The 94,302-nt window shown below is 62.2% G+C and carries 83 protein-coding genes, 2 tRNA genes and 1 other RNA gene (2 of these 86 cut by a window edge); 38 read left to right on the top strand and 48 right to left on the bottom strand.

The features are described from left to right. The 8 genes from msrP to mrcB all read right to left on the bottom strand — a co-directional run. Positions 1-852 carry the 5' portion of a protein-methionine-sulfoxide reductase catalytic subunit MsrP gene (gene msrP / locus JYG36_RS04690; protein ID WP_195885053.1) on the bottom strand. The gene continues 162 nt to the left of window position 1, outside the view, so the window shows 852 of its 1,014 coding nt (coding positions 1-852); its start codon is at positions 850-852; its stop codon lies off the left edge, out of view. Between the two features lie 63 nt (positions 853-915). Continuing rightward, a complete protein-coding gene (gene pssA, locus JYG36_RS04685; RefSeq protein ID WP_010223018.1) occupies positions 916-1,773 on the bottom strand; it encodes a CDP-diacylglycerol--serine O-phosphatidyltransferase in 858 nt (285 codons plus the stop codon). Positions 1,774-1,919: 146 nt separating this feature from the next. Next, positions 1,920-2,936 carry a ketol-acid reductoisomerase gene (ilvC, locus tag JYG36_RS04680; protein WP_045199667.1) on the bottom strand — a complete coding sequence of 339 codons (1,017 nt, stop codon included), beginning with the start codon at positions 2,934-2,936 and terminating at the stop codon, positions 1,920-1,922. 50 nt (positions 2,937-2,986) lie between these two features. Further along, entirely contained in the window at positions 2,987-3,478 is a 492-nt protein-coding gene (gene ilvN / locus JYG36_RS04675) for an acetolactate synthase small subunit (RefSeq protein ID WP_010223016.1), read from the bottom strand. A gap of 2 nt (positions 3,479-3,480) precedes the next feature. Next, positions 3,481-5,205, bottom strand: a complete 1,725-nt coding sequence (locus JYG36_RS04670; RefSeq protein ID WP_195885054.1) for an acetolactate synthase 3 large subunit — start codon at positions 5,203-5,205, stop codon at positions 3,481-3,483. Between the two features lie 422 nt (positions 5,206-5,627). Continuing rightward, positions 5,628-5,957, bottom strand: a complete 330-nt coding sequence (locus JYG36_RS04665; RefSeq protein ID WP_213603216.1) for a YqcC family protein — start codon at positions 5,955-5,957, stop codon at positions 5,628-5,630. Further along, positions 5,957-6,718 (bottom strand): tetratricopeptide repeat protein, encoded by a 762-nt coding sequence (locus JYG36_RS04660; protein WP_213603214.1) that lies wholly within the window; start codon positions 6,716-6,718, stop codon positions 5,957-5,959. The genes JYG36_RS04665 and JYG36_RS04660 overlap by 1 nt, the downstream gene beginning before the upstream one ends. Positions 6,719-6,742: 24 nt before the next feature. Continuing rightward, positions 6,743-9,064: a penicillin-binding protein 1B gene (gene mrcB, locus JYG36_RS04655; protein ID WP_213603212.1), complete on the bottom strand. Its 2,322-nt coding sequence runs from the start codon at positions 9,062-9,064 to the stop codon at positions 6,743-6,745. A 115-nt stretch (positions 9,065-9,179) separates the two neighbouring features. Here mrcB and JYG36_RS04650 point away from each other — a divergent pair, with 115 nt between their 5' ends. From JYG36_RS04650 to JYG36_RS04640, 3 genes are all read left to right on the top strand, one after another. After that, positions 9,180-10,742, top strand: a complete 1,563-nt coding sequence (locus JYG36_RS04650) for a bifunctional aminoglycoside phosphotransferase/ATP-binding protein (protein WP_045199676.1) — start codon at positions 9,180-9,182, stop codon at positions 10,740-10,742. Positions 10,743-10,846: 104 nt separating this feature from the next. Further along, positions 10,847-11,191, top strand: coding sequence for a pentapeptide repeat-containing protein (locus JYG36_RS04645; protein WP_045199678.1), 345 nt, complete (start codon positions 10,847-10,849; stop codon positions 11,189-11,191). Between the two features lie 166 nt (positions 11,192-11,357). Further along, positions 11,358-11,642, top strand: a complete 285-nt coding sequence (locus JYG36_RS04640; RefSeq protein WP_045199681.1) for a TfoX/Sxy family protein — start codon at positions 11,358-11,360, stop codon at positions 11,640-11,642. Between the two features lie 169 nt (positions 11,643-11,811). On the opposite strand, the gene JYG36_RS04635 is transcribed toward JYG36_RS04640, so the two are convergent. The 4 genes from JYG36_RS04635 to JYG36_RS04620 are packed head-to-tail and all read right to left on the bottom strand — an operon-like array spanning position 11,812 to position 15,387. Next, complete coding sequence (locus tag JYG36_RS04635) at positions 11,812-12,708, bottom strand: ChaN family lipoprotein (RefSeq protein WP_213603210.1); 897 nt, start codon at positions 12,706-12,708, stop codon at positions 11,812-11,814. An 11-nt stretch (positions 12,709-12,719) separates the two neighbouring features. Further along, on the bottom strand, positions 12,720-13,487 hold the full coding sequence (locus tag JYG36_RS04630; RefSeq protein WP_045199685.1) for a heme ABC transporter ATP-binding protein: 768 nt from the start codon (positions 13,485-13,487) through the stop codon (positions 12,720-12,722). Further along, positions 13,487-14,470, bottom strand: coding sequence for a FecCD family ABC transporter permease (locus JYG36_RS04625; RefSeq protein ID WP_176794317.1), 984 nt, complete (start codon positions 14,468-14,470; stop codon positions 13,487-13,489). Before JYG36_RS04625 ends, JYG36_RS04630 begins: the two co-directional genes overlap by 1 nt. A 50-nt stretch (positions 14,471-14,520) precedes the next feature. Then, positions 14,521-15,387: a heme/hemin ABC transporter substrate-binding protein gene (locus JYG36_RS04620; RefSeq protein ID WP_213603208.1), complete on the bottom strand. Its 867-nt coding sequence runs from the start codon at positions 15,385-15,387 to the stop codon at positions 14,521-14,523. A gap of 153 nt (positions 15,388-15,540) precedes the next feature. On the opposite strand from JYG36_RS04620, the gene JYG36_RS04615 reads away from it, so the two are divergent. Beyond that, complete coding sequence (locus JYG36_RS04615) at positions 15,541-15,858, top strand: Rieske (2Fe-2S) protein (RefSeq protein WP_045199691.1); 318 nt, start codon at positions 15,541-15,543, stop codon at positions 15,856-15,858. Here the strand turns inward: JYG36_RS04615 and sfsA are convergent. Together sfsA and JYG36_RS04605 are read right to left on the bottom strand one after the other, a co-directional pair. Beyond that, positions 15,848-16,561: a DNA/RNA nuclease SfsA gene (gene sfsA, locus JYG36_RS04610; RefSeq protein ID WP_045199693.1), complete on the bottom strand. Its 714-nt coding sequence runs from the start codon at positions 16,559-16,561 to the stop codon at positions 15,848-15,850. The genes JYG36_RS04615 and sfsA overlap by 11 nt on opposite strands. After that, on the bottom strand, positions 16,561-17,733 hold the full coding sequence (locus JYG36_RS04605) for a pyridoxal phosphate-dependent aminotransferase (RefSeq protein WP_123565181.1): 1,173 nt from the start codon (positions 17,731-17,733) through the stop codon (positions 16,561-16,563). Before JYG36_RS04605 ends, sfsA begins: the two co-directional genes overlap by 1 nt. A 245-nt stretch (positions 17,734-17,978) precedes the next feature. Here JYG36_RS04605 and dksA point away from each other — a divergent pair, with 245 nt between their 5' ends. The 15 genes from dksA to JYG36_RS04530 all read left to right on the top strand — a co-directional run bounded on the left by dksA (position 17,979) and on the right by JYG36_RS04530 (position 38,706). Next, positions 17,979-18,422 (top strand): RNA polymerase-binding protein DksA, encoded by a 444-nt coding sequence (gene dksA / locus JYG36_RS04600; protein WP_045199697.1) that lies wholly within the window; start codon positions 17,979-17,981, stop codon positions 18,420-18,422. Positions 18,423-18,483: 61 nt separating this feature from the next. Continuing rightward, positions 18,484-19,371, top strand: a complete 888-nt coding sequence (gene gluQRS, locus JYG36_RS04595) for a tRNA glutamyl-Q(34) synthetase GluQRS (RefSeq protein WP_045199699.1) — start codon at positions 18,484-18,486, stop codon at positions 19,369-19,371. 137 nt (positions 19,372-19,508) lie between these two features. Then, positions 19,509-19,685: a hypothetical protein gene (locus JYG36_RS04590; RefSeq protein ID WP_003250005.1), complete on the top strand. Its 177-nt coding sequence runs from the start codon at positions 19,509-19,511 to the stop codon at positions 19,683-19,685. Then, positions 19,669-22,623, top strand: a complete 2,955-nt coding sequence (locus tag JYG36_RS04585; protein WP_176794212.1) for a sensor histidine kinase — start codon at positions 19,669-19,671, stop codon at positions 22,621-22,623. Before JYG36_RS04590 ends, JYG36_RS04585 begins: the two co-directional genes overlap by 17 nt. Before the next feature lie 22 nt (positions 22,624-22,645). Further along, on the top strand, positions 22,646-24,082 hold the full coding sequence (locus JYG36_RS04580; RefSeq protein WP_045199702.1) for a sigma-54-dependent transcriptional regulator: 1,437 nt from the start codon (positions 22,646-22,648) through the stop codon (positions 24,080-24,082). A 707-nt stretch (positions 24,083-24,789) separates the two neighbouring features. Further along, positions 24,790-26,178 (top strand): polynucleotide adenylyltransferase PcnB, encoded by a 1,389-nt coding sequence (locus tag JYG36_RS04575; RefSeq protein WP_045199703.1) that lies wholly within the window; start codon positions 24,790-24,792, stop codon positions 26,176-26,178. A gap of 3 nt (positions 26,179-26,181) precedes the next feature. Further along, the gene (gene folK, locus JYG36_RS04570) at positions 26,182-26,658 is read left to right on the top strand and encodes a 2-amino-4-hydroxy-6-hydroxymethyldihydropteridine diphosphokinase (RefSeq protein ID WP_093379337.1); all 477 of its coding nucleotides are present in this window, start codon (positions 26,182-26,184) and stop codon (positions 26,656-26,658) included. A gap of 252 nt (positions 26,659-26,910) precedes the next feature. Next, positions 26,911-27,711 carry a 3-methyl-2-oxobutanoate hydroxymethyltransferase gene (gene panB, locus JYG36_RS04565; protein ID WP_045199705.1) on the top strand — a complete coding sequence of 267 codons (801 nt, stop codon included), beginning with the start codon at positions 26,911-26,913 and terminating at the stop codon, positions 27,709-27,711. Beyond that, positions 27,708-28,565, top strand: coding sequence for a pantoate--beta-alanine ligase (gene panC / locus JYG36_RS04560; protein ID WP_093379332.1), 858 nt, complete (start codon positions 27,708-27,710; stop codon positions 28,563-28,565). Before panB ends, panC begins: the two co-directional genes overlap by 4 nt. Before the next feature lie 126 nt (positions 28,566-28,691). Then, the gene (pgi, locus tag JYG36_RS04555; RefSeq protein ID WP_045199707.1) at positions 28,692-30,356 is read left to right on the top strand and encodes a glucose-6-phosphate isomerase; all 1,665 of its coding nucleotides are present in this window, start codon (positions 28,692-28,694) and stop codon (positions 30,354-30,356) included. A 91-nt stretch (positions 30,357-30,447) separates the two neighbouring features. Continuing rightward, complete coding sequence (gene acs, locus JYG36_RS04550) at positions 30,448-32,382, top strand: acetate--CoA ligase (protein ID WP_213603205.1); 1,935 nt, start codon at positions 30,448-30,450, stop codon at positions 32,380-32,382. 39 nt (positions 32,383-32,421) lie between these two features. Next, complete coding sequence (locus tag JYG36_RS04545) at positions 32,422-33,291, top strand: oxygenase MpaB family protein (protein ID WP_045199709.1); 870 nt, start codon at positions 32,422-32,424, stop codon at positions 33,289-33,291. 112 nt (positions 33,292-33,403) lie between these two features. Then, on the top strand, positions 33,404-34,582 hold the full coding sequence (locus JYG36_RS04540) for an acetyl-CoA C-acetyltransferase (RefSeq protein WP_213603203.1): 1,179 nt from the start codon (positions 33,404-33,406) through the stop codon (positions 34,580-34,582). A gap of 79 nt (positions 34,583-34,661) precedes the next feature. Next, positions 34,662-35,678: a class I SAM-dependent rRNA methyltransferase gene (locus JYG36_RS04535; RefSeq protein WP_045199711.1), complete on the top strand. Its 1,017-nt coding sequence runs from the start codon at positions 34,662-34,664 to the stop codon at positions 35,676-35,678. A gap of 91 nt (positions 35,679-35,769) precedes the next feature. Continuing rightward, entirely contained in the window at positions 35,770-38,706 is a 2,937-nt protein-coding gene (locus JYG36_RS04530) for a DUF748 domain-containing protein (protein ID WP_213603202.1), read from the top strand. 127 nt (positions 38,707-38,833) lie between these two features. Here JYG36_RS04530 and JYG36_RS04525 read toward each other — a convergent pair whose 3' ends face one another. The 16 genes from JYG36_RS04525 to rlmE all read right to left on the bottom strand — a co-directional run bounded on the left by JYG36_RS04525 (position 38,834) and on the right by rlmE (position 54,770). Next, complete coding sequence (locus JYG36_RS04525) at positions 38,834-39,184, bottom strand: BON domain-containing protein (RefSeq protein WP_045199715.1); 351 nt, start codon at positions 39,182-39,184, stop codon at positions 38,834-38,836. A 258-nt stretch (positions 39,185-39,442) separates the two neighbouring features. Then, complete coding sequence (pnp, locus tag JYG36_RS04520; protein ID WP_093379310.1) at positions 39,443-41,548, bottom strand: polyribonucleotide nucleotidyltransferase; 2,106 nt, start codon at positions 41,546-41,548, stop codon at positions 39,443-39,445. A gap of 250 nt (positions 41,549-41,798) precedes the next feature. After that, positions 41,799-42,068 (bottom strand): 30S ribosomal protein S15, encoded by a 270-nt coding sequence (gene rpsO / locus JYG36_RS04515; protein ID WP_010222985.1) that lies wholly within the window; start codon positions 42,066-42,068, stop codon positions 41,799-41,801. Positions 42,069-42,221: 153 nt separating this feature from the next. Further along, complete coding sequence (truB, locus tag JYG36_RS04510; RefSeq protein ID WP_093379306.1) at positions 42,222-43,139, bottom strand: tRNA pseudouridine(55) synthase TruB; 918 nt, start codon at positions 43,137-43,139, stop codon at positions 42,222-42,224. A 3-nt stretch (positions 43,140-43,142) separates the two neighbouring features. Further along, positions 43,143-43,544 (bottom strand): 30S ribosome-binding factor RbfA, encoded by a 402-nt coding sequence (gene rbfA, locus JYG36_RS04505; protein WP_045199718.1) that lies wholly within the window; start codon positions 43,542-43,544, stop codon positions 43,143-43,145. A gap of 121 nt (positions 43,545-43,665) precedes the next feature. Further along, positions 43,666-46,170: a translation initiation factor IF-2 gene (gene infB, locus JYG36_RS04500; protein ID WP_045199720.1), complete on the bottom strand. Its 2,505-nt coding sequence runs from the start codon at positions 46,168-46,170 to the stop codon at positions 43,666-43,668. 27 nt (positions 46,171-46,197) lie between these two features. Next, positions 46,198-47,679, bottom strand: coding sequence for a transcription termination factor NusA (gene nusA / locus JYG36_RS04495; RefSeq protein ID WP_010222981.1), 1,482 nt, complete (start codon positions 47,677-47,679; stop codon positions 46,198-46,200). A 59-nt stretch (positions 47,680-47,738) separates the two neighbouring features. Next, a complete protein-coding gene (rimP, locus tag JYG36_RS04490) occupies positions 47,739-48,197 on the bottom strand; it encodes a ribosome maturation factor RimP (protein ID WP_045200046.1) in 459 nt (152 codons plus the stop codon). 129 nt (positions 48,198-48,326) lie between these two features. Then, positions 48,327-48,403 (bottom strand) — tRNA-Met (locus tag JYG36_RS04485). 97 nt (positions 48,404-48,500) lie between these two features. Continuing rightward, positions 48,501-48,586, bottom strand: a tRNA-Leu gene (locus JYG36_RS04480). A gap of 19 nt (positions 48,587-48,605) precedes the next feature. Beyond that, positions 48,606-48,992, bottom strand: a complete 387-nt coding sequence (gene secG, locus JYG36_RS04475; protein ID WP_038998663.1) for a preprotein translocase subunit SecG — start codon at positions 48,990-48,992, stop codon at positions 48,606-48,608. A gap of 3 nt (positions 48,993-48,995) precedes the next feature. Further along, on the bottom strand, positions 48,996-49,751 hold the full coding sequence (tpiA, locus tag JYG36_RS04470) for a triose-phosphate isomerase (RefSeq protein ID WP_045199723.1): 756 nt from the start codon (positions 49,749-49,751) through the stop codon (positions 48,996-48,998). 66 nt (positions 49,752-49,817) lie between these two features. Next, the gene (gene glmM, locus JYG36_RS04465) at positions 49,818-51,158 is read right to left on the bottom strand and encodes a phosphoglucosamine mutase (RefSeq protein ID WP_045199725.1); all 1,341 of its coding nucleotides are present in this window, start codon (positions 51,156-51,158) and stop codon (positions 49,818-49,820) included. A 16-nt stretch (positions 51,159-51,174) separates the two neighbouring features. Beyond that, a complete protein-coding gene (gene folP / locus JYG36_RS04460) occupies positions 51,175-52,026 on the bottom strand; it encodes a dihydropteroate synthase (protein ID WP_213603201.1) in 852 nt (283 codons plus the stop codon). Positions 52,027-52,034: 8 nt separating this feature from the next. Further along, complete coding sequence (ftsH, locus tag JYG36_RS04455) at positions 52,035-53,933, bottom strand: ATP-dependent zinc metalloprotease FtsH (protein ID WP_038998658.1); 1,899 nt, start codon at positions 53,931-53,933, stop codon at positions 52,035-52,037. A gap of 213 nt (positions 53,934-54,146) precedes the next feature. Continuing rightward, complete coding sequence (rlmE, locus tag JYG36_RS04450; protein ID WP_010222974.1) at positions 54,147-54,770, bottom strand: 23S rRNA (uridine(2552)-2'-O)-methyltransferase RlmE; 624 nt, start codon at positions 54,768-54,770, stop codon at positions 54,147-54,149. Between the two features lie 100 nt (positions 54,771-54,870). Between rlmE and yhbY the strand changes: the two genes are divergently transcribed. Next, entirely contained in the window at positions 54,871-55,179 is a 309-nt protein-coding gene (gene yhbY, locus JYG36_RS04445) for a ribosome assembly RNA-binding protein YhbY (protein WP_038606752.1), read from the top strand. A gap of 12 nt (positions 55,180-55,191) precedes the next feature. Here yhbY and JYG36_RS04440 read toward each other — a convergent pair whose 3' ends face one another. The 8 genes from JYG36_RS04440 to grpE form a co-directional block, all read right to left on the bottom strand. Further along, positions 55,192-55,587, bottom strand: coding sequence for a hypothetical protein (locus JYG36_RS04440; protein WP_045199737.1), 396 nt, complete (start codon positions 55,585-55,587; stop codon positions 55,192-55,194). A gap of 28 nt (positions 55,588-55,615) precedes the next feature. Then, positions 55,616-56,098, bottom strand: coding sequence for a transcription elongation factor GreA (greA, locus tag JYG36_RS04435; protein WP_176794211.1), 483 nt, complete (start codon positions 56,096-56,098; stop codon positions 55,616-55,618). Further along, positions 56,095-59,316 (bottom strand): carbamoyl-phosphate synthase large subunit, encoded by a 3,222-nt coding sequence (gene carB / locus JYG36_RS04430; protein WP_045199739.1) that lies wholly within the window; start codon positions 59,314-59,316, stop codon positions 56,095-56,097. The genes greA and carB overlap by 4 nt, the downstream gene beginning before the upstream one ends. Before the next feature lie 106 nt (positions 59,317-59,422). Continuing rightward, positions 59,423-60,559: a glutamine-hydrolyzing carbamoyl-phosphate synthase small subunit gene (gene carA / locus JYG36_RS04425; RefSeq protein ID WP_045199740.1), complete on the bottom strand. Its 1,137-nt coding sequence runs from the start codon at positions 60,557-60,559 to the stop codon at positions 59,423-59,425. A gap of 302 nt (positions 60,560-60,861) precedes the next feature. Next, positions 60,862-61,665 (bottom strand): 4-hydroxy-tetrahydrodipicolinate reductase, encoded by an 804-nt coding sequence (gene dapB / locus JYG36_RS04420; protein WP_038998653.1) that lies wholly within the window; start codon positions 61,663-61,665, stop codon positions 60,862-60,864. Positions 61,666-61,678: 13 nt separating this feature from the next. Further along, complete coding sequence (dnaJ, locus tag JYG36_RS04415; RefSeq protein ID WP_045199742.1) at positions 61,679-62,803, bottom strand: molecular chaperone DnaJ; 1,125 nt, start codon at positions 62,801-62,803, stop codon at positions 61,679-61,681. Between the two features lie 210 nt (positions 62,804-63,013). After that, positions 63,014-64,933 (bottom strand): molecular chaperone DnaK, encoded by a 1,920-nt coding sequence (dnaK, locus tag JYG36_RS04410; RefSeq protein WP_038998651.1) that lies wholly within the window; start codon positions 64,931-64,933, stop codon positions 63,014-63,016. A 101-nt stretch (positions 64,934-65,034) separates the two neighbouring features. Next, positions 65,035-65,589, bottom strand: coding sequence for a nucleotide exchange factor GrpE (gene grpE / locus JYG36_RS04405; protein ID WP_213603200.1), 555 nt, complete (start codon positions 65,587-65,589; stop codon positions 65,035-65,037). A gap of 231 nt (positions 65,590-65,820) precedes the next feature. Here grpE and recN point away from each other — a divergent pair, with 231 nt between their 5' ends. Continuing rightward, positions 65,821-67,494 (top strand): DNA repair protein RecN, encoded by a 1,674-nt coding sequence (gene recN, locus JYG36_RS04400; RefSeq protein ID WP_195885067.1) that lies wholly within the window; start codon positions 65,821-65,823, stop codon positions 67,492-67,494. An 89-nt stretch (positions 67,495-67,583) separates the two neighbouring features. Here recN and fur read toward each other — a convergent pair whose 3' ends face one another. Continuing rightward, a complete protein-coding gene (gene fur, locus JYG36_RS04395; protein ID WP_045199750.1) occupies positions 67,584-67,988 on the bottom strand; it encodes a ferric iron uptake transcriptional regulator in 405 nt (134 codons plus the stop codon). A gap of 97 nt (positions 67,989-68,085) precedes the next feature. Here fur and JYG36_RS04390 point away from each other — a divergent pair, with 97 nt between their 5' ends. Continuing rightward, positions 68,086-68,610, top strand: coding sequence for an outer membrane protein assembly factor BamE (locus JYG36_RS04390; protein ID WP_045199752.1), 525 nt, complete (start codon positions 68,086-68,088; stop codon positions 68,608-68,610). Between the two features lie 56 nt (positions 68,611-68,666). Here the strand turns inward: JYG36_RS04390 and JYG36_RS04385 are convergent, their stop codons facing one another. After that, positions 68,667-68,984 carry an RnfH family protein gene (locus tag JYG36_RS04385; RefSeq protein ID WP_213603199.1) on the bottom strand — a complete coding sequence of 106 codons (318 nt, stop codon included), beginning with the start codon at positions 68,982-68,984 and terminating at the stop codon, positions 68,667-68,669. Continuing rightward, positions 68,977-69,411 (bottom strand): type II toxin-antitoxin system RatA family toxin, encoded by a 435-nt coding sequence (locus JYG36_RS04380; RefSeq protein ID WP_045199756.1) that lies wholly within the window; start codon positions 69,409-69,411, stop codon positions 68,977-68,979. Before JYG36_RS04380 ends, JYG36_RS04385 begins: the two co-directional genes overlap by 8 nt. 160 nt (positions 69,412-69,571) lie before the next feature. On the opposite strand from JYG36_RS04380, the gene smpB reads away from it, so the two are divergent. Beyond that, positions 69,572-70,054, top strand: coding sequence for an SsrA-binding protein SmpB (smpB, locus tag JYG36_RS04375; protein WP_028944546.1), 483 nt, complete (start codon positions 69,572-69,574; stop codon positions 70,052-70,054). Positions 70,055-70,122: 68 nt separating this feature from the next. Here smpB and JYG36_RS04370 read toward each other — a convergent pair whose 3' ends face one another. After that, positions 70,123-70,890, bottom strand: coding sequence for a GntR family transcriptional regulator (locus JYG36_RS04370; RefSeq protein ID WP_045199761.1), 768 nt, complete (start codon positions 70,888-70,890; stop codon positions 70,123-70,125). A 254-nt stretch (positions 70,891-71,144) separates the two neighbouring features. Between JYG36_RS04370 and JYG36_RS04365 the strand changes: the two genes are divergently transcribed. The 7 genes from JYG36_RS04365 to JYG36_RS04335 all read left to right on the top strand — a co-directional run bounded on the left by JYG36_RS04365 (position 71,145) and on the right by JYG36_RS04335 (position 79,197). Continuing rightward, entirely contained in the window at positions 71,145-72,812 is a 1,668-nt protein-coding gene (locus tag JYG36_RS04365) for a lactate permease LctP family transporter (RefSeq protein ID WP_093379286.1), read from the top strand. 67 nt (positions 72,813-72,879) lie between these two features. After that, the gene (gene lldD, locus JYG36_RS04360) at positions 72,880-74,025 is read left to right on the top strand and encodes an FMN-dependent L-lactate dehydrogenase LldD (RefSeq protein ID WP_045199765.1); all 1,146 of its coding nucleotides are present in this window, start codon (positions 72,880-72,882) and stop codon (positions 74,023-74,025) included. A 78-nt stretch (positions 74,026-74,103) separates the two neighbouring features. Continuing rightward, positions 74,104-76,914 (top strand): FAD-binding and (Fe-S)-binding domain-containing protein, encoded by a 2,811-nt coding sequence (locus JYG36_RS04355; protein WP_213603198.1) that lies wholly within the window; start codon positions 74,104-74,106, stop codon positions 76,912-76,914. A 74-nt stretch (positions 76,915-76,988) separates the two neighbouring features. Next, positions 76,989-77,267 carry a PA2433 domain-containing protein gene (locus JYG36_RS04350; protein ID WP_045199770.1) on the top strand — a complete coding sequence of 93 codons (279 nt, stop codon included), beginning with the start codon at positions 76,989-76,991 and terminating at the stop codon, positions 77,265-77,267. A gap of 104 nt (positions 77,268-77,371) precedes the next feature. Then, positions 77,372-77,763, top strand: a transfer-messenger RNA (tmRNA) gene (gene ssrA / locus JYG36_RS04345). 217 nt (positions 77,764-77,980) lie between these two features. After that, positions 77,981-78,760 carry a class I SAM-dependent methyltransferase gene (locus JYG36_RS04340; protein WP_045199772.1) on the top strand — a complete coding sequence of 260 codons (780 nt, stop codon included), beginning with the start codon at positions 77,981-77,983 and terminating at the stop codon, positions 78,758-78,760. Between the two features lie 26 nt (positions 78,761-78,786). Next, the gene (locus JYG36_RS04335; RefSeq protein WP_213603197.1) at positions 78,787-79,197 is read left to right on the top strand and encodes a DUF4952 domain-containing protein; all 411 of its coding nucleotides are present in this window, start codon (positions 78,787-78,789) and stop codon (positions 79,195-79,197) included. Between the two features lie 7 nt (positions 79,198-79,204). Here JYG36_RS04335 and ydiJ read toward each other — a convergent pair whose 3' ends face one another. Further along, positions 79,205-82,225 (bottom strand): D-2-hydroxyglutarate dehydrogenase YdiJ, encoded by a 3,021-nt coding sequence (ydiJ, locus tag JYG36_RS04330; protein ID WP_213603196.1) that lies wholly within the window; start codon positions 82,223-82,225, stop codon positions 79,205-79,207. 159 nt (positions 82,226-82,384) lie between these two features. Here ydiJ and JYG36_RS04325 point away from each other — a divergent pair, with 159 nt between their 5' ends. Then, on the top strand, positions 82,385-83,269 hold the full coding sequence (locus JYG36_RS04325; RefSeq protein WP_213603194.1) for a LysR substrate-binding domain-containing protein: 885 nt from the start codon (positions 82,385-82,387) through the stop codon (positions 83,267-83,269). 9 nt (positions 83,270-83,278) lie between these two features. On the opposite strand, the gene JYG36_RS04320 is transcribed toward JYG36_RS04325, so the two are convergent. Continuing rightward, entirely contained in the window at positions 83,279-84,289 is a 1,011-nt protein-coding gene (locus JYG36_RS04320; RefSeq protein ID WP_045199781.1) for a zinc-dependent alcohol dehydrogenase family protein, read from the bottom strand. 140 nt (positions 84,290-84,429) lie between these two features. Between JYG36_RS04320 and JYG36_RS04315 the strand changes: the two genes are divergently transcribed. The 3 genes from JYG36_RS04315 to JYG36_RS04305 all read left to right on the top strand — a co-directional run bounded on the left by JYG36_RS04315 (position 84,430) and on the right by JYG36_RS04305 (position 88,457). Then, entirely contained in the window at positions 84,430-84,930 is a 501-nt protein-coding gene (locus tag JYG36_RS04315) for a sigma-70 family RNA polymerase sigma factor (RefSeq protein ID WP_045199783.1), read from the top strand. Position 84,931: 1 nt separating this feature from the next. Further along, a complete protein-coding gene (locus tag JYG36_RS04310; RefSeq protein ID WP_093379264.1) occupies positions 84,932-85,879 on the top strand; it encodes a FecR domain-containing protein in 948 nt (315 codons plus the stop codon). 106 nt (positions 85,880-85,985) lie between these two features. Then, positions 85,986-88,457: a TonB-dependent siderophore receptor gene (locus JYG36_RS04305; protein WP_093379261.1), complete on the top strand. Its 2,472-nt coding sequence runs from the start codon at positions 85,986-85,988 to the stop codon at positions 88,455-88,457. Between the two features lie 72 nt (positions 88,458-88,529). Here the strand turns inward: JYG36_RS04305 and JYG36_RS04300 are convergent, their stop codons facing one another. The 3 genes from JYG36_RS04300 to JYG36_RS04290 all read right to left on the bottom strand — a co-directional run bounded on the left by JYG36_RS04300 (position 88,530) and on the right by JYG36_RS04290 (position 90,636). Then, entirely contained in the window at positions 88,530-89,123 is a 594-nt protein-coding gene (locus JYG36_RS04300; protein WP_123565149.1) for an HAD family hydrolase, read from the bottom strand. Next, positions 89,120-89,989: an acyl-CoA thioesterase II gene (gene tesB, locus JYG36_RS04295; protein WP_045199789.1), complete on the bottom strand. Its 870-nt coding sequence runs from the start codon at positions 89,987-89,989 to the stop codon at positions 89,120-89,122. The genes JYG36_RS04300 and tesB overlap by 4 nt, the downstream gene beginning before the upstream one ends. Before the next feature lie 77 nt (positions 89,990-90,066). Further along, the gene (locus tag JYG36_RS04290) at positions 90,067-90,636 is read right to left on the bottom strand and encodes a GNAT family N-acetyltransferase (RefSeq protein WP_093379253.1); all 570 of its coding nucleotides are present in this window, start codon (positions 90,634-90,636) and stop codon (positions 90,067-90,069) included. A 142-nt stretch (positions 90,637-90,778) separates the two neighbouring features. Between JYG36_RS04290 and pmrG the strand changes: the two genes are divergently transcribed. Beyond that, complete coding sequence (pmrG, locus tag JYG36_RS04285) at positions 90,779-91,471, top strand: lipopolysaccharide core heptose(II)-phosphate phosphatase PmrG (protein WP_249744393.1); 693 nt, start codon at positions 90,779-90,781, stop codon at positions 91,469-91,471. A 3-nt stretch (positions 91,472-91,474) separates the two neighbouring features. Next, positions 91,475-92,323, top strand: coding sequence for a phosphatase PAP2 family protein (locus JYG36_RS04280; protein ID WP_213603192.1), 849 nt, complete (start codon positions 91,475-91,477; stop codon positions 92,321-92,323). Here JYG36_RS04280 and JYG36_RS04275 read toward each other — a convergent pair. Continuing rightward, positions 92,289-92,717: an EamA family transporter gene (locus JYG36_RS04275; protein WP_123565145.1), complete on the bottom strand. Its 429-nt coding sequence runs from the start codon at positions 92,715-92,717 to the stop codon at positions 92,289-92,291. The two genes, JYG36_RS04280 and JYG36_RS04275, sit on opposite strands and share 35 nt — an antisense overlap. Positions 92,718-92,815: 98 nt before the next feature. Here JYG36_RS04275 and JYG36_RS04270 point away from each other — a divergent pair, with 98 nt between their 5' ends. Together JYG36_RS04270 and JYG36_RS04265 are read left to right on the top strand one after the other, a co-directional pair. Next, on the top strand, positions 92,816-93,730 hold the full coding sequence (locus tag JYG36_RS04270; protein ID WP_093379240.1) for a histone deacetylase family protein: 915 nt from the start codon (positions 92,816-92,818) through the stop codon (positions 93,728-93,730). Between the two features lie 149 nt (positions 93,731-93,879). After that, positions 93,880-94,302 carry the start of a TIGR03862 family flavoprotein gene (locus tag JYG36_RS04265; protein ID WP_213603190.1) on the top strand. Its footprint extends 813 nt past the window's final position, so 423 of the gene's 1,236 nt are visible here — the first part of the coding sequence; the start codon lies at positions 93,880-93,882; its stop codon lies beyond the right edge, outside the window.

The following is a 94,302-nucleotide window of genomic DNA, read 5'->3' as shown; positions in this document are numbered from 1 at the left end:
GTTGGCATAGAAGCCATATTCATCCGGGGCAATCGCCTGCCAGGTGGTACGTGGCTGTTCTTCGACCAGGCTGATGCGCACGATCGACTTGATGCTCTTGAACCCATACTTCCATGGCACCACCAAACGCAACGGCGCGCCGTTCTGGTTGGGCAGTTCACGCCCGTACATGCCGACGGCGAGAATGGCCAGCGGGTTCATCGCCTCATCCAGGCGCAAGCCTTCTATATAAGGCCAGTCGATCAGGGCAAAGCTTGAGCGCTGACCAGGCATGGTCTTCGGGTCCTGCAACGTTTCGAAGCGAATGTAGCGGGCCTTGGAGGTTGGCTCGACCTGCTTGAGCAGTGCCGAAATCGGAAAGCCCAACCAGGGGATGACCATCGACCAGGCCTCCACGCAGCGCAGACGATAGATGCGCTCCTCCAGCTGGTAGGGCTTCATGAAGTCTTCGAGGGCATAACGCCCGGGCTTGCCGACCTCGCCATCCACCACCACGGTCCAGGGTTCGGTTTTCAGGCTGCCGGCATTGGCCGCCGGATCACCCTTGTCGGTACCGAACTCATAGAAATTGTTGTAGTGGGTGGCGTCCTTGAATGGCGTGGTCGCCTCCCCCGGCGCGGTTACGGCTTGCCACTGGGTAGCGGCGAGCTTGTCGTTGAACCAGCCTGGCGCCCTGCCCGCCTCGACATCGGCATAGCGCGATGGATCGGCAGCACTGGCCCAGCGTGGCAGCGCGGTTGCCGCCAGGGCAGCCAGCGACCCACCAAGCATGGCGCGGCGAGAGACATAGAGAGATTCGGGGGTGACGTCCGATTCTTTGCAATCGGAGGCTTTGGGCAGCTTGATGAGCATGATGGCTCCGTAGAACTGGAGGACTGATGCACCAGTAGACTACGGAGCCCTAGCGAAATTACATCACTCGATGTTTTTCCGCCGACGCATGCGCAACAGGTATTGCACAGGACCGGAGGCCGCATAGCCGAGGAACACCAGCAGCAGGATGCGCGGCGGGTCACTGAAGACTACCGCGAACACCAGCACCACGGCGAGGATCGCTACGAACGGCACGCGCCCCTTGAGGTCCAGCTCCTTGAAGCTGTTGTACTTGATGTTGCTGACCATCAGCATACCGGCCGCCGCCACCAGCAGCGCCACCAGGAACGACAGCTTCGAGCCCTGGATGCCGTAGTCGCTGAAAGCCCAGACGGTACCAGCCACCACGCCGGCTGCCGCCGGGCTGGCCAGGCCGATGAAGTAACGCTTGTCGGCCTTGCCGACCTGGGTGTTGAAGCGCGCCAGACGCAGCGCGGCGCCAGCGACATAGATGAAAGCGACCATCCAGCCGACCTTGCCCATGTCACCCAAGGCCCAGCCGAAGGCCAGCAATGCCGGGGCGACACCGAAGGCAACCATGTCCGACAGCGAGTCGTACTCGGCACCGAAGGCGCTCTGGGTGTTGGTCATGCGTGCCACGCGGCCGTCCAGGCCATCAAGGACCATGGCGACAAAAATGGCGATGGCGGCGAAGGCGAAATACTTGCTCGCCTCGCGTGGATCACCCGCACTGAGGGCCGCCTGGGCACTCATGGAGTTGATGATCGAATAGAAACCGGCGAACAGGTTCGCAGTGGTGAACAGGTTGGGCAGCAGATAGATGCCGCGATGCCGAACCTTGCGTCCTTCGGCGTCATGCCCTTCTTCAACATGCTCATCGATCGGTAGCAGGCTTTCGGCGTCAGAGGCCTTGTTCGGCTCTTCGGGACGTTCGCTCATGGACATTACCTTGCAACGGTGTGGAAAGTTTCGACAGACGTCTGCGACGAGGGTTCGCCGACAAACGATGAAGCTTTATACCAGAAGCTGACCGCCTAAACGAAAAAACGCGGCCGAAGCCGCGTTTTCATCGCATCAGGACAAGATCAGTTCTTGGCCTTGTCGACGATTTTGTTCGCTGCGATCCAAGGCATCATCGAGCGCAGTTGCTCGCCGATGACTTCGATGCCGTGGGCAGCGTTGTTACGACGCTTGGCGGTCATCGAAGGGTAGCCGGTGGCGCCTTCGCTGATGAACATCTTGGCGTATTCGCCGTCCTGGATGCGCTTCAGAGCGTTGCGCATGGCCTGGCGGGATTCGGCGTTGATGACTTCTGGGCCGGTCACGTACTCGCCGTACTCGGCGTTGTTGGAGATCGAGTAGTTCATGTTGGCGATACCGCCTTCGTACATGAGGTCAACGATCAGCTTCAGTTCGTGCAGGCACTCGAAGTAGGCCATTTCTGGCGCGTAGCCCGCTTCAACCAGGGTTTCGAAACCGGCTTTGACCAGCTCGACGGTACCGCCGCAGAGAACGGCTTGTTCACCGAACAGGTCGGTTTCAGTCTCGTCCTTGAAGGTGGTTTCGATGATGCCGGTACGGCCGCCACCGACGCCCGCGGCGTACGACAGGGCAACGTTTTTGGCATTGCCGGAAGCGTCCTGGTAGATCGCGATCAGGTCAGGGATGCCGCCGCCTTTGACAAACTCGGAACGTACGGTGTGACCTGGCGCTTTTGGCGCGATCATGATCACGTCCAGGTCAGCGCGTGGAACGACCTGGTTGTAGTGGATGGCGAAACCGTGGGAGAAGGCCAGGGTGGCGCCTTTCTTGATGTTCGGCTCGACTTCGTTCTTGTACAGCTGGGACTGGAACTCGTCCGGGGTCAGGATCATGACCAGGTCGGCACCGGCAACAGCGGTCGCTACATCGGCAACTTTCAGGCCGTGAGCTTCGGCTTTGGCAACGGTGTTCGAACCTTTACGCAGACCGACAGTGACGTCCACACCGGAGTCCTTCAGGTTGCACGCCTGAGCGTGGCCCTGGGAGCCGTAACCGATGATGGCAACTTTCTTGCCCTGGATGATGGAAAGGTCACAGTCTTTGTCGTAATAAACTTTCATGAAAATACCCCTGTTATCTCGGCCCATAGGGCCATCGCTAATTTTTTGAGTTAGATGCTGAGCACTTTGTCGCCACGGGCAATGCCGGTAACGCCGCTGCGCACTGTTTCGAGAATGGACGCGGTACCGATGGCCTGAATGAAGCTGTCAAGCTTGTCGCTGGCGCCAGTCAGCTGAACGGTATAGACGCTGCTGCTGACGTCGACGATCTGCCCACGATAGATATCGGTGGTGCGTTTGATCTCCGCGCGCTGGGCGCCCGTGGCCTTGATCTTGACCAGCATCAGTTCACGTTCGATGTGCGCGCTTTCCGAGAGGTCGACCAGCTTGACGACTTCAACCAGCTTGTTCAGGTTTTTGGTGATCTGCTCGATCACCTCATCATGACCGACCGTGGTCAACGTCAGACGCGACAGGGTCGGGTCTTCGGTTGGCGCCACCGTCAGGCTTTCGATGTTGTAGTTACGCTGCGAGAACAGACCGACCACGCGAGACAAGGCACCGGGTTCGTTTTCCAACAGCAGGGAAATAATGTGCCGCATGATTAGGTACGCTCCGTCTTGCTCAGCCACATGTCGCGCATGGAGCCGTCTTTGATCTGCATCGGGTAGACGTGCTCGCTGTTGTCGACCTGGATATCGATGAACACCAGGCGGTCTTTCATGGCGAACGCTTCCTCGAGCTTGGGCTTGAGGTCTTTCAGGCTGGTGATGCGGATACCCACGTGACCATAGGCCTCGGCCAGCTTGACGAAGTCAGGCAGCGATTCCATGTAGGAGTGCGAGTGACGGCTGTTGTAGGCCATGTCCTGCCATTGGCGGACCATGCCCAAGACGCCGTTGTTCAGGTTGACGATCTTCACCGGCAGGTCGTACTGCAGGCAGGTCGACAGCTCCTGGATGTTCATCTGGATGCTGCCCTCGCCGGTAACGCAGGCAACGTCCTGGTCCGGGAAGTTCAACTTCACGCCCATGGCCGCCGGGAAACCGAAGCCCATGGTGCCCAGGCCGCCGGAGTTGATCCAGCGATTGGGTTTGTTGAAGCGGTAGTACTGCGCCGCGAACATCTGGTGCTGACCCACGTCGGAGGTAACAAAGGCATCGCCCTTGGTCACTTCGCAGAGGGTCTCGATCACGGTCTGCGGCTTGATCACGCTGCCGTCGCCCTTGTCGTAAGGGAACATGTCGCGATCGCCACGCCATTCTTCGATCTGCTTCCACCAGGCGTCCATGGCGGCTTTGTCTGGCTGCTCGCCGATTTCGCGCAAGGTCGCGACCATTTCGCTCAGCACGCTCTCGACCGGGCCAACAATCGGCACGTCGGCCTTGATGGTCTTGGAGATCGACGCCGGGTCGATGTCGATGTGGATAACCTTGGCGTTCGGGCAGAACTTGGCCGGGCCGTTGACCACGCGGTCGTCGAAGCGCGCACCGACGGCGAAAATCACGTCAGCGTGGTGCATGGCCAGGTTGGCGGTGTAGCTGCCGTGCATGCCGAGCATGCCGAGGAACTGGCGATCGGTACCCGGATAGCCGCCCAGGCCCATCAAGGTATTGGTGACCGGCAGGTTGAGCATCTGCGCAACTTCGGTCAGGGCTGCAGAGCCGCCGCCGAGGATCACGCCGCCACCGGCATAGACCACTGGACGCTTGGCAGCCAGCAACATCTCGGCAGCCTTGCGGATCTGCCCCGAATGGCCACGAACAGCCGGGCTGTAGGAACGCATCTTGACCTTTTTGGGGTAGACGTATTCGAACTTTTCCGCAGGGTTGGTCATGTCTTTGGGGATATCGACCACGACCGGGCCCGGGCGACCGGATTGCGCCAGATAGAAAGCTTTTTTCAGGATTTCAGGAATTTCCGAAGCGTGTTTGATCATGAAGCTGTGCTTCACGATCGGCCGGGAAATACCGATCATGTCGGTTTCCTGGAAGGCATCGGTACCGACCATGGTGCTTGGCACCTGACCGGAGAGGATGACCATCGGAATGGAGTCCATGTACGCGGTGGCAATACCGGTGATGGCATTGGTCGCGCCAGGGCCCGAGGTCACCAGTACCACGCCGGCCTTGCCGGTGGCACGGGCGTAACCGTCCGCCATATGGGTTGCGGCCTGCTCGTGACGAACCAGGATGTGGCTTACTTCCGGTTCTTTGAACAGGGCATCGTAAACATGAAGGAGAGCACCACCAGGGTACCCGTAGATGTGCTTAACGCCTTCGTCACGCAAAAAGCGGACGACCATCTCAGCGCCAGATAAAAGCTCCACGTTGTTCACCTCTAAAACGCCAGAATACCGTCCACGGTGGACGGGTCTTAATAGGTTTACTGCCAAGCAGAGCATGAGCGACGAAATCGCCGACTACGTCAGCACTGACTGAGCAAGTATTGGGAGCGCCCCAAAGTGTTGCGGGGTTTTCCCACCCAGCGCGAGGTAACGCGTTGCGGGGTGTAACAGGTCGGCGCGGGTGTGCGCCTCATGATCTGCTTAGCGGGTCTGCTTCTGGCAGTCCCTCTACAGCGGAATCTGGATTCTTCTTTTTCGGCGCGCGCAAGTCAAGAAAAATTATTGCCAATTTCGCCCAAGGACTATCTACAGCCACCACTAATACCAGTGACAGCAGCAGAAATACTAACAATACAAACAAAAAGAGCCACAATCTGTGGCTCCAAGGGTGAAAAGAGGGAAATTCAGGCAGAAGGACTGATCAATTGGTCAAACTCTGCTAGCAGCCTGCGTAGCTCGCGGCTTTGCTCCGGGCGGTCGACGTATACCGTTTCAACCATGACCAGGATCCCGGAGGCATTTGGCAGCGCCAGTCCGTTCTCGAGAATCACTTTCATTCTTGGCAGGAAAATCCACTGCAGCCACTGATCGAAGTTCATGCTGTCGACCGCAAAGGGCACTGTGCTTGCCAGCGCCTCGGGGCTTGGCGGCTGCTCGCTCCACCAGCCCTGGACGTGCAGCTCGCGCTCGATCAGCAGCAGGTGATCGGCGATATCGAGGATGCGTTGGTCCATTACAGGTTGACCTGGGCTTTCTGCCGGGCCAGCGCTGCACCGGCCGAGTCACCCTGCTTCTCGCGCGACTGGGCAATGATGTTCCACAGCCCGGCCTGCAGGTCGGGGCGACCGTTGGCGTAGGTCAGGGCGCGGCGCGCCAGTTGCTCGGACTGAGCGGCATCGCCCTGGGCCAGGCGCACCTGGGCCAGACGGTAAAGCACTTGCGGCTCACGTGGGGCAATGCGCTGGGCACGCTCCAGGCTCGACGAAGCGCCGTTGTAGTCGCCGCCGCTCTGTTGTTGCTGGGCGGTGGTCAGCAGCGCCAGCACCGGGCCGTCGAGCTGTTCGTCAGCCGACAGGCCACCGCTGGCAGCGCTGGAGCGCGGAATGCCGCTCGGCGCACTCGGCGCGCTGGTGCTCGGCATGGTGTAGCTGCCGGCGTTGGTCGAGCTGCTGTCGAACGGCGTCGAACTGCTCGGGCCCGGAGTAATGGGGCCGGTGCTGATCGGCGCGGCGCCGGTGGCCGCCGGGAAGGTCTGGATCGGTGCGGCGCCGGAACCCTGCGGGACCATGACCATCACCCCGGAGTCCTGCGGCACGGCTTGCGCCTGGCGCGTACCATTATTGACCTGCGCCGGCGTGCCACGGTTGGCCGTGACCCGCTCACTGTTGGAGACCCGGGTACTGGAGTCGACCACGGGAATGGAGCCGCGCGGATTGCTGGCGCAGCCATTGAGCAAAGCCAGCGCCGTCAAGGCTGGAAACCACCACTTGTTCACTGCACACCCTCTCTAGGCTAATGCTTAATTCATCCAACCCTTGACCCAGTCCATGACGGACTCGGCAGGGTCCGGCTCACCGCCACAGGCGGCCCCGGCCGGCGGTTCACTTCCGCGAATATACGGCATCTGCACGGCGCCCGGGCAACTGGCGTCCGAGCCCTGGCCGCTATGCGGATCGATCCAGGCCTGCACCACGTTGTCGGGCAGCGGCATGTCCAGTGGCAGCGGGTCGGCCTTGTGCATGAAACTGGTCCAGACCTGCAGCGCACCGGTGGCACCGGTAAACGGCGTCTTGCCGTTGTCGTCACGCCCCAGCCACACTACTGCCAGCAAATCCTGGCTGAAGCCTGCGAACCAGCTGTCACGGGAATCGTTACTGGTACCGGTCTTGCCTGCCAGGTTCAACGTGCTTGGCAGCACACTGTAGACCGAACGCCCGGTACCTTCGCGCATGACCCGCTGCATGGCGTTCTGCACCAGATAAATGGCGCCCGGATCGAAGGTTTGCTGGATCTGGAACGGATAGCGCTTGAGCGGCTCGCCTTCGGCGGTGAGCACGCTGCGAATACCGCGCATCGGCGTGTTGAAGCCGCCGTTGGCCAGGGTCTGGTACATGGTTGCGACCTGCATCGGCGACATGCCGCCGGCGCCGAGCATCATCGACGGGAACGCCGGCCAGTCGACGTTGACACCCAGCCGGCCGATGGTTTTCAGCACGTTCGGCACACCCACTTCCAGGCCGAGCTTGGCGGTCGACAGGTTGTAGGAGTTGGCCAGGCCCTGATACAGATAAATGGTGCCGTGGGAACGACGGTCGTAGTTCTGCGGCTTCCATACCTGGCCATCGGCGCCTTTGACCGAGAACGGCTCGTCCTGCACCCACGTGGTCAGGGTGTATTTGCTCGGTTTTTCCAGGGCGGTCAGGTACACCGCCGGCTTGACCAGCGAGCCGATCGGCCGTACCGCGTCGATCGCGCGGTTGAAACCAGCAAAACCTGCCTGGCGGCTACCGATCAGGGCCTGGACTTCGCCGGTCTCCGGGTTGGTTACAACCATCGCCGCTTCGACTTCATCGGCGCCCTTGCGCCCGGCCAGACGCTTGAAGGTCTCGGCCATGGCCGCTTCGGATTTCATCTGCAGGATCGGATCGAAGCTGGTGAAGATTCGCAGGCCTTCTTCGGTCAAGTCTTCGTCGCGATAGTCCTGGCGCAGCTGGCGTTTGACCAGGTCGAGGAAGCCCGGGTAGGAGCTGTCGGCCAGGCTGCCGCGCTTGGTCACACCCAGTGGCATTTTCTTCGCTGCTTCCACCGCTTCCGGGGTGGCCACGCCCTGTTCGGCCAGCAGGTCGAGCACCAGGTTACGCCGCACCGTCGCCCGCTCCGGGTAGCGCCGCGGGTTGTAATAGGAAGGGCCCTTGACCATGCCGACCAGCAAGGCGATCTGGTGCAGCTTGAGCTCCGACAGCGGCTGGCTGAAGAAGAACTGGCTGGCCAGGCCGAAGCCGTGCACCGCACGCTGGCCGTCCTGGCCGACGAACACTTCGTTGAGGTAGGCCTCGAGGATTTCGCGCTTGTCGTAGTGCAGCTCAAGCAGCAGGGCCATCATCGCTTCATTGAGCTTGCGGCTGAGGCTGCGTTCGTTGGTCAGGTAGAAGTTCTTCACCAACTGCTGGGTCAGGGTACTGCCGCCCTGGCGCATGGCGCCGGACGAGGTGTTGACCCACACTGCCCGGGCAATCGACTTGGGCGACACGCCGAAGTGGTGATAGAAGTCGCGATCTTCCACGGCCACCAGGGTTTCCAGCAGGTACGGCGGCACCTGGTCGATCTTGATCAGGATGCGGTCTTCGAGGTTTTTCGGGTACAGGCCGCCGATCAGCAGCGGCTCAAGGCGCACCACGTCGAGTTTCGAGCCGTTGGCGCCACTGAGCCCGGCAACATAGTCGCCAGAGAAGCGCACGCGCACCGCTTGTGCGCTTTCCATGCCTTCATAGAACTGAAAGCCACGGGTATTGAGATCGACGGTATTGCCGTTGACCGCCGCCGCACCCGGGCCATTGGCGACGCTTTCACGGCGATAGCCGAGGGCATCGAGCTCGATGAGGAAGTCGGCCTTGCTCAGCTTCTGACCGACGAACAGCTCCAGCGGCCGGGCATACACCTTGGCCGGGATGGTCCAGCGCTTGCCGGAGAATTTCTCCTGGACCACGGCATCGAGGTAAATGGCATAGCCCGCCACCAGCACAAGGCCGACCAGGCTGAGCTTCAAGGCCCAGCCCAGCCAGGCACGCGAGCGGCCAGACGGGCGTTTTTTAGCGGTACGGGGGGATCGGGATCGAGTCATGGCGGCGGATTATACGCACTTTATCAATCATCGACAGGCGCCCTCCGGCGGTTTGCACCAGCCCCGCTTGCGGCCATAATGGCCGATTCGAATCTCCGACCCAGAAGGATCGCCCGTGAGCCAAGCCTTGATCACAGCCCTGCAGAATCCCGCCCTGTTCCCTCACCCGGTGAAGGCATTTCAGGTCATCGAGACGCATATATCCTGGGTGCTGCTCACCGGTGACTATGCCTACAAGATCAAGAAGCCGATGAACTTCGGTTTCCTCGATTTTACCGAGCTGTCCCAGCGTGCCCACTTCTGCGCCGAAGAGCTGCGCCTGAACCAGCGCCTGACCGACGACCTGTACCTGGAAGTACTGCCGATCACCGGCAGCGCCGAAGCGCCCCAACTGGGCGGCGAAGGCGAGCCGATCGAATACGCGCTGAAAATGCGCCAGTTCCCCCAGAGCCAGATGCTCAGCACCCTGCAGGCCAACAGCGAACTGACCGCCGCGCACATCGACCAGATGGCCGAGCAGATCGCCCGCTTCCACCTGGCCGCGCCAAAAGTTGCCGTCGAGCATCCGCTAGGCACGCCGGACAGCGTCATGGCCCCGGTCGAGCAGAACTTCGAGCAGATTCGCCCGTTCCTTTCCGACAAGGCCGACCTGCAGCAACTCGATGCCCTGCAAGCCTGGGCCCAGGACAGCTTCAAGCGCCTGCATGGCCTGCTCGAGCAGCGCAAGGCCGAAGGTTTCATTCGCGAATGCCACGGTGACATCCACCTGGGCAACGCCACCCTGATCGATGGCAAGGTGGTGATTTTCGACTGCATTGAATTCAACGAACCGTTCCGCCTGACCGACGTCTACGCCGATGCCGCGTTCCTGGCCATGGACCTCGAAGACCGCGGGCTGAAATCGCTGTCGCGCCGCTTCGTCAGCCAGTACCTGGAACTCACCGGTGACTACGCCGGCCTGGAACTGCTGAACTTCTACAAGGCCTACCGCGCCCTGGTCCGGGCCAAGGTCGCCCTGTTCAGCATGCCGGCCAACGCCGATGCGGTGCAGCGCGCCACTACCCTGCGCACCTACCGCAACTATGCCAACCTGGCGGAAAGCTACAGCGCCATCCCTTCGCGCTTTTTGGCCATCACCCATGGTGTGTCTGCAGTCGGCAAGAGCCACGTGGCCATGCGCCTGGTCGACGCCCTGGGCGCCATTCGCCTGCGTTCGGACGTCGAGCGCAAGCGCATGTTCGGTGAGCAAGCCAGCGCCAATGCCGGTCAGTTGCAAGCCGGCATCTATAGCGAAGACGCCAGCCAGGCCACCTACCAGCGTCTGCACCAGCTGGCCGAAACCATCCTGCGTGCTGGCTTCCCGGTAGTTATCGACGCCACCTACCTCAAGCACGAGCAGCGCCAGGCCGCCGCCGGCGTTGCCAGCGAAACCGGCGTGCCGTTCCTGATCCTCGACTGCAACGCCCCGGATGCGGTGATCGCCAGCTGGCTGGCCCAGCGTCAGGCCGATCAGAACGATCCGTCGGATGCCACCCTGGACGTGGTCAAGGCGCAACAGGCCAGCCGTGATCCGCTCAGCGCCGAAGAGCTGCTGCAAAGCAAGCGCGTGGAAACCAACGAAAGTGGCAGCCTCGACCTGTTGGTCAAGCAGATCCGCCAGCGCCTGCCCGGGCTCTGATACCACCCAGGACGTGAAGCAGTCGACAGTTCACGCCTGATTCCGGGCGCCCCCTTGATGATGGCACTATAGTGTCACCACAAGTGCAAACAAGGAGGCGCCTCATGAATCAGCCACGGCAACTGGACAGCGCGCTGTATGCGCTGGTGCATGACGAACAGATCGCCAGTTTCAATCGCGAGAAACCCAAGGATGGCACCGTCGACTTTCGTGGCGGCGATTTTCGCGGGCTCGACCTGCGCGAGCTGGACACCACCGGCATCGACTTCACCGATGCTTACTTTCGCGCCTCCGACCTGCGCGGCCTGGACCTGCGTCACAACGGCCTGGAAGGCGCAAGCCTGGCCCATGCACAGATTTCCGGCACCTACTTTCCCAGCGAACTGAGCGCCGACGAGATTCTCATGTCGGTCAACTTCGGCACCCGCCTGCGCTACCGCACACGCTGACAGCAACCTTCGAAACCCCCGCCGGCCGTGGCCTGGCGGGGGCTTTCGGCTACCCGTCGGCACATGGATGGCAAAACGCCGCGTATTTCCCAAGTGCCGCTACACTGCTCATTGACCTGCCGCGATTACTAAATCAAGACCCGTTCAGCCGTCGCAAGGAGGCTTGATGAACGATGAACTCCAGCATCTGAAAAACCTTGGCAAGACTTCTGCGCAGTGGCTGCATGCGGTCGGCATCCACAGTGCTTCGGACCTACGCCGGCTGGGTGCGGTCAACGCCTACAAGGCCGTCCGTACCCGGGGTTTCCGGGCCTCGAAGGTGCTGCTGTACGCGATTGAAGGCGCCTTGCTCGATGTGCACTGGAACGATATTCCGGCTGAACGCAAGGAAGCCCTGAACCAGCAACTCGACGGCAAAATTGCCGTACAGAAAAATAATCGGGAATTTTGAATCACGACACTTGACTACGAAATGAGAATCGTTATGATTATCACAACTGGTCGCGAGACTGGTTGGGTAACCTGAAAGCCCCTGGTTCGGACTCTCAGATTATCTCCTCATCAGGCTAATCACGGTTATTGACCCGGCACTTTGCCGGGTCTTTTTTTGCCTGGGCTTTTTACTCGCCCTTACGCATCTGCGCGCAGTAGTCCTGCTCCGGCAAAGCCGGGGTGTACCAGACATAATCAGCCAGCTGCGCATCAACCCCCTGCCCCACTTCGGCGAGCATCAACACCTGCGTGCCGGCTTCGGCGCCCAGGTCGGCCAAATGCAAGGGCACGCCGATGTCCTTGCGCACGTGATAGCCACCGGCTAACAGCAACGCTGGCTGTGGCGCGGCCAGCAGGCGCTCGGCCATACGCCGGTCGCGCTGTTGCTGAACCGCCAGCATCGCCGGCAACTGGCTTTCGGGCAGCAGGCCGCAATGGGACTCCCGGACTTGCTCCAGCAGCACGGCCCGGACCTTGGCGGCGGTCGAGCGCTCACCTTTCAAGGGTGGCGGCCGGCGATAGAGGCTGCGCACCTCCTCGGTGTCGAGGTTGGCGGCCAGCAACGGGTATGGCTGGCCCAGGGCCTCGCGGACGATCGGTCCGTACAGGGCCCAATCCCAGCCTTGCTGCCAGCCAAGCGCCAGCGGCAGATCGGCCGGCAAGGCCTGCTGCTTCAGCGCATCGACCTTGGCTTGCTGCACCGGCTGCAGCATCTCCAGCAGCAGGCTGCCCTGCGGCCGTTGCCCCTGCAGGGCGCGCAGCAGCCACAACTGCAGGGCATGGTGGTCGGGGTTGTCGTGTTTCTCGCCTACCAGCAGCCGCGGCGCCTGCGCCAGCCGCTCCAGCAGTTGCGCGGGCGTCAACAGGCGCCCGCTGCTCAGCTCACGAATCTGCCCAAGCTCGGCATGATCGCGGCCTTCGGGGCTTTGCCAGGCGGGCAATGGCGGTACTTCGGCCCGGGACTGGCAGCCGGCGAGCCCCCAGACCAGCAACAGCAACAATGCGGGCAAGCGGGGACAACGCATGGGCGGTACTCCTAACGGGCGATGATCAGCGGGTGCCCCCGCTCGGGGTGAGGCTGGACCAGCACATCGATGCCGAACACCGCCTTGAGCGAATCGGGGCGCAATACCTGCTGCGGGGTATCCAGGGCATGGCTGCGACCCTGTTCGAGCAAGAGGATACGATCACAGTAGCGTGCCGCCAGGTTCAGGTCATGAAGGATGACCATCACCGCGGCGCCGCGATCGGCGAATTCGCGCACCGCTTGCAAGGTGGTGTGCTGGTGCAGCGGGTCGAGCATCGAGGTCGGCTCGTCGAGCAGCAGGATGCGCCCGTCTTCGCCTGGCCACAGCTGCGCCAGTACCCGCGCCAGGTGCACGCGCTGACGCTCGCCACCAGAGAGCGCCAGATAGCTGCGCCCGAGCAGGTGGCCGGCATCGGCCGCCTGTAGGGCCGCGTCGATGATCTGCTGGTCGCGCTCAAGACCGGTTTTATGCGGCAAGCGACCCATGCCGACCACTTCTTCGACCTTGAAGGCAAAGCCCAGGCTGGACACCTGCGGCAGCACCGCCAGGCGCTGGGCCCGCTGCTGCCCGGGCCAGTCGCACAGCCCGCGGTCATCCAGGCTCACCCGTCCGTGGCTGGGATTCAACTCACCGCACATCACCCCGAGCAGGCTGCTTTTACCGGCACCGTTGGGGCCCAGCACGCCCAGTACCTGGCCGGGCTGCAGGGCCAGGCTGATATCGCTGAGGACCTGGTTTTCGCCACGGCGCAGCGACAGGTTTTCGACACACAGCATCAGGCACGCCCCCGCAACAGCAGATAGAGGAAGAACGGCGCACCGATGAACGCGGTAACGATACCGATCGGCAGTTCCGCAGGTGCCAGCGCCAAGCGCGCGATCAGGTCGGCGAACAGCAACAGCGAAGCGCCGGCCAGCAAGGATGCCGGCAGCAATACGCGGTGGTCCGGCCCAGCCAGCAAACGCACCAGGTGCGGCACCACCAGGCCGATAAAGCCGATCAGCCCCGCCGCCGCGACTGCCGCGCCCACCCCCAGCGCCGTGCAGAACACCAGTTCGCGCTTGAGCTTCTCGACCTCGATGCCCAGGTGACGGGCTTCGGACTCGCCCAGCAACAAGGCATTCAAGGCCTGGGCCCGGCGTGGCAGCCACAGCGAGACCCCCACGGTCACCAGCACCAGCGGCCACAGGCGCTGGTAACTGGCGCCATTGAGGCTGCCCAGGTTCCAGAACGTCAGGGTGCGCAAGGTGGCGTCATCGGCCAGGTAAGTGAACAGCCCTACCGCCGCGCCGGCCAGGGCGGTCAAGGCGATGCCGGCAAGGAGCATGGTCGCCACGTTGGTCTGGCCATCGCGCCGGCCCAGGCGATACACCAGCGCCGTCACCCCCAGGCCACCAAGAAATGCACACAGCGATAACAGATAAGGGCCGAAGGCCTCGGGAATACCGCCCATCCACGAGCCGCCGACAATCGCCACTGCCGCACCGAGCGCGGCACCCGCAGACACCCCGACCAGGCCGGGGTCGGCCAGCGGGTTGCGAAACAGCCCCTGCATCGCCACCCCGGACAGCGCCAGCACGGCACCCACGGCCAACCCCAGCAGGGTCCGTGGCAAGCGGATCTGGCCGAGGATCAGCTCGGCCTGCTCCAGCCCGTCGCCGGCCACCGGCAGCCCGATCAACCGGGCTCCGGCGCGCAGAGTATCGAACAACGGCAGGCTGACCGGCCCCAGCGCCAGCGACAACCAGATCGCCAACAGGCACAGCAGCGTCAGGGTGACGAACAGCGTGCGCGGCTTGACCAGCCGGTTCATTGCGCGGTCGGGTAAAAGGCGTGGGAAAGGTTCTGCAAGGTAACCGGCAGACGCGGGCCGAGCCCCCCCACCAGCAAGGTCGGGTCCAGTTCGATCAGGCGTTTGTTACGGGCGGCGCGCGAAGCATTCAGGGCCGGGTTTTCCTTGAGCAGCGCCTGCAAGGCCTGCTCACCGCTGAGGCTGCGGTCGGCGAACACCAGCACATCCGGGTCAAGGGCTGCCAAGGCCTCGACAGAGAAGTTCTTGTAGCCTTCGTTATCCGCCAGGTTGCGCGCACCGGCCTGTTTGAGCAACCAGTCGCCAGCGGTGCCTTTGCCGGCGATCATCGGTTTGGAGCCGGCATGACCGACCAGCAGAATCACTCCGGGAGCGGCCTGGGTGGTTTGCAGTTGCTTGATCTTGCCCTGCAGCTCATCGAGTTGCCGGCGGTAGTCGGCGAACAGTTGCCGGGCTTGTTGCTCATTGCCGAGCAAGCGCCCCAGTTGCTGCAAGTTGCTTTCCACCGCACCCAGGTCGGCCTTGCTCGACAGCAGTTCGACCTTGACCCCGGCGCCGCGGATTTGCGCGAGCACCGGCGGCGGGCCCATTTCTTCGGTGCCCACCAGCACATCCGGACGCAGGCTCAGCACCCCTTCGGCGGACAGCTGGCGCTGATAACCGATACTCGGCAAGGCCTTGAGCGATTGCGGATGCTGACTGGTGGTATCGACCCCGACCAGCTTCTGCTCGCCGCCCAGCGCCGCCACCCACTCGCTCAGTGCCCCACCGGCGCTGACCCAGCGCTGCGGCAAGGTGTCGGCCTGGGCCAGGGTGTTGAACACAAGACCGGCACACAGGGCGATCAGGCGGGCACGTGGGCGCATAACAGGCTTCCTTGAATGAGGAGGAGCGGCAATCCGGGTGGATAATGCCGGGGACGCACGGTATAAAGCGTCCGATACGGCTGATGCAGGCAATTTGATAATTATTTGCATTTGCACGTCAAGCCGTCACTGTGACTTCGAGTAACCCTCACCATGCATTTTCTTTGTCATTCCGAGCACCTGGGCGAAGGCCAGAGCCGAGGCTTCAGTGTCAATGACCTGGGGATTTTCGCGGTCCGGCGTGCGGGCACAGTCTACCTGTACCGCAATCACTGCCCTCATCGTGGCATCCCCCTGAATTGGGAACCTGACGCCTTTCTCGACAGCAGCGCCAGCCTGATTGCCTGCGGGCGCCACGGCGCGCTGTTTCTGATCGAGTCCGGCGAATGCGTGGCCGGCCCTTGCGAGGGCGAGCAATTGACGGCCCTGAACTGTCGCGAAGACAGCCAGGGCATCTGGCTTATCGACTGAGCAACACCGGCAAAGGCCGATCGATATAAACCTGTTCGCCATCGATCCGCGTGCCGTAGGCAAGCACTTCGACGCCATCGGCCACCGCTGCGCGCAGGGCATCGGCATAGGCGCTGTCGATCTCGTCGGCAGGGCGTACGGCTTCGACCCCGCTGAGGTTCACACAATATAGCTGCACCGCGCGCACACCCTGGCGGGCCAGGGTCGCCAGCTCGCGCAGGTGCTTGGCACCGCGCTGGGTGACGGCGTCAGGGAAGGCGGCGACTGCCGAGTCGTCAAAGCCCAGGGTGACGCTCTTGACCTCGACATAGGCCGGCCCTTCGGCAAACTCCAGGCGAAAATCCACCCGGCTGCTCTCCTCGCCGTAAGCCACTTCGCGCTTGAGCCCGGTAAACCCGGCCAGTTCGCTGATGACGCCAGCACGCAAGGCTTCTTCCACCAGCGCGTTGGCGCGCCCGGTGTTGACACAGGCCAGGCGCCCCTGCGGGGTTTCACTGATTTCCCAGGTGCCGGGCAGCTTGCGCTTAGGGTCGTTGGAGCGGCTGAACCAGACCTGGCCGCCCTCGACCATGCAATTGAACATCGAGCCGGTATTGGGGCAATGGATGGTCATTTGCTCGCCGCTGGCCAGCTCGATGTCAGCCAGGAAGCGCTTGTAGCGGCGCAGCAAACGTGCGGTTTCAAGGGGGGGAGAAAAGCGCATCAGCCTTGCCAGCTCCGTAGTCCGCGGGCAATCCGCTCGACCGCCTCCTGCAGGCGCGGCAAGCTCTGGGTGTAGGCAAAGCGCACATGGTGCCCGGCCTGGTGGCGACCGAAGTCCAGGCCCGGGGTGAAGGCCACGTGCTCGGTTTCGAGGAAGTGCCGGCAGAAGGCAAAGGCATCGCCGCCAAAGGCGCTGATGTCGGCGTACAGATAAAAGGCACCCTGTGGCTCTACGGCTATCTTGAAGCCCAGCTCACGCAAGGCCGGCAAGAGGAAATCGCGGCGGCGGGCGAACTCGGCCCGACGTTCTTCGAGAATCGCCAGGGTGCCAGGCTGGAAACACGCCAGGGCGGCATGCTGGGCCATGCTCGGGGCACTGATGTAGAGGTTCTGCGCCAGCTTTTCGAGGTCAGCCACCGCAGCCGGTGGCGCCACCAGCCAGCCCAGGCGCCAGCCGGTCATGCCGAAATACTTGGAAAAACTATTCAGGACGAAGGCTTCGTCGTCGACTTCCAGCACGCTCGGTGCATCCATGCCGTAGGTCAGGCCGTGGTAGATCTCGTCCACCACCAAATGGCCGTTACGCGCGCGGGTGGCAGCCGAGAGGCTTGCCAGCTCGTTGCGATCGAGCACCGTGCCGGTGGGGTTGGCAGGTGACGCCACCAGGGCGCCGACGGTGTCCTGGTCCCAGTAGCGCTCGACCAGATCGGCGGTCAATTGATAATTCACCTCTGGCCCCACCGGCACCAGTTGCGCGGCGCCTTCGACCAGGCGCAAAAAATGCCGGTTGCACGGGTAGCCGGGGTCGGCCAGCAGCCAGTGCTTGCCCGGGTCGACCAACAGGCTGGCGGCCAGCAGCAAGGCGCCGGAACCGCCCGGGGTGATGAGGATGCGCTGCGGGTCGATGCTCAGCCCGTAGCGCTGCTGGTAGAACCCGGCAATCGCTTCGCGCAGCGCCGGCAGCCCGCGGGCAGCGGTATAACGGGTATGCCCCTGGGCCAGTGCGGCCTGGCCGGCCTCGATGATCGGCGCGGCGGTGGTGAAATCCGGTTCGCCGATTTCCAGGTGGATCACGTCGCAGCCGCTCGCTTGCAGCTCGTTGGCGCGGGCCAGCAGGGCCATCACGTGGAAAGGTTCGATGGCGCGGCTGCGCGCACTGTAGGGCTGGGCCATTAGCCTTCTCTCAAAAGGGTCTAGAATAATGATTCTACCCACGCGCGGGGTCGAACGTGTGGCAAAAGCTGCGGTCCACTGCAAAGATCATCAAGGCCAGGTAGCGTTGCCCTGGCCTTGACAACCGGGAGTAGCGCACCCCGATTCGATCTGGTAAGTTCGGCGGCTCGCAGTCGCAGGGCCGGCGGGCGCCGGAGATGGAGCAGCCTGCGCAATGGATTAGAAAAGTGAGAGGCGGTCTATTCATGTCCACCCTAGAAAAGCAAAAAACTCAGACCATGTACGGTGTCGAGCCCTATCAGGTAACCAAGGGTGAAGAGTACATGGGCGATCCCATGCGCAAGCACTTCGTCAAACTCCTGGGTGCCTGGAAGCAGGAGCTGATGACCAGTGTGGACCGGACTGTGGACCACATGAAGGACGAGGCGGCCAATTTCCCGGACCCCGCCGACCGCGCCAGCCAGGAAGAAGAATTTGCCCTTGAACTGCGCAACCGCGATCGCGAGCGCAAGCTGATCAAGAAAATCGACAAGACCCTGCAGAAGATCCAGGACGAAGAATACGGCTGGTGCGACGCCTGCGGCGTTGAAATCGGTCTTCGCCGACTGGAAGCCCGCCCTACCGCGGACCTGTGCTTTGACTGCAAGGAAATCGCGGAGAAGAAAGAAAAAACGGTCGGCAAAGGCTGATCCTTCTCCCATCCGAACGGGGCGCATCAGGCGCCCCGTTTCATTTTCATACCTGCTCGCCATGAACGACTCCCGCTACATCGGACGCTTCGCCCCCACGCCCAGTGGATTTCTGCACTTTGGTTCGCTGGTCGCGGCCCTGGCCTCGTGGCTGGATGCCCGGGCAGTCGGCGGCACCTGGCTGGTGCGCATGGAAGACATCGACCCGCCCCGCGAAGCTCCCGGCGCCCAGGCCGCCATTCTGCAAACCCTGGAAAGCTACGGCCTGGAATGGGACGGCGAGGTGGTCTACCAAAGCCAGCGCCACGCGGCCTATGCCGAAGTGCTCGAACGCCTGTTCCGCCAGGGCCTGGCCTACGCCTGCACCTGCTCGCGCAAGCAACTCGAAGGCTACAACGGCGTTTACCCGGGCCTGTGCCGCAATGCCGGGCATGCCTGCGAAGGCGCCGCCATCCGCGTGCGGGTGCCGGAGCTGGCCTACCATTTCGATGACCGCGTGCAGGGCCGTTTCGAACAGCACCTGGGCCGTGAGGTGGGTGACTTTGTCATTCGCCGTCGCGATGGCCTGTACGCTTATCAACTGGCGGTGGTGCTTGATGATGCCTGGCAGGGTGTGACCGATATCGTGCGCGGCGCCGACCTGCTGGATAACACCCCGCGCCAGCTGTACCTGCAGGAACTGCTGGGCCTGTCGCAGCCGCGTTACCTGCACGTGCCGCTGATCGTGCAGCCTGACGGGCACAAGCTGGGCAAGTCCTACCGCTCGCCACCACTGGCCGCCGACCAGGCCACGCCCCTGCTGCTGCGCGCACTGCGCGCACTGGGGCAAAAGACCGAAGCAGGCATGGAGTACGGTACCCCGGGCGAAGTGCTGGCGCATGCCGCATTGCACTGGAACCCCGACGCCCTGCCCCGGCGCCTGAGCGTGCCCGAGGCCGATCTGCACTGATCCCTGGGGGGCCCGGCCCCACAGAAAGCCCAGTAAATTCAATTCTTTGGCAAAAACCCACAAGCCCGTTACCATCGCCGCAGCCATTTGCGCCAATAATAAGTCCAAGCCGCAGCGCCCTAACCTTTGAGGCCAGCATGTATATCTATCGTTTGGTCCTGCTTCTGGTCGTGGGGATCTACCTGTTCTCCCCGGCCATCATGGACTGGTGGATCGAGCCAACCGGAGCCTGGTATCGCCCTTACCTGCTCTGGCTGATCCTGATTGTCGTGACCTTTATCCTGCAGAGCCAACGTGATGCCGATGAGCTTTAGCCTGACCCAGATGATCCTGATCAGCGCCGCCTACCTGCTGGTGCTGTTCGGCGTGGCCTGGGTCAGCGAACGCGGGATGATCCCGCGCTCGATCATCCGCCACCCGCTGACCTACACCCTGTCGCTGGGCGTCTATGCCAGTGCCTGGGCCTTTTATGGCTCGGTGGGCCTGGCCTACCAATACGGCTACGGCTTTCTCGCCTGTTACCTGGGGGTGTCCGGGGCCTTTCTGCTGGCACCGGTGCTGCTGTACCCGATCCTGAAGATCACCCGCACTTACCAATTGTCGTCGCTGGCCGACCTGATCGCCTTCCGCTTTCGCAGTACCTGGGCCGGGGCGCTGACCACCATCTTCATGTTGATCGGCGTGCTGCCGCTGCTGGCCCTGCAGATCCAGGCGGTGGCCGACTCGATCAGCATTCTGACCGGCGAACCGGTCAAGGCGCGGGTCGCCTTTGCCTTTTGCGCATTGATCACCCTGTTCACCATTTTCTTCGGTTCGCGGCACATCGCTACCCGGGAGAAACACGAGGGCCTGGTGTTCGCCATTGCCTTCGAATCGGTGATCAAGCTGCTGGCCCTCGGCGGCATTGGCCTGTATGCGCTGTACGGCGTGTTTGGCGGCCCGCATGAGCTGGAAGTCTGGCTGCTGCAGAACCAGACCGCCCTCGCCGCCCTGCACACCCCCTTGCAGGAAGGCCCATGGCGCACGCTGCTGCTGGTGTTCTTCGCCTCGGCCATCGTCATGCCGCACATGTACCACATGGCCTTTACCGAAAACCTCAACCCGCGCTCGCTGGTCAGCGCCAGTTGGGGCCTGCCGCTGTTCCTGCTGCTGATGAGCCTGGCGGTGCCATTGATTCTCTGGGCCGGCCTGAAAATGGGCGCCAGCACCAGCCCGGAATACTTCACCCTGGGCCTGGGCATCGCCGCCAACAACCAGGCACTGGCGCTATTGGCCTATATCGGTGGGCTCTCGGCCTCCAGCGGGCTGATCATCGTCACCACCCTGGCGCTTTCGGGCATGGCCCTCAACCACCTGGTGCTGCCGCTGTACCAGCCACCGGCCGAGGGCAACATCTACCGCTGGCTGAAATGGACCCGGCGGGCGCTGATCGTCGCCATCATCGCCGCCGGTTTCGGCTTCTACCTGACCCTGGGCAGCCAGCAGGACCTGGCCAACCTCGGCATCGTCGCCTTCGTCGCCACCTTGCAGTTCCTGCCGGGCGTGCTCTCGGTGCTGTACTGGCCGACCGCCAACCGCCGCGGCTTCATTGCCGGCCTGCTGGCGGGGATCCTGGTGTGGATGGTGACCATGCTGTTGCCGCTGGTGGGCAACCTGCAAGGCTTCTACATCCCGCTGCTGAACATGATCTATGTGCTCGACGACACCAGTTGGCACATGGCTGCGATCGCCTCGCTGGCCGCCAACGTGCTGCTGTTTACCCTGATCTCGCTGTTCACCAACGCCAGCAGTGAAGAAGTCAGCGCCGCCGAGGCCTGCGCGGTGGATAACGTGCGCCGCCCGCAGCGCCGTGAGCTGCACGCGGCCTCGCCGCAGGAATTCGCCACGCAACTGGCCAAGCCGCTAGGTGCCAAGGCTGCGCAGAAGGAAGTGGAACAGGCCCTGCGCGACCTCTACCTGCCGTTCGACGAGCGCCGCCCGTATGCCCTGCGCCGCCTGCGCGACCGTATCGAGGCCAACCTGTCGGGGCTGATGGGCCCGAGTGTGGCCCAGGACATGGTCGAGACCTTCCTGCCCTACAAGTCCGGTAACGAAAACTACGTGACCGAAGACATCCACTTCATCGAAAGCCGCCTGGAAGACTACCACTCGCGCCTGACCGGCCTTGCCGCCGAGCTCGATGCCCTGCGCCGTTACCACCGCCAGACCCTGCAGGAGTTGCCGATGGGCGTCTGCTCGCTGGCCAAGGACCAGGAGATCCTGATGTGGAACAAGGCCATGGAAGAGCTCACCGGCATCCCCGCCAAGCGCGTGGTCGGCTCGCGCCTGACCACCATTGCCGACCCCTGGCGCGGCCTGCTTTTGGGCTTCATCAACGTGCCCGACGAACACTTGCACAAACAACGCCTGGGCCTCGATGGCCAGACCCGCTGGCTGAACCTGCACAAGGCGGCCATCGACGAGCCACTGGCACCGGGTAACAGCGGCCTGGTGCTGCTGGTTGAAGACCTCACCGAGACCCAGGCCCTGGAAGACAAGCTGGTGCACTCCGAGCGCCTGGCCAGCATCGGCCGCCTGGCTGCCGGGGTGGCCCACGAGATCGGCAACCCGGTCACCGGTATTGCCTGCCTTGCGCAGAACCTGCGCGAAGAGCGCGAAGAGGACGGCGAGATCACCGAGCTGAGCAGCCAGATCCTGGAGCAGACCAAACGCATCTCGCGCATCGTCCAGTCGCTGATGAGCTTTGCCCATGCCGGCAGCCACCAGCACAGCGACGAGCCGGTGTGCCTGGCCGAAGTGGCCCAGGACGCCATCGGTCTGCTGGCCTTGAACCGGCGCAATTTCGAAGTACAGTTCTTCAACCTGTGCGACCCGGACCACTGGGTCGAGGGCGACCCGCAACGCCTGGCCCAGGTGCTGATCAACCTGCTGTCCAACGCCCGCGACGCCTCCCCGCCCGGCAGTGCCGTGCGGGTCAAGAGCGAAGCCAGCGAGCATACCGTCGACCTGATCGTCGAGGACGAAGGCAGCGGCATCCCGAAAAACATCATGGATCGTCTGTTCGAACCCTTCTTCACCACCAAGGACCCGGGCGAAGGCACCGGACTGGGGCTTGCTCTGGTCTATTCCATCGTGGAAGAGCATTATGGACAAATCACCATCGACAGCCCGGCCGATAGCCAGAGCCAACGCGGCACCCGGATCCGAGTGACCCTGCCGCGCCATGTCGTAGCGACGTCCGCTGTGAACTGAGACCGTCGAGAGAATTGAATCAATGCCGCATATTCTGATCGTCGAAGACGAAACCATCATCCGCTCGGCGTTGCGCCGATTGCTCGAGCGCAACCAGTACCAGGTCAGCGAGGCCGGCTCGGTGCAGGAAGCCCAGGAACGCTTCAGCATTGCGACCTTCGACCTGATTGTCAGCGACCTGCGCCTGCCCGGCGCACCGGGCACCGAACTGATCAAGCTCGGCCAGGGCACGCCGGTGCTGATCATGACCAGCTACGCCAGCCTGCGCTCTGCCGTCGACTCGATGAAAATGGGCGCGGTGGACTACATCGCCAAGCCGTTCGATCACGACGAAATGCTCCAGGCCGTGGCGCGCATCCTGCGTGACCGGCAGAACGCGCCGGCCGCCCCGGCCGAGCGCGGCAACGGCAAGGCGGTGCCCGGCGACAAGGCGGCCAGCACTGCAGCCAACGGCGAGATCGGCATCATCGGTTCCTGCCCGCCGATGCAGGACCTGTACGGCAAGATCCGCAAGGTTGCGCCAACCGATTCCAATGTATTGATCCAGGGCGAGTCGGGTACCGGTAAAGAGCTGGTGGCCCGCGCCCTGCACAACCTCTCGCGGCGCGCCAAGGCGCCGATGATCTCGGTGAACTGCGCGGCGATTCCCGAGACCCTGATCGAATCGGAACTGTTCGGCCACGAGAAAGGCGCCTTTACCGGTGCCAGCGCCGGTCGTGCCGGCCTGGTCGAAGCCGCCGATGGCGGTACGCTGTTCCTCGACGAAATCGGCGAACTACCGCTCGAAGCCCAGGCCCGCCTGTTGCGCGTGCTGCAGGAAGGCGAGATTCGCCGGGTCGGCTCGGTGCAATCGCAAAAGGTCGATGTGCGCCTGATTGCCGCGACCCACCGCGACCTCAAGAACCTGGCCAAGGTCGGCCAGTTCCGCGAAGACCTTTACTACCGCCTGCACGTCATCGCCCTCAAGTTGCCCGCCCTGCGCGAGCGGGGCGCCGACGTCAACGAGATCGCCAATGCCTTCCTCGCTCGCCAGAGTGCGCGCGTGGGGCGTAACGACCTGCGCTTTGGCCACGACGCCGAGCAGGCGATCCGGCATTACTCCTGGCCAGGTAACGTGCGCGAGCTGGAAAACGCCGTGGAGCGTGCGGTAATCCTCTGCGAGAGCCCGGAAATTTCCGCCGACCTGCTGGGCATCGACATCGAACTGAGCGATCTGGAAGACGACGATCCGTTTGCCAGCCTGCCGGGTACCGGCAGCAATGCCAGCAACACCAGCCACGAGCCGACTGAAGACCTGTCGCTGGAGGACTACTTCCAGCATTTCGTCCTCGAGCACCAGGACCACATGACCGAGACCGAGCTTGCACGCAAACTCGGAGTCAGTCGCAAGTGCCTGTGGGAACGTCGTCAGCGCCTGGGTATCCCGCGGCGCAAGAGCGGGGCCACCAGCGAAGGCTGAGGCGTTTCAGCAGTTTTCGACGGTGGGCGGCGGTAACACTGTCACCTTGCGACAAACTGTTACCGCAGCACGAAGTCGTAACAAAAACCGGGGCTTACGGTAACGAAGCCCCGGTTTTTTTTCGCCCCGCGAACCACGCAAAACCGCTCCAAGCCCTTGTTTTACTAGGCTTTGCAAAAGTTGGCACGGCACCTGCTATATGTTTGGTACAAGAACAATAACAAGCACTGCAAAAGACAATAAAAATAAGACGAATCGGCTCACGCACAATAAGAACAAGACGGCGGAGGCGCAGCTAACTGATTCTTTTGGAGAGGAGTTGTACTTGGGGCTTGCCCCACAACCAGGCAGAGAACAATAAAAACTGCACTCAAGCAGGGCCTGAACTGGTTGGATCGCATGATCATTGCAACCTCAGCGACCAAAGCAATCCGTTTGCTCTTGATCCCGGTTAGGGAGACCGCCCACAAGCTTTTTTTGTGGGCAGGGCACTCAACAAAAACAAGAAGCCCGGCAAAAAAACAATAAGAGCACGCAACTACTTCTTGGGGAGCTTCGGCTCCCCTTGTAGTTTCTGCCGCCCCAGCCTGCCCGCGCGTCGTCCGACGCGACCGCCTACACCATCCACCGAGTAAATGCTAGAATCCCCGCCCATCATGCGGCCATTCTTCGTTTTTGGCCGAACATTCCTTCAAACAGTGCATCCCATGCTGAAGAAGCTGTTCCAGTCATTCCGTCCTACCGTGCGTGGCCAGCACCATATCCGCACCACGCCCGAAGTGATCAATAGTGGTCAACATTCGCTGCAACGTGGCCAGTTCAGCCGCCACGCGGTGAACATCGTCGAGCGCCTGCAAAACGCTGGCTACCAGGCCTACCTGGTCGGTGGCTGCGTACGCGACCAGCTCCTGGGCATCACCCCCAAGGACTTCGACGTCGCCACCAGCGCCACCCCTGAACAGGTCCGCGGCGAATTTCGTAACGCCCGTATCATCGGTCGCCGTTTCAAGCTGGTTCACATCCATTTCGGCCGTGAAATCATCGAAGTCGCCACCTTCCGCGCCAACCACCCGGAAAGCGAAGAAGAGAACAGCCACACCTCGTCGCGTAACGAGAGTGGGCGAATTTTGCGCGACAACGTCTACGGCACCCTGGAAGAAGACGCCCAACGCCGCGACTTCACCATCAACGCCCTGTATTACGATCCGGTCAGCGAGCGCATCCTCGACTACGCCAACGGCGTACACGACATCCGCAACCGCCTGATCCGCCTGATCGGCGACCCGACCCAGCGCTACCAGGAAGACCCGGTGCGCATGCTGCGTGCTGTGCGTTTCGCCGCCAAGCTCAACTTCGGTATCGAGAAGCACACCGTGCAGCCGATTCGCCAACTGGCACCGATGCTGCGCGAGATCCCGGCGGCGCGCCTGTTCGAAGAATCGCTCAAGCTGTTCCTCTCCGGGCAGGCTGCCGACACCTTTGAAATGCTCGTCGACCTGGAGTTGTTCAACCCGCTGTTCCCGGCCAGTGCCGAAGCGCTCGAAGAACACCCGACCTACACCCACACCCTGATCAGCCAGGCTTTGATCAACACCGACCTGCGTGTCAAGCAGGGCAAGCCGGTGACTCCGGCCTTCCTGTTCGCCGCGATGCTCTGGCCAGCCCTGCCGGGTCGCGCCCTGCGCCTGCAGAGCCGCGGCATGCCGCCGATCCCGGCGATGAACGAAGCCGCCCACGAGCTGATCGCCGAACAATGCCAGCGCATTGCGATCCCCAAGCGCTTCACCATGCCGATCCGCGAGATCTGGGACATGCAGGAGCGCCTGCCACGGCGCAGCGGCAAGCGTGCCGACCTGTTGCTCGACAACCCGCGTTTCCGCGCCGGTTACGACTTCCTGCTGCTGCGTGAAAGCGCGGGCGAAGAAACCGATGGCCTCGGCCAATGGTGGACTGACTACCAGGACTGCAACGACAGCGAGCGCCGCGACATGATTCGTGAGCTCGGCAGCCGTGACGAAGGCGCCGGTGCCGGCCCGCGCAAACGCAAGCGCAGCCCGAGCAAACGCAAGCGCGCCGACGGCGCTGCAGGCGAGTAACCGATGGTCCGCGCCTTCATTGGCCTGGGCAGCAACCTGGCCGATCCCGAGCAGCAATTGCGCAGCGCCGTCGAGGCGCTGGGGCAGTTGCATGAAAGCGCCCTGGCCGGGGTTTCGGCTTTCTACAGCAGCGAATCGCTATCGCCCGGGCAGCCGCGCTACACCAACGCCGTGGCAGCGCTGGATACCGCCCTCGCGCCGCTTGAGCTGCTCGATGCGCTGCAGGCCATTGAGGCCGATCAGGGCCGCGAGCGCAAAGAGCGCTGGGGCCCGCGCACCCTCGACCTGGATATCCTGCTGTACGGCGACCAGGTCATCGATGTGCCACGCCTGAAAGTGCCGCATTACCACATGCAGGCGCGACCGTTCGTCCTCTACCCGCTGGCCGAGCTGGTACCCGAAGACTTCTGCCTGGCCGATCAAAGGCCCCTGTCCCAATTACTGGCAGATTGCCCGTTCGTCGGCCTCGAGCGCCTGTAGCCGGGCGCTCCCCCAGCCGGTAACGCCCGTAACAGCGCATTAGTAACAATGCGGTAACAGGGTAATTGACTTCAGCCCCCTCGCTCACGACTATAGGCGTCCCGTGGCGCCCCGAGCGTCGCAAAAAGGCGTATATAGGCCTGGAACAGGTCGTAATTCAAACACCACGATCGATGATGTGCTGTTCCAGAAGATGAATACACGCGTTGTACGCAGTCGTTTTTCACAGCGCCTGAACGAGGATTCCTTTTCATGCCAGAAGTAACCCTGACCACCCTGCAGAGCCTCAAGGCCAAGGGTGAGAAAATAACCATGCTGACCTGCTACGACGCGACCTTTGCCCAGGCCGCCAGCCGTGCCGGCGTGGAAGTATTGCTGGTGGGTGACTCCCTGGGCATGGTCCTCCAGGGCCATGACAGCACCTTGCCAGTAACCAATGCCGAGATGGCCTATCACACTGCCTGCGTCAAACGCGGCAACGAAGGTGCGCTGATTCTTGCCGACCTGCCGTTCATGGCCTGCGCCACCACCGAGCAGGCGTTCGCCAACAGCGGCGCGCTGATGCAAGCCGGCGCGCACATGGTCAAGGTCGAAGGCGCCGCCTGGCTGGCGGAGACCATCCGCCTGCTGGCCGAACGTGGCGTGCCGGTGTGCGCGCACATGGGCCTGACCCCGCAAACCGTGAACATCCTCGGTGGCTACAAGGTCCAGGGCCGCCAGGAAAACCAGGCCCGGCAGATGCGTGCCGACGCCATCGCCCTGGAGCAAGCCGGCGCGGCCATGTTGCTGCTCGAGTGCGTGCCGACCGAACTTGCCGCCGAAATCACCCAGGCGGTGAGCATTCCGGTCATCGGTATTGGTGCCGGTAGCGCCACCGACGGCCAGGTCCTGGTGCTGCACGACATGCTCGGCCTGTCGCTGACCGGCCGGGTACCGAAGTTCGTGAAGAACTTCATGGCCGGCCAGAGCGACATTCAAGGTGCGCTCAAGGCTTATGTAACCGCCGTCAAGGAAGTCAGCTTCCCCGCCAGCGAACACGGGTTCAGTGCATGAATACAGTCAAGACCGTCCTCGAACTGCGCGCCGCCGTGGCGCGGGCGCGCAGTGAGGGCAAACGCATCGGCTTCGTGCCGACCATGGGCAACCTGCACAGCGGCCATGCCGCGCTGGTGACCAAGGCCGCGCAACGGGTCGACTTCGTCGTCGCCAGCATCTTCGTCAACCCGCTGCAGTTCGGCCCCAGCGAAGACCTCGACAAGTACCCGCGGACCCTCGCCGCCGACCAGGAGAAACTGCTCCAGGCCGGCTGCCACCTGCTGTTCGCCCCCACTGTCGAAGAAATATACCCCGACGGCATGGCCGGGCAGACCCGGGTCAGCGTCCCGCAGCTGTCCGACGGGCTCTGTGGTGCCAGCCGTCCGGGCCATTTCGAAGGCGTGGCGACGGTGGTCAGCAAGCTGTTCAACATGGTCCAGCCGGACCTGGCGGTATTTGGCCAGAAAGACTTCCAGCAACTGGCGGTAATCCGCGCGCTGGTGCGCGACCTGAACATGCCGATCCAGATCATCGGCGAGCCGACCGTGCGCGCCGAAGACGGCCTGGCGCTGTCGTCGCGCAACGGCTACCTGAGCGACGAGCAGCGCGCCACGGCGCCAGCGCTGTATCGCCTGCTGAGCCAGATGGCCGCCGCCATCGAGCAAGGCGAACGCGACTACCCGGCGCTTATCGCCAACGGCCAGCAGCAACTGGCTGCAGCAGGCTTTCGCCCGGACTACCTGGAAGTCCGCCAGGCCCTGAGCCTGCGCCCGGCGACGCCTGAAGACCGCGATCTGGTGATCCTGGTAGCCGCCTTCCTCGGAGCTACCCGCCTGATCGACAACCTGCACCTGAACCTTGACGACAAGTAACCCGGTCGCCCGCTGAGCTGCCTCTCCCTGTAACGCAGGCTGCATGCCTATAATTGGCATCAGCCTGCAAACGGGGCGCTGTTTTCAGTGTCCAAGGCAGTTCACGCAATAAGGAAACCTGCAGCGATGGCGTATTACCGCACCCCTCATGATGTTACCGCCCTGCCCGCCTGGCAGGCGCTCCAGCAACACCGCGAAGCCATGCAGGACTTCAGCATGCGCGACGCATTCACTGCCGAGCCAAAGCGCTTCGAAGAATTCTCCCTGAGCACCTGCGGGCTGTTCCTCGACTACTCGAAAAACCTGATCAACGCCCAGACCCGCGAGCTGCTGGTGGGCCTGGCCAACGAGGTCGGTCTGCAAGAGGCCATCAAGGGCCTGTTCGCCGGCGAGATCCTTAACGCCTCCGAAGGCCGCCCGGCGCTACATACCGCCCTGCGCCGCCCGGTGGGCGACAAGCTGAGCGTCAACGGCGTCAACGTGATGCCCGAGGTGCACAAGGTCCTCAACCAGGTGACCGAGCTGGTTGGCCGCATCCATGATGGCCTGTGGCGCGGCTACAGCGAGAAGCCGATCACCGACGTGGTCAACATCGGCATCGGTGGCTCGTTCCTCGGCCCCGAGCTGGTCTCCGAAGCCCTGCTGCCTTACGCCCAGCGCGGCGTGCGCTGCCATTACCTGGCAAACATCGACGGCAGCGAGTTCCACGAGCTGTCGGCCAAGCTGCGCGCCGAAACCACGCTGTTCATCGTTTCGTCCAAGTCGTTCAACACCCTCGAAACACTGAAGAACGCCCAGGCCGCCCGCGCCTGGTACCTGGCCCAGGGTGGCTCGGAAGCCGAGCTGTACAAGCACTTCATCGCTGTTTCCAGCAACAAGGCCGCCGCCGTGGCCTTCGGCATCCGTGAAGAAAACATTTTCCCGATGTGGGACTGGGTCGGCGGGCGTTACTCGCTGTGGTCAGCCATCGGCTTGCCGATTGCGCTGGCCATCGGTACCGCCAACTTCAAGGAACTGCTGTCCGGTGCCTACACCATGGACCAGCACTTCCAGAACGCGCCGTTCGAACAGAACATGCCGGTGCTGCTGGCCTTGCTCGGCGTGTGGTACGGCAACTTCTGGGGCGCGCAAAGCCACGCGATCCTGCCGTACGACCACTACCTGCGTAACATCACCAAGCACCTGCAGCAGCTGGACATGGAATCCAACGGCAAGAGCGTCCGCCAGGACGGCACGCCGGTCAACCACGACACCGGCCCGGTCATCTGGGGCGGCGTGGGTTGCAACGGCCAGCATGCCTACCACCAGTTGCTGCACCAGGGCACCCAGCTGATTCCGGCCGACTTCATCGTCCCGGTGGTCAGCTTCAACCCGGTCGCCGACCATCACCAGTGGCTGTACGCCAACTGCCTGTCGCAGAGCCAGGCACTGATGCTGGGCAAGACCCGCAGCGAAGCCGAAGCCGAGCTGCGTGACAAAGGCATGGCCGAAGCCGAGATCCAGAAGCTGGCACCGCACAAGGTGATTCCGGGCAACCGCCCGAGCAATACCCTGGTGGTCGAGCGCATCAGCCCACGGCGTCTTGGCGCACTGGTGGCGATGTACGAGCACAAGGTATTCGTGCAAAGCGTCATCTGGGGTATCAACGCCTTCGACCAGTGGGGCGTGGAGCTGGGCAAGGAGCTCGGCAAGGGCGTCTACCAGCGCCTGACCGGCGGCATTGAAGAGCCTGCCGAAGACGCCTCGACCCAGGGCCTGATCAACTTCTTCCGCAGCCGTCACCGCGGTTGACCGCCCGCGCTGCCCCTGGCCGAACGAACACGGCCGGGGGCAGCGGCTACACTGTCCTGACAAAAACAATCCGTCAGAACAGGACCCCGCCATGTTCGATATCAGCGACTTTCCCCAAGCCGATGCCGTCAGCAAAGCGGCGCAACTGAGCCAGGCCGACTACCAGCGCCTGTACCGCCAGTCCATCGACGACCCGGATACCTTCTGGTGCGAACAGGCCAAGGCCCTGGACTGGATCAAGCCCTGGAGCCAGGTCCAGCAGAGCGACATGAAGACCGGCCAGGCCGCCTGGTTCAAGGGCGCGCAACTCAATGTCAGCTACAACTGCATCGATCGTCACCTGGCCACCCGGGGCGATCGACCGGCGATCATTCGCGAAGGCGACAACCCTGCCGACTCCAGCGTCATCACCTACCGCGAACTGCACCAGCAGGTCTGCCGCCTGGCCAACGTACTCAAGCAGCGCGGGGTGAGAAAAGGCGACCGGGTGTGCATCTACATGCCCATGGTCCCGGAGGCGGCCTACGCCATGCTCGCCTGCAGCCGTATTGGCGCCATTCACTCGGTGGTGTTCGGTGGCTTTTCGCCGGATGCCCTGCGTGACCGGATTCTCGACGCCGACTGTCGCACGCTGATCACCGCCGATGAAGGCGTGCGCGGCGGCAAGAGCGTGGCGCTGAAGCACAACGTCGACAAGGCCCTGCTCAGTTGCCCGGATGTCAGTACGGTGGTGGTGATCAAGCGTACTGGCGGCAAGATCGACTGTAGCGAAGGCCGCGATCTCTGGTACCACGAAGCGATCAAGCAGGTCAGCGATAACTGCCCACCCGAGCCGATGGACGCCGAAGACCCGCTGTTCATCCTCTATACCTCCGGCAGCACCGGCAAACCCAAGGGCGTACTGCACACCACCGCCGGCTACCTGCTGCAGGCAGCGCTGACCTTCAAGACCGTGTTCGATTACCGCGAGGGCGAGGTGTTCTGGTGCACCGCCGATGTCGGCTGGGTGACCGGCCACAGCTATATCGTCTACGGGCCGCTGGCCAACGGTGCAATTACCCTGATGTTCGAAGGCGTGCCCAACTACCCCGATGCCTCGCGCTTCTGGCAGGTGGTCGACAAGCACCAGGTCAATATCTTCTACACCGCGCCCACCGCCCTGCGCGCGCTGATGCGCGAAGGCCAGGGCCCGTTGGCGGGCACCTCGCGCAAGAGCCTGCGCCTGCTCGGCAGCGTCGGAGAGCCAATCAACCCGGAAGCCTGGGAATGGTACTTCGAGGCCGTAGGCGAAAAGCGCTGCCCGATCGTCGACACCTGGTGGCAGACCGAAACCGGCGGCATCATGATCAGCCCGCTGGTGGGCACCCGGCGAATCAAGCCCGGGTGCGCCACCCAGCCGCTGTTCGGCGTGCAACCGGTGTTGCTGGACGAAAAAGGCAAGCTGATCGAAGGCCCCGGCAGCGGCATGCTGGCGATCAAGGCCAGCTGGCCTGGGCAGATCCGCGGCGTGTACGGCGATCCGCAGCGGATGATCGATACCTACTTCAAGCCGCTGCCGGGCTATTACTTCACCGGCGATGGTGCGCGCCGCGACGCAGACGGCGACCTGTGGATAACCGGGCGCATCGATGACGTGATCAACGTCTCCGGGCACCGGATCGGCACCGCCGAGGTGGAAAGCGCTCTGGTACTGCACGACAGCATCGCCGAAGCGGCCGTTGTCGGGTACCCTCACGATCTCAAGGGCCAAGGCATCTATGCCTTTGTCACGCCCATGAACGGTGTGACCCCGGACGACAGTCTCAAGCAGCAGCTGCTGGCCCTGGTCAGCAAAGAGATTGGCAGCTTCGCCAAACCCGAGCTGATCCAGTGGGCGTCGGCACTGCCCAAGACCCGTTCGGGCAAGATCATGCGGCGCATCCTGCGCAAGATCGCCTGCAACGAGCTCGACAGCCTCGGCGATACCTCGACCCTGGCCGACCCGAGCGTGGTCCAGGGCCTGATCGACAAACGCCTGAACACTTAAGCGGCAGCGCTGATCGGCTGCCTTGAACACAAGGTAACCATGGAAGCGATTCGCCGCCGTATCGAAACCCAGGTGATGAGCCTGACCGGCTTGTCCCTGGGTCAGCTCGACCTGGAAAACCCCAAGGGCGACCCCGGTCTGTTCGGCCCGGACAGCCTCAGCTGGCGTGTGCACGGCGACTTCCCGAGCATGCTGATCGGCGGCATCAGTGCCCTGCTCCTGCAGTTGCTGCACCCGCTGGCGCTGGCTGGCGTATGGGATCATTCCAACTTTCGCCAGGACCTGCTCGGCCGCTTGCGCCGCACCAGCCAGTTCATCTCCGGCACCACCTTTGGTTCGAGCCGGGATGCCAACTGGCTGATCGAAAAAGTGCGCACCATTCACCTGCAGGTGGTCGGCAGCGCTGCCGATGGCCGGCCCTATGCCGCCAGCGACCCGGACCTGCTGACCTGGGTGCATGTGGCCGAGGTCAGCAGCTTTCTTGCCGCCCACATGCGCTACCGCAACCCGCAGATGCCGGTCACCGAACAGGACGCCTACTACGCCGAGATCGCCCTGATCGCCGAGCGCCTGGGCGCGCGCAACGTGCCGCGCTCACGCCAGCAAATTGCCGACTACCTGCAGGCCATGCGCCCGCAACTGCTGTGCGACGCGCGCAGCCATGAAGTGGTGCAGGTGCTGCTCGACGCGCCGGCGCCCAGCCGCCTGGCGCAACCGGTCGGCGCCTTGATGCTGCGCGCCGGTATCGACCTGCTGCCGGAATGGGCCAGCGCGATGCTCGAGCTGGGCCAGAACCCGCTGCAACGCCGATTGATTCGCCTGGGCATCCACAGCACTGCTCCGGTGCTGCGCTGGGCCATGCGCGACGGCTCGGCCCATCGCGCCCGGCGACGTATGGGAATCGCCTGAGCGGTACGCCAATAGCCCTCGCCCGCTCATCTATGCCACCATGCCGGTCTATCCAGGCCCTGGGGCCTGAACCGTTCTGACGCCAAATCCAATAAGAGTGAGGACCCGCGCCATGCAAGATGTCGTAATCGTTGCCGCCACCCGTACTGCTGTCGGGAGCTACCAGGGGGCGCTGGCCAACATTCCTGCCGTCGACCTCGGCGCTGCGGTGATCCGCCAGTTGCTGACCCAGACCGGCATCGATGCCGAACTGGTCGATGAAGTCATCCTCGGCCAGGTACTGACCGCCGGTGCCGGGCAGAACCCGGCGCGTCAGGCCGCGATCAAGGCCGGCCTGCCCCACGCGGTACCGGCCATGACCCTGAACAAGGTCTGCGGCTCGGGCCTCAAGGCCCTGCACCTGGCGACCCAGGCAATTCGCTGCGGCGATGCCGAGGTGATCATCGCCGGCGGCCAGGAGAACATGAGCCTGGCCAACTACGTCATGCCGGGTGCCCGTACCGGCCTGCGCATGGGCCACAGCACACTGATCGACAGCATGATCAGCGACGGCCTGTGGGATGCGTTCAACGACTACCACATGGGCATCACCGCCGAGAACCTGGTGGAAAAATACGGCATCAGCCGGGAAGAACAGGACGCCTTCGCCGCCACCTCGCAGCAGAAAGCCGCCGCCGCCATCGAAGCCCGGCGCTTCGTCGACGAAATCACCCCGATCCTGATTCCGCAGCGCAAGGGCGAGCCGGTGGCCTTCGCCACCGACGAGCAACCCCGCGCCGGCACTACCGCCGAGTCGCTGGGCAAGCTCAAGCCGGCGTTCAAGAAAGACGGCACGGTAACAGCCGGTAACGCCTCTTCGCTCAACGACGGTGCGGCAGCGGTACTGCTGATGAGTGCGGCCAAGGCGCAACAGCTGGGCCTGCCGATCCTGGCGCGGATCAAGGCCTATGCCAACGCCGGGGTTGATCCGGCGATCATGGGCATCGGCCCGGTCAGCGCCACCCGCCGCTGCCTGGACAAGGCCGGCTGGCAGTTGAGCGACCTCGATCTGATCGAGGCCAACGAAGCCTTTGCCGCCCAGGCCCTGTCGGTGGGCAAGGAGCTGGGCTGGGACGCCAGCAAGGTCAACGTCAATGGCGGCGCGATTGCCCTGGGGCACCCGATTGGCGCCTCGGGTTGTCGGGTGCTGGTAACTTTGCTGCATGAAATGATCAAGCGTGACGTCAGCAAAGGCCTGGCGACCCTGTGCATCGGCGGTGGTCAGGGCGTGGCCCTGGCGATCGAGCGCTGATCACTGCGGGAGGGGCTGCAACGGCCCCTCCCCTGGCCTGAACTGATAAACTGCACGTCCGCAAACCAAGGCCACGTGCATGTCCCTCTTGAATCAGGCGCTGCGCGCCGCCCTCGACGCCCGCCAGGGCCTTCTCGCCGAACTGCATGCCCAGGGCACCGACTGCTATCGCCTGTTCCATGGCAGCCAGGAAGGCGCCAGCGGCCTGACCATCGACCGCTACGGCCCGCAGTTGCTGGTGCAAAGCTTCCACCAAAGCCTTGAGACCGGCGCCTTGCTGGAGCTGCACGCGGCGGTGCAAGCGCACCTGGGCCTGGAACTGCTGTTGGTCTACAACGACCGCTCCCAGGGCAACAGCCGCATCGATCGTCGCGACCCGGTGTATCAGGCGAGCGAGGCCGCGCTGGCCGATCATGTCGGTCACGAATGGGGCCTGAACTACCGGGTACGTGGCCGCCATGCCGGGCAGGATCCGCTACTGTTCCTCGACCTGCGCAATGCCCGTGGCTGGGTCAAGCAGCACAGTGCCGGCAAAAGCGTGCTCAACCTCTTTGCCTATACCTGCGGCGTCGGCCTCAGCGCCGCAGCGGGCGGCGCGCGCGAGGTGTGCAACCTGGACTTCGCCGAAGGCAACCTGGCGGTCGGCAAGGAGAACGGCGCACTCAACCCGCAACTGTTGCCGATGAGCTTTATCCAGTCCGATTACTTTCCGGCGATCCGCCAGTTCGCCGGCTTGCCGGTCAGCCAGCGTCGCGGCCACAAGCTGCCGCCGTATCCGCGCCTGGAGCAGCGCCAGTTCGACCTGGTGTTCCTCGACCCGCCGGCCTGGGCCAAGAGCGCCTTCGGCACCGTCGACCTGCTGCGCGACTACCAGAGCCTGCTCAAGCCGGCCCTGTTGAGCACCGCCGACGACGGCGTACTGATTTGCTGTAACAACCTGGCCAAGGTCAGTCTCGACGACTGGCGCGAGCAAGTGCTGCGCTGCGCCGAGAAAGCCGGGCGCCCGGTACGCGACTGGCAAGTGCTCAAACCTGCCGGCGACTTTCCGTCGCAGGATGGCCAGCCGCCACTGAAGACCTTGATTCTTCAGCTCTGAAACAAAATTTCGTTAATTTTCGGAGTAGCTTCGGAACCGTTTTTACGTGCCATACTCCAAGCACTCCCGTTCGAGACAGACGACGCCACACATGCCCAAAGGATTGAAACGCGCCCTCGGCGCCATGCTGGCCGCAGTGGCCTTGTACAGCCTGCTAGGCTTTCTGATTCTCCCAGGGGTTGCCCTGCGTATCGCCAACCAGCAACTGGCCAGTTACGCCACGGTGCCGGCGCACCTGCAGCGGATCGAGCTCAACCCGTTCAGCCTCGAACTGACCCTCTGGGGCCTGCAGATCGGCGAGCCGGGCAAAGAGCAGGTCGGCTTCGAACGCCTGTACGCCAACCTGCAAGTCAACAGCCTGTGGAGCGGTGCCCTGCACCTGGACAGTGTCGAGCTGGACAAGGCGCGTACCGAGCTGCTGTTCGCCAAGGACGGCAGCCTCAACCTGACGCAACTGTTCAAGCTGCCGCCGAGCGAGCCCAAGCCTGAGGAACCTGCCAGCGACCCTTTCCCGTTGCGCATCGGCAGTATCAAGCTCAGCGAAGGCTACCTGCATTTCCAGGACCTGCGCCCGAGCGAGCCGATCGAGTTTCTCTACGACTCGATGAACCTGGAACTGAAGAACCTCAGCACCCTGCCCGAAGACAGTACCGAAATGACCCTGGTGGCCAATGGTCCGGCGGGCGGGCGCATCGACTGGGCCGGCAACTTCAGCCTGGTACCGATCGCCTCCGAAGGCACCCTGAAGGTCACCGACGGCAAGATGAAAGCCTTCTGGCCTTATGTGCGCGATGCCGTGCCGCTGGTGCTGGAAGAAGGTGTGGTCAGCCTCGATACCCACTACAAGCTGAACCTGTCCAAGGAAACCGAGCTGCTGCTGGACAACACCTCGGTGAGCATCGCACCCTTTGCCATCAAGGCACCGGATGGCCGCCCGCTGGCACGCCTGGCGCGCCTGGATGTCAGCGAAACCTCGATTGACCTGGCCAAGCAGCGGGTCACCGTTGGCAAGATCCGCAGCGAAAAGCTCGAAACCTGGGCGGCAGTAGAGTCCGATGGCCAGCTCGACTGGCAGAAGCTGTTCGCCAGCCAGCCGGCCAAAGCCACGGCCAAAGAGAAAGCCGAACCTGCCGCCGCCGAGCCGGATGCCAAGGAAAAGGCCGCCGCCGAGGCACCGAGCAAGCCATGGCAAGTGCTGCTCAAAGACGTGCAACTGCGCAATTACCAGGTACACCTGGCCGACCGCTCGCAGAAACAACCGGTCGCCCTCGAGGTTGGCCCGCTGAACCTCGACCTGCAGAATTTCGACAGCCTCAACCAGTCGCCCTTCACCCTCAAGCTCGACACCGGTGTCGGCAAGCAAGGCAAGCTGCAGGCGGCCGGTGAGGTCAACCTGGCGCCGGTGAGCGCCAAGCTCAAGGTCAACACCCAGGACATCGACCTGCGTGTCGCCCAGGCCTACATCAGCCCGTACATCCGCCTGGAACTGCGCAGCGGCATGCTCGGCAGCGACCTCAACGTCGACCTCAAGAGCACCGAGCCGCTGGCCTTCAGCATTGACGGCAAGGCCCAGGTCAACCAGCTGCACACCCTGGACACCATCAAGGATCGCGACTTCGTCAAATGGCAGCAGCTGAACCTCGACGGTCTGTCGTACCGCCACGGTGACGCCCTGAGCATCGGCAAAGTGACCCTCAAGCAGCCCTACGCGCGCTTCATGATCAACGAAGACCGCACCACCAACGTCGATGACCTGCTGATCCCGCAACCGGCTACCGCGCAGTCCAAGGCGCCGGCCAAAGCCAAGGCGCCTGCGGAAAAACCACTGGGCATCCGTATCGGTGAAATCGATATCAATGACGGTTCGGCCAACTTTGCCGACTTCAGCCTGACCCCGAACTTCGCCACCGCCATCCAGCAGCTCAACGGCCAGATCGGCACCATCGACAACCGTCAGCCGAAACCTGCCAAGGTCGATATCAAGGGCAAGGTCGATCGCTATGCACCGGTGACCATCAAAGGCTCGCTGAACCCCTTCGACCCGATGGCCGCCCTGGACATCGCCACCAGCTTCAAACGCGTCGAGCTGACCACCCTGACGCCTTACTCGGGCAAGTTCGCCGGCTTTCGCATTCGTAAGGGCCGGCTGAACATCGACCTGCACTACGTGATCACCCAAGGCAAGCTCAAGGCCGAGAACAAGGTAGTGGTCGAGCAACTGCAGCTGGGTGAGAAGGTCGACAGCCCGGATGCGGTGGACCTGCCGATTCGCCTGGCAGTGGCCTTGCTCAAGGACACCGACGGCAAGATCTCCATCGAGCTACCGGTGACTGGCGACCTCAATGACCCGCAGTTCAGCGTAATGCCGATTGTCTGGCAGACCCTGCGCAACCTGGTGCTGCGCGCGGCCCAGGCGCCCTTCAAGTTCATCGGCGGGCTGGTCAGCGGCGGCGATTCCCAGGACCTGGGCAACGTCGCCTTTGCCGCTGGCTCCAGCGACCTGGGCGCGGATGCGCAAAGCGCCCTGGACAAGCTGGCGACGGCGCTCAAAGAGCGCCCTGCCTTGCGCCTGGAGATCGAAGGCACCAGCGCCCAGAGCAGCGACGGACCGTTGATTGCCCAGCAGCGCCTGGAGCGTGAGTACCAGAGTACCTACTACAAGATCCTCCAGCGCCGCGGCGACAAGGTGCCAGCCCAGGCCTCCGAGCTGAAGGTGCCGGATGGCGACAAGCCGGCGATGCTTGAAGGCATCTACCGTACCCGCATGAAGAAACAGCCTCCAGCGGAGTGGGAACAACTCGATCGCGAACAGCGCACCACCCAGTTGCGCGATGCCGTGCTCAAGTCCTGGGGCGAAAGCGCCCTGCTGCTGCGTCAGTTGGGTCAGGCCCGGGCCAGCAGTATCAAGGACTACCTGGTAGATAAAGGCCAGCTGGCGGATGACCGGGTGTACTTCGTCGATGCCAGCCTGGGCCAGGCCGAGGCGGATGGCCGAGTGATCTCGCCGCTGCATCTGGACGCGGAATAACCACCTCTTCTTCCCCTCCTTTCCCCCAAAAAAGAAGCCCCGGCAACCAGTGCCGGGGCTTTGAGTGACCAAGTCCTTTTGGTCTTTCGCATGAACCTGTAAGGGTCAGCGAGTCGGGACAAACGCCTTAGTTGCTTTTCAGGCCATCAGCCGAGACGGCTTGAACGCCTTTGATTTTTTTGGCGATAGCGACCGCCATGTCTTTCTGCGAATCGGTCACGGCAACCTCGGAAGACAGGGAGACCACGCCTTTGTTGGTTTCGACCTTGATGTCGGTACCCGGAATGCCTTTCTCGGTCATCAGGTCAGCTTTGACCTTGGTGGTGATCCAGGTGTCGGAGGTCGCTTCTTTTGCTTTGGTAACTTCACCAGCAGCAACGGTCAGCGGAGCCTGGGAAGGCTGTTGGGCAAACGCCGCGTTAGCCAGGGTCAGGGTCAGGGCGGTGGCAGTAGCGGCAGCAATAGCGAACTTCTTCATACGAGACACTCCTGTTTTTCGAAAAGTCTGCGCCGTAAGTCCTGGCAGCAGGGGTATGAATACTATTGCAGGGCCTGTGCCAGCTTTTGTGAATAATTTTCTCCTTATAAAACAGTAGCTTATCTAATCAAGCAAAAAACTGGATCGTGCATTTTGCAAGCAGTGGCAAAATCCTGCATGCAAGATGCAAGTCCGCAAGACAATTTCTGCAGGCATAAAAAAAGGACCCCGAAGGGTCCTTTTTCTTAAGCGGCGGTCTTAGACGCCCGATGCCTTGGCAGCGGCAACGTCCTTGATCGACAGCTTGATACGGCCGCGGTTGTCCACGTCCAGTACCAGTACTTCAACTTCCTGGCCTTCTTTGAGGATGTCGGTCACTTTCTCGACGCGAGCATCGCTCAGCATCGAGATGTGAACCAGACCGTCCTTGCCAGGCAGGATGTTGACGAAGGCACCGAAGTCGACGATGCGCTCAACCTTACCGACGTAGATCTTGCCGATCTCGGCCTCGGCAGTGATGCTCAGAACGCGCTGGCGAGCAGCTTCAGCGGCGTCTTTGGTCTCACCGAAGATCTTGATCGAACCGTCGTCTTCGATGTCGATCGAAGCCTTGGTTTCTTCGCAGATGGCACGGATGGTCGCGCCGCCTTTACCGATGACGTCACGGATCTTGTCGGTGTCGATCTTCATGGCGATCATGGTCGGAGCGTTTTCCGACAGTTCGCTACGGGACTGACCAATGATCTGGTTCATCTGGCCGAGGATGTTCAGGCGCGCTTCCAGGGCCTGGCCCAGGGCGATTTCCATGATCTCTTCGGTGATGCCGTTGATCTTGATGTCCATCTGCAGCGCGGTAACACCTTTGGCGGTACCGGCTACCTTGAAGTCCATGTCGCCCAGGTGGTCTTCGTCACCGAGGATGTCGGTCAGAATGGCGAATTTCTCGCCTTCTTTAACCAGGCCCATGGCGATACCGGCAACCGGCGCCTTCATCGGCACACCAGCGTCCATCAGTGCCAGGGATGCACCACAGACCGAAGCCATCGAGCTGGAACCGTTGGATTCGGTGATTTCCGAAACAACGCGGATGGTGTACGGGAACACGTCGGCAGCAGGCAGCATGGCCTGGACCGAACGGCGGGCCAGACGGCCGTGACCGATTTCGCGACGGCCAGCACCGCCCATGCGACCACACTCGCCGACCGAGAACGGCGGGAAGTTGTAGTGCAGCATGAAGGGGTCTTTCTTCTCGCCTTCGAGGGTATCCAGCAGCTGGGCGTCACGGGCAGTACCCAGGGTCGCAACGACCAGGGCCTGGGTTTCGCCACGGGTGAACAGCGCCGAACCGTGGGTCTTTGGCAGTACGCCGACTTCGATGTTCAGCGGACGTACGGTCTTGGTGTCGCGGCCGTCGATACGTGGCTTGCCGTTGACGATGTTTTCGCGAACGGTGCGGTATTCGATTTCGCCGAAGATTTCTTTGACTTCGGAAGCCGAAGGTTGGCCTTCTTCACCGGAGAACTGGGCGATCACTTGCTCGCGCAGTTCGCCCAGGCGAGCGTAACGGTCAGCCTTGACGGTGATGGTGTAGGCGTCGGAAACCGCAGCACCGAATTCGCCACGGATGGCGCTCAGCAGAGGGGTGTTCTCGGCCTTGGCAGTCCAGTCCCAGGTCGGCTTGGCAGCTTCGGCGGCCAGCTCTTTGACAGCCTGGATCACAGCCTGGAATTCGTCGTGGGCGAACAGTACGGCGCCCAGCATCTGGTCTTCGGTCAGCTCTTTGGCTTCCGATTCAACCATCAGTACGGCGTCGGAGGTACCGGCAACGACCATGTCCAGGCTCGAGGCAGCCAGTTGCTCGTAGGTCGGGTTCAGCAGGTAGCCGGTGCTTTCGTGGAAAGCAACGCGAGCGGCGCCGATCGGGCCTTCGAACGGAATGCCGGAGATGGCCAGGGCAGCCGAGGTACCGATCATCGCAGCGATGTCCGGATCGGTCTTCTTGCTGGTGGAAACGACGGTGCAGACAACCTGCACTTCGTTCATGAAGCCTTCCGGGAACAGCGGACGGATCGGACGGTCGATCAGACGCGAGGTCAGGGTCTCTTTCTCGGAAGGACGGCCTTCACGCTTGAAGAAACCACCAGGGATCTTGCCGGCGGCGTAGGTCTTTTCCTGATAGTGAACGGACAGGGGGAAGAAGCCTTTGCCTGGATCGGCCTGTTTGGCACCGACCACGGTCACCAGTACGGTGACATCGTTGTCGACGGTGACCAATACGGCGCCGGACGCTTGACGAGCAATACGGCCCGTCTCGAGGGTAACGGTCGATTGACCGAACTGGAATTTCTTGATTACCGGGTTCACGGTTTCCTACCTTTTTCAGTGGCTCTGGGGGAACGGGTTCTTGCGAATTCTTGGGCAGAACAGGGAATCGGCCCTGTTGGCGGTCCAGATAAAACTAGAGGTTGGGAGCCTGCCCTGCCCTCGCGGTAAACCGCTCAGGCGAGACAGACAGCCAACCTCATAGATAGGCAAGGCGTGCTCACCGACACGGGGGCCAAAGGCTCCGTGCGGTGACTGCAGCACGCCGTGCACACCACTGGCCAGGCCGCTATTAGCGACGCAGACCCAGACGACCGATCAGGGCGCTGTAACGGGTGGTGTCCTTGCCTTTCAGGTAGTCCAGCAGCTTGCGACGCTGGTTAACCATGCGGATCAGACCACGACGGGAGTGGTGGTCTTTGCCGTTGGCCTTGAAGTGGCCTTGCAGCTTGTTGATGTTGGCGGTCAGCAGAGCAACCTGTACTTCCGGGCTACCGGTGTCACCGGCGGCTTGCTGGTATTCGCCAACGATCTTTGCTTTTTCTTCAACGCTGAGTGCCATCTGGCTTCTCCAAATCAAGGGAAACCGAACAAACGGCTTCCAATAGGCCAGGGACTGCTCCCTGTATTCATAAAGTGAGGCGTGACCGTGCCTATTAACAGCCATCCTCTTTACCACCAGTGCCAGGCCTGGGCCTGACACTGAAGGTTTCGATCATTCTGACCGAATCAAGCGACGCGGCGCGATGCGCCCGTCTTCGCTCACTTCACCGATGCCGATGAAGCGACCGTTGTGATCCTGTACCCGGACCATGCCGAACTTCGGCGCGTCGGGGGCTCTGACCGGCTGACCATTGAGCCAGTAGAACGCACTGTGCTCGGAGAACTGCAACAGTGGCCAGTCCAGCAGACCGCTGTCCGATGGCATCAGGAAACGATCGACCGCTTCGTTGCCACCTTCGGCGTGGACCGCTTCGAGTTCTTCGAGGGTCACGGTCTGGGCCAGCTCGAAAGGACCGGCGTGCGTACGACGCAGTTCAGCGACATAGGCTCCGCAACCGAGCACCTCGCCGATGTCCTCGACCAGGGTGCGGATGTAGGTGCCTTTGCTGCAGCCGACCGACAACCGGACACGGGTGCCTTCGCACTCGAGCAATTCCAAGCGGTTAATAGTAACAGAACGCGCCTCGCGCTCCACTACTTCACCTGCACGGGCAAGCTTGTACAGCGGCTGGCCGTCACGCTTGAGGGCCGAGTACATCGGTGGTATCTGACTGATTTGACCACGAAATTGTGGCAAAACCGCTTCGATATCGGCGCGACCAACGGTCACCTCACGGGTTTTCAGCACTTCACCTTCGGCATCGCCCGTGGTGGTGGTCTGACCCAGTTGCATGACCGTCTCGTAGCCCTTGTCGGAATCGAGCAGGTATTGCGAGAACTTGGTCGCCTCACCGAAGCACAGCGGCAGCACGCCGCTGGCCAGTGGATCGAGGCTGCCGGTGTGCCCGGCCTTTTCGGCATTGAGCAGCCAGCGGACCTTCTGCAGGGCAGCGTTGGAGGTGAACCCCAACGGCTTGTCGAGCAGGATGATGCCGCTGACGTTACGACGGATACGCTTGACCTGAGCCACCGCTTACTCCTTGGTGTCCAGGGGCGTGTCGGCAGCCTGGTGCAGCTTGTCTTCGGCGACGGCGCGCTCGATCAGGGCCGACAGGTGGGCACCGCGACTGATGCTTTCGTCATAGTGGAAATGCAGTTGCGGCACACTGCGCAGTTGCATTTCCTTGCCCAGGTGCACGCGCAGGAAACTGGCCGCGCCGTTGAGCACCTTGAGGGTCTGCTTGATGTCTTCCGCGCCTTCCTGGCCCATCGAGGTGATGAACACCTTGGCATGGCCGACATCGCGGCTGACATCCACAGCGGTAATGGTGACCACGCCGACGCGCGGGTCCTTGACTTCACGACGGATCAACTGGGCCAGCTCGCGCTGGATCTGATCGCCGATGCGTTGGGTACGGCTATATTCTTTTGCCATTTTTGCTACCTGTAACTAAAGCGGCAAACGCCCGGCCAGGCTAGAGCCGGACCGGGCGTTGCGTTCAGAGCCGCCAAGCGGCGCCCTGGGGCGGGCGATTGGCGGTTCCCATGCTCGCGGCTTAGAGCGTACGAGCCACTTGGACTTTCTCGAAGACTTCGATCTTGTCGCCGACCTTGACGTCGTTGTAGCTCTTGACGCCGATACCGCATTCCATGCCGGCACGTACTTCGGACGCATCGTCCTTGAAGCGACGCAGCGATTCCAGCTCGCCTTCGAAGATCACCACGTCCTCGCGCAGTACGCGGATCGGACGGTTGCGGTAGACCACACCCTCGACGACCATGCAGCCGGCGATGGCGCCGAACTTCGGCGAACGGAACACGTCACGCACTTCGGCGATACCCAGGATGTTCTCGCGAACATCGCTGCCGAGCATGCCGGTCAGGGCTTTCTTGACGTCTTCAATGATGTCGTAGATCACGTTGTAGTAACGCATATCCAGACCTTCCTGCTCGACGATCTTGCGCGCGCCGGCATCGGCACGCACGTTGAAGCCGAACAGTACTGCATTGGACGCCAGGGCCAGGTTGGCATCGCTCTCGGTGATACCACCGACACCGCCGCCAATCACCCGAACCTGTACTTCGTCGTTGCCCAGGCCGCTCAGGGAGCCCTGCAGGGCCTCGAGAGAACCACGAACATCGGACTTGAGCACGATGTTGAGGGTCTTCTTCTCTTCCTGGCCCATGTTCTCGAAGATGTTCTCGAGTTTGCCAGCGTGAGCGCGAGCCAGTTTGACCTCGCGGAACTTGCCTTGACGGAACAGGGCAACTTCACGGGCTTTCTTCTCGTCAGCCACTACCGACAGCTCGTCACCGGCGTCCGGAGTGCCATCCAGGCCGAGGATCTCGACCGGGATCGACGGGCCGGCTTCCTTAACAGGCTTGCCGTTCTCGTCGAGCATGGCCCGTACGCGACCGTAGTTCGAACCGCACAGGACCATGTCGCCCTGACGCAGGGTACCGTCCTGAACCAGTACGGTAGCCACCGGGCCACGGCCCTTGTCCAGACGCGATTCAACTACCACACCACGACCCGGGGCCGATGGAGTGGCCTTGAGTTCGAGGATCTCGGCTTGCAGCAGGACCGCTTCGAGCAGTTCGTCGACACCGGTACCCATCTTCGCCGACACCTTGACGAACGGAGTATCTCCACCCCAGTCCTCGGAAGTGACGCCTTCGACGGCCAGTTCGTTACGGATGCGATCGAGGTCGGCACCTGGCTTGTCGATCTTGTTCACCGCAACCACCAGCGGAACACCGGCAGCCTTGGCGTGCTGGACCGCTTCGCGGGTTTGCGGCATCACGCCGTCGTCCGCCGCAACCACCAGGATCACGATGTCGGTCGCCTTGGCACCACGGGCACGCATGGCGGTAAACGCGGCGTGGCCAGGGGTGTCGAGGAAGGTGACCATGCCGCGGTCGGTTTCCACGTGGTACGCACCGATGTGCTGGGTAATACCACCGGCTTCGCCAGCAGCAACCTTGGCACGACGGATGTAGTCGAGCAGCGAGGTCTTACCGTGGTCAACGTGGCCCATTACAGTCACGACTGGTGCACGGGAGAAGGTCTCGCCTTCGAACTTCAACGACTCGGCCAGGGAATCTTCCAGGGCGGTGTCGCTGACCAGGGTGACCTTGTGGCCCAGCTCTTCGGCGATCAGCTGAGCTGTCTCCTGGTCGAGCACCTGGTTGATGGTCACCGGAGTGCCCAGTTTGAACATGAACTTGACCACTTCAGCGCCCTTGACGGACATCTGGTTGGCCAGGTCGGAAACCGTGATGGTCTCGCCGATCTGCACGTCGCGGATAACCGGACCGGTCGGGTTCTGGAAACCGTGGGCGTTGCGCTTCTTCGGCTTGCCCTTGCCACGGCCACCACGACGGAAGCCATCGCTTTCTTCGTCGGTGGTACGCGGAGCGGCACGCGGGGTAGGCGCCTTTTCCTTTTCCTTGACCTTGACCGAAACACGCGGCGCTTCGTTACGGCGCTCGCCGCCACGACGCTCGTCGTCACGCGACTTGTCGCTGCGACGCACGTCGTCTTTCTTGCGCTCGGCAACCGGTGCCGGAGCATCGGCGGCTGCGGCTTCGATTACAGGCGCTGGAGCCGGCGCAGCGGCAGCAGCCGGTGCGGCGTTGGCAGCGGCTGGCTGGCGACGGGACTCTTCCTCGGCACGCTGACGTGCTTCGGCATCGGCCTTTTCGCGGGCAGCGTTTTCCGCTGCACGGCGCTCTTCCAGCTCGCGCTTCTGCTCGGCCTGGATTTCTTCCGGGCTGCGCTGAACGAATACTTTCTTCTTGCGTACTTCTACGCTGATGCTCTTGCTACCGGCGACACGCAGGGTGCTGGTGGTTTTGCGCTGCAAGGTGATCTTGCGCGGCTCTTCCACTTTTGCCTTGTGGCTGCTCTTCAAATGAGCCAGCAATGCCTGCTTCTCATTGTCGGTCACTACCTGACCGGCGTCGGTGTGCGGCAGACCTGCCTCACGCATCTGCTGCAGCAGGCGCTCTACCGGTGCAGCGACCTCTTGGGCCAATTCTTTCACCGTGACTTGCGTCATGCACTTCTCTCCTCAGGCCGCGCCTAATTACTCGAACCAGTGGGCTCGGGCGGCCATGATCAACTTGCCGGCACGCTCTTGGTCGATGCCGTCGATGTCGAGCAGGTCATCAATCGACTGCTCGGCCAGGTCTTCGCGGGTAACTACGCCGCGCACCGCCAGTTCCATCGCCAAATCCTTGTCCATACCCTCAAGCGAGAGCAGGTCTTCGGCCGGATGGGCGTCTGCCAGCTTTTCCTCAGTAGCGATGGCTTTGGTCAACAGGCGATCCTTGGCGCGAGCACGAAGCTCGTTGACGATGTCTTCGTCAAAGCCGTCGATGTTGAGCATTTCTTCCAGCGGTACGTAGGCAATCTCTTCCAGGCTGGTGAAGCCTTCATCGACCAGCACCTGTGCCAGCTCTTCGTCGACTTCCAGCTCGTCGATGAAGTTGCGCAGGATGTCACCGGTTTCAGCTTGCTGCTTGGCCTGGATGTCCGATTCGGTCATCACGTTCAGGGTCCAGCCGGTCAACTGACTGGCCAGGCGCACGTTCTGGCCACCACGGCCAATCGCCTGGGCCAGGTTGTCGGCACCCACGGCGATGTCCATGGCGTGGGCGTCTTCATCGACGATGATCGCCGCGACTTCAGCCGGCGACATGGCGTTGATGACGAACTGTGCAGGGTTGTCGTCCCAGAGGACGATGTCCACACGCTCGCCACCCAGTTCACCGGACACCGCCTGGACACGCGAACCGCGCATGCCGATACAGGCACCTTGCGGGTCGATGCGTTTGTCCTTGGAGCGCACGGCGATCTTGGCGCGCGAACCCGGATCACGGGACGCGGCCATGACTTCGATCAGGCCCTCGGCGATTTCCGGCACTTCGATGCGGAACAGTTCGATCAGCATCTGTGGCGCGGTACGCGACAGGATCAACTGCGGGCCGCGGTTCTCGGTGCGGATTTCCTTGAGCAGTGCACGCAGGCGCACACCGACACGGAAAGTCTCGCGGGAGATGATGTCTTCACGGGCCAGCAACGCTTCGGCGTTGTTGCCCAGGTCAACGATGACGTTGTCACGGGTGACCTTCTTGACGGTGCCGGAGATGATCTCGCCCAGACGCTCGCGGTAGGCATCTACCACTTGAGCGCGCTCGGCTTCACGGACCTTCTGGACGATGACTTGCTTGGCGGTCTGGGCGGCAATGCGGCCGAACTCGATCGACTCGATCTTCTCTTCGATCACGTCACCGACCTTGGCTTCAGGATGGGTGTCCTGAATCTTCGCTGGCCACACTTCGATCGCCGGATCGTCCAGATCCTTTTCTTCGACGACAGTCCAGCGACGGAAGGTTTCGTAGCTACCGGTGTGGCGGTTGATTTCCACACGCAGGTCGACTTCGTCGTCAAAACGTTTTTTGGTTGCAGTGGCCAGGGCCACTTCCAGCGCTTCAAAAATTACGCCGGCCGGTACGCCCTTTTCGTTGGATACCGACTCAACAACCAGCAGTACTTCTTTGCTCATCGTACGCCTCGCCTTTCGCAAGCCATTGGATCCGCGCGGTCCGCGGGATCCGGCACGTCTCAGTCAAAACTGGGAATAATGTTGGCCTTGTCGATCGAGTCGATCGGCAACAGGAATTCGTTGTTATCCACCTGGACCACAACATCCTGCTCCTCCACGCCACGGAGAAGGCCCTGAAAGTTACGACGACCTTCAAAGGGCGTACGCAGCTTGATCTTCACTTGTTCACCGGCATGCGAAGCGAACTGTTCCAAGGTGAACAGTGGGCGTTCCATGCCAGGAGAGGACACTTCAAGGGTGTACTCGGAACTGATCGGATCTTCGACATCGAGAACACCGCTGATTTGACGACTGACAATCGCGCAGTCATCAACCAGGATTCCATCCTCTTTATCGATATAGATACGCAGTACCGAATGTTTGCCTTGAGAGATGAATTCGATCCCCCAGCATTGATAGCCAAGAGCCTCGACCACCGGGGCCAACAAGGCCTGCAACTGTTCTAGCTTGCTCGACACCTGAACCCCCTCGTGCATGCTATGCAAATAAAAAATGGGCAAAGCGCCCATCCCTGATACGCCGTTGAATACCGGCGTTATGACTGTTCAGCCAAGAAAAAGCCCCTGCAAAAGGGGCTCCGCTGAAACTGGTTGCGGGGGCTGGATTTGAACCAACGACCTTCGGGTTATGAGCCCGACGAGCTACCAGACTGCTCCACCCCGCGACAAAGCTGGGGCGAAAGTATACGACCGAACCCCGACAGGGTCAATCTAACCTCCACCTACAAGAAAGCCCGCTGTAGCGGGCTGTCTTGTTTCAATTGGTACCGAGAAGGGGACTCGAACCCCTACACCCTATGGGCACAACCACCTCAAGGTTGCGTGTCTACCAATTCCACCACCTCGGCAATACTACTTTGAAACCCGTTACTTCTGCTCTTGAGCGGGAGGAACATCGCCAGTGTTAGTGGCTTCGCTCTTCTGCTCCTGGAGCACCGGTACATCATCTGTTGCCGGCTTTTGCTGCTTCACTTCCAAGACCGCTGGATCTGGCAACCCTACTTGAGTCAGCTCGTGAGCTTTCTCCTTAGCAAAGTATCCTAACCCAAGAGCAGTTAAGAAGAAAGAGGCAGCTAGTATAGCAGTAAACTTACTCAGAAAGGTAGCAGAACCTTGGCTTCCGAACACAGTATTTGAAGCACCTGCGCCGAAAGATGCACCCGCTTCCGCACCTTTACCCTGTTGCAGCAACACCAGCACTACCAAACCCAGCGCGCCCAACAGATGCAAAACAACGATCACTGTTTCCAGCATTTTTCAGTTTCCTGCGGCGCGACAAATTGCACCGAATTCGTCTGCGTTCAGGGAAGCCCCACCAATCAGGCCCCCATCGATATCCGGCATGCCGAACAGTTCAGCCGCATTGGCCGCCTTCACGCTGCCGCCGTATAGAAGCCGCACATTCGCTGCGACTTCCGGGTTCTTTGCCGCCAGCTGCTCGCGAATGGCTTTATGCACATCCTGAGCCTGCTGTGGCGAGGCCGTCAGCCCTGTACCGATGGCCCATACAGGCTCATAGGCAATCACCGCACTGGCGAAGACTTCGACACCGAACGCTTCGATGACGCTGTCCAGCTGACGCCCGACAATCTCAAGCGTTTTACCCGCTTCGCGCTCTTCGAGGGTTTCCCCTACACAGAGCACCGGCTTCAAACCGCAAGCCTGTGCCGCAGCGAACTTGCGATTGAGGACTTCGTCGTTCTCGCCAATGATCTGGCGGCGTTCGGAGTGCCCAATCAGTACCAGCTCGCAACCTGCCTCGGCCAGTTGACTCGGTGCAATCTCACCGGTCAGTGCGCCTTGCTCAGGCTGTACCGCAGAATTCTGAGCGCCGACGGCGATCGCCTTGCCTTGTACGCCATCAATTACCTGATTGATGTACAGGGCGGGGGGAAACACCGCGACCTCGACACCGCTCGGCAGGGCGAGATTACTCAAGCCCTTGATCAGCTCAGCGACGCTGGCGCGGGTACCGTGCATCTTCCAGTTACCAGCTACCATAGGGCGACGCATGCTGTACCTCGTCGGTCAAAGAGGGCGCAGATGTTACCCAACCCGATCACCTCTGGCAAGCCTATTTCAAACGCAAACTTCACTTACCAGTTTTGCCAGGGCTTCGGCGTGGCCGCGCACCTGACTTTCGTCCTCGCCTTCGACCATTACCCGCACCAGAGGCTCTGTCCCGGACTTGCGCAGCAGCACACGGCCACGACCGGCCAGGGCCTCGGTAACCTTGGCACTGGCTTCCTGAACGGCCGGATGCTCAAGCGGGTCGACCTTGCTCGCACCGAAGCGCACATTGATCAGCACCTGCGGGCATTTGCGCAGGGCCTGGCGAGCCTGGGCGAGGGTTTCCTCACGGCGCTTGAGGGCCATCAGCACCTGCAGCGCGGCGATGATCGCATCACCGGTGGTGGTGTGGTTGCAGCACACCACGTGCCCGGAGTTCTCGCCACCGATCACCCAATCGCGCTCCAGCAGCTCGGCCATCACGTAGCGGTCACCGACCTTGGCGCGCACGAACGGGATATCCAGGTCCTTCAGGGCCAGTTCCAGGCCCAGATTACTCATCAGGGTACCCACCACCCCGCCCTGCAGCTTGCCGCGCTCGTGCAGGTCACGGGCGATGATGAACAGCAGTTCGTCACCATCGACGATGGTGCCCGTGTGGTCCACCATCAGCACCCGATCGCCGTCGCCATCGAAGGCAATACCCAGATCGGCATGACCAACCAGCACCGCCGCCTGCAGCGACTCGATATGGGTCGAGCCGCAGTTCTCGTTGATGTTCAGGCCGTCAGGCTGCGCCGATAGCACGGTGACATCGGCACCCAGCTCGCGGAACACGCTGGGCGCAACCTTGTAGGTAGCGCCGTGGGCGCAGTCGACCACCAGCTTGAGGCCGGCGAAATCGGTGCTGCTCGGCACGCTGCTCTTGCAGAACTCGATGTAGCGACCGGCCGCATCGTTGATGCGCGAGACCTTGCCCAGCTTGCTCGATTCGACCACGGTCATCGGCTGGTCGAGCAACTCCTCGATCATCAGCTCGACTTCATCCGGCAGCTTGGTGCCTTGGCCGGAGAAGAACTTGATGCCGTTGTCGTCATGGGGGTTGTGCGAGGCACTGATGACGATGCCCGCTTCGGCATGGAAGGTACGGGTCAGGTAGGCGATGGCCGGGGTCGGCATCGGCCCCAGCAGCATCACATCGGCGCCGGCGGCGGAAAGGCCTGCTTCCAGAGCCGACTCGAACATGTAGCCGGAAATGCGCGTGTCTTTACCCACCAACACCCGGCAGGCACCCTGCTTGCGAAAGGCCATGCCAGCCGCCCAGCCGAGCTTGAGCATGAAGTCAGGGGTGATGGGGTATTCGCCGACACGGCCACGAATACCGTCGGTACCAAAATATTTTCTGCTCATAGATGCTCCATCACTCTTATTCGGCGGCTTGCACCGCAGCAATCATCCGCACTACATCGGCGGTTTCGGCGACATCGTGAACGCGCAGTATGCTCGCGCCCTGGGTCATCGCCAGCGCAGCCAGGGCCAGGCTGCCATAGAGCCGCTCACCGACCGGACGGCCCAGGGCCAGGCCGATCATGCTCTTGCGTGAAACGCCCACCAGCAACGGACGCCCCAAGCGGTAGAGCGCGTCCATGTGCTTGAACAGGCTGAGGTTGTGCCCGAGGGTCTTGGCAAAGCCGAAACCCGGATCAAGGATGATCCGTTCGGCCTCGATGCCCACGGCCGCACACGCAGCCATTCGCTCTTCAAGATAGCTCGCCACCTCGGCGGTGACATCCTGGTATTGAGGATCGTCCTGCATGTCGCCGGGCTCACCGCGCATGTGCATCAGGCACACCGGCAAACCAGTGGTTGCCGCAGCATCCAGGGCGCCATCACGACTGAGCGAGCGCACATCGTTGATCAACCCGGCACCAAGCCTGGCCGACTCGCGGATTACGGCTGGCGTCGAGGTATCGACCGAGATGATCACATCGAGTTCGCGATTGATCGCTTCGACGATAGGCGCGACACGCTCCAGCTCTTCCAGTGCCGACACCGCGCGAGCGCCTGGGCGAGTGGACTCGCCACCGACATCGACCAGGGTTGCGCCGGCAGCCACCATCGCCTCGGCGTGGCGCAAGGCCGCATCACGCTGGGTGAAGCGACCGCCATCGGAGAAGGAATCGGGGGTGATATTGAGGATACCCATGACATGGGTACGGGACAAATCAAGAACCCGGTTGCCGCAAGGCAACCGGGTCGGGTACTGCTGTGAGGTCATATATGCCCTTAGACTTGCGCCGCTGGACCGCCGATCGGCGACTCTGGGCGTGGAGCCGAGGCATCTGGAGTGCCTGATCCACCCTCCCAGTCACGCGGCTCGCGTGGCTCGCGACCGGCCATGATGTCGTCGATCTGATCGGCATCGATGGTCTCGTACTTCATCAGCGCGTCGGCCATGGCGTCGAGCTTGTCGCGGTTCTCGGTGAGGATCTGCTTGGCCGTGGCATAGCACTGGTCAATGATGCTGCGCACTTCGGAGTCGATCAGCTTGGCGGTTTCACCGGAGACGCTGGCGTGCTGGGAGCCGGCGCTGCGACCGAGGAACACCTCGCCCTCTTCTTCGGCATACATCAAAGGACCCAGTTTTTCCGACAGCCCCCACTTGGTGACCATGTTGCGGGCAATCTGGCTGGCCCGCATGATGTCGTTGGAGGCACCGGTGGTGACGCCATCGAAGCCCAGGGTCATTTCTTCGGCGATACGGCCGCCGTACAGCGAGCAGATCTGGCTGATCAGCGCGCGCTTGGACAGGCTGTAACGGTCTTCCTCAGGCAGGAACATGGTTACACCCAGTGCCCGGCCGCGAGGGATGATCGACACTTTGTAGACCGGATCGTGCTCGGGCACGACGCGACCGACAATGGCATGGCCAGCTTCGTGATAAGCAGTGTTCTGCTTCTCTTTCTCGGACATGACCATGGTCTTGCGCTCGGCGCCCATCATGATCTTGTCTTTGGCCAGCTCGAACTCTTTCATCTCGACCACGCGCTTGCCGCCACGGGCAGCGAACAATGAGGCTTCGTTGACCAGGTTGGCGAGGTCGGCACCGGAGAAGCCCGGGGTACCACGGGCAATAACGGCTGGATTGACGTTGTCGCCAATCGGCACCTTGCGCATGTGCACCTTGAGGATCTGCTCACGACCGCGGATATCCGGCAGGCCAACGACAACCTGGCGGTCGAAACGGCCTGGACGCAGCAGCGCCGGGTCGAGTACGTCCGGACGGTTGGTCGCGGCGATGACGATGATGCCGTCGTTCATTTCGAAGCCGTCCATCTCTACCAGCAACTGGTTGAGGGTCTGCTCGCGCTCGTCGTGACCGCCACCCATGCCGGCGCCACGATGGCGACCGACGGCGTCGATTTCGTCGATGAAGATGATGCACGGTGCGTGCTTCTTGGCCTGCTCGAACATGTCGCGAACACGGCTGGCACCGACACCAACAAACATCTCGACGAAGTCGGAACCGGAGATGGTGAAGAACGGCACCTTGGCTTCACCGGCAATGGCCTTGGCCAGCAGGGTTTTACCGGTACCTGGCGGGCCGACCATCAGCACGCCGCGCGGAATACGACCGCCCAGGCGCTGGAATTTGCCCGGATCGCGCAGGAACTCAACCAGCTCGCCGACTTCTTCTTTAGCTTCGTCGCAACCGGCAACGTCGGCCAGGGTAGTTTTTACCTGGTCTTCGGAGAGCAGGCGCGCCTTGCTCTTGCCGAAGCTCATCGGCCCGCCCTTGCCACCGGCGCCGCCCTGCATCTGGCGCATGAAGAACATGAATACGGCAATGATGACCAGGATCGGGAAGCTGGCGACCAGCAGTTGGGTCCAGATGCTCTGTTGCTCTGGCTGCTTGCCTTCAACCACGACGTGGTTGTCGACCAGATCACCGATCAGGCCGTTGTCCTGAATGGCCGGACGGATGGTCTTGAAGCTGTCGCCATCGGTGCGTTTACCGGTAATGACGTAGCCGTCGACCGCAACGCGCTCGACCTTGCCATCCTTGACCTGCTGAATGAAGTCGGAATAGTTGAGGGTCTGCGGCTCATTCGGGCTGGAGAAGTTGTTCATCACCGTCACCAGGACAGCCGCGATGATCAACCACAGGATCAAGTTCTTTGCCATATCGTTCAATTAGCTACCCTCTGAAGCCGGCTGACGGCGCAGCCGTGCCTCGCATGATATTCACCGGCTTAACTTACTACATAACCTACACATCTGCAGGCGCCGTCTGTAACCCTTTGTGAAACCTAGACTACACGAAGTACATCCAGGTCAGGCAGGAGAGCCGATTGGAAAAAACTATCGGATACCCTGGAAGCCGCCGGCCTGACGCCCCTACTCGCCGCGATACCCCCGCGCCAGCAAGTACTGCTCGCGGGAGCGGTCCCGCGAAGAATCAGGCTTGAGCATCTGGACCTTGTCGAATTTCTGACGAGCGTCCTTGAGGTATACGTCAAACCCTTCGCCCTGGAAAATCTTGATCAAAAAATCACCACCCGGCTTGAGTACCCGAGTCGCCAGATCAAGGGCCAGCTCACAGAGAAACATGGCCTTGGGAATATCCACGGCAGGCGTACCACTCATATTGGGGGCCATATCGGAAATCACAAGGTCTACGTGTGAATTACCCACTGCTTCGAGAATCTGCGCCAGCACTTCGTCCTGGGTAAAGTCGCCCTGGATGAAGGTAACGTCGGGAATGCTGTCCATTTCGAGGATATCGGAGGCGATCAAACGGCCCTGACCGCCGATCAGACGACTGGTCACCTGCGACCAGCCACCCGGTGCCGCGCCAAGATCGACGACGCTCATGCCGGGGCGGATAATCCGGTACTTTTCCTGGATTTCCAGCAATTTATAGCTCGCACGCGAGCGATAACCATCCTTTTGCGCTTTTTTAACGTAAGGATCGTTGAAGTGTTCTTTCAGCCAGCCAAGGCTTGTCTTGGAACGCGCCATTGGGCACCTCGATGATAAGGGTCGTGATTAACTGGGCGGATCCACGGGCCCTCGGGTAAAATGGCCGCCATTTTTACAGAATCAGACAAAGGGTCAGATTATGCCGCTCAATAACGAGCAGAAGAAACAGTACAAATCCATTGGCCACGATCTGAAACCAGTTCTGATTGTGGCAGGCAATGGGCTGACTGAAGGGGTTATCGCCGAACTCGAACGCGCCCTGGCCGATCACGAGCTGATCAAGGTCGAAATTCGCTCCGAAGACCGCGAAGAACGTGCCGCCGCAATCGCCGCGCTGTGCAAGGCCGGCCGCGCCGAACTGGTACAGACCATCGGCAAGAAGGCGCTGATCTATCGCCGCAATCCACAGCCGAACAAACAGCTGTCGAACATCCACCGTTACAAGTGATGTTCGCCGCGGTCAGTGGCGCGCCTTGCGCGCCCTGCCCGGCACGGGTTGCATGACCAGCAGCAGGCCGGTCAGGCCCAGCACCAGGTAGCAGAACAGCTGCCAGCGCAACTCCTCCGGCATGCCCACGCGCAAGGCGAAATACACCACGCACGCCAGCATCGCCATCGACAGCAATTGCCCCCGCATATCCCGCCACAGACTGGCCAGGCCCTGAGCCTGCATCAGCACCAATGCCTGCACGCCTGCGCAAAACGCCGCAAACGCGACCAGCAACGATGCCATCAGGCTGCCGATATCCTCGATCAGCAGCGGCGCCAGGCCAATCTTGCCCAACGCCGGCAGCAAACCGAAATGCAACATCCACAGGCCGCCAACCCAGAACACCTGGGTCAGTTGCCAGATCACCGCGGCCGCGGCAAAGCCGCGGCGTCGGTCAGATGTGTTTGACTTCGACAATCTCGTACTCGACCGTACCGCTTGGCGTCTTGATCACCACGGTATCGCCCTCTTCCTTGCCGATGATGGCGCGGGCGATCGGCGCACCGACCGAGAGCTTGCCGTTCTTGACGTCCGCCTCGTCCTCACCAACGATCTGGTAGGTCACCTCTTCGTCGGTTTCGGTGTTGGCCAACACTACGGTGGTGCCGAAAATCACTTTGCCGGTATGGGCAATGGTGGTGACGTCGATCACCACCGAGTTCTGCAGACGGCCTTCGATATCGCGGATACGCGCCTCGACCATACCCTGCTCTTCACGGGCAGCGTGGTACTCGGCGTTTTCCTTGAGGTCGCCCAGCTCACGGGCCTCACCAATGGCCTGGCTCAGGCGCGGACGCTCGGTCTTGCTCAGGAACAGGTGCTCTTCCTCCAGGGCGCGAGCGCCCTGGACGGTCATCGGGTACTTGGTAATGCTCATGCTTTGAGTCCTGCATGCAGATCCTGCAAGCGGCGAACGGTCTTTTCCGGACCAAATTTCAGCGCTTCGCAGATGGCTTCACCGGCCGCAATGGTGGTGGTGCAGTAGATCTTGTGCTGCAACGCATTGCGACGAATCGAGTAGGAGTCGGCGATCGACTGACGACCTTCGGTGGTGTTGATGATCAGCGACACTTCGTCGTTCTTGATCATGTCGACCACGTGCGGACGACCTTCGGTCACCTTGTTCACGCGACGCACTTTCAGGCCAGCCGCTTCGATGACCTTGGCGGTACCGACGGTGGCAACCACTTCGAAGCCCAGGGCGATCAGGTCGCGGGCAACGCCGGCCACTTGTGGCTTGTCGTCGTCACGCACGCTGATGAACGCGGTACCGCCAGTCGGCAGCACTTCGCTGGCACCCATCTGGGCCTTGGCGAAGGCTTCACCGAAGCTGTCGCCGACACCCATGACTTCACCGGTGGATTTCATCTCAGGGCCGAGGATCGGGTCAACACCCGGGAACTTGGCAAACGGGAACACCGCTTCCTTGACGCTGTAGAAGTTAGGAATGATTTCCTTGGTGAAGCCGATTTCCTTCAGCGATTTACCAGCCATGACGCGCGCGGCAATCATCGCCAGCGAGGTGCCGATGCACTTGGAGACGAACGGTACGGTACGCGAGGCGCGCGGGTTGACTTCGATCACGTAGATCTTGTCGCCCTGCAGGGCCAGCTGCACGTTCATCAGGCCGACAACGCCCAGCTCCAGGGCCATTTTCTTGACCTGTTCGCGGACTTCGTCCTGCACATGGGCCGGCAGCGAGTACGGTGGCAGCGAGCACGCCGAGTCACCAGAGTGAACACCGGCTTGTTCGATGTGCTGCATGATCGCGCCGATCACCACATCGGTGCCGTCGCAGACCGCATCCACGTCCATCTCGATAGCGCAGTTGAGGAAGTGGTCGAGCAGCACCGGGCTGTCGTTGGACACTTGCACCGCTTCACGCAGGTAGCGCTTGAGCTCGTCCAGCTCGTAGACGATCTCCATGGCGCGGCCGCCCAGTACGTAGGACGGGCGCACCACCAGCGGGTAACCGATCACGCCGGCAGCGCGAATCGCTTCGTCTTCGCTGCGCACGGTGGCGTTTGGCGGCTGCAGCAGGTTCAGGCGCTGAACCATCTGTTGGAAACGCTCGCGGTCTTCGGCGCGGTCGATGGCGTCCGGGCTGGTACCGATGATCGGCACGCCGGCTTCTTCCAGGGCGCGAGCCAGTTTCAGCGGGGTCTGGCCGCCGTAGTGGACGATCACGCCTTTGGGCTTCTCGACGCGAACCACTTCCAGCACGTCTTCCAGGGTCAGCGGCTCGAAGTACAGGCGGTCGGAAGTGTCGTAGTCGGTGGAGACGGTTTCCGGGTTGCAGTTGACCATGATGGTCTCGTAACCGTCTTCACGCAGGGCCAGTGCTGCGTGCACGCAGCAGTAGTCGAACTCGATACCCTGGCCGATACGGTTAGGACCGCCACCGAGGATCATGATCTTGTCACGGGTCGACGGCTTGGCCTCGCACTCTTCCTCATAGGTCGAGTACAGGTAGGCGGTGTCGGTGGCGAACTCGGCGGCGCAGGTGTCGACGCGCTTGTAGACCGGGAACACTTCCAGCTTGTGGCGGTGACGACGCAGGTTCTTGTCGGTGATACCCAGCAGCTTGGCCAGACGCTGGTCAGAGAAGCCCTTGCGCTTCAGACGCAGCATCAGGTCCTTGTCGATCGCCGACAGGGCCAGGGTCTTGACCTTCTCTTCTTCCTTGATCAGGTCTTCCATCTGCACCAGGAACCAGTGATCGATACCGGTCAGGGCGAAGATTTCGTCGCAGGTCATGCCCGAACGCATGGCGTCGGCGACGTACCAGATGCGCTCGGCGCCCGGCACGGTCAGCTCGCGCTTGAGGATGCTGGCAGCGTCAGGGCTGGCCAGGTCGACTTTCGGGTCCAGGCCGCAAACGCCAACTTCCAGGCCGCGCAGGGCTTTCTGCAGCGATTCCTGGAAGGTCCGGCCGATGGCCATGACTTCACCCACGGATTTCATCTGGGTGGTCAGGCGGGCGTCGGCTTTCGGGAATTTCTCGAAGGCGAAACGCGGCAGCTTGGTGACGACGTAGTCGATCGACGGCTCGAAGGACGCCGGGGTACGGCCGCCGGTGATGTCGTTCTGCAGCTCGTCGAGGGTGTAACCGACGGCCAGCTTGGCGGCGATCTTGGCGATCGGGAAGCCGGTGGCTTTCGAGGCCAGCGCCGAGGAACGGGAAACCCGCGGGTTCATCTCGATCACGACCATGCGGCCGGTGTCCGGGCAGATACCGAACTGCACGTTGGAACCGCCGGTCTCGACACCGATTTCACGCAGCACCGCCAGCGAGGCGTTGCGCATGATCTGGTATTCCTTGTCGGTCAGGGTCTGTGCTGGCGCCACGGTGATCGAGTCACCGGTGTGCACGCCCATCGGGTCGAAGTTCTCGATCGAGCAGACGATGATGCAGTTGTCCTTTTTGTCGCGGACCACTTCCATCTCGTACTCTTTCCAGCCGATCAGCGATTCGTCGATCAGCAGCTCTTTGGTTGGCGACAGGTCCAGACCACGGGCGCAGATTTCTTCGAATTCTTCACGGTTGTAGGCGATGCCGCCACCGGTGCCGCCCATGGTGAAGGACGGACGGATGATGCACGGGAAGCCGAGCTTCTCGAGCACCGCGTTGGCCTCTTCCATGCTGTGGGCGATGCCGGAGCGCGGGCACTCAAGGCCAATGGCCTTCATGGCGGTGTCGAAGCGCGAACGGTCTTCAGCCTTGTCGATGGTGTCGGCGTTGGCGCCGATCATCTCTACGCCGAACTTTTCCAGAACGCCTTCGCGCTCCAGGTCCAGGGCGCAGTTCAGGGCAGTCTGGCCACCCATGGTCGGCAGCAGCGCGTCAGGACGCTCCTTCTCGATGATCTTGGCAACGGTCTGCCACTTGATCGGCTCGATGTAGGTGGCGTCGGCCATGGCCGGGTCGGTCATGATGGTGGCCGGGTTGGAGTTCACCAGGATGACGCGGTAGCCCTCTTCGCGCAGGGCTTTACAGGCCTGGGCGCCGGAGTAGTCGAATTCGCAGGCCTGGCCGATCACGATCGGGCCAGCGCCGAGAATCAGGATGCTTTTGATGTCTGTACGTTTTGGCATGGGTTGTCACTCAATTCCGCAGGTCAGTCGGCAAGCCGCATTGAACAATCTTGGGGGCGGCACCTGAACGCGGCTTGCACCGGTCCAGGGCCTTCTCGCCAGATGCTCAGCGGCGCTTGGCCATGGCATCGATGAAACGGTCGAACAGTGGCGCGACGTCGGTCGGGCCCGGGCTGGCTTCAGGGTGGCCCTGGAAGCTGAACGCGCTCTTGTCGGTGCGCTCGATACCCTGCAGGGTACCGTCGAACAGCGACTTGTGGATGGCGCGCACGTTGCCCGGCAGGGTCGCTTCGTCAACCGCAAAGCCGTGGTTCTGGCTGGTGATCATGACCACGCCGGTGTCCAGGTCCTGGACCGGGTGGTTGGCGCCGTGGTGACCATGACCCATTTTCACGGTCTTGGCACCGGAGGCCAGGGCCAGCAACTGGTGGCCCAGGCAGATGCCGAATACCGGGATCTCGGTTTCGAGGATGTCCTTGATCGCCTGGATCGCGTAGTCGCAAGGCTCCGGATCGCCAGGGCCGTTGGACAGGAACACGCCATCAGGGTTGAGTGCCAGAACTTCGCTGGCCGGGGTTTGCGCCGGCACTACGGTCAGGCGGCAACCGCGGGCAACCAGCATGCGCAGGATGTTCAGCTTGACGCCGAAGTCGTAGGCAACCACGTGGTAAGGCAGCTCGGACGCCTCGATTGTGGCGTGGCTGTCGGTCTTCAGCTCCCAGACGCTGGAGCGCCATTCGTAGCTGCTCTTGGTGCTGACGACTTTCGCCAGGTCCATGCCCTTCAGGCCCGGAAAACCGCGAGCGGCGGCGATTGCAGCCTCTTCGCTGATGTTGTCGCCGGCGAGGATGCAGCCGTTCTGCGCGCCCTTCTCACGCAGGATGCGGGTCAGGCGACGGGTGTCGATACCTGCGATCGCCACTACGTTGTTGGCCTTGAGGTAGTCAGGCAGGGATTGCTTGTTGCGCCAGTTGCTCGCGATCAGAGGCAGGTCGCGAATCACCAGGCCCGCCGACCAGACGCGGTCGGACTCGGCGTCTTCCGGCGTGGTGCCGGTGTTGCCGATGTGCGGGTAAGTCAGGGTAACGATTTGCTGCGCATAGGAAGGGTCAGTCAGGATTTCCTGATAGCCGGTCATTGCGGTGTTAAACACCACCTCACCAACGGTTTGACCGTCGGCTCCAATGGCTTCACCGCGAAAAATGCTGCCATCGGCAAGGGCGAGTATGGCTGGCTTAGTCAAGAAGACCTCCCGTAAATCAAGCCTGAAGGGGCGATCGCAGGTTGCAAAAAAGCGGAATGACGTATAGACACGTCACCCCGCTTTCTTCGTCGAATTATCTGCGCGCTTTTAGTGGACACACTAAAGCTGTAGCTTACAGAAAAACGCTTTTTTGGTCTACCACTGATGTGCCTGAAAGGCGCAGTAATGCGACAGGGCGCACTGGGAGGGTCTTGTGGGAGCGGGCTTGACCCGCGATTGCGGCGTGACAGACAAACCGCAATCGCGGGTCAAGCCCGCTCCCACAGGGGATACAGCGCAGGTCAACGCAGGTCGAGCACGTCCTGCATGTCGTACAAGCCAGGCTCGCGCCCGTCCAGCCACAGCGCGGCACGTACCGCACCCTTGGCGAAGGTCATGCGACTGGAGGCCTTGTGGGTGATCTCCAGGCGCTCACCTTCGGCAGCGAACAGCACGGTGTGATCACCGACCACATCGCCAGCGCGCACAGTGGCAAAACCGATGGTCTTGCGATCACGCGCGCCGGTCTGGCCTTCACGGCCATATACCGCCACTTCCTGCAGGTCACGGCCCAGGGCATTGGCAACCACTTCACCCATGCGCAGCGCGGTACCCGACGGCGCATCGACCTTGTGCCGGTGGTGCGCCTCGATGATCTCGATATCGACATCATCGCCCAGCACCCGCGCCGCCATGTCCAGCAACTTGAGGCTGAGGTTGACGCCAACGCTGAAGTTGGCGGCGAAGACGATAGGAATGTCCTTGCCCGCCTCGGCCAGCAGTTGCTTTTCTTCGACCGAGAAACCGGTGGTGCCGATGATCATCGCCTTGCCTGCCTTGCGGCAGAACGCCAGGTTCTTCAGGGTCACCGAGGGGTGAGTGAAGTCGATCAGCACGTCGAACTCGTCGGCAACCTTGGCCAGATCGTCCGACAGCAACACACCGATTCGGCCCAGAGCCGCCAGTTCACCGGCATCAGCGCCGACCAGCGAACTGTCCGGGCGATCGATCGCTGCGGTCAGCCCGGCACCCGGGGTTTGCTGCACCGCTTCGATCAGGGTCTTGCCCATGCGCCCTGCCGCGCCCATTACCGCTATACGTCGCATGCCCTATTCCTTCTTACAGATCGCCGAAGAAGCGTTTCACGCCTTCGAACCAGCCATTGGCTTTCGGCGAGTGGGAACTGTCGCCTTCCAGCGAATCACGCAGCTCTTCGAGCAGCTCACGCTGGCGACGGCTGAGGTTGACCGGGGTTTCCACCGCGACCCGGCACATCAGGTCACCGGCACCACCACCGCGAACCGGTGCCACACCTTTGCCGCGCAGACGGAACTGCTTGCCGGTCTGGGTGCCTTCCGGGATCTTCAGCTTGACCCGGCCATCGAGGGTCGGCACTTCCAGCTCGCCACCCAGGGCAGCGTCGGTGTAGCTGATCGGCACTTCACAATACAGGTGCTTGCCGTCGCGCTGGAAAATCGGGTGCTCACGCACGTTGATGACAACGTACAGGTCGCCAGTCGGGCCGCCGTGCGAACCGGCTTCACCTTCACCAGACAGACGAATACGGTCGCCGGTATCAACGCCAGCCGGGACCTTGACCGACAGCGTCTTGTACTCTTCGATGCGCCCTTCGCCGTGGCACGAATCGCACGGGTCGGTGATGATCTTGCCCTGGCCGTGGCAGCGCGGGCAGGTCTGCTGGACCGAGAAGAAGCCCTGCTGCATGCGCACCTGACCGATACCGCCACAGGTCGGGCAGGTCGACGGCGACGAGCCTTTCTTGGCCCCGGAACCGTCGCACGGCTTGCAGTTGACCAGCGTCGGCACACGGATATTGACCGTGGTGCCGCGCACGGCTTCTTCCAGGTTCAGTTCCAGGGTGTAGCGCAGGTCGCTGCCACGCTGGGCGCCACCGCGCGAACCACCACGGCCACCGCCGAAGAAATCGCTGAACACATCGCCGAAGATATCCGAGAAGTTCGCGCCGCCGAAACCGGCACCGCCGCCACCCATGCTCGGATCCACGCCGGCATGACCATACTGGTCATAGGCCGCACGCTTGCTGGCATCGGAGAGCACTTCGTAAGCCTCGTTGGCTTCCTTGAATTTCTCTTCCGAGTCCTTGTCATCAGGATTACGGTCCGGGTGATGCTTCATCGCCAGGCGGCGATAGGCCTTCTTCAGGTCCGCTTCACTGGAGCCGCGCTCAACTCCCAGAACTTCGTAATAGTCACGCTTTGCCATAAGTCTTTGCACTCTTGAGGACGTTCGGCAAACCTCTGCGCATTCCGCGCTGTGCCGCCAGCACCCGCCTCACCTGCCCCATGGGCGGCTGACAGATGCTGTAAAAATTCGGGTATTGCAGACACGCCAACGCGGGAGCAAGCCCCCGCGCGGCGACATCCTACCAGCCAACCATCAATAAACAGTCAACTGGCCGACAACCTGTAGCAATTACTTGTTGTCTTTGACTTCTTCAAACTCGGCATCGACGACGTCGTCGTGCTTGGCTTCCGGCTCAGCTTGCTGAGCACCACCCTGAGGCTGTTCAGCCGACTGCTCGGCGTACATCTTCTGGGCAACCGGAGCCGAGACCTTCGACAGCTCTTCGACTTTAGCGTCGATGGCAGCCTTGTCGTCGCCCTTGATGGCGGCTTCCAGGGCAACCACGGCCGCTTCGATCGCGGTTTTCTCGTCAGCAGTGACCTTGTCACCAGCATCAACGACCATCTTGCGAGTCGAGTGAACCAGTGCATCGCCCTGGTTACGGGCAGCGGCCAGCTCTTCGAACTTGCGGTCTTCTTCCGAGTTCGCTTCAGCGTCGCGGATCATCTGCTGAATTTCTTCATCAGACAGGCCGGAGTTGGCCTTGATCACGATCGACTGGGTCTTGCCAGTGGCCTTGTCTTTGGCGCCGACGTGCAGGATGCCGTTGGCGTCGATGTCGAAGGTCACTTCGATTTGTGGCACACCACGTGGAGCAGGTGGAATGTCGGCCAGGTCGAACTTGCCCAGGGACTTGTTCTGTGCAGCCTGCTTACGCTCACCTTGCAGCACGTGAATGGTCACGGCGCCCTGGTTGTCATCGGCAGTCGAGAACACTTGCGACTTCTTGGTCGGAATAGTGGTGTTCTTCTCGATCAGCGCGGTCATCACGCCGCCCATGGTTTCGATACCCAGGGTCAGCGGGCTGACGTCCAGCAGCAATACGTCCTTGACGTCACCGGCCAGTACCGCACCCTGGATGGCAGCACCCATGGCAACCGCTTCGTCCGGGTTGACGTCTTTACGCGCTTCTTTGCCGAAGAAGTCGGTAACCGCTTTTTGCACCAGCGGCATACGGGTCTGACCGCCGACCAGGATCACGTCGTCGATCTTGCTGACGTCGATACCGGCGTCTTTCATGGCGATGCGGCATGGCTCGATGGTGCGCTGAACCAGGTCTTCTACCAGCGATTCCAGCTTGGCGCGGGAGATCTTCACGTTCAGGTGCTTAGGACCGGTGGCGTCTGCAGTGATGTACGGCAGGTTGACGTCGGTCATCTGGCTCGAAGACAGCTCGATCTTGGCCTTTTCAGCGGCTTCTTTCAGGCGCTGCATAGCCAGCGGGTCACCCTTGAGGTTCATGCCGCTTTCTTTCTTGAACTCGTCGACGAGGTAGTCGATCAGGCGGATGTCGAAGTCTTCACCACCGAGGAAAGTGTCACCGTTGGTGGCCAGAACTTCGAACTGGTGCTCGCCATCGACTTCGGCGATTTCGATTACCGAAACGTCGAAGGTACCGCCACCCAGGTCATAAACGATCACGGTGTGATCGCCCTTGGCCTTGTCCATGCCATAGGCCAGCGCAGCCGCGGTCGGCTCGTTGATGATCCGCTTGACGTCCAGACCGGCGATACGGCCGGCGTCTTTGGTGGCCTGGCGCTGGCTGTCGTTGAAGTAGGCCGGAACGGTGATCACCGCTTCGGTCACTGGCTCGCCGAGGTAGTCTTCGGCGGTCTTCTTCATTTTTTTCAGGATTTCAGCCGAGATTTGTGGCGGCGCCATTTTCTGGCCGTTCACTTCAACCCAGGCGTCGTTGTTGTCAGCTTTGACAATTTTGTACGGAACCATCTGGATGTCTTTCTGCACCACTTCTTCTTCGAAGCGACGACCGATCAGACGTTTTACCGCGTACAGGGTGTTGTGCGGGTTGGTGACCGCCTGGCGCTTGGCCGACTGGCCAACCAGGATTTCGCCGTCGTTGGCGTAGGCGATGATCGACGGCGTGGTACGAGCGCCTTCGGCGTTCTCGATGACCTTGACGTTGCCGTTTTCCAGAATGGAGACACAGGAGTTGGTGGTCCCCAGGTCGATACCGATGATTTTACCCATGTTAACTCTCCCGAAACTTGAATTTGGTTGCCGCAGCAGTGGTGGCTAACTGCGGTAATACTTGAATGCTTGACACCTAGATGGGGGCGCCGAAAACGATTTCAAGCCTGCTCGTCAATCGACGGCGAAACCGCTGCCGGGGCCTTGCTGACCACGACCATGGCCGGGCGCAGCAGGCGACCGTTGAGCTGGTAGCCCTTCTGGAACACCTTGAGCACGCTGTTGGGCTCGACCTCGGCGCTTTCCTGCATGGCCATCGCCTGATGGTGCTCGGCATTGAACGGTTCGCCGTGCGGGTCGATGGCCTCGAGGTTGTAGCGCTTGAGGGTGTCGTGGAACATCTTCAGGGTCAGCTCGATACCTTCGCGCATCGGGCGAATGCTCTCGTCGTCGGGGCTGGACAGTTCCAGGCCGCGCTCGAGGCTGTCGATGACCGGCAGCAGGTCACCGGCGAATTTTTCCAGGGCGAACTTGTGCGCCTTTTCTACGTCCTGCTCGGCGCGGCGGCGCACGTTCTGCAGGTCGGCGGCGGTGCGCAGGGATTGATCCTGGGCCGCCGCCAGCTGCTCTTCGAGCATCTGCACGCGGGCGCTCAGCTCTTGGTCGCCAGTCGCTTCGGCGTTCAGATTCTGTTCATCCAGCTGTTCGTCAGCCATAAAATCTCTCCTCTCGAATAAGGTCTGCGAGCATTACTCGCGCGTCTGCCGGCTATATGGGGTCGCAAAACCCAGGTTCAAGGGCCGGCAACACAGCTTGTACACATTCGCTCATAACCCAGCGCAATCAGAACCGCGCCGCGATTACCAAATTGAACTAAACATCAGCATTGTCAGTGGATTTAAAAACACTGTATAAATAACCAGACCTAACGCCTGGGAGCCGCCCCAATGCTGGTGCACCTGTCCGTACACAACTACGCCATCGTCGAACACCTGGACCTCGAGCTCGCTCGCGGGATGAGCGTCATCACCGGTGAAACCGGGGCCGGCAAATCGATCATGCTCGACGCCCTGGGCCTGACCCTGGGCGATCGCGCCGACAGTGGCGTGGTGCGCCCAGGGGCCGACAAGGCCGACATCCTTGCCACCTTCGACCTGGTCGACATCCCCGAGGCGCGCAGCTGGCTCGCCGAACGCGACCTCGACAGCGACGGCCCGTGCATCCTGCGCCGGGTGATCACCGCCGAAGGCCGTAGCCGTGGCTATATCAACGGCACGCCCTGCCCGCTCGGCGACCTCAAGGCCCTGGGCGAGCTGCTGATCGACATCCACAGCCAGCACGAACACCAGTCACTGCTGAAAACCGACACGCATCGGCGCCTGCTCGATGAATACGCCGGCGCCACCGACCTCGCCCGCCAGGTCCAGCTTGCCGCCCAGCGCTGGCGCCAGACCCGCCAGGAGCTGGAGCGGCTGTCCAATTCCGGCGATGAGCAGCGCGCGCAGCACCAGTTGCTCAGCTATCAGCTCGAAGAACTCGACAACCTTGGCCTGGGCGAGAACGAGCTGGAACTGCTGGAGCAGGAACACAAGAACCTGACCAACGCCGAAGCACTGTTCGGCATCTGCCGCCAGGTCATCGACCACTGCAGCGAGAACGACTCGGGCAACGTGCTCAATGCCCTGACCGCCAGCCTCAACCGCCTGACCGCCGTGCACAACGCGCCCAAGGCCCTGGGCGAGGCAGCCAGCATGATCGCCAGTGCGCAGATCCAGGTAGAAGAAGCGGTTGGCGAGCTGAACCGCTTCCTCGACAACTTCGACGCCGACCCGGCGCGCCTGCAGCAGCTCGAAGAGCGCCTCGACACCATCTATACCCTCGCCCGCAAACACCGGGTGCACCCCACCGAGCTGGCTGGCCTGCAGCAGCGCCTGATGGAGGAGCTGGAGAACCTCAACGCCAACGACGAATCGATCGAGCGCCTGGGTGAAGAACTGGCCGCCTATGCCCGCCACTACCAGGACAAGGCCGGCGAACTGAGCGCCCTGCGCCAGCAAGCCGCCAGCCAGCTGGCCAGTGCAGTGGAGCAGGAAATCCAGCGCCTGGGCATGCCAGGCGGGCGTTTCAGCATCGAGCTGCGACCCAACAGCAGCGACGAACTGCAACCCCAGGGCCTGGAGCAGGTCGAGCTGCTGGTCAGCGCCAACCCCGGGCAGCCGCTCAAGGCCCTGGCCAAGGTGGCTTCCGGTGGCGAGCTGTCGCGGATCAGCCTGGCAATCCAGGTGATTACTGCGCAGACCTCGCGCATCCCGACCCTGGTGTTCGACGAAGTCGACGTCGGCATCGGCGGGCCAACGGCAGAGATCGTCGGCCAGCTGCTGCGCCGCCTGGGCGAGCGCGGCCAGGTGCTGACCGTCACTCACTTGCCGCAAGTGGCTGCCCAGGGCCATCACCACCTGTTCGTGCACAAGGTGCGCGACAGCGATGCCACCCACACCGCAGTGGCCAACCTGGGCAAGCGCGAGCGCGTTGAAGAGGTTGCACGCATGCTCGGCGGCATCGACCTGACCAAAGAATCCCTGGCCCACGCCCGCAAGATGGTGGTCACCAGCAAGGCCTGAAACGCGCAACTATAAAAAGCTGCCAGCCAGAAAGCACGAAGGCGACCCCAGGGTCGCCTTCAGTACATATGCAGCAATGTAATAATTGCTTACTTTTTCTTGCGTACGTACAGGACCAGATTGTGGTCCACCAGCTCGAAACCGTGCTCTTCCACGATTTGCTTCTGGCGCTTCTCGATTTCACTGTCGAAGAACTCGATGACTTCGCCGGAATCGACGTTGACCATGTGATCGTGGTGACCACCGTCAGCCAGCTCGAACACGGCGTGGCCGCCATCGAAGTTGTGGCGCACGACCAGGCCTGCGGCTTCGAACTGGGTCAGAACACGGTAAACCGTGGCCAGACCGACGTCCTCGCCTGCCTCCATCAGCGCTTTGTAGACATCCTCAGCACTCATGTGACGCTGCTCGGTAGAGTCGAGCATCTGTAGAATTTTCACTCGAGGCAGTGTCACCTTGAGACCGGCTTTGCGCAGTTCGCTATTTTCAACCATGGTCAGCTTTCTCGCCGATGCTGCTTCGCAGCTTCTCTGAATACGGGTATGATCGGGGTTTACGTTGTCCAGCCAAGATAGTGGAAGTCGCCCACCGATGCAAAACACCAAGCTCTTGCTAACCAGCCTCACCTTCGTGGGACTGCTCGCACTCGCCGGTTGCTCGTTCCCCGGGGTTTACAAAATCGACATCCAGCAGGGCAATGTCGTCACGCAAGACATGATAGACCAATTGCGCCCCGGAATGACCCGTCGGCAAGTACGGTTTATCATGGGCAACCCGCTGATCCAGGATACGTTCCATACCAATCGCTGGGATTACCTGTACAGCCTGCAGCCTGGCGGCGGTGAGCGCCAACAGGAGCGCATGAGCATCTTCTTCAACGAGAACGACCAGCTCAGCAGCCTGTCCGGCGACTTCATGCCGGGTGTCAGCCGCGACCAGGAAATCCTCGGTGGCAGCGGCGATACGACTGTCAGCCCGACCGGCAGCACCGAACCCGCTGCGCAGGAAAAACCTGCCAAGCCAGGCTCGCTGGAAGACACCATCCAGAAAGACGTCGATACCATTGAGGTTATCCCGGTGCCGGTGCCCGAGCCGCTGGATACTTCGCCGCAGTAAGCCTGCAGCGCGTACAAAAAAGCCCGGACCCGTCCGGGCTTTTTATTGCCTGAAATTCAGCGCTTGGCTTTCTTGAAGACCCGAGCAACCTTGGCCGCGCGCTGTTTGCGCACCTCTTTCGGGTCCGCCAGCAAGGGCCGATAAAGCTCGACGCGATCACCTGACTCGACTTTATATTCTTCAGGATTGCCGATCACCCGGCCAAAGACACCAACCGGGCAGGCCTGAATATCGGCCTCGGGAAAATGCGCGGCGATCCCCGACAGTTTTACTGCTTCATTGATAGTCGCACCCGCCGGCACCTCAACACTGAGCAGCACCTGCCGCTCAGCCACGGCATACACCACCTCGACGGTCAGCAAGGCTTCAGACATGGAGCTGCTTGGCACGCTGGCAGAAAGCATCGACAAGAGTGTTGGCGGCCTGGTTGAACAACGGCCCCAAGGTGGCACGCACCAATGGCCCGGCGTAATCGAACGACAGGTCGAGGCTGATCTTGCAGGCTTTCTCGCCCAACGGCTTGAACACCCAGACACCATGCAGCTGGGAAAATGGCCCTTCTTCAAGGTTCATTTCGATGGACTGGCCCGGCACCAGCACATTGCTGGTTACAAACTGCTGGCTCATCCCGCCCTTGGCTACCTCAAGGCGTGCGCGCATGTGCGTGTCGCTTTCTTCGATCACGGTGCTGGACGAACACCAGGGCAGGAACTCCGGGTAGCGCGCGACATCATTGACCAGGTCGTACAGGGCCTGGGCGGGATATGGCAGCAGGGCCGAACGTTGAATATGGGTAGTCATCCAGGGGTCGATTCCAAAGCTGAGCGGCAAACGCAACCCGAATGCCGATGGGCGCCATTGAGCGCATCAAGTGCGCGCATTGTCCGGGATTCACGGCAATGGCTCAAGCGCACCGCTACCCATAGCCGACAGCGCGGCGACTGCCTATAATGCCGCCCCTATGGCTAAACAAAAGAAACATCCGACAGGGACTATCGCGCAGAATAAAAAGGCGCGTCACGATTACTTCATCGAGCACAAGTTCGAGGCCGGATTGGTCCTGTCCGGTTGGGAAGTAAAAAGTCTGCGTGCCGGCAAGGCGCACCTGACCGACAGTTACGTGGTGCTCAAGGATGGCGAGGCCTGGCTGATGGGCAGCCACATCACGCCGCTGACAGCCGCCAGTACTCACGTCATCGCCGACCCGACACGTACCCGCAAACTGCTGCTCAACCGTCGAGAGCTGGAACGCCTGCACGCGGCTGTCCAGCAGAAGGGCTACACCTGCGTGGCCTTGTCGATCTATTGGAGCAAGCACTTGATCAAGTGCGAAATCGCACTGGGCAAGGGCAAGAAGGAATACGACAAGCGCGATACCCAGCGCGAGCGCGATTCCGACCGCGAGTTGCAGCGCGCGGTACGCAACAAGGGCAAGGAAGACTGATTCCAGCCTGAAGCGCCCTCATCGCGGGGCAAGCCCGCTCCTACAGGGGCGAGTTTGCCCCACGATTGCTAGCGCCCGCTGCGCCGCTCCGCCCGCGCCACCCGCTGAACCTCCTGGCGCACTTCATCGAGCACTTCCTGCACATAGGTGATGTGCCGGCTGGAGACTTCGCGTGCATCTTCGGCACGCCCTTCGACAATCGCCAGGTACAGCTCGCGGTGCTGGCTGATGAGCATGTCGCGGGTTTCGCTGCGCTGTTTGTACATGCCGCCGATGTTGGTCACCACGTTGCGCTTGAGCAGGTCGAACAGGCCACGAATGGTGTGCAACAACACCGCGTTATGACTGGCTTCGGCGATTGCCAGATGAAAACGCGCATCGGCCGCGCCCTCTTCGGCCCGGTCGACTTCATCAGCGCGGGCGTAGCAATCCTGCAAAGTGTCGAAGGCCGCCTTGAGCCGCAGGCGATCCGGCTCGGTGGCGCGGATCGCCGCATAATAGGCGCAGGATGCCTCCAGGGTATGCCGGAATTCCAGCAAGTCGCGCTGCGCTTCAGGGTTGCTTTCGAGCAACTGCAGCAGCGGGTCACTGAAGGTCGAGCCGAGCGATTCGGCCACATAGTTACCACCGCCCTGGCGGCTGACCAACAAGCCCTTGGCCACCAGCTTCTGGATCGCTTCGCGCAACGACGGTCGTGACACGCCGAACTGCTCGGCCAGCGCCCGCTCGGCAGGCAGGCGCTGACCGGCCGTCAAGGTGCCTTCGAGAATCATCCCTTCCAGCCGTTCGACGATATCGTCGGACAAACGGCGTTGGCGGACCTGATCAAAAACCATCACATGCTCTCCACAATCCCGAGTGCGTTCGGGGCTGTCTATTCTGGCGCATCCGCGACCCGCCGACACTAATCAGTTGGCAAATTTCCCTGCCGTTCAGGCCCGCTCCCCTTCAACCATCCCAAGAAAAGTTTCCTGGGACAAATTGACACAGCCACTTCGAGGCTTTTAACCTAGCGCCTCGACATTGTAAATTGGTCTTACCAATTATCCAATGCCAGTGCCTGACCAACAACAATTAGGGGCCACCCCATATGCAAACCTGGCAACAGCTTTACAGTCCGCTTGGTAGTCTTGGCCTGTCCGCGCTCGCGGCAGTCATCCCGATCGTGTTCTTTTTCCTCGCGCTGGCGGTGTTCCGCCTCAAGGGTCACGTGGCTGGCAGCATCACGCTGGGCCTGTCGATCCTGGTGGCGATCTTTGCTTTCCAGATGCCTGCCGACATGGCCCTTGCCGCCGCCGGATACGGCTTTGCCTATGGCCTGTGGCCGATTGCCTGGATCATTGTCGCCGCAGTGTTCCTGTACAAGCTGACGGTCAAGAGCGGCCAGTTCGAAGTGATCCGCAGCTCGGTGCTGTCGATTACCGACGACCAGCGCCTGCAGGTGCTGTTGATCGGTTTCTGCTTCGGCGCCTTCCTTGAAGGTGCGGCAGGCTTCGGCGCCCCGGTGGCGATCACCGCCGCCCTGCTCGTGGGCCTGGGCTTCAACCCGCTGTACGCCGCCGGCCTGTGCCTGATCGCCAACACCGCGCCTGTGGCCTTCGGCGCCCTGGGCATCCCGATCATCGTGGCCGGCCAGGTCACCGGTATCGATGCGTTCAAGATCGGCGCCATGACCGGCCGCCAGCTGCCCTTGCTGTCGCTATTCGTACCGTTCTGGCTGGTGTTCATGATGGACGGCCTGCGCGGCGTCAAAGAGACCTGGCCAGCCGCCCTGGTGGCCGGCCTGAGCTTTGCCGTGACCCAGTACTTCACCTCGAACTTCATTGGCCCGGAACTGCCGGACATCACCTCGGCCCTGGCCAGCCTGATTTCCCTGACCCTGTTCCTCAAGGTCTGGCAGCCCAAGCGTTCGTTCGCCGCCGCCCCCGGTAGTGTTGGCGCCGCTGTGGTACAGAGCGGTGGCAGCCAGCCTTCGCCGTACAGCTTCGGCGAGATCTTCAAAGCCTGGTCGCCGTTCCTGATCCTCACCGTGCTGGTCACCATCTGGACCCTCAAGCCGTTCAAGGCCGCTTTCGCCGCCGGTGGCTCGATGTACAGCTGGGTATTCAACTTCGCCATCCCGCACCTTGACCAACTGGTGATCAAGACCGCACCGATCGTCGCCACCCCGACGGCGATCCCGGCGGTGTTCAAGCTCGACCCGATTTCTGCCACCGGTACCGCGATTTTCTTCTCGGCGCTGATCTCGATGCTGGTGCTGAAGATCAATTTCAAAACTGGTCTGACCACTTTGAAAGAGACCTTCTTCGAACTGCGCTGGCCGATCCTGTCGATCGGCATGGTCCTGGCCTTTGCCTTCGTCACCAACTACTCGGGCATGTCGTCGACCATGGCCCTGGTACTGGCCGGCACTGGCGCGGCGTTCCCGTTCTTCTCGCCGTTCCTCGGCTGGCTGGGCGTGTTCCTGACCGGTTCCGATACTTCGTCGAACGCCCTGTTCAGCTCGCTGCAGGCCACCACCGCGCACCAGATCGGGGTCAACGACACCCTGCTGGTGGCCGCCAACACCAGCGGCGGCGTGACTGGCAAAATGATTTCGCCGCAGTCGATCGCCGTGGCCTGCGCCGCTACCGGCCTGGTCGGCAAAGAGTCGGACCTGTTCCGCTTCACCCTCAAGCACAGCTTGTTCTTCGCCACTATCGTTGGCCTGATCACCTTGATCCAGGCTTATTGGCTGACCGGCATGCTGGTTCACTAAAGTGTCAGGGGCCGGGCGCGTTGTGGTGCGCCCGGCAGCTCCCCTTCACCCAACGCTGCGAGACCCCATGATCATTTCTGCCGCTACCGATTACCGCGCAGCAGCCCAACGCAAGCTGCCGCCATTCCTGTTCCACTACGCCGACGGCGGTGCCTACGCCGAGCACACGCTGCGCCACAACGTCGAAGACCTGGCCGGCATCGCCCTGCGCCAGCGCGTATTGAAGAACATGTCCGAGCTGAGCCTCGAGACCCAGCTGTTCAACGAAACCCTGAGCATGCCGGTGGCCCTGGCGCCGGTCGGCCTGACCGGCATGTACGCACGCCGCGGCGAAGTCCAGGCGGCGCGGGCGGCAGCGGCCAAAGGCATTCCGTTCACCCTGTCGACGGTGTCGGTGTGCCCGATCGAAGAAGTGGCGCCGGCCATTGACCGGCCGATGTGGTTCCAGCTCTATGTGCTCAAGGATCGCGGCTTCATGCGCAACGCCCTGGAGCGCGCCAAGGCCGCTGGCGTTACCACCCTGGTGTTCACCGTGGACATGCCGGTGCCCGGCGCCCGCTACCGCGATGCGCACTCCGGCATGAGCGGCCCGAACGCGCCGCTGCGCCGCGTCTGGCAGGCCATGACCCACCCGCAGTGGGCCGTGGATGTCGGCCTGCTGGGCAAACCCCATGACTTGGGCAACATCTCCGCCTACCGCGGCAGCCCCACGGGGCTGGCCGATTACATCGGCTGGCTGGGCGCCAATTTCGACCCGTCGATTTCCTGGAAAGACCTTGAGTGGATCCGCGAATTCTGGGAAGGCCCGATGGTGATCAAGGGCATCCTCGACCCGCAAGATGCCAAGGACGCCGTGAAGTTCGGCGCCGACGGCATCGTCGTCTCCAACCACGGCGGCCGCCAGCTCGATGGCGTGCTGTCGAGTGCCCGCGCCCTGCCGGCGATTGCCGACGCGGTCAAAGGCGATCTGAAGATTCTCGCCGACTCCGGCATCCGCAGCGGCCTGGACGTGGTGCGCATGATCGCCCTGGGCGCCGACACCGTGTTGATCGGCCGTGCATTCCTCTACGCCCTGGCCACCGCCGGTGAAGCCGGGGTGAAGAACCTGCTGGAGCTGTTCGAAAAAGAAATGCGCGTGGCCATGGTGCTGACAGGCGCCAAATCGATCAGCGAAATCACCCGCGACTCGCTGGTCCGCGAACTGGGTGCCTGATAGCCGCGCCTTCGAATCACCGCCTGATTGACCGGGGCACGCGGCGCACCAGACGCCACGGCCCCGCGAGGAGATTGCATGAGTCTGCCCGCCGCGTTTCTCGACTCGGTAGCACGCCTGATACCCGCCGAGCGCCGTTTCGACGACCCGCTGTCGACCCTGGCTTTCGGCACCGATGCCAGCTTCTACCGGCTGATTCCCAAACTGGTGATACGGGTCGAATCCGAAGATGAAGTGGTCGCCCTGCTCAAGCTGGCCCAGCGCGAGCGCGTGCCGGTCACCTTCCGCGCCGCCGGCACCAGCCTGTCCGGCCAGGCCATCAGCGATTCGGTGCTGATCGTGCTCGGCGATAACTGGAACGGCCGCGAGATTCGCCACCAGGGCCAGCAGATCCGTCTGCAACCGGGCGTGATCGGCGCCCAGGCCAATGCCTGGCTGGCCCCGTTCGGGCGCAAGATCGGCCCGGACCCGGCCTCGATCAACGCCTGCAAGATTGGCGGTATCGTCGCCAACAATGCCAGCGGCATGTGCTGCGGCACCGCGCAGAACACCTATCACACCCTGGCCGGCATGCGCCTGGTGCTGGCCGACGGCACGCGCCTGGACAGCGAAGACCCGGCCAGCGTCGCCGCCTTCGAACAGAGCCACGCCGACCTGCTCGATAAGCTCGCGCGCCTGGCCCGGGACACCCGCGCCAACACTGAGCTAGCCGCCAGAATTCGCCACAAGTACCGCCTGAAGAACACCACCGGCCTGTCGCTCAATGCCCTGATCGACTATGACCAGCCGCTGGATATCCTCAGCCACCTGCTGGTCGGCTCCGAGGGCACCCTGGGCTTTATCAGTGCCGTGACCTACGACACGGTGATCGATCACCCGAACAAAGCCTCGGCACTGATCGTCTTCCCGGATGTAGAAACCTGCTGCAACGCCGTTACCGTACTCAAAAGCCAACCGGTATCGGCGGTGGAACTGCTCGACCGACGTAGCCTGCGCTCGGTGCAGGACAAGCCCGGGATGCCGGCCTTCGTCCAGCAACTGTCCGATGGCGCCTGCGCACTTTTGATCGAATCCCGCGCAGCAACCCAGGCGCTGCTGCACGAACAACTGGCGCAGATCATGGCCTCGCTGGCCAGCTTCCCGGTGGAGAAGCAAGTCGACTTCACCGAGGACGCCAAGGAGAACGCCAAGCTCTGGGCCATCCGCAAGGACACCTTCCCGGCCGTTGGCGCGGTGCGCAAGACCGGCACCACGGTGATCATCGAAGACGTGACCTTCCCGGTCGAGCAACTGGCCATCGGCGTCAATCGCCTGATTGCGCTGTTCGACAAACATCACTATGACGAGGCGATCCTGTTCGGCCATGCCCTGGAAGGCAACCTGCACTTCGTCTTCACCCAGGGCTTCAACAGCGCCGAAGAGGTCGCGCGTTACCAGGCCTTCATGGACGACGTGGCGCAACTGGTGGCGGTCGAATTCGGCGGCTCGCTCAAGGCCGAACACGGCACCGGGCGCAACATGGCGCCCTTTGTCGAGCTGGAATGGGGCAGCGATGCCTACCAGTTGATGTGGCAGCTCAAGCGCCTGCTCGACCCCAATGGCATTCTCAACCCGGACGTGGTGCTCAGCGAAGACCCGCAAATCCATCTGAAAAACCTCAAGCCGCTACCGGCGGCTGACGAGATCGTCGACAAGTGCATCGAATGCGGCTTCTGCGAGCCGGTCTGCCCGTCCAAGGGGCTGACCCTGAGCCCGCGCCAGCGCATCGTCATGTGGCGCGATATCCAGGCGAAAAAACGCGCTGGCAGCGATACCCGCGAGCTGGAACGCAACTACCAGTACCAGGGCATCGACACCTGCGCCGCCACCGGCCTGTGCGCCCAACGCTGCCCGGTGGGTATCAATACCGGTGAGCTGGTGAAAAAGCTGCGCGGCCAGGCTGCCGAACACGTGAAGACTGCCGATTGGCTGGCTGACAATTTCCATACCGCCCTCAGTGGCGCGCGCCTTACCTTGCAAGCCGCCAACGGCGCCCGTCGCCTGCTTGGCGCGCCGCGCCTGAGTCGCCTGAGCGCCAGCCTCAGTAAGCTCAGCCACGGCCGAGTACCACAGTGGACGCCGGCCATGCCACAACCGCTAAAAGCGCTGCAGCTCAGCCCGGCCAGCAACGATGCGCGGCCCCGAGTCGTCTATCTGGCCGCCTGTGTTTCAAGGGTGATGGGTCCGGCGGCGGCGGATCGCGAGCAAACCTCGTTGCTGGACAAGACCCGCGCCCTGCTGGAAAAGGCCGGCTATCAAGTGGTATTCCCGGACAACCAGGACAACCTGTGCTGTGGCCAGCCGTTTGCTTCCAAGGGCTATGCCGAGCAGGCCGAGCACAAGCGCCAGGAGCTGATCAACGCCCTGCTGCACGCCAGCCGCGGCGGCCTTGACCCGATCTACTGCGATACCAGCCCGTGCACCTTGCGCCTGGTCCAGGATCTCGCCGAAACGCGCCTGGACCTGTATGACCCGGTGCGCTTCATCCGCACCCACCTGGTCGACAAATTGGAGTTCACCCCCCAGGACGAGCCGATCGCCGTACACGTGACCTGCAGCACCCAGCACCTGGGTGAAAGCCAGGCGCTGATCGACCTGGCGCGGCGTTGCAGCAAACAGGTGGTGATTCCCGAAGGCATCCATTGCTGCGGTTTTGCCGGTGACAAGGGCTTTACCACCCCGCAGCTCAATGCCCATTCGCTGCGCAGCCTCAAGGATGCGGTGCAGTACTGCAGCGAAGGCATCTCTACCAGCCGCACCTGCGAGATCGGCCTGTCGAACCATGGCGGGATCGATTATCACGGGCTGGTGTACCTGGTGGACCGGGTAACACGGGCGCGGGCTATCTGAACCTTTGTGAGAGCGGAGCAGTCCATCAAATTAGGCCCCCCTTTCCCGAGGCCTTCCCAGCCAAGGAGATTCACATGAAGCGTACTGCGATTTCCGGACTGTTCATTGCCGCCGCACTGCTTGCCTCCCCTGTGTTTGCGGAAGAAGACCTGTGCGCCCTAAACCTGCAGAAGATTGAAGATGCCACGGCTACCGCCGGAGCTACCTCCGAAGGTATGGACAACGCCGTGGCCGAGCATGTCAAGGACGCCAAGGCTGCCCAGGCAGCGGGTAACACGAAAGACTGCATTGCTATTACCAGCAAGACTCTGGAGCGCCTGGAGAAAACCGAGAAAGGCAGCAACGGCCAATAACCCGTCTGCCGGGCGATGTCAGACCAGCAGTCGACGTCGCCCGACCGATGGCGTATACTGGACCTCGAGCGTTGAAAAACGCTTACAGCTAGAGCGCAACACATGGGGCCGATTAGGATTCGACGCCGGTAGTGAAACTCTAGGTGCATGCCGAGTTGGTAACAGAACTCGTAAATCCACTGTTGCAACTTTCTATAGTTGCCAATGACGAAAACTACGAGGGTTACGCTCTCGCTGCGTAAGCAGCCGAGCCCGCTCTCCTGGTAGCTTCGGCTCCAGCAATCACTAGGGGATGCCTGTAAACCCGAAGTGATTGTCATACAGAACAGGATCGCCGTGCAGTACGTTGTGGACGAAGCGGCTAAAACTTACACAACTCGTCCAAAGCACCCTGCCCGTCGGGCGGCTGCGGATTAACTCAATAGACACGGCTAAGCATGTAGTACCGACAGCGGATCACTGGCGGACGGGGGTTCAAATCCCCCCGGTTCCACCAAATACGCAAAACGAAAAAGGCATCTGGCGCTTGCGCCGATGCCTTTTTTGTTGCCCGCAGAACCCTGACTGAACCCGCCTGTCGGCCATCGACACGCTGCGGACAAAACCGTGCTCATCCTATTGGCGCAGCGGTCGATAAACACCTGGAAGGACCGCCCCGTCTCGTATCCTTGTCGACTCCGGGGGGCCGCAACCACCACAGAACAGGAGCAGGCATGAAAGTCTGTATGACCCACCGCGAGACCTTCTACCACGTTCTCAAGGCAGTGTTTGACGCCTGCAATAAAAAGCCGGTCATCGCCGAGCTTGGCGTCTTGCGCGGGCAAAATGCGCTGAACCTCTATAACGCCCTCAGCCCTGAACAGATGGTCTTGATCGACAGCTGGAGCCCCTCGGCCACCGAAGCCTACAGCCCGTTCGACCAGCTGCCACCTTGGGTTGACCCTGTAGATAGCTATGATTACTACTATGGCGGCTCGCTTTATGACATGGCCACCTGGGACAACCTGTATGAAGAATGCCAGGGCAAATTCGCCGACAAGCCCAACGTCACCCTCATTCGCGCCGAGACGATCGACGCCATTCCTGAGATCCAGCCAAGAACCGGTATCGAGAAATTCGACCTGATCTACATTGATGCCAACCATCAATACGAGTACATCCTGCGCGACATGATGTACTACCAGGACCTGCTGGCCGATGATGGCTTCATGCTTCTCAACGATTGCTGCCATAGCCTGCAAGGCACCAAGCAGAACCTGGGTGTACTGGAAGCCCTCAGCAGCTTCCTCAAGCGTTCCGACTTCGTGCCTGTGGCCGTGACCAACACTGACTGGTCGGATGTCATCCTGGTCAAAAAGAACTCGATGATGCTGCAACTTGTGGACATCGCCATCACCAACTCGGATATCCCGTTCGTCGAAATCCCGCATCAACTGATGTCCGCCGCCCGGGTTGTTTACGGCAAGCAGCGCACCAACATCAGCTTTGCCTGATCCGGCGTACTTCAAGGACGAAACCATTGCGCCCATTGATTATCCTGACCCTGCTCCTGCTGTGCGGGTCGCTGCAGGCCGCACCTAAGTGCGAGGACTTCCTCGGCACATTGGGCGCGTACCCCAAGGGCATCCAGTACCAGGGCTGCCATCAGGACATCGAAGGACAGACGGCGCCCTTGATCGCGACCTACAAGGTCAGGGGCGACGAAGCAGCGGTGGCCGAGGCCCACCTGCAGCAAACCTATGGCATGGGCCGCCTGCAGTTTTTCTGCTGCATGTGGGACTCGCTGCGCCACTTCCACCGCGACCCACACAGCGGCATCAATTACCAAGTCCTCATGGCCTCCGAAGAGACGCTGGCCAACCAGCGCTCGCAGTGGGCACAGATCGAGTTCTTCTACATCACCGTCAGCGTCGATACCCTCGAGCCCTGAGCGGCCATCAGCCCTTGGCGAACTGCAGCAGCACCTCCAGCGGATGACGCAACTGGCGCTCAGCCATGCGCTTGACCTGGCTGCGGCAGGAATAACCGGTGGCCAATGCTTCCCCCGGTTTATCCAGCTTGCCGGCCCAGGATTGCTCGAAGATGGTCCGCGAGGTGTCCTGGTTGCGCGCTTCGTGGCCATAGGTACCCGACATGCCGCAGCAGCCGGTAGCCTCAGTAACGAGCTTCAGCCCCAGGCGGGCGAATACCTGTTCCCACTGACGGGTGCTGGCCGGCACGTTGGTTTTTTCGGTGCAGTGGGCCAGCAGGCGGAAGGTTTCGCTGGCGCCCGCAGCCTGTTCAGGCAGCACGTCGATCAACCATTCCTGCGGCAGCAGCACCTTCGGGCAATCGCTCAGGCCTTCGACCTTCTGGTATTCCTGGCGATACACCAGGGTCATGGCCGGATCGAGGCCGACCAGCGGCACGCCGCAATCGGCCAGGGCCTTGAGCTGGGTGGCGTTGCGAATCGCCGCTTTGCCAAAGGCTGCGAGGAAGCCCTGGACATGCAAGGGTTTGCCGTTGGCGCTGTAGGGCGCGAGGAACACCTTGTGACCCAGCCGATGGGCCAGTTCGATGAACGACGCCAGCAACGGTGTTTCGAAGTAGCGGGTGAAGGCATCCTGAACCAGAACGATGCTGCGCTCGCGCTGGGCAGGGGTCAGCTCGCGCAGCGCGGGTACGCTGGCCGCGCGCACGTTGCAGCGGGTCAAGGTGTTCTGCAGGTTGTAGCGGCTGATCAGCGGGCTGTCGAGCATGCCGACATGGCGCTCAAGCAGGCGGCTGACCCACTTCGAACCCATCACCGCGTTGTACAAGCCTGGCGCATAAGCCATGTAAGGAATGCTGAACTCCAGCGAACCGATCAGGTAGTCACGCAGCGGACGCTGATAGCGGCCGTGGTACAGCTCCAGAAAGCGTGAACGAAACTCCGGCACGTTGACCTTGATCGGACACTGCCCCGCGCAGGATTTGCACGCCAGGCAGCCGGCCATGGCTTCGTAGACTTCGTGGGAAAAGTCAGCCTCGCCACGGGAGCGGGCCTGGTTGTTGCGCAGGCGCTTGGGCAGCTCCTTGAGCCAGGAGGTCTTGTTCTTTGCCGCCGCCAGCACATCGATACTGGCCGCACCCTGCAGGCGCAACCATTCGCGGATCAGCGAGGCACGGCCCTTGGGCGAATGCTGGCGTTCGCGGGTGGCTTTCCACGATGGGCACATGGCGTCGTTGGGGTCGAAGTTGTAGCAGGCGCCGTTGCCGTTGCAGTGCACGGCGCTGCCAAAGCTCTGCCACACCCGCTCATCAATCTGCCGGTCAAAGTCGCCGCGCATCGGTGCTTCGTTGACCTTTATCAGACCCTGTTCGCTGTCCGGCGGGGTGCAGATCTTGCCGGGGTTGAGCTGATTGTAGGGGTCGAAGGCGCCCTTGAGCGATTGCAGCGCCGGGTACAGGGCGCCGAAGAAATCCGGCACGTATTCCGAACGCAGGCCCTTGCCGTGTTCGCCCCAGAGCAGGCCGCCGTAGCGATGGGTCAGCGCCGCCACGGCATCGGAAATCGGCTTGACCAGCGCCGCCTGGGCCGGATCTTTCATGTCCAGCGCCGGGCGCACGTGGAGCACGCCGGCATCGACGTGGCCGAACATGCCGTAGGCCAGGCCGTAGCTGTCGAGCAAGGCACGGAAATCGGCAATGTAGTCGGCCAGTTGCTCGGGCGGTACGGCGGTGTCTTCCACGAACGGCTGCGGGCGCACTTCGCCTTCAACGTTGCCAAGCAGGCCCACCGAGCGCTTGCGCATGGTGTAGACGCGGGTCACCGCTTCGGCGCCTTCAGCCAGGGTGTGGCCCAGGCGCTCGACGCCGGTATCGGCCTGCAGGTGGGCGACGAAGGCTTGCACCCGCGCGTTCACTTCGGCCGGATCATCACCACAGAACTCCACCAGGTTGATACCCAGGGTCGGGCGCTCGGCTTCGGCGGGGAAGTACTCGGCGACGCTGTGCCAGACGATGTCCTTCATCGCCAGCATCAGCACCTTGGAGTCCACCGTCTCGATCGACAGTGGCTTGTGCGCCATCAGCGCATTGGCATCGCGCAGGGCATCCATGAAGCTGCTGTAGCGTACGTTGACCAGCACGGCGTACTTGGGAATCGGCAGCACATTGAGCTTGGCCTCGACCAGGTAACCCAGCGAGCCTTCGGCACCGCACAGCACGCTGTTGAGGTTGAAGCGGCCCTGCTCGTCGCGCAGGTGCGCGAGGTCGTAGCCGGTCAGGCAGCGGTTGAGCTTGGGGAAGATGGTCTCGATCAGTTCGGCCTGGGTTTCCTGAATCTGCCGGGCCATGCGGTACACCTCACCGCTGCGGCCTTCTTGTGCACAAGCCTGCTCCAGCGCCTGGTCATCAATCGGCAGGCTGTGCAGGCGCTCGCCGCCGAGCAGCACACTGTGCAGTTCGAGCACGTGGTCGCGGGTCTTGCCGTAGGTGCAACTGCCCTGGCCGCTGGCATCGGTGTTGATCATGCCGCCGACGGTGGCGCGGTTGGAGGTCGACAGCTCCGGGGCGAAGAACAGCCCGTGGGGCTTGAGCGCTGCGTTGAGCTGGTCCTTGACCACCCCGGCCTGTACCCGCACCCAACGCTCCTCGACGTTGATCTCGAGAATGTTGTTCATGTGCCGCGACAGGTCGACGACGATGCCGTCGGTCAGCGACTGGCCGTTGGTGCCGGTGCCACCGCCGCGCGGGGTGAGCTTGATCTGGCGAAAGCGCGGTTCGGCCATCAGCGTAGCGACGCGGGCAACATCCTCGGCATCCAGCGGAAACACCGCCGCTTGCGGCAGGCGCTGGTAGATCGAGTTGTCGGTGGCGAGCACCGTGCGGGTGGCATAGTCGGCGCTGAACTGGCCACGGAAACCGCTGGCGCGCAGGGCGGCGAGAAAATCGGCATAGTCGCCAGCGGGGGCGCTGGTCGGCAACTGGGCGATCATCAAAGGATGGCCTCTTTAATTTGGCTAATCACGGGAATATCGGAACACTTGCTGGCTGAGCATAATTAGGTCAGCCTCAAGACACTGATATGCCAATGATCCCGGAGCGCGACGCTGCGGACAACTGGATATTTCTGCCGCTATCGATGACTTTTACGAATGAATTACCGCCATCTCACACCGTCCATGTCATTGCTGCTGGCGTTCGAAGCCGCCGCCCGGCATGAAAGCTATACCCGCGCCGCCACCGAGCTGTCGCTGACCCAAAGCGCGGTGAGCCGCCAGGTGCAGGCGCTGGAGCAGCAACTGGGCCTGACCCTGTTCCGCCGCGAAGGCCGCCAGGTGCGCCTGACCGATGTCGGCCGGCTGTATCAACGGGAGATGAGCGAAGCCCTTGGGCGCATTCGCAGCGCCACCTTGCAGGCCATGGCCTATCAGTCCGGCGAAGGCAGCCTGCGCCTGGCCACCCTGCCGACCTTCGGTTCCAAGTGGCTACTGCCGCGCCTGCATGAATTCTACAAATTGCACCCGGGCATGCTGGTGCACATCAATTCGCGCATCGAAGCCATCGATTTCGAAACCAGCGGCATCGACGCCGCCATTGTCGTCGGCAATGCCGATGTGCCCGGGCTGGTCGGTCATCGCCTGCATGCCGAAGAGTTGCTGGTGATTCTGTCGCCGGAGACTGCCGCCAGCCAGGCCGACTGGTCGCCGCCGCGCCTGCCTGAGCAATTACTGCTCAACGTGGCCAACAACCCCAACGCCTGGGGCGAGTGGTTTTCCCATCATGGCCTGGCGCACCGCAGCATGCGCCTGGGGCCAAGCTTCGAGCTGACCTCGCACCTGATCCAGGCGGTGCGCGCCGGCATCGGTATCGGCCTGGTGCCGCGCATCCTGGTGGCCGACGAGCTGGCCAGCGGGGAGCTGGTCAGCGTCGGCGCGCCGTTTGCCAGCCAGCGCAGCTATTACCTGATCTACCCGCCGCGCAACCAGTCGCTGCCGTCATTGGCGGCATTTCGCGGCTGGTTGCTGGGGCAGATCTGAGGCGCTGGCTCAGATGCTCAGGCAGATCTTGCCGAAGTGCTGGTTGCTTTCCTGGTAACGGAAGGCCTCGACGATCTGTTCCAGCTCGAAGGTCTTGTCGATCACCGGGCGCAGGCCATTGGCATCGATGGCGCGGACCATCGCCTGCTGCTGGGCGCGGCTGCCAACCAGCACACCCTGCAGGCGGATCTGCCGCACCAGCGCCTGGACCAGCGGCAGGTTGCCCGCCACGCCGGTAAGAATGCCGATCAGCGACACATGCCCGCCGATACGCGCGGCGATCATCGACTGCTCCAGGGTCGCCGGACCACCGACCTCGATCACGTGATCGACACCGCGGTTGGCGGTGAGCTGGCGTACTTTCTCGCCCCAGGCCGGGGTTTTGCGGTAGTTGATCAGGTGGTCGGCGCCCAGGGCCTTGAGGCGTTCGAGCTTGTCGTCGCTGGAGGACGTGGCGATCACCGTGGCCCCCGCCAGCTTGGCGAACTGCAGGGCGAAAATCGACACGCCACCGGTGCCTTGCACCAGCACGGTATCGCCCGGCTTGAGCGAGTCGTCGGCCATCAGCGCACGCCAGGCAGTCAGGCCGGCGGTAGTCAGGGTCGCCGCTTGCGCGTGGCTGTAGCCCTTGGGTGCATGAGTAAAGGACGTCGCGCGAGCGGTGACCTGTTCGCGGGCGTAACCATCGATGCCGTCGCCCGGAACGCTGGCGAAACCTTCGACCAACGGTTGGCCGTCCAGCCAGTCCGGGAAGAACGTACTGACCACCGAATCACCGACAGCGAACTCGTTGACGCCAGTGCCCACTGCGGTCACCACGCCAGCGCCATCGGCCATGGGAATACGCGGCGCAGTCGGCCCCCACATGCCGCTGACCACGGCGAAGTCGTGATAGTTGAGCGAGTTGGCATGCAGGCGCACGCTGATTTCGCCGGCTTGCGGGGCGGCTGCCTCGCGGGTGCCTACCTGCACCTTGTCGTAACCACCGCCGGTCTGGACGATAATGGCCCTGCTGGTCATGGAAACCTCCTGAGTCGATTCGGCAAATAGCTGACCAGTCTTCGCCCGACCCTGCCCCAGGTCAAGCACGAGCGCTTGCATAGTGCGCCAGCAAACCACAATAATGCGACTAATTATCAATTACTCGATATTGCCCCGCCATGCCCGCTCCCGATCATGCTGCCCTGCACGCGCTCTACAGCGAACATAACGGTTGGTTGAAAAACTGGCTGCGTACCCGCCTGGGCAATGCCGCCGATGCCGCCGACCTTGCCCAGGACACCTTTATCCGGGTATTGAATGCACGCAATGCAGACACCATTCGCGAGCCGCGCAGCTACCTGGGCGCCATCGCCCATGCGCTGATGATCGACAAGTTTCGCCGCAAGGCGCTTGAACAGGCCTATCTGGACGAACTGGCGCTGCGCCCGGAGCGGGTCGCCGAATCACCGGAAAGCCGCTTGCTGATCCTCGAAACCCTGCTGGCGGTGGACCAGATGCTCGATGGCCTGGGCGAGCGCACGCGCTCTATCTTCCTGGCCGTGCAACTCGAAGGCCTGAGCTATGTGGCTACCGCCGAACGCCTGGGGATATCGGTGACCACGGTGAAAAAACACCTGATCCGCGCCATGACCCACTGCCTGCTGCTCACGGACGACTGACATGGCCCAGCCGCTGGACTATCGCACCCTCGAAGCTGCCGCCACCTGGTACGTGCAGCTCAACGCCGCGCCGCCCAGCGCTGCGCAGTTGCAGGCCTGGCAAGACTGGTTGGGCAAGAACCAGGCCCATGCCCAGGCCTGGGCGCGGGTCGAAAAGCTGCAGCGCCAACTGGGCCGGCTGCCCGCTGATGTCGCCCTGCCGACGCTTGCCGGCGTGCGCGCCCGGCGCCGCGCCGTGCTCAAGACCCTGGCGCTGCTCGTGGCCGTTGGCGCAACCGGCTGGGCGGTACAACAAAGTACCCCGGGCCAGGCGTGGATGGCCGAGCTGCGCACCGGCAAGGGCCAGCGCCGCCAGGTGCGCCTGGACGATGGCAGCCAGCTTGAACTGAACACCGACAGTGCCGTGGATATCCGCTACGACAGCCAGCAACGCCTGCTGCGCCTGTACAGTGGTGAGATCATGGTGCAAACCGCCCCTGACAGCGCGGCGCGCCCGTTCATGGTCGAAACCGCCGAAGGCCGGGTGCGCGCCCTCGGCACGCGCTTCAACGTGCGTAGCGACAATGGCCTGAGCCGGGTCAGCGTGCTCGAACATGCGGTACAGGTGCGCCCGCTCGACCAGCCGCTGCTGATGCTGCGCCTGGAGGCCGGGCAAAGCGTCAGCTTCAACCGCACGCAGATTGCTGCCGCCAGCACCGCCCTGCCCGGCACCGGCGCCTGGACCCAGGGCATGCTGACCGTGATCGAATGGCGCCTGGCCGATTTCATCAGCGAACTGCGCCGCTACCGCCCCGGCGTGCTGCGCTGCGCCGAGGGCATCGCTGACCTGCGCCTGTCAGGTGCGTTTCGCATCGACGACACCGACACGATTCTGGAAAACCTCGGCGTGTCGTTGCCGGTCAGGGTGCGTTACATGACTCGCTACTGGGTCAGCATTGAAGCTGTCTGAAGAAATTTCGTACAAAGGGTTGCCGATTTTCATTCTCATTCGGCTACGCAGTTAAAGCGGCAAATTTCGACCGCCCCTCTGCCCAGCCAATCGAAGGAAATCCTGCATGACCCCGACTTGTCCGCGCGCCCCTCGCCCGCTGGTTCGCGCTGTCCACCTGGCGCTGTTCGGCCTGACCCTGGCACCGTTGCCGCTGCTCGCGCTGCTGCCGGCCCAGGCCATGGCGCAAAGCGCCAGCACCCAGTTCCAGATCGCCCCGGGCCCGCTGGGCACTACCCTGAGCCTGTTCGCCACCCGCGCCAACATCACCCTGTCGTTCGATGCGCGCCAGACTCAAGGCCAGCAGTCGGCCGGCCTGCACGGCACCTACTCGGTCGAGGAAGGCCTGGCGCGCCTGCTCAGCGGCACCGGCCTGCAGGCCCAGCGTCAGTCCAACGGCGGCTACGTGCTGGTGCCCGCCAATACTGGCGCGGCGATGGAACTGGGCGCCACCAGCATCAATGCTCAAGGCCTGGGTGAAACCACCGAGGGTACGCATTCCTACACTACCGCAGCGACCCGTACTGCGACCAAGCTGCCGTTGTCGATCCGCGAGACGCCACAAACCATCACCGTGGTTACCCGCCAGCAGATGGACGATCAGGGCGCCCAGAGTATTTCCGATGTGCTGCGCAATACCCCCGGCGTCTCGGCGCAAACCTATGACAGCGACCGCACCGAGTTCACCAGCCGCGGCCTGGTGATCACCAACTACCAGTACGACGGCGTCAACACCGTGTATGACGGGGTGTACGGTGAAGGTACCGCGCATGTCGACATGTCGATCTATGACCGTGTGGAGGTGCTCAAGGGCGCCACCGGCCTGATGACCGGCTCCGGCGACCCGTCGGCCACAGTCAACCTGATCCGCAAGAAACCGACCGCGCAGTTCCAGGGCTCGCTCACCGGCAGTGCCGGCAGCTGGGACAACTACCGCGGTGAAGTCGATGTCTCCGGTCCGATCAACAGCAGCGGTAGCGTGCGTGGGCGTTTCGTCAGCGCCCAGCAGGACAAGAAGGGCTACCAGGACCATTACCAGCAGAACAAAGAGGTGTACTACGGCATCCTCGAGGCCGACATCACCCCGGATACCCTGCTGACCGTCGGTATCGACCAGCAGACCACCACCCCGCGCGGCAGCTCCTGGACCGGCAACCCGGTGTACTACACCGACGGCGGTCGCACTGACTTCTCCCGCTCGTTCAACCCGGGCGCCGACTGGAGCCGCCGCGACTTCCAGAACCGCACCTACTTCGCCTCGCTGGAACAGGCGCTGGCCAACGACTGGTCGCTCAAGCTCAGCGTCAACCAGTTGCAGAGCGATCACGACACCCGCCTGGCCTCGGCCAGCGGTGGCGCGCCGGATCGCAATGGTGACGGCATGTACTTTTTCTGGGGCCGCTGGGAAGGCCACCGGGTGCAGAACAGTGCCGACCTGAATATCTCCGGCCCGTTCACCCTGTTCGGCCGCCAGCACGACCTGGTCGTCGGCCTTGACACCAACCATTCGCGCCAGACCGGCGCCACCTGGGACACCGGCGAATTTGGCACGGTGCCCGGCAGCATCTTTGACTGGGACGGTCACATCGGCGTGCCGGACTTCCCGAAAAACGGCAAGTACGAACAGAAGAAAAGCCAGAACGGCGCCTACATCGCCACCCGCCTGCACCCGACCGATGACTTTTCAGTCATCCTCGGCACCCGGGTCAGCACCTTCAAGTACAGCGACAATTACGACTACGACGGCCTGAACCCGAACTTTGCCGACAGCCAGGCCAGCTACAAGCAACACGGCGTGGTCACGCCCTACGCCGGAGTGGTCTATGACCTGAACGACACCTACTCGGTGTACGCCAGCTACACCTCGATCTACCAGCCACAGAGCAACAAAGACAGCAACGGTGCCACCCTCGACCCGGTCGAAGGCGACAGCTACGAAACCGGCCTGAAAGCGGCCTACTTCGACGGCAAGCTCAACGCCAGCCTGGCGCTGTTTCGCATCGAGCAGGACAACGTCGCCGAGTCGATCGGCACCAACCCTGCGACCAATGAGGGCATCTACAAGGCGACCAGTGGCGCCACCACACAGGGCATCGAGCTGGAAGTGGCTGGTGAGCTGCAGGAAGGCTGGAACCTCTCGGCCGGCTATACCTACGCGCGTTCACGCGATGCCGACGAGCAGCGAATCTATGGCTTCCCGATGAGCACCAGCAAACCTGAACACCTGGTGCGGCTGTTCACCACCTACCGCCTGCCGGGGGTGCTGGACAAGGTGACAGTGGGGGGTGGAATCAACTGGCAGAGCGCGTTTTACGGCAAGATCTACAACCGCTCGATCGAGGATTACAGCTTCATCAAGCAAGGCGGCTATACCCTGGTCGATCTGATGACCCGTTATCAATACAACGAGCAGCTGAGCTTCACGGTCAATGCCAACAACGTCTTCGACAAGCGCTACCTGACCGGGCTGGGCAACTTCGACACCACCTACTACGGTGATCCGCGCAATGTGATGCTGACGACGCGCTGGGAGTTCTGAGGCCCCATCGCGGGGCAAGCCCGCTCCTGCGCACCGAATGCAGGAGCGGGCTTGCCCCGCGATGAATTCAACTCAATTGTCGAGCATCACCTGCAACGCCCGGCAATCCGCTGCATGCCAGTCGGCCAGCTCTGGCCAGGGGTTATCCGGCAGGTTCACCAGAATCGTCCGCGCCCCCGCCGCCCGGCCGCAGTCCAGGTCAAAGCGGTAGTCGCCGACCATGACCATCTCGCTCGGCGTCACCGCCCAGGCGTCGGCCAGCTTCAGCAAGCCGCCAGGGTGTGGCTTGGGCGGTGCTTCATCACGCCCGACCACGTGCTCGACGGCAAAGCAGTCGGCCAGGCCGATTGCCTCAAGGGTGATATGCGCAAGCTCCCGGGCATTGCGGGTAAGGATACCCAGCTGGCAACCGCGCGCCGCCAGCTCGCGGACCAGCTCCACGGCACCGGTAGCCGGGCGTGAACCAATCGCCAGCTCACGTTCATGCTCCAGCAACCAGGCGTGCTTGGCTGCGGCTTCATCGGCCGGCAGGGCCGCCAGGTGGGTGAGGATGTCGTGGGTCTGGGGAATTTCCAGCGCCACCTTGATCGCGGCAAAATCATGCACGGCAACGGTCAGGGTGCCGTCCATGTCGAACACCCAGTGGCGAATCTGCTGCAGGCTCATTGCCAGTCCTGGCGATGACGAATCAGGCCTTCCTGGCACGACGAAGCCACCAGTTGCCCGGCCTGGTTGTAGATGTTGCCGCGGGCAAAACCACGGGCATTGCCGGCCCACGGGCTGTCCATGGCGTACAGCAGCCACTGGTCGGCGCGCAGGTTGCCGTGGAACCACAGCGCGTGGTCGAGGCTGGCGATCTGCATGTCCTTGTGCCACACCGATTTGCCATGGGGCAGCAGCGAGGTGGTCAACAGGCCAAAATCCGAGGCATAAGCGAGCATGTACTTGTGCAGCGCCGGCACGTCCGGCAGGTTGCCGTCAGCACGGAACCAGACGTACTTGACCGGCTCGCCGGGCTTGGGGTTGAACGGATCCTCGGCAGTTACCGGACGCATTTCGATCGGCTTGGCGCAGAGCATCTTGTCGCGAATGGCTTCAGGCAGGCGATCGGCCATGCGCTTGGCCAGCTCGACTTCCGACGGCAGGTTTTCCGGGCCGACCACCTTGGGCATCTGGCTCTGGTGCTCGAAGCCTTCCTCGTCGTACTGGAACGAGGCGCTGCAGGTGAAGATGGTCTTGCCCTTCTGGATCGCCGTCACCCGCCGGGTGCTGAAACTGCCACCATCGCGTACGCGGTCGACCGAATAGACCACCGGCATGCTGGCGTCGCCCGGGCGCAGGAAGTAGCCGTGCAGCGAGTGCACGTGGCGCGCCTCCTCGACCGTCTGGCTGGCCGCCGACAGCGACTGGCCCAGTACCTGCCCACCGTACAACTGACGAAAGCCCAGGTCCTGGCTTCGCCCGCGGAACAGGTTTTCCTCGATCGATTCCAGGCTCAACAGGTCAACCAGATCGTCCAACACGTGGCTCATTCAAGATTCTCCAAGGCAATGCGCAACTGCGGCAAATAATACAGGGTTTGTCATTGCCGGCCCGTATGTTGTGCAATTCAGCCGCGCAGGGTGGCCTGCCACTGGGCGCGGTCGATGCGGTACAACACGTGCGCTCGCAAAGGGTCGCCAGGCTCTAGCCTGGGGTGTTCGAAGCTGCCGGCCAGGTCCTGCTGCATGCCGATGGCCTGCATGACTTTTTGCGATGGCAGGTTGCTCTCGGTGGTGAACGACACCACCTGCTCCAGGCCCAGTTGAGCGAAGGCGCAGCGCAGGCTTGTCCAGGCCGCTTCACTGGCAAAACCCAGCCCCCAGTGGCGCCGGGCCAGGCGCCAGCCGATCTCCACCGCCGGGGTAAAATCGGCGGCAAAACTCACGTTGAGCAGGCCGGTCATGCCGATAAAGGCGCCGGTGTCCTTGCGCTCCAGGGCCCACAGGCCAAAGCCGTATTCATTGAAGTGGCCGCGAATCCGGCCGATCAGCGCAGCGCTCTCGACCCGGGTCAAGGGTGCAGGAAAGTAACGCATGACCTGCGGGTCGGCGCACATCGCGGCGAACTCCCTGAGGTCGTCATCCTGCCATTGGCGCAACAGCAACCGTGCGCTTTCCAGTTGCAATATCGGGGTCATGCTCGGCTCCTTATCCACAGCCTGCTGTTTATAGCGTAGGTAACAACCTCAGCTCCAAGCTATTTTTCACATCCCTTTCACTGGTTCTGAACCTGACCTTTTCTACAGTGCGTTCACTCTTGAACCTGCCTGAAGTGGTCCTATGTCATCTTCCCACCTGACGCCTGCGCTTACCGCCAGCACTGCCACCCAGCGACGACGCGGCGCTCGCTGGCGCCAACCGCTGACCGGGCTGGGCCTCCTGCTCGCCCTGGTCATCCTTGCACTGTGGTGGACATCGAGGACACCGATCGTGGACCTGGGCAGCGACAATCAGATGCACAACAGTGGTGTTTACAGCGAATGGGCCAAGGGCGCGGTCATCGTCCTGATCCGCCATGCCGAACGTTGCGACCGTTCGCACAACCGCTGCCTGGGCGACCCCAGCGGCATTACCCTCGAGGGTAGCCAGGCGGCCAGCGACGTCGGTAACGGCATCCAGCGCCTGGGCCTGAACAACGCTCAGGTGCTGAGCAGCCCGGAGGTGCGCACCCAGCAAACTGCGCACTTCATGTTCGGCAAGGCGATCGCCAGCGAGGACTGGCTCAAGCAATGCGACAAGGGTTTTGCCGATGCCGCCTTCAAGCACAAGCGCGCCGACCATAACCTGGTGCTGGTCACCCACAGTGGTTGCATCGATCATCTTGAGCGGCAGTTGAATGTGCCCGGTGGTGAACGCTCCAGCGCCTATGCCAGTGCCTTGTTCGTGTCCATGGGCAGCAACGGCAAGGCGCGGATTCTCGGGCAGATGAACGCCAATGAATGGCGCAAACTTGTCGCCAGCGCAGGAATGTAAAGCATGCCGGGCCCCTCTCGCCGCGACTTCTATCTGACCAACCTGGGTTTGCCGCTGCTGCTGGCTGCCGTGGTTTTTTTGCTGTTCGACCTCACCAGCCTCGACCGGCTGATCAGCAACCTGCTGCTCGACCCGGCCAGCGGCCAGTTCCCGCTGCTGCACAACCAATGGTTCGAGAAAGCGACCCACAAGTGGCCGCGCATCTTGCCGAACTGGACCGGCGAGCTGGCAGTCATCGGCTCGCTGTTGTCGTTTATCTGGCCACGCTTTGCCGCTTATCCACAGTCCACTGCCAGCCGCATGTTGAACACCTGGCGTATCGCTGCGGTGCTGCGCTTGACCACCCGCTACCGACGCGACTTGCTGTTCGTGGTGGTGGCCTTCGCCCTGAGCACCACGGTCATCCATTACCTGAAAAGCCACACCAGCGTGTACTGCCCGGTGGAGACCACCCTGTACGGTGGCAGCGAGCTGCGCCAGGAATGGTTCGAGAACTTCAGCTGGCTGGACAAGGCCGGTGCCGGGCGTTGCTGGCCGGGTGGCCACGCCTCCAGCGGCTTTACCTTGCTGGCGCTGTACTTCGTTGCCCGACGCCATCGCTGGGCGCATGCGCGCAAACTGCTGGTGGCGGTGTTGTTGCTCGGGCTGGTGTTTGGCACCACGCGCGTGCTGCAGGGCTGGCACTATATGTCGCACACCTTCTGGGCAGGGATCTTCGTCTGGCTGACGACCTGGCTGACAGCACTGTTCTTTTACGGCCGGCTGGCATTACAGGCTCCCGCGCGGGTGGCGACCAGGGCACGCACGCAGGCATTGATCAACGCCACGCCAGCATCACTACGCCCAGAGTGACCAGGCTGATGCCGGCCCACTGGCGCAAGTCAAGCCGCTCGCCCAACAGGGTTACGCCAAGTACCGCCACCAGCACCACGCTAAGTTTATCCACAGGCGCCACCTGTGACGCCTGGCCCAACTGCAGGGCTCGGAAGTAACAGATCCACGAGGCGCCGGTGGCCAGCCCCGACAACACCAGAAACAGATAGCTGCGGGCCGGGATCGAACTCAGCGACTGGTACTGGCCGGTGGCATACAGAATCAGCGCCAGGCTGATCAGCACCACCACCGTACGCAGCAAGGTGGCGAAGTCGGAGTTGATGCCGCTGATGCCGACCTTGGCGAAGATCGCGGTCAACGCGGCGAACACGGCGGATAACACCGCCCAGAAAGTCCATGAAGCCAACACCATAAGTACGCCTGTGCAAGGGATTGCTACTCATTGTAGAAGCTGGCGTAACGGCCTTGGTAACTGGCAAGATCAGCTTCTGTCTCGCTCAAGACCCTGCCATGCCGCTGCCGCTGATCTACCACGACGACTACAGCCCGGAGTTTCCCGCCGAGCACCGCTTTCCGATGGACAAGTTCCGCCTGTTGCGCGACCACCTGGTCGCCAGCGGCCTGACTACCGACGCGGCGTTGCTACGCCCCGAGGTTTGCCCCAACGACATCCTCGCCCTGGCCCATGACCGCACCTATATCGAGCGCTACATGAACGGCGAGCTGTCGCGCGAAGACCAGCGCCGCCTTGGCTTGCCCTGGAGCGAAGCCCTGGCGCGGCGTACCGTGCGCGCGGTCGGCGGCTCGCTGCTGGCAGCCGAGCAGGCGCTGGAGCATGGCATCGCCTGTCACCTGGCCGGTGGCACCCATCACGCCCATTACGATCACCCGGCCGGCTTTTGCATCTTCAATGACCTGGCGGTGATCAGCCATTACCTGCTCGCCGCCGGGCGGGTGCACAAGGTGCTGATCTTCGATTGCGACGTGCACCAGGGCGACGGTACCGCGCGCATCCTCCATGACACCCCGGACGCGATCACCGTATCGCTGCATTGCGAGCAGAACTTCCCCGCGCGCAAGGCCGAAAGCGACTGGGACATCCCTCTACCGCGCGGCATGGGCGACCAGGCGTACCTGAAGGTGGTCGATGACGCGCTCAACTACCTGTTGCCGCTGTACCGCCCGGACCTGGTGCTGTACGACGCCGGGGTCGATGTGCACAAGGACGACGCCCTGGGTTATCTGCAACTGACCGATGAAGGCGTCGCCGCCCGTGACCAAAGCGTGCTGCGCCACTGCCTGGGCCGGGACATTCCGGTGGTTGGGGTGATTGGCGGTGGCTACAGCAAGGACCGCGAGGCCCTCGCCCGCCGCCACGGCATACTGCACCACAGCGCCAGCCGTGTGCTGGGTTACTCACAATGACTGTGGAACCGCCTGTGGATAACCTGCGGGAAAGCCCCTCAAGGCCTTTAACCACAGGGCCTTGAGGCCGCTGTACGTTTTTTGATCAGTGATTCCGGGCGCCGCGCTAAGGTAGAATGCCGGCTCTTTTTTCCAGCTTGCAGCCGACCATGACCGACACTTGCACCACCGACCGCCCACACGTTGCCATTATCGGAGGCGGGCCGGCCGGGTTGATGGCCGCCGAAGTGCTGAGCCAGGCCGGGGTCGCCGTCGAGCTGTACGACGCCATGCCCTCGGTGGGGCGCAAGTTTCTCCTGGCCGGGGTCGGTGGCATGAACATCACCCACTCCGAGCCTTACCCGGCATTCATCGCCCGTTATGCCGAGCGCACGCAAGACGTTGCCCGCCTGCTCGAAGGCTTCGATGCCGATGTGCTGCGCCAGTGGATTCACGACCTGGGCATCGAAACCTTCGTCGGCAGTTCCGGCCGGGTGTTCCCCCGCGACATGAAAGCCGCGCCACTTTTGCGCGCCTGGCTCAAGCGCCTGCGCGATGCCGGGGTCGTTATCCACACCCGCCATCGCTGGTTG

It is taken from the genome of Pseudomonas sp. SORT22, from assembly GCF_018417635.1.
Lineage (GTDB): Bacteria > Pseudomonadota > Gammaproteobacteria > Pseudomonadales > Pseudomonadaceae > Aquipseudomonas.
This window is presented reverse-complemented; position numbering and strand designations above follow the sequence as displayed.

Bases quoted from the DNA above. Each gene is read 5' to 3' on its own strand.
- pssA (WP_010223018.1), bottom strand. From the start codon at position 1,773: ATGAGCGAACGTCCCGAAGAGCCGAACAAGGCCTCTGACGCCGAAAGC.
- ilvC (WP_045199667.1), bottom strand. From the start codon at position 2,936: ATGAAAGTTTATTACGACAAAGACTGTGACCTTTCCATCATCCAGGGC.
- ilvN (WP_010223016.1), bottom strand. From the start codon at position 3,478: ATGCGGCACATTATTTCCCTGCTGTTGGAAAACGAACCCGGTGCCTTG.
- JYG36_RS04665 (WP_213603216.1), bottom strand. From the start codon at position 5,957: ATGGACCAACGCATCCTCGATATCGCCGATCACCTGCTGCTGATCGAG.
- mrcB (WP_213603212.1), bottom strand. From the start codon at position 9,064: ATGACTCGATCCCGATCCCCCCGTACCGCTAAAAAACGCCCGTCTGGC.
- JYG36_RS04645 (WP_045199678.1), top strand. From the start codon at position 10,847: ATGAATCAGCCACGGCAACTGGACAGCGCGCTGTATGCGCTGGTGCAT.
- JYG36_RS04640 (WP_045199681.1), top strand. From the start codon at position 11,358: ATGAACGATGAACTCCAGCATCTGAAAAACCTTGGCAAGACTTCTGCG.
- JYG36_RS04635 (WP_213603210.1), bottom strand. From the start codon at position 12,708: ATGCGTTGTCCCCGCTTGCCCGCATTGTTGCTGTTGCTGGTCTGGGGG.
- JYG36_RS04630 (WP_045199685.1), bottom strand. From the start codon at position 13,487: ATGCTGTGTGTCGAAAACCTGTCGCTGCGCCGTGGCGAAAACCAGGTC.
- JYG36_RS04620 (WP_213603208.1), bottom strand. From the start codon at position 15,387: ATGCGCCCACGTGCCCGCCTGATCGCCCTGTGTGCCGGTCTTGTGTTC.
- JYG36_RS04615 (WP_045199691.1), top strand. From the start codon at position 15,541: ATGCATTTTCTTTGTCATTCCGAGCACCTGGGCGAAGGCCAGAGCCGA.
- sfsA (WP_045199693.1), bottom strand. From the start codon at position 16,561: ATGCGCTTTTCTCCCCCCCTTGAAACCGCACGTTTGCTGCGCCGCTAC.
- JYG36_RS04605 (WP_123565181.1), bottom strand. From the start codon at position 17,733: ATGGCCCAGCCCTACAGTGCGCGCAGCCGCGCCATCGAACCTTTCCAC.
- dksA (WP_045199697.1), top strand. From the start codon at position 17,979: ATGTCCACCCTAGAAAAGCAAAAAACTCAGACCATGTACGGTGTCGAG.
- gluQRS (WP_045199699.1), top strand. From the start codon at position 18,484: ATGAACGACTCCCGCTACATCGGACGCTTCGCCCCCACGCCCAGTGGA.
- JYG36_RS04590 (WP_003250005.1), top strand. From the start codon at position 19,509: ATGTATATCTATCGTTTGGTCCTGCTTCTGGTCGTGGGGATCTACCTG.
- JYG36_RS04585 (WP_176794212.1), top strand. From the start codon at position 19,669: ATGCCGATGAGCTTTAGCCTGACCCAGATGATCCTGATCAGCGCCGCC.
- JYG36_RS04580 (WP_045199702.1), top strand. From the start codon at position 22,646: ATGCCGCATATTCTGATCGTCGAAGACGAAACCATCATCCGCTCGGCG.
- JYG36_RS04575 (WP_045199703.1), top strand. From the start codon at position 24,790: ATGCTGAAGAAGCTGTTCCAGTCATTCCGTCCTACCGTGCGTGGCCAG.
- folK (WP_093379337.1), top strand. From the start codon at position 26,182: ATGGTCCGCGCCTTCATTGGCCTGGGCAGCAACCTGGCCGATCCCGAG.
- panB (WP_045199705.1), top strand. From the start codon at position 26,911: ATGCCAGAAGTAACCCTGACCACCCTGCAGAGCCTCAAGGCCAAGGGT.
- panC (WP_093379332.1), top strand. From the start codon at position 27,708: ATGAATACAGTCAAGACCGTCCTCGAACTGCGCGCCGCCGTGGCGCGG.
- pgi (WP_045199707.1), top strand. From the start codon at position 28,692: ATGGCGTATTACCGCACCCCTCATGATGTTACCGCCCTGCCCGCCTGG.
- acs (WP_213603205.1), top strand. From the start codon at position 30,448: ATGTTCGATATCAGCGACTTTCCCCAAGCCGATGCCGTCAGCAAAGCG.
- JYG36_RS04545 (WP_045199709.1), top strand. From the start codon at position 32,422: ATGGAAGCGATTCGCCGCCGTATCGAAACCCAGGTGATGAGCCTGACC.
- JYG36_RS04540 (WP_213603203.1), top strand. From the start codon at position 33,404: ATGCAAGATGTCGTAATCGTTGCCGCCACCCGTACTGCTGTCGGGAGC.
- JYG36_RS04535 (WP_045199711.1), top strand. From the start codon at position 34,662: ATGTCCCTCTTGAATCAGGCGCTGCGCGCCGCCCTCGACGCCCGCCAG.
- JYG36_RS04530 (WP_213603202.1), top strand. From the start codon at position 35,770: ATGCCCAAAGGATTGAAACGCGCCCTCGGCGCCATGCTGGCCGCAGTG.
- JYG36_RS04525 (WP_045199715.1), bottom strand. From the start codon at position 39,184: ATGAAGAAGTTCGCTATTGCTGCCGCTACTGCCACCGCCCTGACCCTG.
- rpsO (WP_010222985.1), bottom strand. From the start codon at position 42,068: ATGGCACTCAGCGTTGAAGAAAAAGCAAAGATCGTTGGCGAATACCAG.
- rbfA (WP_045199718.1), bottom strand. From the start codon at position 43,544: ATGGCAAAAGAATATAGCCGTACCCAACGCATCGGCGATCAGATCCAG.
- infB (WP_045199720.1), bottom strand. From the start codon at position 46,170: ATGACGCAAGTCACGGTGAAAGAATTGGCCCAAGAGGTCGCTGCACCG.
- nusA (WP_010222981.1), bottom strand. From the start codon at position 47,679: ATGAGCAAAGAAGTACTGCTGGTTGTTGAGTCGGTATCCAACGAAAAG.
- secG (WP_038998663.1), bottom strand. From the start codon at position 48,992: ATGCTGGAAACAGTGATCGTTGTTTTGCATCTGTTGGGCGCGCTGGGT.
- tpiA (WP_045199723.1), bottom strand. From the start codon at position 49,751: ATGCGTCGCCCTATGGTAGCTGGTAACTGGAAGATGCACGGTACCCGC.
- glmM (WP_045199725.1), bottom strand. From the start codon at position 51,158: ATGAGCAGAAAATATTTTGGTACCGACGGTATTCGTGGCCGTGTCGGC.
- folP (WP_213603201.1), bottom strand. From the start codon at position 52,026: ATGACCTCACAGCAGTACCCGACCCGGTTGCCTTGCGGCAACCGGGTT.
- ftsH (WP_038998658.1), bottom strand. From the start codon at position 53,933: ATGGCAAAGAACTTGATCCTGTGGTTGATCATCGCGGCTGTCCTGGTG.
- rlmE (WP_010222974.1), bottom strand. From the start codon at position 54,770: ATGGCGCGTTCCAAGACAAGCCTTGGCTGGCTGAAAGAACACTTCAAC.
- yhbY (WP_038606752.1), top strand. From the start codon at position 54,871: ATGCCGCTCAATAACGAGCAGAAGAAACAGTACAAATCCATTGGCCAC.
- greA (WP_176794211.1), bottom strand. From the start codon at position 56,098: ATGAGCATTACCAAGTACCCGATGACCGTCCAGGGCGCTCGCGCCCTG.
- carB (WP_045199739.1), bottom strand. From the start codon at position 59,316: ATGCCAAAACGTACAGACATCAAAAGCATCCTGATTCTCGGCGCTGGC.
- dapB (WP_038998653.1), bottom strand. From the start codon at position 61,665: ATGCGACGTATAGCGGTAATGGGCGCGGCAGGGCGCATGGGCAAGACC.
- dnaJ (WP_045199742.1), bottom strand. From the start codon at position 62,803: ATGGCAAAGCGTGACTATTACGAAGTTCTGGGAGTTGAGCGCGGCTCC.
- dnaK (WP_038998651.1), bottom strand. From the start codon at position 64,933: ATGGGTAAAATCATCGGTATCGACCTGGGGACCACCAACTCCTGTGTC.
- grpE (WP_213603200.1), bottom strand. From the start codon at position 65,589: ATGGCTGACGAACAGCTGGATGAACAGAATCTGAACGCCGAAGCGACT.
- recN (WP_195885067.1), top strand. From the start codon at position 65,821: ATGCTGGTGCACCTGTCCGTACACAACTACGCCATCGTCGAACACCTG.
- fur (WP_045199750.1), bottom strand. From the start codon at position 67,988: ATGGTTGAAAATAGCGAACTGCGCAAAGCCGGTCTCAAGGTGACACTG.
- JYG36_RS04390 (WP_045199752.1), top strand. From the start codon at position 68,086: ATGCAAAACACCAAGCTCTTGCTAACCAGCCTCACCTTCGTGGGACTG.
- JYG36_RS04385 (WP_213603199.1), bottom strand. From the start codon at position 68,984: ATGTCTGAAGCCTTGCTGACCGTCGAGGTGGTGTATGCCGTGGCTGAG.
- JYG36_RS04380 (WP_045199756.1), bottom strand. From the start codon at position 69,411: ATGACTACCCATATTCAACGTTCGGCCCTGCTGCCATATCCCGCCCAG.
- smpB (WP_028944546.1), top strand. From the start codon at position 69,572: ATGGCTAAACAAAAGAAACATCCGACAGGGACTATCGCGCAGAATAAA.
- JYG36_RS04370 (WP_045199761.1), bottom strand. From the start codon at position 70,890: ATGGTTTTTGATCAGGTCCGCCAACGCCGTTTGTCCGACGATATCGTC.
- JYG36_RS04365 (WP_093379286.1), top strand. From the start codon at position 71,145: ATGCAAACCTGGCAACAGCTTTACAGTCCGCTTGGTAGTCTTGGCCTG.
- lldD (WP_045199765.1), top strand. From the start codon at position 72,880: ATGATCATTTCTGCCGCTACCGATTACCGCGCAGCAGCCCAACGCAAG.
- JYG36_RS04355 (WP_213603198.1), top strand. From the start codon at position 74,104: ATGAGTCTGCCCGCCGCGTTTCTCGACTCGGTAGCACGCCTGATACCC.
- JYG36_RS04350 (WP_045199770.1), top strand. From the start codon at position 76,989: ATGAAGCGTACTGCGATTTCCGGACTGTTCATTGCCGCCGCACTGCTT.
- JYG36_RS04340 (WP_045199772.1), top strand. From the start codon at position 77,981: ATGAAAGTCTGTATGACCCACCGCGAGACCTTCTACCACGTTCTCAAG.
- ydiJ (WP_213603196.1), bottom strand. From the start codon at position 82,225: ATGATCGCCCAGTTGCCGACCAGCGCCCCCGCTGGCGACTATGCCGAT.
- JYG36_RS04325 (WP_213603194.1), top strand. From the start codon at position 82,385: ATGAATTACCGCCATCTCACACCGTCCATGTCATTGCTGCTGGCGTTC.
- JYG36_RS04320 (WP_045199781.1), bottom strand. From the start codon at position 84,289: ATGACCAGCAGGGCCATTATCGTCCAGACCGGCGGTGGTTACGACAAG.
- JYG36_RS04315 (WP_045199783.1), top strand. From the start codon at position 84,430: ATGCCCGCTCCCGATCATGCTGCCCTGCACGCGCTCTACAGCGAACAT.
- JYG36_RS04310 (WP_093379264.1), top strand. From the start codon at position 84,932: ATGGCCCAGCCGCTGGACTATCGCACCCTCGAAGCTGCCGCCACCTGG.
- JYG36_RS04305 (WP_093379261.1), top strand. From the start codon at position 85,986: ATGACCCCGACTTGTCCGCGCGCCCCTCGCCCGCTGGTTCGCGCTGTC.
- JYG36_RS04300 (WP_123565149.1), bottom strand. From the start codon at position 89,123: ATGAGCCTGCAGCAGATTCGCCACTGGGTGTTCGACATGGACGGCACC.
- tesB (WP_045199789.1), bottom strand. From the start codon at position 89,989: ATGAGCCACGTGTTGGACGATCTGGTTGACCTGTTGAGCCTGGAATCG.
- JYG36_RS04290 (WP_093379253.1), bottom strand. From the start codon at position 90,636: ATGACCCCGATATTGCAACTGGAAAGCGCACGGTTGCTGTTGCGCCAA.
- pmrG (WP_249744393.1), top strand. From the start codon at position 90,779: ATGTCATCTTCCCACCTGACGCCTGCGCTTACCGCCAGCACTGCCACC.
- JYG36_RS04280 (WP_213603192.1), top strand. From the start codon at position 91,475: ATGCCGGGCCCCTCTCGCCGCGACTTCTATCTGACCAACCTGGGTTTG.
- JYG36_RS04275 (WP_123565145.1), bottom strand. From the start codon at position 92,717: ATGGTGTTGGCTTCATGGACTTTCTGGGCGGTGTTATCCGCCGTGTTC.
- JYG36_RS04270 (WP_093379240.1), top strand. From the start codon at position 92,816: ATGCCGCTGCCGCTGATCTACCACGACGACTACAGCCCGGAGTTTCCC.